At 64.5% G+C, this 115,343-nt stretch carries 100 protein-coding genes, 2 tRNA genes and 2 pseudogenes (2 of these 104 cut by a window edge); 52 read left to right on the top strand and 52 right to left on the bottom strand.

Annotated features, from left to right (window positions below; genetic code table 11):
- The 4 genes from lnt to J4G43_RS00255 form a co-directional block, all read left to right on the top strand.
- A protein-coding gene (gene lnt / locus J4G43_RS00240) for an apolipoprotein N-acyltransferase (protein WP_063980133.1) crosses the window boundary here: on the top strand, nt 1-533 show its final stretch. Its footprint begins 1,081 nt before the window's first position; only the last 533 of its 1,614 coding nucleotides appear in the window; the start codon falls outside the window, past its left edge; its stop codon occupies nt 531-533.
- A 219-nt stretch (nt 534-752) separates the two neighbouring features.
- A complete protein-coding gene (locus tag J4G43_RS00245) occupies nt 753-1,166 on the top strand; it encodes a helix-turn-helix domain-containing protein (RefSeq protein ID WP_008131807.1) in 414 nt (137 codons plus the stop codon).
- A gap of 86 nt (nt 1,167-1,252) precedes the next feature.
- A complete protein-coding gene (locus J4G43_RS00250) occupies nt 1,253-2,410 on the top strand; it encodes a M20 family metallopeptidase (RefSeq protein WP_135214073.1) in 1,158 nt (385 codons plus the stop codon).
- Nucleotides 2,407-3,117: a tRNA (guanine(46)-N(7))-methyltransferase TrmB gene (locus tag J4G43_RS00255; protein WP_208083721.1), complete on the top strand. Its 711-nt coding sequence runs from the start codon at nt 2,407-2,409 to the stop codon at nt 3,115-3,117. The genes J4G43_RS00250 and J4G43_RS00255 overlap by 4 nt, the downstream gene beginning before the upstream one ends.
- Here J4G43_RS00255 and J4G43_RS00260 read toward each other — a convergent pair.
- A complete protein-coding gene (locus J4G43_RS00260; RefSeq protein WP_208083722.1) occupies nt 3,114-4,196 on the bottom strand; it encodes a DUF2336 domain-containing protein in 1,083 nt (360 codons plus the stop codon). The genes J4G43_RS00255 and J4G43_RS00260 overlap by 4 nt on opposite strands.
- 382 nt (nt 4,197-4,578) lie before the next feature.
- Between J4G43_RS00260 and rimP the strand changes: the two genes are divergently transcribed.
- The 8 genes from rimP to pnp all read left to right on the top strand — a co-directional run bounded on the left by rimP (nt 4,579) and on the right by pnp (nt 14,916).
- Complete coding sequence (gene rimP / locus J4G43_RS00265) at nt 4,579-5,337, top strand: ribosome maturation factor RimP (protein ID WP_166064175.1); 759 nt, start codon at nt 4,579-4,581, stop codon at nt 5,335-5,337.
- A 2-nt stretch (nt 5,338-5,339) separates the two neighbouring features.
- A complete protein-coding gene (nusA, locus tag J4G43_RS00270; protein ID WP_071908929.1) occupies nt 5,340-6,950 on the top strand; it encodes a transcription termination factor NusA in 1,611 nt (536 codons plus the stop codon).
- A gap of 23 nt (nt 6,951-6,973) precedes the next feature.
- Nucleotides 6,974-7,657 carry an RNA-binding protein gene (locus J4G43_RS00275; protein WP_063980138.1) on the top strand — a complete coding sequence of 228 codons (684 nt, stop codon included), beginning with the start codon at nt 6,974-6,976 and terminating at the stop codon, nt 7,655-7,657.
- Between the two features lie 72 nt (nt 7,658-7,729).
- Entirely contained in the window at nt 7,730-10,438 is a 2,709-nt protein-coding gene (gene infB / locus J4G43_RS00280; RefSeq protein ID WP_208083723.1) for a translation initiation factor IF-2, read from the top strand.
- A 127-nt stretch (nt 10,439-10,565) separates the two neighbouring features.
- The gene (gene rbfA, locus J4G43_RS00285; protein WP_028150575.1) at nt 10,566-10,997 is read left to right on the top strand and encodes a 30S ribosome-binding factor RbfA; all 432 of its coding nucleotides are present in this window, start codon (nt 10,566-10,568) and stop codon (nt 10,995-10,997) included.
- Entirely contained in the window at nt 10,994-12,112 is a 1,119-nt protein-coding gene (gene truB / locus J4G43_RS00290) for a tRNA pseudouridine(55) synthase TruB (RefSeq protein WP_208083724.1), read from the top strand. The genes rbfA and truB overlap by 4 nt, the downstream gene beginning before the upstream one ends.
- A gap of 2 nt (nt 12,113-12,114) precedes the next feature.
- Nucleotides 12,115-12,384: a 30S ribosomal protein S15 gene (gene rpsO, locus J4G43_RS00295; protein ID WP_008131787.1), complete on the top strand. Its 270-nt coding sequence runs from the start codon at nt 12,115-12,117 to the stop codon at nt 12,382-12,384.
- A 375-nt stretch (nt 12,385-12,759) separates the two neighbouring features.
- On the top strand, nt 12,760-14,916 hold the full coding sequence (gene pnp, locus J4G43_RS00300; RefSeq protein WP_208083725.1) for a polyribonucleotide nucleotidyltransferase: 2,157 nt from the start codon (nt 12,760-12,762) through the stop codon (nt 14,914-14,916).
- Nucleotides 14,917-14,992: 76 nt separating this feature from the next.
- Here the strand turns inward: pnp and katG are convergent, their stop codons facing one another.
- A complete protein-coding gene (gene katG, locus J4G43_RS00305) occupies nt 14,993-17,158 on the bottom strand; it encodes a catalase/peroxidase HPI (protein ID WP_208083726.1) in 2,166 nt (721 codons plus the stop codon).
- A gap of 114 nt (nt 17,159-17,272) precedes the next feature.
- Between katG and J4G43_RS00310 the strand changes: the two genes are divergently transcribed.
- From J4G43_RS00310 to J4G43_RS00330, 5 genes are all read left to right on the top strand, one after another.
- The gene (locus J4G43_RS00310; protein ID WP_028150571.1) at nt 17,273-18,199 is read left to right on the top strand and encodes a hydrogen peroxide-inducible genes activator; all 927 of its coding nucleotides are present in this window, start codon (nt 17,273-17,275) and stop codon (nt 18,197-18,199) included.
- Between the two features lie 76 nt (nt 18,200-18,275).
- A complete protein-coding gene (locus J4G43_RS00315; RefSeq protein ID WP_135214066.1) occupies nt 18,276-18,740 on the top strand; it encodes a GNAT family N-acetyltransferase in 465 nt (154 codons plus the stop codon).
- Nucleotides 18,741-18,830: 90 nt separating this feature from the next.
- The gene (locus J4G43_RS00320; protein WP_208083727.1) at nt 18,831-19,667 is read left to right on the top strand and encodes a hypothetical protein; all 837 of its coding nucleotides are present in this window, start codon (nt 18,831-18,833) and stop codon (nt 19,665-19,667) included.
- A gap of 19 nt (nt 19,668-19,686) precedes the next feature.
- Nucleotides 19,687-20,490 (top strand): hypothetical protein, encoded by an 804-nt coding sequence (locus J4G43_RS00325; RefSeq protein ID WP_208083728.1) that lies wholly within the window; start codon nt 19,687-19,689, stop codon nt 20,488-20,490.
- 116 nt (nt 20,491-20,606) lie between these two features.
- Entirely contained in the window at nt 20,607-21,203 is a 597-nt protein-coding gene (locus tag J4G43_RS00330; RefSeq protein WP_208083729.1) for a glutathione S-transferase family protein, read from the top strand.
- A 108-nt stretch (nt 21,204-21,311) separates the two neighbouring features.
- Here J4G43_RS00330 and fabI read toward each other — a convergent pair whose 3' ends face one another.
- From fabI to fabA, 3 genes are all read right to left on the bottom strand, one after another.
- Nucleotides 21,312-22,112: an enoyl-ACP reductase FabI gene (gene fabI, locus J4G43_RS00335; RefSeq protein WP_166063865.1), complete on the bottom strand. Its 801-nt coding sequence runs from the start codon at nt 22,110-22,112 to the stop codon at nt 21,312-21,314.
- A 138-nt stretch (nt 22,113-22,250) separates the two neighbouring features.
- Complete coding sequence (gene fabB / locus J4G43_RS00340) at nt 22,251-23,474, bottom strand: beta-ketoacyl-ACP synthase I (RefSeq protein ID WP_166347414.1); 1,224 nt, start codon at nt 23,472-23,474, stop codon at nt 22,251-22,253.
- Between the two features lie 42 nt (nt 23,475-23,516).
- The gene (gene fabA / locus J4G43_RS00345) at nt 23,517-24,038 is read right to left on the bottom strand and encodes a bifunctional 3-hydroxydecanoyl-ACP dehydratase/trans-2-decenoyl-ACP isomerase (protein ID WP_208083730.1); all 522 of its coding nucleotides are present in this window, start codon (nt 24,036-24,038) and stop codon (nt 23,517-23,519) included.
- Between the two features lie 352 nt (nt 24,039-24,390).
- On the opposite strand from fabA, the gene irrA reads away from it, so the two are divergent.
- Nucleotides 24,391-24,882, top strand: a complete 492-nt coding sequence (gene irrA / locus J4G43_RS00350) for an iron response transcriptional regulator IrrA (RefSeq protein WP_063980150.1) — start codon at nt 24,391-24,393, stop codon at nt 24,880-24,882.
- Nucleotides 24,883-25,036: 154 nt separating this feature from the next.
- On the opposite strand, the gene J4G43_RS00355 is transcribed toward irrA, so the two are convergent.
- Nucleotides 25,037-25,567 (bottom strand): SH3 domain-containing protein, encoded by a 531-nt coding sequence (locus J4G43_RS00355; RefSeq protein ID WP_039155120.1) that lies wholly within the window; start codon nt 25,565-25,567, stop codon nt 25,037-25,039.
- A gap of 312 nt (nt 25,568-25,879) precedes the next feature.
- On the opposite strand from J4G43_RS00355, the gene J4G43_RS00360 reads away from it, so the two are divergent.
- Nucleotides 25,880-26,881: a 2-hydroxyacid dehydrogenase gene (locus tag J4G43_RS00360; RefSeq protein WP_014490950.1), complete on the top strand. Its 1,002-nt coding sequence runs from the start codon at nt 25,880-25,882 to the stop codon at nt 26,879-26,881.
- A 161-nt stretch (nt 26,882-27,042) separates the two neighbouring features.
- Here the strand turns inward: J4G43_RS00360 and J4G43_RS00365 are convergent, their stop codons facing one another.
- On the bottom strand, nt 27,043-27,954 hold the full coding sequence (locus tag J4G43_RS00365) for a LysR family transcriptional regulator (RefSeq protein ID WP_208083731.1): 912 nt from the start codon (nt 27,952-27,954) through the stop codon (nt 27,043-27,045).
- A 119-nt stretch (nt 27,955-28,073) separates the two neighbouring features.
- Between J4G43_RS00365 and J4G43_RS00370 the strand changes: the two are divergent.
- Nucleotides 28,074-29,081: pseudogene (locus J4G43_RS00370) on the top strand (aldo/keto reductase).
- Nucleotides 29,082-29,090: 9 nt separating this feature from the next.
- Here J4G43_RS00370 and J4G43_RS00375 read toward each other — a convergent pair.
- The gene (locus tag J4G43_RS00375) at nt 29,091-29,894 is read right to left on the bottom strand and encodes a HesA/MoeB/ThiF family protein (RefSeq protein ID WP_039155124.1); all 804 of its coding nucleotides are present in this window, start codon (nt 29,892-29,894) and stop codon (nt 29,091-29,093) included.
- Between the two features lie 126 nt (nt 29,895-30,020).
- Here J4G43_RS00375 and J4G43_RS00380 point away from each other — a divergent pair, with 126 nt between their 5' ends.
- A complete protein-coding gene (locus J4G43_RS00380; protein ID WP_208083732.1) occupies nt 30,021-31,379 on the top strand; it encodes a serine protease in 1,359 nt (452 codons plus the stop codon).
- Between the two features lie 87 nt (nt 31,380-31,466).
- Here the strand turns inward: J4G43_RS00380 and J4G43_RS00385 are convergent, their stop codons facing one another.
- Both J4G43_RS00385 and ggt read right to left on the bottom strand, forming a co-directional pair.
- Nucleotides 31,467-32,435, bottom strand: coding sequence for a sensor histidine kinase (locus J4G43_RS00385; RefSeq protein ID WP_225004548.1), 969 nt, complete (start codon nt 32,433-32,435; stop codon nt 31,467-31,469).
- Between the two features lie 373 nt (nt 32,436-32,808).
- Nucleotides 32,809-34,488 (bottom strand): gamma-glutamyltransferase, encoded by a 1,680-nt coding sequence (ggt, locus tag J4G43_RS00390; RefSeq protein WP_208083734.1) that lies wholly within the window; start codon nt 34,486-34,488, stop codon nt 32,809-32,811.
- Between the two features lie 245 nt (nt 34,489-34,733).
- On the opposite strand from ggt, the gene J4G43_RS00395 reads away from it, so the two are divergent.
- On the top strand, nt 34,734-35,477 hold the full coding sequence (locus J4G43_RS00395; protein ID WP_208083735.1) for a ParA family protein: 744 nt from the start codon (nt 34,734-34,736) through the stop codon (nt 35,475-35,477).
- Nucleotides 35,478-35,764: 287 nt separating this feature from the next.
- Here J4G43_RS00395 and mutM read toward each other — a convergent pair whose 3' ends face one another.
- Nucleotides 35,765-36,664, bottom strand: a complete 900-nt coding sequence (gene mutM, locus J4G43_RS00400) for a bifunctional DNA-formamidopyrimidine glycosylase/DNA-(apurinic or apyrimidinic site) lyase (protein ID WP_208083736.1) — start codon at nt 36,662-36,664, stop codon at nt 35,765-35,767.
- Nucleotides 36,665-36,745: 81 nt separating this feature from the next.
- Between mutM and ubiE the strand changes: the two genes are divergently transcribed.
- The 11 genes from ubiE (at nt 36,746) to trxA (ending at nt 53,867) form a co-directional block, all read left to right on the top strand.
- Nucleotides 36,746-37,507 carry a bifunctional demethylmenaquinone methyltransferase/2-methoxy-6-polyprenyl-1,4-benzoquinol methylase UbiE gene (gene ubiE, locus J4G43_RS00405; RefSeq protein WP_208083737.1) on the top strand — a complete coding sequence of 254 codons (762 nt, stop codon included), beginning with the start codon at nt 36,746-36,748 and terminating at the stop codon, nt 37,505-37,507.
- A complete protein-coding gene (gene ubiB / locus J4G43_RS00410) occupies nt 37,504-39,078 on the top strand; it encodes a 2-polyprenylphenol 6-hydroxylase (RefSeq protein ID WP_135214053.1) in 1,575 nt (524 codons plus the stop codon). The genes ubiE and ubiB overlap by 4 nt, the downstream gene beginning before the upstream one ends.
- 57 nt (nt 39,079-39,135) lie before the next feature.
- Entirely contained in the window at nt 39,136-40,587 is a 1,452-nt protein-coding gene (gene coaBC, locus J4G43_RS00415; protein ID WP_208083738.1) for a bifunctional phosphopantothenoylcysteine decarboxylase/phosphopantothenate--cysteine ligase CoaBC, read from the top strand.
- A complete protein-coding gene (dut, locus tag J4G43_RS00420; protein WP_208083739.1) occupies nt 40,584-41,042 on the top strand; it encodes a dUTP diphosphatase in 459 nt (152 codons plus the stop codon). Before coaBC ends, dut begins: the two co-directional genes overlap by 4 nt.
- Before the next feature lie 190 nt (nt 41,043-41,232).
- Nucleotides 41,233-43,737 carry a sensor histidine kinase gene (locus J4G43_RS00425; RefSeq protein WP_063980160.1) on the top strand — a complete coding sequence of 835 codons (2,505 nt, stop codon included), beginning with the start codon at nt 41,233-41,235 and terminating at the stop codon, nt 43,735-43,737.
- Complete coding sequence (tsaE, locus tag J4G43_RS00430; RefSeq protein WP_208083740.1) at nt 43,734-45,302, top strand: tRNA (adenosine(37)-N6)-threonylcarbamoyltransferase complex ATPase subunit type 1 TsaE; 1,569 nt, start codon at nt 43,734-43,736, stop codon at nt 45,300-45,302. Before J4G43_RS00425 ends, tsaE begins: the two co-directional genes overlap by 4 nt.
- An 89-nt stretch (nt 45,303-45,391) precedes the next feature.
- On the top strand, nt 45,392-45,706 hold the full coding sequence (locus J4G43_RS00435; RefSeq protein WP_038975611.1) for a PilZ domain-containing protein: 315 nt from the start codon (nt 45,392-45,394) through the stop codon (nt 45,704-45,706).
- Nucleotides 45,707-45,861: 155 nt separating this feature from the next.
- The gene (locus J4G43_RS00440) at nt 45,862-46,584 is read left to right on the top strand and encodes a nucleotidyltransferase family protein (protein ID WP_071908906.1); all 723 of its coding nucleotides are present in this window, start codon (nt 45,862-45,864) and stop codon (nt 46,582-46,584) included.
- A gap of 243 nt (nt 46,585-46,827) precedes the next feature.
- A complete protein-coding gene (gene addB, locus J4G43_RS00445; RefSeq protein WP_208083741.1) occupies nt 46,828-49,974 on the top strand; it encodes a double-strand break repair protein AddB in 3,147 nt (1,048 codons plus the stop codon).
- Nucleotides 49,968-53,477, top strand: a complete 3,510-nt coding sequence (gene addA, locus J4G43_RS00450) for a double-strand break repair helicase AddA (RefSeq protein WP_208083742.1) — start codon at nt 49,968-49,970, stop codon at nt 53,475-53,477. The genes addB and addA overlap by 7 nt, the downstream gene beginning before the upstream one ends.
- A 69-nt stretch (nt 53,478-53,546) precedes the next feature.
- Nucleotides 53,547-53,867 (top strand): thioredoxin, encoded by a 321-nt coding sequence (gene trxA, locus J4G43_RS00455; protein WP_007598398.1) that lies wholly within the window; start codon nt 53,547-53,549, stop codon nt 53,865-53,867.
- Between the two features lie 74 nt (nt 53,868-53,941).
- On the opposite strand, the gene J4G43_RS00460 is transcribed toward trxA, so the two are convergent.
- The 13 genes from J4G43_RS00460 to aroA all read right to left on the bottom strand — a co-directional run bounded on the left by J4G43_RS00460 (nt 53,942) and on the right by aroA (nt 66,764).
- Nucleotides 53,942-54,370, bottom strand: a complete 429-nt coding sequence (locus J4G43_RS00460) for an SRPBCC family protein (RefSeq protein WP_208083743.1) — start codon at nt 54,368-54,370, stop codon at nt 53,942-53,944.
- Between the two features lie 79 nt (nt 54,371-54,449).
- Nucleotides 54,450-55,190 carry a metallophosphoesterase family protein gene (locus J4G43_RS00465; protein WP_208083744.1) on the bottom strand — a complete coding sequence of 247 codons (741 nt, stop codon included), beginning with the start codon at nt 55,188-55,190 and terminating at the stop codon, nt 54,450-54,452.
- 158 nt (nt 55,191-55,348) lie between these two features.
- The gene (locus J4G43_RS00470) at nt 55,349-56,692 is read right to left on the bottom strand and encodes a bifunctional folylpolyglutamate synthase/dihydrofolate synthase (RefSeq protein ID WP_208083745.1); all 1,344 of its coding nucleotides are present in this window, start codon (nt 56,690-56,692) and stop codon (nt 55,349-55,351) included.
- Nucleotides 56,689-57,630, bottom strand: coding sequence for an acetyl-CoA carboxylase, carboxyltransferase subunit beta (accD, locus tag J4G43_RS00475; RefSeq protein ID WP_063980168.1), 942 nt, complete (start codon nt 57,628-57,630; stop codon nt 56,689-56,691). The genes J4G43_RS00470 and accD overlap by 4 nt, the downstream gene beginning before the upstream one ends.
- A 112-nt stretch (nt 57,631-57,742) precedes the next feature.
- The gene (trpA, locus tag J4G43_RS00480) at nt 57,743-58,579 is read right to left on the bottom strand and encodes a tryptophan synthase subunit alpha (RefSeq protein WP_208083746.1); all 837 of its coding nucleotides are present in this window, start codon (nt 58,577-58,579) and stop codon (nt 57,743-57,745) included.
- A complete protein-coding gene (trpB, locus tag J4G43_RS00485) occupies nt 58,576-59,793 on the bottom strand; it encodes a tryptophan synthase subunit beta (RefSeq protein WP_135214040.1) in 1,218 nt (405 codons plus the stop codon). Before trpB ends, trpA begins: the two co-directional genes overlap by 4 nt.
- A complete protein-coding gene (locus tag J4G43_RS00490) occupies nt 59,790-60,461 on the bottom strand; it encodes a phosphoribosylanthranilate isomerase (RefSeq protein WP_208083747.1) in 672 nt (223 codons plus the stop codon). The genes trpB and J4G43_RS00490 overlap by 4 nt, the downstream gene beginning before the upstream one ends.
- Nucleotides 60,462-60,527: 66 nt before the next feature.
- Nucleotides 60,528-60,920, bottom strand: coding sequence for a lipopolysaccharide assembly protein LapA domain-containing protein (locus tag J4G43_RS00495; RefSeq protein WP_208083748.1), 393 nt, complete (start codon nt 60,918-60,920; stop codon nt 60,528-60,530).
- Nucleotides 60,921-60,991: 71 nt separating this feature from the next.
- Nucleotides 60,992-61,297: an integration host factor subunit beta gene (locus J4G43_RS00500; RefSeq protein WP_007598410.1), complete on the bottom strand. Its 306-nt coding sequence runs from the start codon at nt 61,295-61,297 to the stop codon at nt 60,992-60,994.
- 171 nt (nt 61,298-61,468) lie between these two features.
- Nucleotides 61,469-62,449, bottom strand: a complete 981-nt coding sequence (sppA, locus tag J4G43_RS00505) for a signal peptide peptidase SppA (RefSeq protein ID WP_028149797.1) — start codon at nt 62,447-62,449, stop codon at nt 61,469-61,471.
- Between the two features lie 372 nt (nt 62,450-62,821).
- Nucleotides 62,822-64,525 carry a 30S ribosomal protein S1 gene (gene rpsA, locus J4G43_RS00510; RefSeq protein WP_063980172.1) on the bottom strand — a complete coding sequence of 568 codons (1,704 nt, stop codon included), beginning with the start codon at nt 64,523-64,525 and terminating at the stop codon, nt 62,822-62,824.
- A gap of 266 nt (nt 64,526-64,791) precedes the next feature.
- Nucleotides 64,792-65,430 (bottom strand): (d)CMP kinase, encoded by a 639-nt coding sequence (gene cmk, locus J4G43_RS00515; RefSeq protein ID WP_028149796.1) that lies wholly within the window; start codon nt 65,428-65,430, stop codon nt 64,792-64,794.
- Nucleotides 65,427-66,764 (bottom strand): 3-phosphoshikimate 1-carboxyvinyltransferase, encoded by a 1,338-nt coding sequence (aroA, locus tag J4G43_RS00520; protein WP_208083749.1) that lies wholly within the window; start codon nt 66,762-66,764, stop codon nt 65,427-65,429. The genes cmk and aroA overlap by 4 nt, the downstream gene beginning before the upstream one ends.
- Before the next feature lie 170 nt (nt 66,765-66,934).
- Here aroA and J4G43_RS00525 point away from each other — a divergent pair, with 170 nt between their 5' ends.
- The 3 genes from J4G43_RS00525 (at nt 66,935) to J4G43_RS00535 (ending at nt 67,926) form a co-directional block, all read left to right on the top strand.
- Nucleotides 66,935-67,342, top strand: coding sequence for a TIGR02300 family protein (locus J4G43_RS00525; RefSeq protein WP_063980175.1), 408 nt, complete (start codon nt 66,935-66,937; stop codon nt 67,340-67,342).
- A 96-nt stretch (nt 67,343-67,438) separates the two neighbouring features.
- Nucleotides 67,439-67,514 (top strand) — tRNA-Ala (locus tag J4G43_RS00530).
- Nucleotides 67,515-67,689: 175 nt separating this feature from the next.
- A complete protein-coding gene (locus tag J4G43_RS00535) occupies nt 67,690-67,926 on the top strand; it encodes a GIY-YIG nuclease family protein (protein ID WP_161495934.1) in 237 nt (78 codons plus the stop codon).
- Nucleotides 67,927-67,933: 7 nt separating this feature from the next.
- On the opposite strand, the gene J4G43_RS00540 is transcribed toward J4G43_RS00535, so the two are convergent.
- Nucleotides 67,934-68,392 carry a MarR family winged helix-turn-helix transcriptional regulator gene (locus J4G43_RS00540; RefSeq protein WP_208083750.1) on the bottom strand — a complete coding sequence of 153 codons (459 nt, stop codon included), beginning with the start codon at nt 68,390-68,392 and terminating at the stop codon, nt 67,934-67,936.
- Between the two features lie 154 nt (nt 68,393-68,546).
- Here J4G43_RS00540 and J4G43_RS00545 point away from each other — a divergent pair, with 154 nt between their 5' ends.
- The 9 genes from J4G43_RS00545 to J4G43_RS00585 all read left to right on the top strand — a co-directional run bounded on the left by J4G43_RS00545 (nt 68,547) and on the right by J4G43_RS00585 (nt 77,340).
- The gene (locus tag J4G43_RS00545) at nt 68,547-68,972 is read left to right on the top strand and encodes an organic hydroperoxide resistance protein (RefSeq protein WP_208083751.1); all 426 of its coding nucleotides are present in this window, start codon (nt 68,547-68,549) and stop codon (nt 68,970-68,972) included.
- Nucleotides 68,973-69,148: 176 nt separating this feature from the next.
- Nucleotides 69,149-70,351 (top strand): CaiB/BaiF CoA transferase family protein, encoded by a 1,203-nt coding sequence (locus J4G43_RS00550; protein WP_208083752.1) that lies wholly within the window; start codon nt 69,149-69,151, stop codon nt 70,349-70,351.
- Between the two features lie 220 nt (nt 70,352-70,571).
- Complete coding sequence (ugpB, locus tag J4G43_RS00555; RefSeq protein ID WP_208083753.1) at nt 70,572-71,888, top strand: sn-glycerol-3-phosphate ABC transporter substrate-binding protein UgpB; 1,317 nt, start codon at nt 70,572-70,574, stop codon at nt 71,886-71,888.
- A 47-nt stretch (nt 71,889-71,935) separates the two neighbouring features.
- Complete coding sequence (gene ugpA, locus J4G43_RS00560) at nt 71,936-72,817, top strand: sn-glycerol-3-phosphate ABC transporter permease UgpA (protein WP_063980179.1); 882 nt, start codon at nt 71,936-71,938, stop codon at nt 72,815-72,817.
- The gene (gene ugpE / locus J4G43_RS00565; protein WP_208083754.1) at nt 72,817-73,665 is read left to right on the top strand and encodes a sn-glycerol-3-phosphate ABC transporter permease UgpE; all 849 of its coding nucleotides are present in this window, start codon (nt 72,817-72,819) and stop codon (nt 73,663-73,665) included. Before ugpA ends, ugpE begins: the two co-directional genes overlap by 1 nt.
- 12 nt (nt 73,666-73,677) lie before the next feature.
- Entirely contained in the window at nt 73,678-74,763 is a 1,086-nt protein-coding gene (locus tag J4G43_RS00570) for a sn-glycerol-3-phosphate import ATP-binding protein UgpC (protein WP_208083755.1), read from the top strand.
- A 307-nt stretch (nt 74,764-75,070) separates the two neighbouring features.
- The gene (locus J4G43_RS00575; RefSeq protein WP_014438749.1) at nt 75,071-75,496 is read left to right on the top strand and encodes an Hsp20 family protein; all 426 of its coding nucleotides are present in this window, start codon (nt 75,071-75,073) and stop codon (nt 75,494-75,496) included.
- A gap of 51 nt (nt 75,497-75,547) precedes the next feature.
- The gene (locus J4G43_RS00580) at nt 75,548-75,820 is read left to right on the top strand and encodes a BQ00720 family protein (RefSeq protein WP_011083553.1); all 273 of its coding nucleotides are present in this window, start codon (nt 75,548-75,550) and stop codon (nt 75,818-75,820) included.
- 152 nt (nt 75,821-75,972) lie between these two features.
- Nucleotides 75,973-77,340: a tetratricopeptide repeat protein gene (locus J4G43_RS00585; protein ID WP_208083756.1), complete on the top strand. Its 1,368-nt coding sequence runs from the start codon at nt 75,973-75,975 to the stop codon at nt 77,338-77,340.
- On the opposite strand, the gene J4G43_RS00590 is transcribed toward J4G43_RS00585, so the two are convergent.
- From J4G43_RS00590 to J4G43_RS00605, 4 genes are all read right to left on the bottom strand, one after another.
- Nucleotides 77,337-78,188 carry a DUF1194 domain-containing protein gene (locus tag J4G43_RS00590; protein ID WP_071908888.1) on the bottom strand — a complete coding sequence of 284 codons (852 nt, stop codon included), beginning with the start codon at nt 78,186-78,188 and terminating at the stop codon, nt 77,337-77,339. The genes J4G43_RS00585 and J4G43_RS00590 overlap by 4 nt on opposite strands.
- A gap of 173 nt (nt 78,189-78,361) precedes the next feature.
- Complete coding sequence (locus J4G43_RS00595) at nt 78,362-79,900, bottom strand: AMP-binding protein (RefSeq protein WP_208083757.1); 1,539 nt, start codon at nt 79,898-79,900, stop codon at nt 78,362-78,364.
- A gap of 56 nt (nt 79,901-79,956) precedes the next feature.
- Nucleotides 79,957-81,087, bottom strand: a complete 1,131-nt coding sequence (locus J4G43_RS00600; protein WP_208083758.1) for a DUF5938 domain-containing protein — start codon at nt 81,085-81,087, stop codon at nt 79,957-79,959.
- Nucleotides 81,088-81,123: 36 nt separating this feature from the next.
- Entirely contained in the window at nt 81,124-81,927 is an 804-nt protein-coding gene (locus J4G43_RS00605) for an SDR family NAD(P)-dependent oxidoreductase (RefSeq protein WP_166347320.1), read from the bottom strand.
- 280 nt (nt 81,928-82,207) lie between these two features.
- Between J4G43_RS00605 and J4G43_RS00610 the strand changes: the two genes are divergently transcribed.
- On the top strand, nt 82,208-82,846 hold the full coding sequence (locus J4G43_RS00610; RefSeq protein ID WP_085405011.1) for a TetR/AcrR family transcriptional regulator: 639 nt from the start codon (nt 82,208-82,210) through the stop codon (nt 82,844-82,846).
- A 126-nt stretch (nt 82,847-82,972) separates the two neighbouring features.
- On the opposite strand, the gene J4G43_RS00615 is transcribed toward J4G43_RS00610, so the two are convergent.
- From J4G43_RS00615 to J4G43_RS00675, 13 genes are all read right to left on the bottom strand, one after another.
- Entirely contained in the window at nt 82,973-84,085 is a 1,113-nt protein-coding gene (locus J4G43_RS00615) for a tetratricopeptide repeat protein (RefSeq protein ID WP_208083759.1), read from the bottom strand.
- A 215-nt stretch (nt 84,086-84,300) separates the two neighbouring features.
- Nucleotides 84,301-84,582, bottom strand: coding sequence for an MBG domain-containing protein (locus J4G43_RS00620; protein WP_208083760.1), 282 nt, complete (start codon nt 84,580-84,582; stop codon nt 84,301-84,303).
- Nucleotides 84,579-86,264 carry a GLUG motif-containing protein gene (locus J4G43_RS00625; RefSeq protein WP_208083761.1) on the bottom strand — a complete coding sequence of 562 codons (1,686 nt, stop codon included), beginning with the start codon at nt 86,262-86,264 and terminating at the stop codon, nt 84,579-84,581. The genes J4G43_RS00620 and J4G43_RS00625 overlap by 4 nt, the downstream gene beginning before the upstream one ends.
- 45 nt (nt 86,265-86,309) lie before the next feature.
- Nucleotides 86,310-87,812, bottom strand: coding sequence for a two-partner secretion domain-containing protein (locus J4G43_RS00630; protein ID WP_208083762.1), 1,503 nt, complete (start codon nt 87,810-87,812; stop codon nt 86,310-86,312).
- A 19-nt stretch (nt 87,813-87,831) separates the two neighbouring features.
- Nucleotides 87,832-89,520, bottom strand: coding sequence for a ShlB/FhaC/HecB family hemolysin secretion/activation protein (locus J4G43_RS00635; protein WP_225004558.1), 1,689 nt, complete (start codon nt 89,518-89,520; stop codon nt 87,832-87,834).
- 321 nt (nt 89,521-89,841) lie between these two features.
- Nucleotides 89,842-90,303 carry a PTS IIA-like nitrogen regulatory protein PtsN gene (gene ptsN / locus J4G43_RS00640; protein WP_008141251.1) on the bottom strand — a complete coding sequence of 154 codons (462 nt, stop codon included), beginning with the start codon at nt 90,301-90,303 and terminating at the stop codon, nt 89,842-89,844.
- A gap of 220 nt (nt 90,304-90,523) precedes the next feature.
- Nucleotides 90,524-91,123, bottom strand: coding sequence for a ribosome hibernation-promoting factor, HPF/YfiA family (gene hpf, locus J4G43_RS00645; protein WP_028149778.1), 600 nt, complete (start codon nt 91,121-91,123; stop codon nt 90,524-90,526).
- Nucleotides 91,124-91,207: 84 nt separating this feature from the next.
- Nucleotides 91,208-92,821: an RNA polymerase factor sigma-54 gene (gene rpoN, locus J4G43_RS00650; protein ID WP_208083764.1), complete on the bottom strand. Its 1,614-nt coding sequence runs from the start codon at nt 92,819-92,821 to the stop codon at nt 91,208-91,210.
- 90 nt (nt 92,822-92,911) lie between these two features.
- Nucleotides 92,912-93,919, bottom strand: coding sequence for an LPS export ABC transporter ATP-binding protein (gene lptB / locus J4G43_RS00655; protein WP_063980191.1), 1,008 nt, complete (start codon nt 93,917-93,919; stop codon nt 92,912-92,914).
- A 246-nt stretch (nt 93,920-94,165) separates the two neighbouring features.
- Entirely contained in the window at nt 94,166-94,882 is a 717-nt protein-coding gene (locus J4G43_RS00660; RefSeq protein ID WP_071917040.1) for an LptA/OstA family protein, read from the bottom strand.
- 5 nt (nt 94,883-94,887) lie between these two features.
- Nucleotides 94,888-95,619: an LPS export ABC transporter periplasmic protein LptC gene (gene lptC, locus J4G43_RS00665; protein ID WP_063985962.1), complete on the bottom strand. Its 732-nt coding sequence runs from the start codon at nt 95,617-95,619 to the stop codon at nt 94,888-94,890.
- Between the two features lie 146 nt (nt 95,620-95,765).
- Entirely contained in the window at nt 95,766-96,380 is a 615-nt protein-coding gene (locus J4G43_RS00670; protein WP_208083765.1) for a ribonuclease D, read from the bottom strand.
- 117 nt (nt 96,381-96,497) lie between these two features.
- A complete protein-coding gene (locus tag J4G43_RS00675) occupies nt 96,498-97,823 on the bottom strand; it encodes a UbiA family prenyltransferase (protein ID WP_208083766.1) in 1,326 nt (441 codons plus the stop codon).
- Nucleotides 97,824-98,119: 296 nt separating this feature from the next.
- Here J4G43_RS00675 and J4G43_RS00680 point away from each other — a divergent pair, with 296 nt between their 5' ends.
- The gene (locus J4G43_RS00680; RefSeq protein WP_208083767.1) at nt 98,120-99,391 is read left to right on the top strand and encodes an MFS transporter; all 1,272 of its coding nucleotides are present in this window, start codon (nt 98,120-98,122) and stop codon (nt 99,389-99,391) included.
- 22 nt (nt 99,392-99,413) lie between these two features.
- Here the strand turns inward: J4G43_RS00680 and J4G43_RS00685 are convergent, their stop codons facing one another.
- Complete coding sequence (locus tag J4G43_RS00685) at nt 99,414-99,797, bottom strand: response regulator (protein WP_208083768.1); 384 nt, start codon at nt 99,795-99,797, stop codon at nt 99,414-99,416.
- A gap of 103 nt (nt 99,798-99,900) precedes the next feature.
- On the opposite strand from J4G43_RS00685, the gene J4G43_RS00690 reads away from it, so the two are divergent.
- Nucleotides 99,901-101,070 carry a GAF domain-containing sensor histidine kinase gene (locus J4G43_RS00690; protein ID WP_208083769.1) on the top strand — a complete coding sequence of 390 codons (1,170 nt, stop codon included), beginning with the start codon at nt 99,901-99,903 and terminating at the stop codon, nt 101,068-101,070.
- A 32-nt stretch (nt 101,071-101,102) separates the two neighbouring features.
- Here J4G43_RS00690 and J4G43_RS00695 read toward each other — a convergent pair whose 3' ends face one another.
- The 4 genes from J4G43_RS00695 to J4G43_RS00710 form a co-directional block, all read right to left on the bottom strand.
- Nucleotides 101,103-101,312: a hypothetical protein gene (locus tag J4G43_RS00695; RefSeq protein ID WP_208083770.1), complete on the bottom strand. Its 210-nt coding sequence runs from the start codon at nt 101,310-101,312 to the stop codon at nt 101,103-101,105.
- A gap of 256 nt (nt 101,313-101,568) precedes the next feature.
- Nucleotides 101,569-102,180: a TorD/DmsD family molecular chaperone gene (locus J4G43_RS00700; RefSeq protein WP_225004560.1), complete on the bottom strand. Its 612-nt coding sequence runs from the start codon at nt 102,178-102,180 to the stop codon at nt 101,569-101,571.
- Nucleotides 102,181-102,216: 36 nt separating this feature from the next.
- Nucleotides 102,217-102,852 (bottom strand): DUF3306 domain-containing protein, encoded by a 636-nt coding sequence (locus J4G43_RS00705; protein WP_208083771.1) that lies wholly within the window; start codon nt 102,850-102,852, stop codon nt 102,217-102,219.
- 20 nt (nt 102,853-102,872) lie between these two features.
- The gene (locus J4G43_RS00710) at nt 102,873-103,334 is read right to left on the bottom strand and encodes a DUF3305 domain-containing protein (protein ID WP_166063434.1); all 462 of its coding nucleotides are present in this window, start codon (nt 103,332-103,334) and stop codon (nt 102,873-102,875) included.
- 249 nt (nt 103,335-103,583) lie between these two features.
- Between J4G43_RS00710 and J4G43_RS00715 the strand changes: the two genes are divergently transcribed.
- The 3 genes and pseudogenes from J4G43_RS00715 to J4G43_RS00725 all read left to right on the top strand — a co-directional run.
- Nucleotides 103,584-104,348: a hypothetical protein gene (locus tag J4G43_RS00715; RefSeq protein ID WP_225004562.1), complete on the top strand. Its 765-nt coding sequence runs from the start codon at nt 103,584-103,586 to the stop codon at nt 104,346-104,348.
- Between the two features lie 59 nt (nt 104,349-104,407).
- A protein-coding gene (locus J4G43_RS00720) for an IS3-like element ISRj2 family transposase (RefSeq protein WP_129557670.1) occupies nt 104,408-105,537 on the top strand; the annotation gives its coding sequence in 2 pieces (ribosomal slippage) (nt 104,408-104,660 and nt 104,660-105,537; 1,131 coding nt in all).
- A 145-nt stretch (nt 105,538-105,682) separates the two neighbouring features.
- A pseudogene (locus J4G43_RS00725) lies at nt 105,683-106,936 on the top strand (4Fe-4S dicluster domain-containing protein); the annotation flags it as partial.
- A gap of 35 nt (nt 106,937-106,971) precedes the next feature.
- Here the strand turns inward: J4G43_RS00725 and J4G43_RS00730 are convergent.
- The 5 genes from J4G43_RS00730 to J4G43_RS00750 form a co-directional block, all read right to left on the bottom strand.
- Nucleotides 106,972-107,970, bottom strand: coding sequence for a formate dehydrogenase subunit gamma (locus J4G43_RS00730; protein WP_208083772.1), 999 nt, complete (start codon nt 107,968-107,970; stop codon nt 106,972-106,974).
- Between the two features lie 49 nt (nt 107,971-108,019).
- A complete protein-coding gene (fdh3B, locus tag J4G43_RS00735; RefSeq protein ID WP_014490880.1) occupies nt 108,020-108,622 on the bottom strand; it encodes a formate dehydrogenase FDH3 subunit beta in 603 nt (200 codons plus the stop codon).
- 12 nt (nt 108,623-108,634) lie between these two features.
- Nucleotides 108,635-111,589 carry a formate dehydrogenase subunit alpha gene (locus tag J4G43_RS00740; protein WP_208083773.1) on the bottom strand — a complete coding sequence of 985 codons (2,955 nt, stop codon included), beginning with the start codon at nt 111,587-111,589 and terminating at the stop codon, nt 108,635-108,637.
- A 719-nt stretch (nt 111,590-112,308) separates the two neighbouring features.
- Nucleotides 112,309-112,396 (bottom strand) — tRNA-Leu (locus tag J4G43_RS00745).
- Nucleotides 112,397-112,472: 76 nt separating this feature from the next.
- Entirely contained in the window at nt 112,473-114,512 is a 2,040-nt protein-coding gene (locus J4G43_RS00750) for a TonB-dependent receptor (protein ID WP_208083774.1), read from the bottom strand.
- Between the two features lie 577 nt (nt 114,513-115,089).
- Here J4G43_RS00750 and J4G43_RS00755 point away from each other — a divergent pair.
- On the top strand, nt 115,090-115,343 hold the 5' end (the start) of the coding sequence (locus J4G43_RS00755) for a PepSY-associated TM helix domain-containing protein (protein WP_208083775.1). 931 nt of this gene lie beyond the right edge of the window; only the first 254 of its 1,185 coding nucleotides appear in the window; the start codon lies at nt 115,090-115,092; its stop codon lies off the right edge, out of view.

Below are 115,343 nucleotides of genomic sequence, written 5' to 3' on the forward strand. Positions count from 1 at the left end.
TGCACCTCGTGCCGTTCGGCGAATTCCTGCCCTACCAGGACCTGATGGAGAAGCTCGGCTTCGAGCAACTCACGCGCGTGCGCGGCGGATTCATTCCGGGCAGCGTGCGACATGCGCTATCGGTGCCCGGCGCGCCGCCCGCGCTGCCGCTGATATGTTACGAAGCAATTTTTCCAGGCGAGGTCGCCGGCCGCAATGAGCGTCCGGGCTGGATCGTGAATCTCACCAATGACGGCTGGTTCGGCATATCGACCGGTCCCTATCAGCATCTCGAGCAGGCCCGGATGCGCGCAATCGAGCTCGGATTGCCGCTGGTCCGGTCCGCCAATACCGGCGTGTCAGCGGTGATCGATCCGGTGGGACGAACCGTTGCCAGCCTCGGCCTCGGCGTCGAAGGCATTTTGGATGCAAACCTGCCCGCCGCAATTCCGCCGACCGTCTATGCGCGGGTGGGCGACGTGCCCGCAGCCATGCTCGTTGCGCTGGCCGTGTTTCTGGCGGTCCGCCGACGTGTTGCCAAACGGCACCCCTGATCACGCCTCGCGGCCGCCGCGACCGGAATCCTTTGACAACCGTAGTCCCACGGTTGACAGACTGCACGCGCCCTCCTCATTCTGCACCGGCTGCAAAAGACAGTGGGCGTTGCTAAATTTCTCCGCAATGTTTCCCAATAACAGGGTTTGATTTTGACGCTGCTGGCACCGGAGGCATTCTTGTGATTGCGCCGAAGGTGATGCTTGGAGGCTGAGGAAATGTCGAAAGCGCCCAACCCTGTTGACAAATATGTCGGCAGCCGCGTGCGTATGCGCCGCATCATGTTGGGCATGAGCCAGGAAAAGCTCGGTGAAGCTTTGGGCCTGACTTTCCAGCAGATCCAGAAGTACGAGAAGGGCACGAATCGCGTCGGCGCGAGCCGCATCCAGCAGATCGCCGAGATTCTGCAGGTGCCGGTGTCGTTCCTGTTCGAGGGCGGACCGAGCGGCGTGGCCGGCCCGGACGGCTTCGCCGAAGGCGCCTCGCCTTCCTATGTCTCGGACTTCCTCGCGACCTCCGAAGGTCTCGCTCTGACCAAGGCGTTCACCCGAATCACTGATTCGAAGATGCGCCGCTCGATCGTCGATCTTGTCGAGCAGATCGCCGCCCGCGAAGGTCCCGACAAACGCTGACGCGACGGCTCAATCCGATTTGAGACTGCGTCAAATCTGGCCTATGTCGTCATTTGCGGGCGCGTTTTTGGTGCGCGCCCTCTTCGATGATGCGGTTCAAAGGCACAGATGCGTTCATGACCAAGTCCAATTGGTTCGATTCACAAACTATTCTCGATGGCATCCGTCGCTGGGTGGAGATCGAGACGCCGACGGACACACCTGAACAGGTCAACAAGCTGATCTCCGTGGTCGCGGAGCAATACCGCGATCTGCCGGTTACGCTCGAGCGCGTCGCCGGCGTCGATGGCTGCGGCGATCATCTCGCTGCACGCTCGACCTGGGGCCAGGACCGGCCGGGCATTTTGGTGCTGAGCCACCTCGATACCGTTCACCCGATGGGATTCATCGAGCGCCTGCCGTTCAAGGTCGAAGGCGACAGCGCGTTCGGTCCCGGCATCTACGACATGAAGGGCGGCGCCTATATCGCCCATCACGCCTTTCGCGCGCTCTGCGCCGCCGGCGACCGCTCGCCGCTCGGCATCACCCATTTGTTCACCTCCGACGAGGAGATCGGCAGCCCGACCTCGCGCGCGCTGATCGAGGCGGAAGGGCGCAAGGCCAAATACGTGCTTGTGACGGAGCCCGCGCGCGACGGCGGCAAGATCGTCACCGGACGCAAGGGCGTCGGACGATTCGAAGTATTCATCAAGGGTGTGCCCGCACATGCCGGCACGAGGCCCCAGGATGGCCGCAGCGCGATCCGCGAGCTTGCCAACGTCATCCTGGCGCTGGAAGCGATGAATGATCTGGCACGCGGCGTTACGGTGAATGTCGGCGTGGCGCGCGGCGGCACGCGCCCCAACGTCACGCCGGAGGAGGCCTTTGCCGAAGTCGACCTGCGCGTGCCGAGCTTTGCCGACGCGGAAGAGTTCGTCGGCAAGATCCTCGGGCTGACATCGAAGACGGATGGCGTCACCGTCAAGGTCACGGGCGGGCTCAACCGTCCACCTTATGAGAAGAGCAATGCAGGCGCCTCGCTGTACGAACACGCGAAGTCGCTTGCCACCGAGATCGGCTTCGAGCTGATCGACACTCACACCGGCGGCGGCTCGGATGGCAATTTCACCGCCGCCCACACCGCAACGCTCGATGGACTCGGCGTCGACGGCAAGGGCGCACACACCCATTATGAGCAGATCTACCTCTCGTCGCTCGAACCGCGCGCGCGGCTGCTCCATCGCCTGTACCAGACGCTGCGATGAGCGAACGAAAATCAGATCCCGATCGCGATGATAGCGAGCGCGCCTTCTTCGGGCGCCGCAAGGGCCACAAGCTCAGGCAGCACCAGGCCGAGCTGATCGATCATCTACTGCCGCATCTTTCACTCGACATCGAGGGCGAGAAGCCGGCGAATGCCAATGAGATCTTCGATTCCGCGGCCGACGATGTGCGGCTTGAGATCGGATTCGGCGGCGGCGAGCATCTTGCGGCCGAGGCCCAGAACTTCGCCACGACCGGCTTCATCGGCTGCGAGCCCTATGTCAACGGCATGGCAAAGATCCTCGCGCAGATCGAGGCCGCCAACATCGGCAACATCCGTCTGTTCGCAGGCGATGCCGCCGAGCTGCTGGCCTGGCTGCCGCAGGCATCGCTGTCGCGGATCGACCTGATCCATCCCGATCCCTGGCCGAAGCTGCGGCACTGGAAGCGGCGCTTCGTCCAGGACCGCACCATCGCCGCGATGGCACGCGTGCTGAAGGCGGGTGGCGAATTCCGTTTCGTCTGCGATATCGACGATTACTGCGCGTGGACGCTGATGCATCTGTCGCGGTCGACGGATTTTCAGTGGCTCGCCGAATGCGCCGACGATTTCCGTCGGCCATGGGACGGCTACACCATGACGCGCTACGGCCGGAAGGCCACGCGCGAAGGGCGCAAGACCACATATCTGCGGTTCAGGCGGCGCTAGATCGTCTGGCGGTTGCGCCAGAATTTCACGACGCGTTCGGCCGTCGACGGCATCAGGCGCGTGAAGTTCACGCGCGCCTGCTCGAGATCGGCATCGGCCGGCGTGCGATGCGGGCCGTACCACATCAGGATCAGCGCGCGCACCGTGGGCCAGCCGAGATTGAGCACGCGCCCCAGAATGAGAATCGGATCGTAGCGGTCGCCCGCGACCAGGCGATCGAGGATCGAGAGGCGGACACCGGACATCGCCGCGAGCGAGGCGATCGATTCCTCGTATTTGAGCGCCTTGGCGAAGCCGAGCAGCGCGCTCTCGCCGAGATGACCCTCGCGATGCAAGGTCAGCACCGTGCGCTGTGCATCCGAGAAATCGCGGCGCGGCCCCCGCGGCAGCGCGGCCTCCTCGATCGCCGCCATGGCGCGCTTGATCTCGACCTGGCGCACGGGATTGACCACGCTCGAGAGGCGGCGGCGGATGACGTCGAGCGTGCCGTCGAGCAGCTGTTTCAGGTGCTCGCCCGAGAGATCGTTGCGCTGGCCGATCTTGAGCGTCAGCACGCCGTCCTGCGACGCACGCTTGATCAGCTCGGAATAGCTGCCTTGCGAGAACTCCGCGCCGGCATTGCCCGCGGCGCGACGCACCACGTCGCGATCGCCGCGCTCGACCAGCACGTCGGTGATGGCGGCCGACAGTGCGGGGCGCTCGGTCATCGCTAGCAGATGGCCCTGACCCTTCAGCCGCGCGATCTCGACGAGAGCGGCGTCGTCGAGCACCGGCGAGCGGCGCAGCACAGGACCCGCCACCATGATCTCGTTTTCGCGCGCGAGCTGGCTCACCAGATGCGGCGGCGCATTGTTCAGGCGCGAGAAGCGCTCGGCGAGGTCGACGCGCGAGGCGAGCTCAGCATGCGGAACGAGATCGATCAGCAGATTGTCGAAGAGATCGACGAGATCGGGACGGAGCTTCTCGGCGTCCTGGAAGAACAATTGGGCGATGGCGCGCGCGATCTCACCGCGACGCCGGGGGTCGCCGCGCTTGACGATCTCGTCCAGTCCGGGAATGAGCGACGTGGCAGCGGTCATGAAAACGCAACTCGTACAGGGCACGCCGCGGGTGCGCCCTTGGTCCAAGCCGCCCCACAATCAGGGAATTTAGGCCTGCTAGATGAAGGAAGCGTTGCGCGGGGGGCCACAGGCCGGGCGCAAAAAGCCTCGTCTTTCCCGCGATGGGCCTTGTCCGGGAGGACGGAAAGGGCTATATCAGCGCCAATTCATCTTCTCATACGATCCGCGTAGTGAGAGTGGGCCCGAAAGGACCCGCTCTTTTTTATTACATACGCGGCTTGGTGGAAGATATGCGGCCCGGCGAGCTGCCGGGATAAAGAGTTCCGAAACAGGCTCTGCAGATCCTAACCTGTTCAAGTCCTTAACCAAGCCTTAACCATCGAGCGCCTTGACCCCTGATATGACCGAACCGAACACTGGTTCCACGGATGCCGAGTTGCTGGCCGAGCCGAGGCTCGTGGTCGAGCCGGGCGTGGCGGCTCGTGTGTCTGCGGTCGCAGGTCCAGTGCTCGAGGGCATGGGCTACCGCCTGGTGCGGATCCGCATCTCCGGCGAGGCCGGCTGCACCGTGCAGATCATGGCCGAGCGGCCGGACGGCTCGATGCAGCTCGAGGATTGCGAAGCGATCTCGCGGGCGCTGTCGCCCGTGCTCGACGTCGCGGACCCCATCGACCGCGCTTATCGGCTGGAAATCTCCTCGCCGGGGATCGACCGTCCGCTGGTGCGCCGCTCGGATTTCGAGCGCTATTCCGGCTATCTGGTGAAGATCGACATGGCGGTCGCCCATGAGGGGCGGAAGCGGTTCCGTGGCATGCTTGGTGCCGTCGAAGGCGACCGCGTGCACCTGCGTCGCGACGACGCCAAGGCGAGCGATAATCCCGACGTTCTCCTGACGATGGAAGACATCGGTGAGGCACGTTTGGTGCTGACCGACGAGCTGATCGCGGAATCCATGCGCCGCGGCAAGGCCGAGGAGCGCCAGATGCGCCGCGATCTCGGCATCGAGCCGCCGGCTGCACCGCACGCGGAAATCAGTGCGAAGATCACCAAGAACACCAAGCCGCAAAAAAAGAAGCCGGCCCCGACCAATACGAAGAAGCACCGCCTGGCCGCCGAACGCGCGCGGCGGGGCGAGATCGAGCCTGACGAAGGAGACTAGCCATGGCAGTCAGCGCCAATCGACTTGAATTGCTCCAGATCGCCGATGCCGTCGCGCGCGAGAAATCGATCGACCGCGGCATCGTCATCGCCGCGATGGAGGACGCCATCGCCAAGGCGGCGCGGGCACGTTACGGCAGCGAGACTGACGTTCATGCCGAGATCGACCCGAAGAAGGGCGAGCTGCGGCTGTCGCGCCACATGCTGGTGGTCGAGAAGGTCGAAAATCATTCCAACCAGATCTCGCTGGTGGATGCGCAGCGCGCCAATCCCGGCGCCCAGGTCGGTGACACCATCGCCGATACGCTGCCGCCGCTGGAATATGGCCGCATCGCCGCGCAATCGGCCAAGCAGGTGATCGTGCAGAAGGTGCGCGAGGCCGAGCGCGACCGGCAATACCAGGAATTCAAGGACCGCATCGGCGACATCGTCAACGGCGTCGTCAAGCGCGTCGAATATGGCAGCGTGATCGTCGACCTCGGCCGCGGTGAAGCCATCATCCGCCGCGACGAGATGCTGCCGCGCGAAGTGTTCCGCAACGGCGACCGCGTCCGCGCCTACATCTTCGACGTCCGCCGCGAAACCCGCGGCCCGCAGATCTTCCTCTCCCGCACCCATCCGCAGTTCATGGCGAAGCTGTTCGCGCAGGAAGTGCCTGAGATCTATGACGGCATCGTCGAGATCAAGGCGGTGGCCCGCGATCCCGGCTCGCGCGCGAAAATCGGCGTGATTTCCCGCGATTCCTCGGTCGATCCGGTCGGCGCCTGCGTCGGTATGCGCGGCTCGCGCGTGCAGGCGGTGGTGAACGAGCTGCAGGGCGAGAAGATCGACATCATTCCGTGGTCGCCCGACATCGCGACCTTCGTGGTCAACGCGCTGGCGCCGGCGGAAGTCTCCAAGGTCGTCATCGACGAAGACCGCGAGCGCATCGAGGTCGTCGTGCCCGACACCAACAACCAGCTCTCGCTGGCGATCGGCCGCCGCGGCCAGAACGTGCGTCTGGCCTCGCAGCTCACCGGCTGGGACATTGACATCCTGACCGAGCAGGAGGAATCGGAGCGCCGCCAGGCCGACTTCGAGAACTCCACCCGCGTCTTCATGGAATCGCTCAATGTCGACGAGGTCGTCGGCCAATTGCTGGCGTCCGAAGGCTTCACCTCGGTCGAGGAACTCGCGATGGTGGACCTCAAGGAACTCGCCGGCATCGAAGGCTTCGACGAGGAGACCGCGCAGGAGCTCCAGAACCGTGCCCGCGAATATCTCGAGCAGCAGGAGGCCGAGATCGAGGCCAAGCGCAAGGAGCTCGGTGTCGAGGACGCCGTCAAGGACGTGCCCGGCGTCACCTCCAAGATGCTGGTGAAATTCGGCGAGAACGACATCAAGACCGTCGAGGACCTCGCCGGCTGCGCCACCGACGATCTGGTCGGCTGGACCGAGCGCAAGGAAGGCGGCGAGCAGACCAAATATCCGGGTGCGCTCGACGGTATCGAGATCTCCCGTGACGATGCCGAAGCCATGATCATGCAGGCCCGCGTCAAGGCCGGCTGGATCACCGAAGCCGATCTCGCCAAGCCCGCCGAAGAGGCCGAGGCGGCCGAAGATCAGCCGGCTTAAGGACGAAGGAGAATGTCGCCCGGATGCTCGCAGATACTGACCACGATCTCGACCATGGACCGCGGACCGAAAGGTCCGCGACCATGCGGATGTGCGCGGTCAGTCGCGAGGTCCGGCCGATCGACGAGCTGATCCGCTTCGTCATTTCGCCGCAAGGCGACATAGTTCCCGATCTCAAGCGCAAGCTGCCCGGACGCGGCATGTGGGTCACCGCTTCGCGCGAGGTGGTTGCGGAAGCCGTGCGGCGTCACCAATTTAGCAAAGCCTTCAAGCGCGAGCTGCGCACTCCCCAGACGCTTCCCGCCGACATCGAGGCGCTCCTGGTTCGGAGCGTGACGGAAGCCCTTGGGATTGCCGCCAAGGCGGGCCAGATTGTGGCCGGCTTCGGCAAGGTCGAAAGCGCCCTGCGGGAAGGCACGGCCGAGGTCCTGATCCATGCCAGCGACGGGGCCGCGGACGGAATCCGCAAATTGGACATGCTGGCACGTCAAAATGACGGGAATCGCGGCGCCAAGCCGCAGATTCCCGTCGTCACTGCGTTGAAATCGATAGAATTGGATTTGGCACTTACCCGGTCAAATGTGATACATGCTGCCCTGCTCGCGGGCCCGGCGAGCAAGTCATTCCTGTCACGTAGCCAGATGCTGGTCCGATACCGGATGGCGGACGATGACAAGACTGCCGAAAAGCCCGGCCAGGATTTCTGAGAGACAACGACGACCCGATAGGACGGTGCGGCAACGCACAACGTTAACAAAGATCAGGATTAGGACTGCTGAATGGTTGATACCAAGACCCCTGACGACAAGAAGCTGAGCGTTCCGAGCAAGACGCTATCGCTCAAGCCGCGCGTCGAAACGGGCACTGTGCGTCAGAGCTTCAGCCATGGCCGCAGCAAGCAGGTCGTGGTCGAGAAGCGCGGCAAGCGCCGCGTCGACGGCAGCCCCGAACCGCAAGCTCCCGCGGTTGTTGCAAAGCCGGCACCGGCCGCGCCTGCTCCCGTTCCGGCACGCCCGGCTCCGCCCCGCAACGCCGGCTCCGGCGTGGTGCTGCGCACGCTGACCGAGGACGAACGTTCCGCCCGCGCCAGCGCGCTGGCCGACGCCAAGGTGCGCGAAGTCGAAGAGCGCCGCCAGGCCGAAGACGAAGCCCAGCGCCGCGCTGTCCGCGAAGCCGCCGAACGCGTCGAGCGCGAAGCCGCCGAGGCCCGCCGCAAGGCCGAGGATGAGCGCCACCGCCACGAAGAGGAAGCCAAGCGCAAGGCCGAAACCGAGGCCAAGAAGCGTTTTGGCGAAGGCGAACAGCCGGCGTCAGCCGCGCGCCCTGCAACTGCCGCCCCGGCCGCTCCCGCGCCACGTCCTGGCGCGCCCGCAGCACGCCCCGGCACCACCACGACCACGGCACGCCCGGGAACAACCACCGCGCGCCCTGGAACGACCACCGCGAGGCCGGGAGGCGGCCCGTTGGGTCGCGCTCCCGCGGTCGCAGCCGGACCGGACGAGGACGATGGTCCGCGCCAGATCCGTCGCGGTCCCGGCGGCGCCGCGCGTCCCGTGGTAGCCCCCAAGCCCACCCACAAACCCGGCCCGCAGAAGGAGCGCGGTCGCCTGACGGTCGTGACCGCATTCAATGCCGACGACGTGCGCGAGCGCTCGATCGCCTCGTTCCGCCGCCGCACTCAGCGCCTGAAGGGCCATGCCGCGAACGAGCCGAAGGAAAAGCTCATCCGCGAGGTGGTCATTCCGGAAGCGATCACCATCCAGGAGCTCGCCAACCGCATGGCCGAGCGCGCGGTGGAAATCATCCGCATGCTGATGAAGCAGGGCGCGATTCACAAGATCACCGACGTGATCGACGCCGACACTGCGCAGCTGATCGCCGAAGAGCTTGGTCACACCGTCAAGCGCGTTGCCGCGTCCGACGTTGAAGAAGGCCTGTTCGACGCCACCGACGATTCCACCGACACCGAGACGCGGTCGCCCGTCGTGACCGTGATGGGTCACGTCGACCACGGCAAGACCTCGCTGCTCGACGCGCTCCGCCATGCCAACGTCGTCTCCGGCGAAGCCGGCGGCATCACCCAGCATATCGGCGCCTATCAGGTGCTGTCGCCCGAAAGCGGCAAGAAGATCACCTTCATCGACACGCCCGGCCACGCCGCGTTCACCGCGATGCGCGCCCGCGGCGCCAAGGTGACCGACATCGTCGTGCTGGTGGTTGCTGCCGATGACGGCGTCATGCCGCAGACGATCGAAGCCATCAACCACGCCAAGGCGGCGCGGGTGCCGATCATCGTTGCCATCAACAAGATCGACAAGCCCGATGCGAAGCCCGAGCGCGTGCGCACCGAGCTGCTCCAGCACGAGGTGCAGGTCGAATCCTTCGGCGGCGAAGTCGTCGACGTCGAAGTGTCAGCCAAGAACAAGACCAATCTCGACAAGCTGCTCGAGATGATCGCGCTCCAGGCCGACATCCTCGACTTGAAGACCAATTCGGAGCGTCCGGCCGAAGGCACCGTGATCGAAGCCAAGCTCGATCGCGGCCGTGGCCCGGTCGCGACCGTGCTGGTCCAGCGCGGCACGCTTCGTGTCGGTGACATCATTGTCGCCGGCGCCGAGATGGGCCGCGTCCGCGCGCTGATCTCGGATCAGGGCGAGACGGTGCATGAGGCCGGTCCTTCGGTTCCGGTCGAGGTGCTCGGCTTCAACGGTCCGCCGGAGGCCGGCGATCGTCTCGCGGTGGTCGAGAACGAAGCCCGCGCCCGCCAGGTCACCAGCTATCGCGCGCACCAGAAGCGCGAGAACGCGGCTGCCTCGATCTCCGGCATGCGCGGCTCGCTCGAGCAGATGATGTCGCAATTGAAGACGGCGGGCCGCAAGGAATTCCCGCTGATCATCAAGGCCGACGTGCAGGGCTCGCTGGAAGCGATCCTCGGCTCGCTGGAGAAGCTCGGCACCGACGAAGTCGCAGCCCGCATCCTGCATGCCGGCGTCGGCGGCATCTCGGAATCGGACGTGACGCTCGCGGAAGGCTTCAACGCCGCGATCATCGGCTTCTCGGTTCGTGCCAACAAGGAGGCGGCTGCGGCCGCCAAGCGCAACGGCATCGAGATCCGCTACTACAACATCATCTACGACCTCGTGGACGACGTGAAGAAGGCGATGAGCGGCCTGCTCGCGCCGACCTTGCGCGAAACCATGCTGGGCAATGCCGCGATCCTGGAGATCTTCAACATCTCCAAGGTCGGCAAGGTCGCCGGCTGCCGCGTCACCGACGGCACCGTGGAACGCGGCGCCAATGTGCGCCTGATCCGCGACAACGTCGTCGTGCACGAAGGCAAGCTGTCGACGCTGAAGCGCTTCAAGGACGAAGTGAAGGAAGTGCAGTCCGGTCAGGAATGCGGCATGGCCTTCGAGAACTACCACGACATGCGTGCCGGTGACGTGATCGAGTGTTATCGCGTGGAGACGATCCAGCGCTCCCTGTAAGTCCAAATCTTACCGAAGCGCCCGGATCTTTTTGAGCTATTCCGGCCATCCGCGCCGCATTCGTTTCAACAGGACAAATGACAATGCTCGTGTCCCAAACGCGGGCACGACGAGGTGATTTTCAACCATGCCCCGCCACCATCAGAAGAAAAGTTCCGCGCCGGGCGGCTCGCAACGCCAGTTGCGTGTCGGCGAGCAGGTTCGCCACGCGATGGCCGAGATTCTGGCGCAAGGCAATGTGCATGATGCGGACCTCGAAGGTCACATCATCACCGTGCCGGAGGTTCGGATGTCGCCCGACCTGAAGCTCGCGACGGTTTACGTGATGCCGCTCGGTGGCCGCGACACCGAGGTCATCATCGCTGCGCTCGAGCGCAACAAGAAATTCCTGCGCGGCGAAGTCGCGCGGCGCGTTAACCTGAAATTTGCACCTGACCTTCGTTTCCGCGTCGACGAACGATTCGACGAAGCGGAACGGATCGAGAAGCTTTTGCGAACACCTGCGGTGCAGAAGGACCTGGAACAGGATCCGGATTCGGATCGGGAAGAAGAGCGATGACGATGGACCCGGCTCACGGCACGATCGGCGGCGAAGAGACCGATCAGCGCGACGTGCAGAAAAATAATTTTGCGGATCTCGGCGGCGATTCCCAGCCGCATCAGGAGCCGCGCCGCGTCAACAACGATCCCCGCGCCAACAAGCAGAAGGGCAACCAGCCGCGCCGCGACCGCCGCGACGTCCATGGCTGGGTCGTGCTCGACAAGCCGATCGGCATGACCTCGACGCAAGCCGTCGCCGTGCTCAAGCGCCTGTTCAACGCCAAGCGCGCGGGACACGCCGGCACGCTCGACCCGCTCGCCTCCGGCGGCCTGCCGATCGCGCTCGGCGAGGCCACCAAGACGGTTCCCTTCGTGATGGACGGCCGCAAGCGCTACCAGTTCACCGTGTGCTGGGGCGAGGAGCGCGACACCGATGATATCGAGGGCCGGGTCACCGCGACCTCCGACCAGCGCCCGACCCGGGAGGCCATCCTAGCCCTGCTGCCCCGCTTCACCGGGGTGATCGAGCAGATCCCGCCGCGCTATTCCGCGATCAAGGTCCAGGGCCAGCGCGCCTATGACCTGGCCCGCGACGGCGAGGTCGTGGAACTGGCCCCCCGTCCGGTCGAAATTCATCATTTAACCCTTGTGGATCAACCGGATAACGACCGGACGGTGTTCGAGGCGGAGTGCGGCAAGGGCACCTATGTCCGGGCGCTGGCCCGCGATATGGGCCGGATTCTCGGCACTTACGGCCATATCTGCGCGCTGCGGCGGACCCTGGTCGGCCCATTTGACGAGAACGACATGATTCCGCTGGATCAGTTGGAGGCTTTATGCGATAGAGCCGCGTCCGGCGAGGGCAGCCTCGCCGACGCGCTTATGCCCGTTGAGACCGCGCTGGACGACATCCCGGCACTGGCCGTCACTCGGGCTGATGCGGCAAGGCTCCATCGGGGTCAGGCCGTTTTATTGCGCGGACGGGATGCGCCCACTAGTAGCGGCACAGTCTATGTCACGGTGGCAGGCCGTCTATTGGCGCTTGCTGAAGTCGGCAACGGCGAAATCATCCCCAAGCGTGTGTTCAACCTGACCGGTCTGACTGCCAGCACCGGTCGCAACGAGAGAAACTGACGATGTCGATTGCCGCAGAACGCAAAGCGGAAGTCATCAAGACGAATGCCAACAAGGCCGGCGACACCGGCTCGCCGGAGGTTCAGGTCGCGATCCTGTCGGAACGCATCAACAACCTCACCAACCATTTCAAGACCCACGTGAAGGACAACCATTCGCGTCGCGGCCTCTTGAAGCTGGTTTCGACCCGCCGCTCGCTGCTCGACTACCTCAAGAAGAGGGACGAGGCGCGTTACAAGGCGCTGCTCGAGAAGCACAACATTCGTCGTTAAGTGTTCCTGCGCGCGCCACTGGCGCGCGTTTTCGTGCGCGGTTTCGAACGAAAGCGTTTGTTTAAAGGTTTTTGATCGAGGCTGCGTGCGCGTCGGGTGCGAGCCGTTGACGGCTAGCACCCGGGCACGATGGGCGAGGACCGCAATCCGGTGTTCGCGTTCGTGCCGACTGACAGTCCAGCAGCAATCCGGCGGCTGGGCACAACGGGCAAGGCGCCCGTATGACCCGAAAGGATGGACGCCATCCGAAATCCGAAAACCATGGCAGGATCGCAGGACGCTGATCGCCCGCTTCGATCAACGTCCCGCAATCTTGCGCATGGTTTTTGTTTTTCGGGCCGTCCTTCTTTCGAGAACCCATGAAAGAAGACATCTATGTTCAATAAGCATTCAGTCGAGATCGACTGGGGTGGACGCCCTCTCAAGCTTGAAACCGGCAAGATCGCGCGTCAGGCCGACGGCGCCGTCGTCGCCACCTATGGCGAGACCGTGGTGCTCGCCACCGTCGTCGCGGCGAAGGCGCCGCGCGAAGGCGTCGACTTCCTGCCGCTGACGGTCGACTACCAGGAGAAGACCTACGCAGCCGGCCGCATTCCCGGCGGCTATTTCAAGCGCGAGGGTCGTCCGACCGAGAAGGAGACGCTGGTCTCCCGCCTGATCGACCGTCCGATCCGTCCGCTGTTCGTCGACGGCTGGCGCAACGAGACCCAGGTGATCGTCACCGTGCTGTCGCACGACATGGAGAACGATCCCGATATTGTGGCGCTGGTGGCCTCATCGGCCGCGCTGACCCTGTCCGGCGCGCCCTTCAAGGGCCCGATCGGCGCAGCGCGCGTCGGCTTCGCCAACGACGAGTTCATTCTCAACCCGACGCTCGACGAGATGGTCGACACCCAGCTCGACCTCGTGGTCGCCGGCACGGCCGACGCCGTGCTGATGGTGGAATCGGAAGCCAAGGAGCTCAACGAGGACATCATGCTCGGCGCGGTGATGTTCGGTCACCGCCATTTCCAGCCGGTGATCAACGCCATCATCGAGCTCGCCGAGAAGGCCGCCAAGGAGCCGCGCGAAGTCACGGTGATCGACAACTCGGCGCTCGAGAAGGAAATGCTCGGCCTCGTCGAGCAGGAGCTGCGCGCCGCCTACGCCATTCCGGTCAAGCAGGATCGCTACGCCGCGGTCGGCAAGGTCAAGGAAAAGGTGATCGCTCACTACTTCCCCGAAGGGCAGGAGCCGAAATACGACAAGCTGCGCATCGGCGGCGTGTTCAAGGAGCTGGAAGCGAAGATCGTTCGCTGGAACATCCTCGACACCGGCAAGCGCATCGACGGCCGCGATAGCAAGACCGTGCGCAACATCATCGCCGAAGTCGGCGTGCTGCCCCGCGCCCACGGCTCGGCGCTGTTCACCCGCGGTGAGACCCAGGCGCTGGTCGTGACCACGCTCGGCACCGGCGAGGACGAGCAGTATATCGACGCGCTGTCCGGAACGTACAAAGAGACGTTCCTGCTGCACTACAACTTCCCTCCCTACTCGGTCGGTGAGACCGGTCGCCTCGGCGGCACCAAGCGCCGCGAGATCGGCCACGGCAAGCTGGCCTGGCGCGCGATCCACCCGGTGCTGCCGCCGCATCACGAGTTCCCCTACACCACGCGCGTGGTGTCGGAGATCACCGAGTCGAACGGTTCGTCCTCGATGGCTTCGGTCTGCGGCGCTTCGCTCGCGCTGATGGATGCCGGCGTGCCGTTGAAGCGGCCGACCGCGGGTATCGCGATGGGCCTGATCCTCGAAGACAAGCGCTTCGCGGTTCTCTCGGACATCCTCGGTGACGAGGATCATCTCGGCGACATGGACTTCAAGGTGGCCGGTACGGAAGCGGGCATCACCTCGCTCCAGATGGACATCAAGATCGAGGGCATCACCGAAGAGATCATGAAGGTCGCACTCGGTCAGGCCAAGGATGGTCGCATCCACATCCTCGGCGAGATGGCCAAGGCGCTCACCAACGCCCGCGCCGAGCTCGGCGAATACGCGCCGCGCATCGAGACCTTCAAGATCGCCACCGACAAGATCCGCGAAGTGATCGGCACCGGCGGCAAGGTGATCCGCGAGATCGTCGAGAAGACCGGCGCCAAGGTCAACATCGAGGACGACGGCACCGTGAAGGTCGCTTCCAGCGACGGCGAGGCGATGAAGGCCGCGATCAAGTGGATCAAGTCGATCGCGTCCGATCCGGAAGTCGGCCAGATCTATGACGGCACCGTCGTCAAGGTGATGGAGTTCGGCGCCTTCGTGAACTTCTTCGGCTCCAAGGACGGTCTCGTCCACATCAGCCAGCTCGCTTCCGCGCGCGTGCAGAAGACCTCCGACGTCGTCAAGGAAGGCGACAAGGTCAAGGTCAAGCTGCTCGGCTTCGACGACCGCGGCAAGACCCGGCTGTCGATGAAGGTGGTCGACCAGACCACCGGCGAAGACCTCGAGGGCAAGGGCGGCGACGGCGAGAAGGCCCCGCGCGAAGCAGCCGGCGAGTAATCGCTCCGCATATCAGAAACACGAAGGGCGGCCTCTCGGCCGCCCTTTTTGTTTGTCGCTTGCTTAAGCCCGGGGATCAGGCCGCGAGGTCGTACCGGTCGAGGTTCATCACCTTGGTCCAGGCCTTCACAAAGTCCTGCACGAACTGCTGCTTGGCGTCCGACGAGGCATAGACCTCGGCGAAGGCGCGGAGCTGCGAGTGCGAACCGAAGATCAGGTCGGCGCGCGTGCCGGTCCACTTCACCGCGTTGGTCTTGCGGTCGCGGGCCTCGTAGCTGCCGTCAGCCGCTGGCGTCCACTGCGCGCTCATGTCGAGCAGGTTGACGAAGAAGTCGTTGCTCAGCGTGCCCACCTTCGCGGTTAGGACGCCGTGCTTCGAACCGTTCGCATTGGCGCCGAGCACACGCAGGCCACCGACCAGCACGGTCAGCTCGGGTCCGCTCAGCTTCAGCAGCTGCGCGCGATCGACGAGGGCTTCCTCCTGATGCAGGAACTGATGCTTCTTGCCGACGTAGTTGCGGAAACCATCGGCCCGCGGCTCCAGCGGGGCAAAGGAGTCCGCGTCGGTCTGCTCCTGCGAGGCATCCATGCGGCCCGGCGTGAAGCCAACCTTCACGTCAACGCCGGCATCCTTCGCGGCCTTCTCGACCGCGGCAGAACCGCCGAGGACGATGAGGTCGGCGAGCGAGACCTTCTTCGCACCGGCCGATGCGTTGAAGTCCTTCTGGATCGCTTCGAGCTTGCCGAGGACCTTGGAGAGCTGAGCCGGCTGGTTCACCTCCCAATCCTTCTGCGGGGCCAGACGGATGCGCGCGCCGTTGGCGCCGCCGCGCTTGTCCGAGCCGCGGAACGTCGAGGCCGACGCCCAGGCGGTCGAAACCAGCTCAGAGACCGAGAGACCCGAAGCCAGGATCTTAATCTTCAGCGCGGCGATGTCCTGATCGCTGGCCAGCTCGTGGTCGACCTTCGGAATCGGATCCTGCCAGATCAGCGTCTCCTTCGGCACCAGCGGGCCGAGATAGCGCTGGATCGGACCCATGTCGCGGTGGGTGAGCTTGAACCAGGCGCGGGCAAAGGCGTCCGCGAACTGATCCGGGTTTTCGAAGAAGCGACGCGAGATCTTCTCGTAGGCCGGATCGAGACGCAGCGAGAGGTCGGTCGTCAGCATCGTCGGCCGGTGCTTCTTCGACTTGTCGAAGGCATCAGGAATGATCGCGTCGGCACCCTTAGCCGTCCACTGATTCGCACCGCCCGGGCTCTTCGTCAGCTCCCATTCGTACTTGAACAGGTTCTCGAAGAAGTTGTTGCTCCACTTCGTCGGCGTCGTCGTCCATGTCACCTCGATACCGCTGGTGATGGAATCGCCCGCCAGGCCGGAAGCGTACTTGCTCTTCCAGCCGAGGCCCTGATCCTCGAGCGCGCCCGCTTCCGGCTCCGGACCGACCAGCGACGGATCGCCCGCGCCATGGGTCTTGCCGAAGGTGTGGCCGCCGGCGATCAGCGCGACGGTTTCCTCGTCGTTCATCGCCATGCGGGCGAACGTCTCGCGGATGTCCTTGGCCGCGGCGACCGGGTCAGGCTTGCCGTTCGGGCCTTCCGGGTTGACGTAGATCAGGCCCATCTGCACCGCGCCGAGCGGCTCGGCGAGCTGGCGTTCGCCGCTGTAGCGCTCGTCGCCCAGCCACGTGCCCTCAGGACCCCAATAGAGCTCTTCCGGCTCCCACACGTCGGCGCGGCCGCCGGCGAAACCGAAGGTCTTGAAGCCCATCGATTCCAGCGCGACGTTGCCGGCGAGCACCATCAGATCGGCCCAGGAGATCTTGCGGCCGTATTTCTGCTTGATCGGCCAGAGCAGACGGCGCGCCTTGTCGAGATTGGCGTTGTCGGGCCAGCTGTTGAGCGGTGCGAAACGCTGCTGACCGGCACCGGCGCCACCGCGGCCGTCCGTGGTGCGATAGGTGCCCGCGCTGTGCCAGGCCATGCGGATCATGAGGCCGCCATAGTGGCCGAAATCGGCAGGCCACCATTCCTGCGAGTCCGTCATCAGAGCCGTCAGGTCCTTGATGACGGCATTCAGGTCGAGCGACTTGAACTCCTTGGCATAGTCGAACTCCTTGCCCATCGGGTCGGACAGGGTGGAATTCTTGTGCAGCATCTCGATGCTGAGCTGGGTCGGCCACCAGTCGCGGTTCACGCGCGTGGGTTTTCCGCCCGAAAACGGGCACTTCGAAGTGTCATCCATGAATACCTCCTCTGGTGGCGTCGAACTCGCGCCTTTGACCAGGTAGAATTACTCTAGGCTTCGCTTTCGATCAGGGGAAGTTGACTTTAATGATAGCTGCGATAGGATTTTCTGATGGCCAACGTGACGATGCGCCAGCTCAGATATTTCGACGCGCTGGCGCGTCACGGCCATTTCGGCCGCGCGGCGGAGGCAAGCTCGATCTCCCAGCCGGCCCTGTCGATGCAGATCAAGGAACTGGAGGAGGCGCTCGGCGGCCTGCTGCTGGAGCGCAGCGCCCGGCAGGTGGCACTGACCCGGTTCGGCGAGGAGCTCGCACCGCGCGTCCGCGACATCCTGCGCTCGGTCGATGAGCTCGGCGATTTCGCGCGCGCCTCGCAGGACCGGTTTGCGGGCCGGCTGCGGATCGGCATGATCCCGACGATCGCGCCCTATCTGCTGCCGAAGATCACCAAGAATCTCACGCGCATGCATCCGGAGCTCGACATCCGCGTGCGCGAGACGATGACGCCGCGGCTGATCCAGGAACTGGTCGAAGGCCGGCTCGACACGGCCATCGTCGCACTGCCGGTGTCCGAGCCTTCACTCACCGAAGTCGCGCTGTTCGACGAAAAATTCCTGCTGGTGCGGCCGGGCTCCGACGAAGGCACACCGGTGCCATCACGCGAGATGATGCGTGAGATGCGGCTGCTGCTGCTCGAAGAGGGGCACTGCTTCCGCGATCAGGCGCTGTCGTTCTGCAACATGCAATCGGCGCCGCCGCGCGAGATGCTGGATGCGAATTCGCTGTCGACGCTGGTCCAGATGGTCAGCGCCGGCATCGGCGTCACCTTGATCCCGGAAATGGCGGTGTCGGTGGAGACACGATCGGCCTCGGTCTCGCTGTCGCGCTTCCGCGATCCCGAGCCCTCGCGCACCATCGGCATGGTCTGGCGCAAGACCAGCCCGCTGGCGCGGCAGCTGCTGCAGATCTCCGAGGTGGTGTGCCTGTCGGCCGGCAAGGCGCGCCCGCGGCAAGCCACGCGCGGCCAACGTGGGTAGGCGGGAATTTTCCTGAATAGCCGGGATCATTCAAGCGAGCCCCCGCGCAAGGCGGCAGATCGAACTGAGAGCACCAATGTCTGATCCCGTCATCCGTCCCGCGCGCACCGACGAATATGACGAGATCGGCCGCGTCTGGATGGAAAGCTGGGTCTCCACCGGCCTCGCCGAGGCGAGCGAATTCCTGCTGGCAAATCTGCGCGCACGCATCAGGCGCGAGATCGAGAACGGCTGGAGCCTGTTCGTGGCCGACGACAACGGTACGATCGCCGCCATGCTGGCGCTGCATCTGCCGAAACTCTATCTCGACATGCTTTTCGTCGGGCCCGCCTACCAAGGCCAATCGCTCGGACGGCAGTTGCTCGCCTTCACGCGCACGCAAATGCCGGATGAAATGTACCTGCGCTGCGTCCGCGAAAACGAAAGAGCCTGGCGCTGGTACGAGCGCGAAGGCTTTGTGTTCGAGAAGGAAGAGATCGAGCCGTCGAACGGGTTCGTGATGAAGTATTATCGGTGGAAGCGGCAGCGGCTCACCGGATAGACAGCGATCTCGGGCTGCAGCTTGCGGTTGTCACGATCCCACCCTAGTGTGGCGTATCCGATGACCTCCCGCCTCTGATCCTTGAAATCCATGTTTCGACTTGCTGCCCCGGTGCTCATCCTGCTGTCCTTCCTGACTTCGGCAGCAGCGCAAACCCCTCCCGCAACCACCGCTCCCGCCGCTCAGACCGCACCACAGGCAAAGCCGACAGCCAAGAAAGCGACGACGAAGCCGAAGGCGACGCCGAAGCCTGCGGAGTCGGCGACTGCTGGTCCTTGCGGCGTCGGCGTGATTGCTGGGACCGCCGACATCTTTGTCGTCCAGAAGATCGGTCTGACCGTGTTCGGCAACGACTATGCGGAAGTCCCGGTATCCTGGGGCCTTGACGACCTCGTCTTTGCGCGGGCGCGGGCCGCAGCAGGCAACACGCCGGTGCGACGGATCACTTACGCCAAGGGCGCGCTCGATTCCTACTACCACCCCAAATCCGGCCTGTTCCGCAATCAGCGTGAAGAGCTGTCGAACCTGATCCGGCAGGTCGCGGGTAATGCCGGTTGCGAGCGCTATCTCGTCGTCATGCGCAGCGAAGGACAGCTTGACGGGACCAACCAGTCGCTCAGCGGCGTCGGCATCTTCAGCCGGGGTGTCGGTCTCATCTCATATGCATATGTCTTCTCCTATATCGGCGTGACGTGGGTCGACGGCCGCACCTTCGAAATCATGAAAGGCCCCGCCGTAACGTTCGAAGGTGTCATGAAGCATATGGCCGACAACTTCGTTTCGAACGAGCTTTTGCAGAAGGTGGACAAGTCCATGTTTCCGGAGACGGCCGCGGACTCCGCCAACAACACCGCCCTGCGCGACACCACCCGCGACTTCCTGACCAAACGGCTGGACAAGATCCTGCCGCCGTATTTCGCGCAGTAAGGCGCGTTGGCGTACGACGATGAATCTGCTTGCCGCCGCATTGGTATCATACGCGCTGCTGTCGCCGACAGGCGGGCAGGTGCAACCGGCGCCAAAGCCGGAAGTGGTCAAGCCCGCGATCAAGAAACCGGCAGGCGTCAAGCCAAGCGGACCGGTTGAAAGCGGCCCGTGCCAAATCGGCGTGATACCGGTCGGCGGTGACCTATTCGTGGTCGAGAAGTTCGGGCCTTTCACGTTCATGGACAAACGTGCGCGGGTCTCGATTGCGGCGTGGGCGCTCGACGACCTCGTCGTCTCGCGCGTTCGCGCAGCTGCGGCCGGCAGTTCCGTGAAGAGAATTCCCTACACCGTCGAAGAGCTCAAGTCCGGTGGTCGCGAAAAGCAGCATCCGTTTTTTTACAGCGCAGCGACCGACATCGGAAACTTCGTTCGCTTCCTCGCGCCCAAACTGCGGTGTGAGCGCTACATCGTCGTCCACCGGAATCACGGAACGCATCGGGAATCCGGCATCGGTATCTCACAATACCCTTACGGTGGGCCAGTCCATCTCTTCGCGATGATGTACATCCGGGTCTATGACGGTACCACCTTCGCGTTGATCAAGGAGGCACCCGCCTTGATGACCGAGGACACGTATCTAGAGCGCTTGCTGCACAATCCGCTCGGCGGTCCGTCGAGCGAGCTGGATCGCGCGATGTTTCCGGAGAAGCCGGCGGACGCAGTCAACAACCCGGTGCTGCGCGGCGGGGTACGCACGATGCTGACGAAGAGTCTCGACAAGACGCTGCCGGCCCTGCTGCAACGTCCGTCGCCGTCACGTTGACCAAGATATCGCTCGCAGAACGGCGCATCCATCTAGGCATAGTGCATTGCGCATCGGGCGCAAACACGCAATGAATCTGCCATCGCCCGCCGTTACGCCAATGGAAAGTTCTCGCCATGATCAAGCTCTATTGGTCACCCCGCTCGCGCTCGTTCACGACGCTCTGGCTGATGGAAGAGAGCGGCCTGCCCTATGAGCGCGTGCTGACCGACATCTCGACCGGCGCGCAAAAAGCGCCGGATTATTTGAAGGTCAATCCGATGGGCAAGGTGCCGGCACTCAGCGACGGCGATGCCGCGCTCGGCGAGGCCGCCGCGATCTGCGCCTACATCGCCGACCGCTATCCCGAAGCGAAGCTCGCGCCCGCCGTGACCGATCCGCGCCGTGCGCGCTATCTGCAATGGCTGTTCTTCTCGCCGGGCTGCATCGAGCCCGCCATCATCCAGATCTTCACCAAGATCGAGATCCCGACCTCGACCGCGGCCTGGGGCAGCGCCACGCAGGTGTTCGACGTGCTGGAAGCTGCGCTCGCGAAGGGACCGTGGATCCTCGGCGAGGAGTTTTCCGCCGCAGATATCACGGTCGGCTCCGGCCTGAACTTCGCGGTCCGCCTGTTCAAGATGGTGCCGTCCCGCCCGGCCTTCGATGCCTATCTCGCGCGCTGCATGGCGCGGCCGGCGTTCCAGAGCGCGGAGAAGATCGCGGCGGGTTGAGGCTAAGAACTCGTAGGGTGGGCAAAGCGGAGCGTGCCCACCACGTCTTTCTGCGATCGAGGAGAGATGGTGGGCACGGCGCTCTGCGCCTTTGCCCACCCTACGAAATCACTCTGACGCCTTCAAATCGTCAGGCCTCGGCATCAGGATCGTGTTGTAGCCGGAATCGACATAGTGGATCTCGCCGGTCACGCCGCCGGAGAGATCCGACAACAGATACAGCGCCGAGCCGCCGAGCTCGTCGAGCGTGACGCCGCGGCGGAGCGGCGAATGTTTCTGCATGAAGCCGAACATCGCACGCGCCTCGCCGATGCCCGAGCCGGCGAGCGTACGGATGGGGCCTGCGGAGATCGCGTTGACGCGGATGCCGCGCGGTCCGAAATCGGAGGCGAGGTAGCGCACGGAGGCCTCCAGCGCCGCCTTGGCGACGCCCATCACGTTGTAGTTCGGCATCGCGCGCTCCGAGGCGCCGAAGGTCAGCGTGATCATGCTGCCGCCCTCCGTCATCAGCTCGGCGGCGCGTTTTGCGACCTCCGTGAACGAGAAGCAGGAGATCACCATGGTGCGCGAAAAATTCTCGCGGCTGGTGTCGGCGTAGCGGCCCTTCAGCTCGTTCTTGTCGGCAAAGCCGATGGCGTGGATGACGAAATCGAGCTTGCCCCATTTCTCGCGCAGCACGGCGAAGGTCGCATCAACGCTGGCAATGTCCTCGACGTCGCAAGGCAGCACCAATTCCACGCCGAGCTGCTCCGCCAGCGGCTTGACGCGCTTGCCCAGCGCCTCGCCCTGGAAGGTGAAGGCAAGCTCGGCACCGTGGGCATGCAGCGCCTTCGCCATGCCCCAGGCGATCGAATGATCATTGGCGATGCCCATGATCAGACCGCGCTTGCCTTTCATCAGTCCTTCCATTGCCCAGCGGCTCCCATCATTCCGACGTCATCGCCCGCGCAGGCGGGCGATCCAGTATTCCAGAGACAGCAGTTATAGGCCGAGATGCCGCGGCGTACTGGATGCCCCGCTTTCGCGGAGCATGACAGAGTGCTGGGCTCACACATCCAGCCGGCTGAACACCAGCGTGGCGTTGGTGCCGCCAAAGCCGAAGGAGTTCGACAGCACGGTGCCGATCTTGACGTTGTCGATGCGCTTGCGCACGATCGGCATGTCGGCGAACACGGGATCGAGCTCCTGGATGTGCGCGCTCTCGCAGATGAAGCCGTTGTTCATCATCAGCAGCGAGTAGATCGCCTCCTGCACGCCGGTTGCGCCCAGCGAGTGACCGGTCAGCGCCTTGGTCGCCGAGATCGGCGGGCACTTCTCGCCGGCACCGAACACGCGACGGAGCGCGTCGATTTCCGGCGGATCGCCGGCTGGCGTCGAGGTCGCGTGCGGATTGATGTAATCGACCTTGGTCTTCACCGTCGACATCGCCATGCGCATGCAGCGCTCGGCGCCTTCACCGGAGGGCGCGACCATGTCGTAGCCGTCCGACGTCGCGCCGTAGCCGACGATCTCGCCGTAAATGCGCGCGCCGCGCGCCTTGGCATGCTCGAGCTCTTCCAGCACCAGCACGCCGGCGCCGCCGGCAATGACGAAGCCGTCGCGGTTGACGTCATAGGGACGCGAGGCGGTGGCGGGCGTGTCGTTGTACTTCGACGACATCGCGCCCATGGCGTCGAACAGCACCGAGAGGGACCAGTCCAGCTCCTCGCAGCCGCCGGCGAAAATGATGTCCTGCTTGCCGATCTGGATCGTCTCATAGGCGTTGCCGACGCAATGGTTCGACGTCGCGCAGGCCGAGGAGATCGAATAGTTCACGCCCTTGATCTTGAACCAGGTCGCGAGCGTCGCGGAGGCCGTGGACGACATCGCCTTCGGCACGGCAAACGGTCCGACGCGCTTCGGCCCCTTGGTGCGGGTGATGTCGGCGGATTCGACGATGGTGCGGGCCGACGGGCCGCCGGAACCCATGATGATGCCGGTGCGGATGTTGGAGATATCTTCGGGCGACAGACCGGAATCCTGGATCGCCTGCTCCATCGCGATATGATTCCACCCCGCGCCCTGGCCGAGGAAGCGCATCGCACGCCGGTCGACTACCGTCGCGGGATCGATCGTCGGCGCACCTTGCACCTGCGAACGGAAGCCGAGTTCGGCATATTTTTCAGCCCGCGAAATACCTGACTTCGCCTCGTGAAGGCTCGCAAGCACTTCCTGGGTGTTGTTTCCGATGGACGAGACGATACCCATCCCGGTGACCACAACCCGCCTCATGACAGCCTCGCCTAAATCGTTGTCTTTCTTGATGTGATGCGCTCAGCCCAGACTCACGCCCTGCTTGAACAGGCCGACCTTCAGATCCTTCGCGCGATAGATAATCTGGTCATCGACCGAAAGCCATCCGTCGGCGATGCCGAGCACCAGCTTTGAACGCATCACGCGCTTGATATCGATGTTGTACACAACCTTACGGGCCTCGGGCAGCACCTGGCCGCTGAACTTCAGCTCGTTCAGGCCAAGCGCGCGGCCGCGCCCTTCACCGCCGCTCCAGCCCAAATAAAAGCCGACCATCTGCCACAGCGCATCGAGGCCGAGGCAGCCGGGCATCACGGCATCGTTCTTGAAGTGGCAGCCGAAGAACCAGAGGTCGGGCTTGACGTCGAGCTCGGCCCGCACCACCCCCTTGCCGAATTCACCGCCAGTCTCGCTGATATCCGTGATGCGGTCGAACATGAGCATCGGCGGCAGCGGCAGCTGGGCATTGCCCGGGCCGAACATTTCGCCGCGGCCACATGCCAGCAGATCTTCATATTCGTAGCCGTTGCGCCTGTTCAGCATGCGGAAGCCTCTGTTCAAATCCCGATTGAGCGGCGTTTCTGGCGAAAATGGGCCCCGTTTCGTTCGGAAAGCCGCGCCAATTCCCGTCACCAGGCGCGACTGCCACGAGCCAGGATGGACTGCGGGCCGGGCCTCAATGCCCGGCTGCGCCATAATCGGCCAAGCGGAACCGCGGGCTCTCTAACACAGGCATTTCGGGTGGCAAAGCGATCTCATGAAGGTAAAGTGACCACCTGCTCGCCCGGTTCCATTTCTCATTAGAACCTCTCTAGTTGCGAGAAACTTGCATCTGCATCTATCTGTCCATATATTGCATATAGATGCAGTGTCCACGCGTGCCCGAAATCTGGAAATGAGCGAGAATCCCGCGCCCCATCACGACGACGACGTCCATTCCGCCGCCCTCCTGTCCGGCCGCCAGCCGGCCTTGACCGGCTGCCCGTGGCACGACGTCAACGAAATGCTCCAGTCCGCGGGGCTTCGTCCGACGCGCCAGCGCATGGCGCTCGGCTGGCTCCTGTTCGGCAAGGGTGCTCGCCACCTCACGGCTGAAATGCTCTACGAGGAGGCGACGCTGGCCAAGGTGCCGGTGTCGCTCGCGACCGTCTACAACACGCTGAACCAGCTGACCGATGCCGGCCTGCTGCGCCAGGTCAGCGTCGACGGTACCAAGACCTATTTCGACACCAACGTCACCACCCACCACCATTATTACCTCGAGAACAGCCACGAGCTGGTCGATATCGAGGATCCGCATCTGGCGCTGTCCAAGATGCCGGAGGTGCCCGAGGGTTACGAGATCGCGCGCATCGACATGGTCGTGCGCCTGCGCAAGAAGCGCTGAATATCCAACATTGTTGAGTTGATCGTCATGGCCGGGCTTGTCCCGGCCATTGCTATTTGCACGGTCATTCCTGGATGGTCCGAAGGACCAGGCCCGGAATCTCGAGATCCCGGGTTCGATGCTTGCGCATCGCCCCGGGATGACGCCTACGGCGTCAGTTGACCTGCTCGTCCGAATAGACGCCCCAGAGGCGCTCCTGCTGGATCCAGCCGTCAAAGCCGTTGCCGGTGACGCGACACCAGTTTGCAGTGCACTTCTTGACCTGCGTGACGACGCCGGCCTGGAGCTTGGCCGCAACCGCGCTGTCAGGATCGGCCCGGTCGTAGATCGGCGCGAGCTCGTCCTTGTGCTTCATGGTGACGACTGCGGTGCGGCGGCCCGACAGCAGCGAATGATAGACCCAGCCCTCGGCGCCTTCGGAATCGCGCACCCGGCGCCAGTTCTCGAACTCGGCGGTGATTTCGACCGGCAGGCCGGCGCGGGTGTAGACCCAGGCGACGTCATTGTCCTTGGTCGGGCCGGCGCGGACGTTCACGTGATCCGATTTGAGGCTGACATAACGCGGCACCGGCAGGCCGCTCGCGGTCTGGGGGGTGCTGTCCTTCGCCGAATGGGAGGGGCTGACCGAGGCGCTCAACCAGGTGCAAACGAGCGCCATCACCGAACAAAAACGCCCCAACGCCATCAACCCGTCTCCTGTCGAGGGCCCCGCCGCGCCGGGCCCTCACCCTAAATTCCGAACCTGCCGCGTAAGCCCATCTCCCGTGTTCCCGAAGCCTTAACCCGTGGTTCTTGTCTTGGCCCGGCCTTCTGCTAGAGAGGACGGACACTTGAACAACCAGTTTGCCCCGATTTTCCGGTCGGAAATGTCGGGAGAGCTTGAAGGAAGCGCCGGGGACGACACGGCAAAGGCAGTGTCGAACAACCGGGTTAATGAGGCCTCAACGGCCGGCCTTTGGTAACAGAGGCGGCTTGCGGCGCCTCATGAGGGCATGACATGTCGGTGAAGAAAAAGCCCCTCGTGGTGGTGACGCGCAAGCTGCCGGACTCGATCGAGACCCGGATGCGCGAGCTGTTCGACGCGCGGATCAATCTCGAGGACACACCGATGTCGGCCGAGCAGATCGCTGAGGCCGCGCGCACCGCCGACGTGCTGGTTCCGACCGTCACCGACCACATCACCGCCGACATCGTCAACCAGCCCGACTGCAAGCTCCGCCTGATCGCCAATTTCGGCAACGGCGTCGACAACATCGACGTCGAGGCCGCGCATGCCCGCGGCATCACCGTCACCAACACGCCAAAGGTTCTGACCGAAGACACCGCCGACATGACCATGGCGCTGATCCTGGCCGTACCTCGGCGGATGATCGAAGGCGCCTCGATCCTGACCGAAGGAAAGCCCTGGCCCGGCTGGTCGCCGACCTGGATGCTCGGCCACCGCATCGGCGGCAAGCGTCTCGGCATCATCGGCATGGGCCGCATCGGCCAGGCGGTCGCGCGCCGCGCCCGCGCCTTCGGCCTCCAGATCCACTACCACAACCGTCGCCCCGTGGCCCCGAAGATCGCCGAAGAGTTAGGGGCGACCTATTGGGAAAGCCTCGACCAGATGCTGGCACGGATGGACATCATCTCGGTGAACTGTCCGCACACGCCGGCGACCTATCATCTGCTGTCGGCGCGGCGGCTGAAGCTGATCCGCAAGGACGCCTACATCGTCAACACCGCGCGCGGCGAGGTGACCGACGAGGACACGCTGATCAAGCTGATCGAGGGCGGCGAGATCGGCGGCGCCGGCCTCGACGTCTACGAGCACGAGCCCGCGGTCAATCCCAAGCTGGTGCGGCTCGCCAAGGCCGGCAAGGTGGCGCTGCTGCCGCATATGGGCTCGGCCACGATCGAGGGCCGCGTCGAGATGGGCGAGAAGGTGATCATCAACATCCGCACCTTCCTCGACGCGCACAAGCCGCCGGACCGCGTGCTGCCGAGCATGCTCTGAGTTCAACTTTGCTGCACGCCAAGCCCTCCGCCCTCATCCTGAGGAGCGCGGAACGCGCGTCTCGAAGGATGGCCGCGGGCGAGAGTCGGGCCTTCATGGTTCGCCCGGCGATGCGAAGCATCGTCCGGAGACGGCGCTTCGCGCCTCCTCACCATGAGGGTCTAGATTCTCAGCACATTGCGCTTGCGCCAATCCGCGACGAAATCGATGAACGCGCGTAGCGCGGGCGGCGTCTGGCGCCGGCTCGGATAGTACAGGAACGGGCCCGGAAACGGCTCGCACCAATCTTCCATCAAGCTGACCAGCGCGCCGGACGTCACGGCGTCATGGACGTAGCCATCGAGCGTCGCCCAAATGCCGGCGCCGTCGAGCGCAGCGCGCATGGCAAGGCCCATGTTGGTCGAGATCAGCTTTGCGGGCGGATCGACCTTCACGATCTGGCCAGCCTTCTCGAACTCCAGATCATGCATGACGCCGCTCGAGTAGCGGGCGCGGATGCAGTCATGGTCGAGCAGATCCTTCGGATGCTTCGGCGTGCCGCGGCGCGCGATGTAATCGGGCGATGCGACGACGACGTAGCTCTGCGGACCGCTCAGCGGGATCGCCACCATGTCCTGCGCGAGGTGCTCGCCATAACGCACGCCGGCATCGTAGCCCGCGCTGACGATGTCGACGAAGCCGCTTTCGGAAACGATGTCGAGGTCGACCTGCGGGTAGGTCGCGAGGAACGGCCCGACCATCGGCGCCAGCACGAGGTCCACCGCCGGCGGCGGCGCGTTGATGCGCAGGCGGCCCGAAGCCACCTCGCGCAGGCCGCGGACCTGATCCAGGGCATCGCCGACATCGCGCAGCGCCGGAGCAATGCGGGACAGCAGCAGCTCGCCCGCCTCGGTCAGCGCGACGCTGCGGGTGGTGCGGTTCATCAGGCGGACGCCAAGGCGCTCCTCCAGGTCCCGCAGCCGCTGGCTAAGGCTCGACACCGACACGCGAATTTCGACCGCCGCCCGCCGGAAATTGCGGGTGCGGGCAACTGCCACGAAGACGTCGAGATCACGCAGATCGGGCTCGGCCATTGTTCGCTATGATGAACAAGCCATTCTGGATTGTCCAGCTTATCGGCCTAATCGGTCAGGCGTATATCTGGCCTCGTCACGCGGCGCGATCAGCCTGCCGCCTTTTGAGGAGAGCCATCATGGAACAGCGCAAACTCGGTTCAACCGGTCCGACCGTCTCCGCCCTTGGTCTCGGCTGCATGGGCATGTCGGAGGTCTATGGCCCCGCCGACCGCGGCGAAAGCATCGCCACGGTCCGTTCGGCGCTCGATGCCGGCATCACGCTGCTGGACACCGGCGATTTCTACGCCATGGGCCACAATTAAATGCTGGTGCGCGAGGCCCTGAAGGATGTGTCGCGCGAAAAAGTGCAGATCAGCGTGAAGTTCGGCGCGCTCCGCGGTCCCGCCGGCGAATTCTCCGGCATGGACACAAGGCCAGCCGCGACCAAAAACTTCCTGGCCTATTCGCTGCAACGCCTCGGCACCGACTACATCGACGTCTATCGCCCGGCGCGTCTCGATCCCAACATCCCGATCGAAGAGACCATCGGCGGCCTCGCCGATCTCGTGAAGGCCGGCTACATCAGGCATATCGGCCTGTCCGAGGTGGGCTCCGACACCATCCGCCGCGCGCACGCCGTGCATCCGATCGCCGATCTCCAGATCGAATATTCGTTGATCGAGCGCGGCATCGAACGCAACATCCTCAAGACCTGCCGCGAGCTCGGCATCGGCATCACCGCTTACGGCGTGCTGGCGCGCGGCCTGATCAGCGGCCATTGGTCGAAGGACTCCGGCAAGACCGGCAGGGATTACCGGCTGATGACGCCGCGCTTCCAGGGCGCAAATCTCGACGCCAATCTCGCGCTGGTGGAATCCCTGCGGGCGATCGCCACAGAGATCGGCGCAACGCCGGCGCAAGTTGCGATCGCCTGGGTAGCGGCGCAGGGCAAAGAGATCATACCGCTGGTCGGCGCACGCACGCGCAACCGTCTCACCGAAGCGCTCGGCGCGGCGAAGGTAACGCTGACGCCGGCGCATCTCGCAGCGCTTGCAAAAGCATTTCCGCCCGACGTCGCTTCCGGCACGCGCTACGCGGCCGAGCAGATGGCGCATCTCGACAGCGAGAAGCCGGCCACGCGGTAGCGGCAGCGATCAGGTGCGATGGGCGCTGAGGTCAGTGATGACAGGCCCATCGCCGTTGAGCGGATTGGCCGGATCGCGCGCGTAGCGCAGCGTCTCGAAGCGCATCGCGCGCGCGTCGATCATCAGGAGGCGGCCGACGAGGCCGTCGCCGAAGCCGACGATCTCGCGGATCGCCTCCAGCGCCATCATCGAGCCCATCACGCCAGCAAGCGCGCCCATGACGCCGGCCTCGGCGCAGGCAGGCACCGTGCCGGGCGGCGGCGCTTCCGGAAACAGGCAGCGATAGGTCGGATTGAACACGCCCTGCTCGTTCTTCTCATGCGCGCGGATGGTGGTGAGCGAGCCGTCGAAGGTACCGAGCGCCGCCGTGATCAGCGGCCGCTTCGCGAAGAAGCAGGCGTCCGAGACCAGATAACGCGTCGAGAAATTGTCGGAGCCGTCGAGCACGAGATCGTAGTCTCCGATCATGCTCAGCGCATTGTCGGCATTGAGCCAGGTGGCGTGGCCGACGAAGCGGACATGCGGATTGAGCGCGGAGATCCGCTCGGCCGCGCTCTCGACCTTGTGCCGGCCGATATCGGGCGTCGTATGGATCACCTGGCGCTGGAGGTTTGACAGCGAGACCACGTCGTCATCGACCACGCCGAGCGTGCCGACGCCGGCGGCCGCCAGATACATCAGCGCGGGCGCGCCGAGCCCACCGGCGCCGATCACCAGCACGGAGGCCCGCTTCAGCGCAGCCTGGCCCGGCCCGCCGACGTCGCGCAGCACGATATGCCGGGCATAGCGTTCAAGTTCGTCCGGGCTCAGCATCGTCGTCCTTCGTACCTCTCGCCCCTCATGGTGAGGCGGCGCAACACCTGAACCACCCCAACATTGTTCGCGACCAACGAGATGTGCTTCAATGGTAGCACGTTCAATGGGCTGGCTGGATTTGTCATGAGATCGATGCTTGCGGCAACACTGATGTTCGCGGCTGCCACAGGCGCTAGCGCCCAGATGACGACGCCAGAGATCCCCGGCACCAAGCCGAAACCGGTCCAGACCGTGCCGATCCGGCCTCCCGCACTGCAGACGCCGTCGGCGACGGCCGATGCGATGGCGCAGGCGGAACGGCTGTCGCTCCAGTCCGACCTCGCCTGGGTCGGCCAATATAACGGCGCCATCACCGGCGACGTCAGCGCGCGCATGGTCGAGGCGATCAAGGAATATCAGAAGGCCAAGGGTGGCAAGCCGACCGGCGTGCTCAATCCGCAGGAGCGCGCCGCGCTCGCCGAGACCGCGCGGCGGAAGCAGGAGAGCGTCGGCTGGAAGATCGTGATGGAGCCGACCAGCGGCGCCCGGCTCGGCATCCCCGGCAAATTGGTGCCGCAGCAGGCGACCGATGCCAACGGCTCGAAATGGACTTCGCCGACCGGCACGGTGCAGGTGCTGCTGAGCCGCCGCAAGGAGGCGAACCCGACCACGGCGAAACTCGCCGAGCTGGAGAAGGAACCGTCTGGGCGCAAGGTCGACTACACCGTGGTGAAGCCCGACTTCTTCGTGCTGTCGGGGTTGCAGGGCCTCAAGAAATTCTACGTGCGAGGCACCTTTAAGGGCGACGAAGTCCGCACCATGACGATCCTCTACGACCAGGCGACCGAGAATACCGTCGAGCCGGTGGTGATCGCGATGTCGAGCGCGTTCAATGCGTTTCCGACGGGACCGCAGGCCGGGCCGCCGCCGCGCAAGACCGTCGAATACGGCACCGGCATCGTCGTCAGCGACGACGGTGCGATTGTCACCGACCGCCTCGTCACCGATAGCTGTCTCGCGATCACCATTGCCGGCTATGGCAACGCCGACCGTCTGGCCGAGGACAAGGAGCACGATCTCGCGCTCCTGCACATCTACGGCGCGCGCGGCCTGAAGCCGCTCAGCCTCACCGGCGGTACAGCGAAGACGAGCGTCGATGTCATCGGTATTGCCGATCCGCAGAGCCAGGGCGGAGCTGCGGGCGTGTCGAGCCTCAAGGGCGCGCTGGCGCCGGTCACGAGCAGCGACTCTGCGCTGTCGCCTCCACCGGCGGTCGGCTTCTCCGGCAGCCCGGCCATCGACGGCGACGGCAAATTCGCCGGCGTCGCGCTGTTGAAGCCGGCGATGGTCGCGGGGCCCGCGACATCGGTGCCGGCGTCGCAGGCGGTGATGGTGTCTGCAGAAGCGGTGCGTAATTTCCTGAAGGCGAACGATGTCACTGCGAACGGCACGTCGACGGATGCGAAGGCGGCCGTCGTCCGCGTGATCTGCGTGCGGAAGTAGGCGAGAGAGAACAACACTTCTCTCGTGTCCCGGACGCGGAGCGGAACGCAATGCCTCTCCGTTGAGCCACGCAGCTCCTGCACGGTCTCACGTGCTCTTTGGCGAAGGTCCCAGATTTTCGAGGGGCGCGGTCAGCCTGCATGTAAGCCCGGCCGAGCCATACGAAACGTCAACGGAACCGCTGAAATCGTCCTTCAGCACGCGGGAAATCAGCCTGGAGCCAAAGCCCGTGCCGACGGGTTTCGATACGGACGGACCGCCAATCTCCTGCCAGACAAAGACAAATTTTGACTCGCCATCCTGAGCCTCGGTTGACCATGTAATCGATACGCAGCCTCCCGCTACGGTCAGAGCGCCGTACTTCGAAGCGTTGGTCGCGAGCTCGTGGAGCGCCAATGACAGAGCCAGCGCTTGTCGAGATTTCACGACGAGTGGAGGACCCGAGACGATGAAGCGGCCTTCGCCTGTCCGATAAGGTGCAAGAGCAGTGCCGATCACATCGTGGAGTGGCGCGGCCGCCCAATTTGATGCGGTCAGCAGATCCTGCGCTCGTCCAAACGCGCCGAGCCGTGCCTGGTACTTTTCGAGATCGGCTTTGCTCGTCGGGTCACGAAATGTCTGGGCAGCTACCGCGCTCAACACTGCGAGCGTGTTCTTGACGCGGTGCTTCAGCTCCTCATTGATGAGGTTCAGCGCTTCCCTTGCCATATGCTCGGACGTGACATCCCTGCAGACGACAAGCACGCCGCCCACCTTGCCTTCAAGATCAATTGGACCAAAGCTGTACGTCCACCAAACGTCCTCGCGGCGCCCGTGACGGGTCACCGGCACCAGTTGGTCCTCATTCCAGGTCGCCCCCTTGCCCGACATGACGTACTCGATCTGGGGACCAATGATGTCCCAGATCTCGGCCCAACACTCACGGCCGCGCGCGCCCAAAGCGCTTGGGTGCCTTTCCGGCCCCATCGTCTCCCGGTATGCATCGTTGTAGAACTGGATGAGTTCTGGTCCCCACCAAATGAACATCGGGTGCCGCGAGGTCAGAACGAGCCGCACTGTAACTCGAAGACTTTGGGGCCAAGTGTCCGGAGAGCCCACGGATGTGCTTGACCAGTCAAACGCTCGCGTCAAAGCGCCCATCTCGCCGCCGCCGGCCAGGAAGTCGCCGCTTATATCGCCGCCCATACGCACAGCCTTACTCAGACGCTGATCGACGAGCCTGCCGCCAGTGTTCCGCACCCTACATTGCCGAACTTGTGCCGTCATCTGCGCGGATCGGGCCGCATAGGCGACATCTGCCTCGCACCGAAAAATACCGCGGAGGTTCGAAAACCGCGAACCGCTGGATTTGCGGTCGCGACACCTGCCGGCGATCGGACGACGTCAGTTGCACAAGAGGTACGAGCGCACCGTCCTTGTGAATGGGCGGTCAGCTCAACCTGAACCTGACACCGCTCCGCGCAAGCCCCCCAGAGATCCCGACCGGCGTGCCGTCCGCGCGCCAGCAGGCGGCGCCGGTCATGCTGCCGTCGTCGTGGAAGGCAATGCCGTTCATGCCGCCCGCCACCGTCGCAACGGCCTGCACCTTGTGGCCGAGGCCCGCAAGCTTCGCGCGCACGGCCTCCGGCACCTTCTGCTCGACTTCGAGCGCGTTGCCTTCGGTCCAGATGCGCGGCGCCTCGACCGCTTCCTGCAGGCTCATGCCGTGGTCGATCAGATTGACCAGCGCCTGCATCGCGCTGGGGAAGATGCGTTTCCCCCCGGGCAGGCCGAGCGCATAGCGGAGCTTGCCGCCGCTCAGCGCCATCATCGGCGACATCGAGGTGGTGACGCGCTTGCCTGGCGCCAGTGACAGCGCGTGGCCGGGGCGCGGATCGAACAGGTTCATGTAGTTGTTGGCGATGGCGCCCAGGCCCGGGATCATGATCTTGGCGCCGAAGAGATTGTTGATGGTCTGCGTGGTCGCGACGACGTTGCCAAACGCGTCCGCCGCGGTCATGTGCGTGGTGTGCGCGCCTTCGAGCTGCGAGACGCCGGCGCCCCAGGCCTGCGCCCGCGCCGGATCGATGGCGCGGCGGCGTTCCTCGGCATAGGCCTTCGACGTCAGCCGCTCCACGGGGACGCCGACATAATCCGGATCGCCGCTGGCCGCGGCGCGATCGGCGAAGGCGATCTTCAGAACTTCGGCGAGATAGTGGATGGTCTCTGATGTACCGAAGCCGAGATCTCCGATGTCATAGCCCTCCAGAATGTTCAGCATCTGCGCGATGTGGACGCCGGAGGCCGCGGGTGGCGGCGGGCCAAGGATGGTCCAGCCGCGATAGTCGGCGCGGATCGGTTGCCGTTCGACGGTCTTGTAGCCGGTCAGATCGTTGCGGCGGATGAAGCCGCCGGTCTTCTCCATGTAGTCGACGAGGATGTCACCGAGCGGCCCCTCGTAGAGGGCCTTCTCGCCGTGGTCGGCGATGGCGCGGAGCGTCTCGGCATATTCGGCCTGCACCACGCGTTCGCCGGCCTTGAGCGGCTCGCCATCAGGCAAATAGATCGCCGCAATCGGCTTGTCCTTGCGCATCTCGGCAGCGCTCTCGCTGATGCATTCGTGCAAATACGGCGTCGCCGCATAGCCGCGCGCGGCATGCTTGATCGCGGGCTGCATCACATCGCCAAGCGACATGGTGCCGAACCGGCGCAGCGTCTCGCACCAGGCTTTCAGCGAGCCCGGCGTGGCGACCGCCTTCGGGCCGTTGAGGTTCTCGTTGCCGACGGTGTCGAACACGTCATGCGCCGCGCCCGGCGCGGAGGTGTAGCTGATGTCACGCACCGCCGCAGGCACGGTGCTCTGCCCGTCGATGAAACGGTGGCTGCCGTCAGCCAGACGTATATGCGCCATGCCGCCGCCGATGATGCCGACCATCATCGGCTCGACCACGGTCAGCGTGAACAGGGTCGCGATCGCGGCGTCGATGGAGTTGCCGCCCGCGGCCAGCATCTCGGCGCCGGCGCTTGAGGCCAGCGGATGGTTGCTGACCACCATGCCGCGGCTCGAGACCGCCGGCATCTTCTGGCATTCAAAGATCGTTGCCGTCCGGTCGCGCCAGTTTCCGCCCATGCCGCCTGCCCCTTTTATTCACGGCGGCAAGCACATCATACGCGCGACCACGGGTCCAGTATTGGTACGGATTAGCTGGCATTCCCGATTCTGCCATCATCGTTACCGTTGATTCGGACATCCGCGGTCCCCTTTGGATCGGGCAGGGCACGTCCTGAGCGAGTAGAGCTCAGCATCGAGAAGCGATGCACGTTCGCGTGGCGTTACCCCACAGACCCAAGCATTCCAAAGGATTCAACTTTTCCATGCACACGATCGTACTGGCCACCCAAAAGGGTGGCAGTGGCAAGAGCACGCTTGCCATCGGCCTCGCGCTGGCGGCCAAGCAGGCCGGCTTCACCGTCCGCCTGATCGAAACCGACCCGCAGGGCACCCTGTCCAACTGGCAGCGTCGCCGCCACGCTGACGATCTCGTCGTCGAGCCGATCTATCACGCGGCCGACATCGCGCCGCGCCTGAAGATGCTGGCTGACAGCGGCTTGCAGCTCGCGATCGTCGACACCGCGGCCGGCCTCAGCGCCGCGACCACCGCCGCGATCCGCCATTCCGACCTCTGCCTGATTCCGGCTCGCCCGAGCGTTGCCGACATCGAGGCGACCGTCTCGACGCTGAGCGTCGCGCGCGCCTGGAAGCGGCCCTACGGCTTCGTGCTGAACCAGGCGCCAATCCGCGGCCAGCGCATCGACAACGCCGCCAACACGCTCGCCGAGGAAGCCGCCCTCGATCTCGCCGAGGTGCTCGCGCGCCCGCTGATCGTGATGCGCAACGACCACCAGGACTCGCTCGCGAGCGGCCTCGCCGTCAGCGAATTCGCGCCGAACGGCAAGTCGGCGGACGAGATCCGCGGCCTCTGGCGCTGGATCGAGACCCGTCTCGAGCTCGAAGCCACGACCAATGTCCTGATCGACCAGGTCATCTCGGTCGCGGACGGGATGCTGCACGCCGCCGCCGAACACGCGGCGGACGAGATCACGACACTGGCGTCCTGAGCGGGGCGATCGCTCGGACGACAGGCGGCCTCTTCACTTATCCGGTTGAAGAGCCCAAGCGACGAAGCAATCCGGCCACCAGCCCGGCCGGATTGCTTCGCTTCGCGTTTTTTGATGACTTGTAGCCCGGATGGAGCGAAGCGAAATCCGGGAAAGTCTCTCTGCGGAAAGTCTGGACCCGGATTGCGCTACGCTCCATCCGGGCTACGGGCTGCGCTCGCAATGACGGCGTGGTGGGGTCGTCGCCTTCGCCGAGACTCGCGGCCTATCGGCCGCAGGCCCGATCTTCACTTCTGACATTTCTGACACCAGAAGGTGGAGCGCCCGTTCTGGGTGAATCGCTTCACGGTGCCGACGCACCCTGGCGTCTTGCAGGTCTCGCCCTCGCGGTCATAGACCTTGAAGGAATGCTGGAAATAGCCGAGCTCGCCCGAGGTCTGGCGATGGTCGCGCAAGCTGGAGCCGCCGGCCTTGATGGCGTCGTTCAGCACGGTGTGAATGGCACTCACCAGCCGCTTCGCATGATCGGTCGGCTCGCCGCCGCCAACACCCTTGCGACCCTTGGTCGCGATTGTCGCAGCAATGCGGCGCGGTGACAGGTGCGAGCGATGCAGCGCTTCGCAGACATAGATGTTGCCGAGCCCGGCGACCACGCGCTGGTCGAGCAGCGCGGCTTTCAGGCTCGTCGTCTTGCCCTCGCACGACCGCGCCAGCATCGCAGCATCGAATTCGTTGCCGAGCGGCTCGGGACCGAGATCGCGCAGCAGTGGCTCGTCTTCAAGCGCGTTGCGCGCGATCACTTTCATGTAACCGAAGCGGCGCGGGTCGTTGAACACGATGTCGGCGCCGGAGGACATCCGAAACAGCACGTGGTCGTGCGTGGAGTCCTTAGCCCGCGGGTAGTGAAACTCGCCCGGCGCGGCCTCGTTGTCCGGCTTGATGACGCGGAACGAGCCCGACATGCCCAGATGCATCAGCAGCACGTCGCCGGAGGCGAGATCGGCCATGAGATATTTTGCACGGCGGCCAAGCCCCGTGACGACCTGCCCCTGGAGCCGGGCCACGAAATCGGGCTGGAAGGGAAAGCGCAGATCCGGCCTGCGGGCCTCTGCGACGAGGATTTTCGCACCCTCCATGACGGGCTGAAGGCCGCGGCGGACGGTCTCGACTTCGGGCAATTCAGGCATGGTCAGGCATTCACCTTATGAGGGCGGTGTGATAGCGCCATTGCGGCGGCCGCGCTATGGTCCGCCCAGTGGAGTAGAGTAATGGATCGGCCGGGCGAAACCACGCATTTTGGCTTCAGGGACGTTCCCCTGGGGGACAAGCAGACGCTGGTGAACGATGTGTTTCACAGCGTGGCGTCGCGCTATGACTTGATGAACGACCTGATGTCCGGTGGCCTGCACCGGGTCTGGAAGGACATCATGATCACTGCGCTCAACCCGCCGCGGGGTGACCGGCCGTTCGCGCTGCTCGACGTTGCCGGCGGCACCGGCGACATCTCGTTCCGCGCTACCAAGGCGGCAGGTCCCGGCTTCCATGCCACGGTGTGCGACATCAACGCCGAGATGCTGGCCGTGGGCCGCGAGCGTGCCGCGAAGCGGCATCTCGAGACCCAGGTCGATTTCGTCGAGGGCAATGCCGAAGCGCTCGCCTTCGCCGACCGCAGCTTTGACGCATATACGATCGCTTTCGGCATTCGCAATGTGCCGCGGATCGACCTGGCGCTGCGCGAGGCCTATCGCGTGCTGAAGCCCGGCAGCCGCTTCCTGTGCCTGGAATTCTCCACCGTCGAGATGCCCGGGCTCGACCGGATCTATGACCTGTTCTCGTTCAAGGTGATCCCGCCGCTCGGCCGCATGGTCACGGGCGACGCCGAGTCCTACCAGTATCTCGTCGAATCGATCCGCAAGTTTCCGAAACCCAACGCCTTCGCCGACATGATCCGCGACGCCGGCTTCGCCCGCGTCAGCTGGCAGACATTGTCCGGCGGCATCGTCGCACTGCATTCGGGCTGGCGTTTGTGATTTCTTCCATTACCCACATTTCGCGCCTGATCCGCGCCGCGTTCGTGTTTGCGCGCGAGGGCGTGTTCGGTTCCGTCGATCCGACCCTAGTGCCGCCGCCAGGGCAACTCGCGCTGAAGCTTGCGCGCCTCGTCGAACGGCGCGGTCCAAAGCACGGACCACGGCTGACGCGCGCGCTGACCCGGATGGGCCCAGCCTATCTCAAGCTCGGGCAGTTTCTGGCCACGCGTCCCGACGTCGTCGGCGTCGTCATGGCGCGTGATCTGGAAAGCCTCCAGGATCGCTTGCCGCCGTTTTCGCAAGCCGAAGCGGAAGCCGCGATCGCGAGCTCGCTGGAGCGTCCGCTCAAGGACGTGTTCGCGAGCCTCGGCCCGCCGGTCGCCGCCGCCTCGATCGCGCAGGTGCATCGCGGCGAGGTGTCGCGCGACGGTGTCCGCAGGCCTGTCGCGGTGAAGGTGCTGCGGCCGAACGTGGCCTCGCGATTCCGCCGCGATCTCTCCGATTTCTTCTACGTCGCGCACAAGGCCGAGACCTATTCGAGCGAGGCGCGGCGTCTGCGCCTGATCGAAGTCATCAACACCATGTCGCGCTCGGTCGCGATGGAGATGGACCTGCGGCTGGAAGCGGCTGCAATGTCGGAGATGGCGGAGAACACAGGCGACGATCCTGATTTTCGCGTGCCGACCGTCGACTGGGACCGCACCACGCACAACGTGCTGACAATGGAGTGGATCGACGGCATCGCGCTGAACGATCACAAGCGCCTGGCAGAGGCGCAGGTCGACCTGCCCGATCTCGGCCGCAAGGTGATCCAGAGTTTTCTGCGCCACGCGCTGCGCGACGGCTTCTTCCACGCCGACATGCATCCCGGCAACCTGTTCCTAGATGACGCCGGCCGTCTGGTCGCGGTGGATTTCGGCATCATGGGCCGGCTCGGGATGAAGGAGCGGCGCTTCCTCGCCGAGATCCTGCTCGGCTTCATCACCCGCGATTATCGCCGCGTCGCCGAGGTGCATTTCGAGGCGGGCTATGTGCCGGCGCACCACTCGGTCGAGAACTTTGCGCAAGCGATCCGCGCCATCGGTGAACCCATTCACAACCGCACGGCGGAAGAGATCTCGATGGCGCGGCTGCTGACGCTGCTGCTCGAGGTCACCGGTCTGTTCGACATGACGACGCGGCCCGAGCTGATCCTGCTGCAGAAGACCATGGTGGTGGTCGAGGGCGTGGCGCGCGCCTTCGATCCCAAGCTCGACATCTGGAAGGTTGCCGACCCCGTGGTGCGCGAATGGATCGAGCGCAATCTGGGCCCGCTCGGCCGGGTGCAGGGCGCGCTCTCCGGCGGCAGCGATCTCGCCCGCGTGCTGATGCGCCTGCCCGACATCGCGCAACGCTCGGTCGCGGTGCTCGAGCAGCTCGAGACCATGACGCGGGAAGGCATCCGGCTGTCGCCGGAGAGCATCGCCGCGATGGGCCGCAGCGAAGGCCGCAAGAACCGTTGGCGCACCGTGGCGCTCTGGATCATTGCCGCCACCTTCATCGGAATCCTGATCGCCGTCCGGAATCTGTGATTGCACTGCAATCACGGAAACGATAGCATCGCTATCATTCCGTGCTGGAGGGGCGTCATGGCAAGCCTGACCATCCGCAAGCTCGACGAGGGCGTCAAAACCTATTTGCGCCTGCGCTCGGCCAGGAACCGCAGGTCGGTCGAGGAAGAGGTCCGGGTCATCCTCGGGGAGCTGATCGAGGGCCGCGAGGAGCCGCTGACGCCGTTTGCGCTGCCGCCGGCCCAATCCACCGCCCCCACGCCGCAACGTACCGGCGCCCTCTCCGAGGCCAGCGTCACCCTGATCATCGGCGGCGGTATCGCGGCCTACAAGTCGCTCGACCTGATCCGCCGGCTCAAGGAACGCCGGATCGAGGTCCGTTGCGTCCTGACCAAGGCGGCGCAGCAATTCGTCACGCCGCTGGCTGTCAGCGCGCTGTCGCATGAGCGTGTCTACACCGACCTGTTCGACCCCCAGAGCGAGTTCGACGCCGGGCACATCCGCCTGGCGCGCGACTGCGACCTGATCGTCGTCGCGCCCGCGACCGCCGATCTCCTGGCGAAGATGGCCAATGGCCATGCCGACGATCTCGCCAGCGCCATCCTGCTTGCGACCAACCGCAAGGTCCTGCTGGCGCCGGCGATGAATCCGCTGATGTGGAACAACGCGGCGACCCGCCGCAACGTGACGCAGCTTCAGCGTGACGGCGCGGTGCTGATCGGCCCGAATGCCGGCGAGATGGCGGAGGCCGGCGAAGCCGGAATCGGCCGCATGTCCGAGGCGATCGAGATCGCCACCGCCGCCGAGCGCCTGCTGCGGCCGCCGGTGCCGCGCCCGCTCGCCGGCAAGCGCGTGCTGATCACCGCAGGTCCCACCCACGAGCCGATCGACCCGGTGCGCTACATCGCCAACCGCTCCTCCGGCAAGCAGGGCTTTGCCATCGCCGCCGCCGCGCAAGCTGCGGGTGCCGAGGTGATTTTGGTCAGCGGCCCGGTCGATCTCGGCGACCCCCAGGGCGTGACGGTGAAGCGCGTGGAATCGGCCCGGCAGATGCTGGAGCAGGTGCAGGCGGCGCTTCCCGCCGACATCGCGATCTTCGCGGCCGCGGTCGCCGACTGGCGGGTCGCCAGTGAGGGCGAGCAGAAGCTGAAGAAGACCTCGGTCGGCATGCCGCCGCTTCAGCTGGTCGAGAATCCCGACATCCTCGCCACGATCTCGAAGCTGACCGACCGGCGCCCGCCGCTGGTGATCGGCTTTGCCGCCGAGACCGAGCACCTCATCGACAACGCCAAGTCCAAGCTGGCCCGCAAGGGCTGCGACTGGATCGTCGCCAACGACGTCTCGCCGGCGACCGGCGTGATGGGCGGCGACCGCAACACCGTGCATCTGATCAGTCGCAAGAATGGTGAGGAGGACGGCGAGATCGCAGTTGATTCCTGGCCGGTGATGACCAAGGAACAGGTCGCCATCGAGCTGGTCGCGCATGTCGCAAAGAGCGTGACCGACAAATCCCGGGAGCCGGCATCTTGAGCACGAAAGTCACGGTCGAACTGCAGCAACTGGCCCACGCCGAAGGCCTTCCGCTGCCGGCCTATCAGACCTCCGAAGCCGCCGGCCTCGACCTGATGGCTGCAGTTCCCGACAGCGAGCCGATGATGCTCGCCCCCGGCCAATATGCGCTGGTGCCGACGGGCCTCGCGATCGCGCTGCCGCCCGGCCACGAGGCGCAGGTGCGGCCGCGCTCGGGCCTCGCCGCCAAGCACGGCGTCACCGTGCTGAACTCGCCCGGCACGATCGATGCGGACTATCGCGGCGAGATCAAGGTGATCCTGATCAACCACGGCGCGGCGCCCTTCGTGGTCAAGCGCGGCGAGCGCATCGCGCAGATGGTGATCGCGCCGGTGGTGCAGGCCGCGCTGGTTCCCGTGGCGACATTGTCCGCGACCGATCGCGGCGCCGGCGGCTTTGGCTCGACCGGCCGCTAACACACGGCAACTCCAGCCGAATCATCCCGAAGAACTAGGTGGATTGGAACAGCGCGCCCGGCATTTTTGTGGGACCGCCTTTGCGTTCACGATCTGGACTCTTACCGCTGGAGTCACGGTGGGGGTATTGTCGTTTGATTCGCGCGCGACGGGGGTCGCCGCGCGCAAATTCGTGCGATCTGGGGCAACTATGTCAGGCGTGATCGTGTCGATGCGTCGGACGCTGCTGTCGTGCACATCGTTGGCGCGCAACGGCTTGTTGGGAGGCGCTCTCGCGGCGCTGCTGCCGGCTGCGCCGGCTGAGGCTGCCGACCTCGTCGACACACTTTCCATAATGCTGGACTTCAACCGGCAGGAACTCGCGGTGCTGGCCACCGCGCTCGCGCTGCTCGGCTTCTCGGTCGTGGCCGCGATCCTGTTGATGCGCACGCGCGTGCGCACGGCGAACAACGAGGCGCGGCTGCGCGCGCGGATCGGGGAACTGCAACTCCAGTCCGATCGCTTCGGCGCGCTGCTGTTCGCCGAGCCGCAGATCCTGATCTCGTGGCCGGCCGGCGACAATCGCGCGCAGATTTCCGGCGACATCTCCATGGTGCTACCGCGCGATTCCTCCCCCCAGCGCGTCCTCGCGTTCGGAACATGGCTGCCGCCGGAGCCCGCGCTCCAAATGGATCACGCGGTCGATGCGTTGCGTGACCGCGGCGACGGGTTCCAGCTGACGCTGACCACCGCGCACGGCCACACGCTGGAGGCCATCGGCCGCGCCATCGGCGGCCAGGCCATTGTCAGGATTCGCGAACTCTCCGGTCTCCGGCGCGATCTGGCCGAGACCAATCTGCGTTACAAGGCCCTCGCCGACGAGACCGAGATGCTGCGCGGCTTTGCCGCCGCCGCACCCTGGCCGATCTGGGCCAAGGCCGAGAACGGCGCGCTGAGCTACGCCAATCCGGCCTATGTGCGCGCGACCGAGGCAAGCAGCGTCACCGACGCCCAGCAGCGCAAGCTCGAGCTGCTCGACAGTGCCGACCGGACCGCGATGGAGCGGGGCCTGAAGGACGCGGCCAGTTTCACCTCGCGACTGCCGATCGTGATCGGCGGCGAGCGGCGCATCTACGACGTCCGCGCGGTCAATGTGGGCAGCGGCAATGTCGGCGTCGCCATCGATGCCAGCGAGGCGGATGCGCTGAGCTCGGCGCTGGTGCGGATGGCGGAGGCGCATCGGCGCACGCTCGACCAGCTCTCCTCGGGCGTTGCCGTGTTCGACGGCCAGCGACGGCTCGCCTTCTACAACGATTCCTACCGCCGGCTGTGGGACCTCGACCGCATCTTCCTCGACGCCAATCCCGACGATTCCAGCGTGCTCGACCAACTCCGCGCAGCGCGCAAGCTGCCGGAGCAGCCGGACTTCCGCGCCTGGAAGGCCAAGCTGCACGAGGCCTATCGCGCGGTCGAGGCCGCCAAGGACACCTGGTACCTGCCCGACGGCCGCGCGCTATCCGTCGTCACCACGCCGAATCCGGAAGGCGGCGTCACCTATCTGTTCGACGACGTCACCGAAAGCCTCGAGCTCGCCCGCCGCTTCGACGGCATGATCCGCGTCCAGCGCGAGACGCTGGACAGCCTCGCCGAGGGCGTCGCGGTGTTCGGCAGCAACGGCAGGGCGCAGCTGTTCAACCCGGCCTTCGTCCGGATGTGGAAGCTGTCGAGCGACGCCATGCGCGACGAGCCGCACATCCAGACGGTCGAAGGCTGGTGCCATCAGCTGTTCGACGACCCGCAAGTCTGGCGGCAGATCCGCGAGGCCGTCACCTCGATCGAGAGCCGCGCCGACGTGCCGCTGAAGCTGGAGCGCAAGGACGGCAGCGTGCTCGACGGCATGATCCGTCCGCTGCATGACGGCGCGACCATGCTGACGTTCCAGGACATCACCGACACCGAGAATGTCGAGCGTGCGCTGCGCGAGCGCAACGAGGCACTGGAGGCCGCCGACCAGATGAAGGTGGATTTCGTCCACCACGTCTCCTACGAGCTGCGCTCGCCGCTCACCACCATCATCGGCTTCGCGCATTTCCTCAGCGATCCCTCGACCGGGCCGCTGACGCCGAAACAGGCCGAATATCTCGACTACGTCACCAAATCCACCAACGCCCTGCTGGCGCTGACCAACAACATCCTGGATCTCGCCACGATCGATGCCGGCGCCATGAAGCTGGAACTCGGCCCGGTCGACGTCAGCAAGGCCATCGAACTCGCCGCCGAGGGTATCCAGGACCGCCTCGCCACCGACCGCATCCGCCTCAAGGTCGAGATCGCGCCCGATATCGGCAGCTTCGTCGGCGACGAGAAGCGCGTGGTGCAGGTGCTCTATAACCTCCTCGCCAACGCCGTCGGGTTTTCTCCACAGGATTCCACCGTAGGCATCAGCGCACGCCGCACCGAACGCAGCGTGGTCTTCACTGTGACAGATTCCGGGCCTGGAATACCTGCCGACATGAAGGACAAGGTGTTCAACTGGTTCGAAAGCCGCTCGCAGGGGTCGCGTCACCGCGGCGCCGGGCTCGGCCTGTCGCTGGTGCGCTCCTTCGTCGAGCTGCATGGCGGCAAGGTGCGGGTGGATTCGATCGTGGGCAGGGGCACGGTCGTGATCTGCGACTTCCCGACCGACCAGGCGGCGCATCGCGACGCCGCCGAATGACTGAACCGACCACATTCTCCGTCGCGCTTGTCAACGAGACGGCCACTGCGCAATTGATGGCCGACCTTGCGCTGCTGGTCGGCCCCGGCGACGTCATCACCCTCACCGGCGATCTCGGCGCCGGCAAGACTGCGGCTGCGCGAGCCATGATCCGCTATCTCGCCGGCGACGAGACGCTGGAAGTTCCGAGCCCAACCTTCACGCTGGTGCAGGGTTACGAGCTGCCGCCGTTTCCGGTGATGCATGCCGATCTCTACCGCGTCGAGGACGAGAGCGAGCTCGAGGAGATCGGCCTGTCGCCGCTTCCCGATGCCACGCTCGTCCTGATCGAATGGCCGGAGCGCGCACCGTCGGCGATGCCGCAAGACCGCATCGACATCGCGCTGACGCACCGGCCGGCGCTGGGCTCGAATGCGCGCGCCGCCGACATCACCGGATACGGCAAGAGCGCCGCGCAAGTCGCGCGGCTGAAGGCGCTGCGGGAATTCCTCGAGGCATCCGGCTACATGGATGCAAAGCGCAAGCACATGGCCGGCGATGCCTCGACCCGCTCCTATGCGCGGCTGCAGCGTAACGACGAGATCGTCATCCTCATGAACTTTCCGCAGCGGCCCGACGGCGCTGCGATGTACAACGGAAAATCCTACAGCGCGGCGGTGCATCTTGCCGAGAACATCAAGCCGTTCGTTGCCGTCGACGAAGGCCTGCGCGTGGCGGGAGTCTCAGCGCCCGCGATCCACCATTACGATCTCGACCACGGCTTCCTGATCTCCGAGGATTTCGGCAGCGACGGCGTGATCGAAGGCGATCCGCCGCGCCCGATCGCCGAACGTTACGAAGCTGCGACCGACGTGCTGGCCGTGCTGCACAGCAAGACATTGCCGGAGACGCTGCGGCTGGCGGATCAGACCTACACCATTCCTGCCTTCGACACCGAGGCGCTGCTGATCGAGATCGGGTTGATGCCGGAATGGTATCTGCCCGATCGCAACGCGCCACTGAGCGACGAGAAGCGCGCGGAATTCTTCGCGATGTGGCGCGAGCTGCTGAAGAAGCCGCTGGCCGCGCCAAAAACCTGGATCATCCGCGACTACCACTCGCCCAATCTGATCTGGCTCGCCGATCGTACTGGCATGGCGCGCGTCGGCGTGATCGACTTCCAAGACACCGTACTCGGGCCGCATTCCTATGACGTAGTGTCGCTGCTGCAGGACGCGCGTATCGACGTCCCTGAGACCCTCGAGCTGACACTGCTGTCGCGCTACATCAAGGCGCGGCGCACGGCCGATGCGAGCTTCGATCCGGCCGGCTTCGCCGAGCTCTACGCCATCATGTCGGCGCAGCGGAACACGCGCCTGCTCGGCACCTTCGCCCGTCTCAACCGCCGCGACGGTAAGCCGCATTATCTTCGCCACCAGCCGCGGATCTGGACCTACCTCCAGCGCTCGCTGGCACATCCCGCGCTGGCTCGCCTGCGCGACTGGTATCTCGCCAACGTCCCGCCGCCCCGGGGGGCGTCCCAAGAGCCGTCCGAAGAGCAGCCTGAAGAGCAGCCTCAAGCCTGATTCGCGGCCCGATTTACCGCCTGTTAGCCATCGCATCGGTATCATCGCCCGCAGGCAGCCGGACAAGGACGGGGCTGGAGCAAGGGCAGATGGCGGTCAAGACGGACCATCGTGGCAACAGCCGGGTTGTTTTCGAGCGCGGGATACCGGCCCAGATGATGGGGATCGACGGCACCTGGCGGCGCGAGTGCACCATGGAGGACGTCTCCGAGAGCGGTGCCAAGCTGACCATCGACGGCTCGGTCGAGGGCCTGCATCTGAAGGAATTTTTTCTCCTGCTTTCGTCCACCGGACTTGCGTACCGGCGCTGTGAGCTGGCTTGGGTCAATGGCGACCAGATCGGCGTCAACTTTCTCAAGCTCGGCGACAAGAAGAAGGCGCGTTCCACATCCGTTGGGGCGTGACGGCCACACCCGTCGTACAACCGTCACGGCAGGTGGTTAAGGCGGTTAAGACGCGGTGCGGCCAATTGCGGTCCGTGTTAGGATTGCTGCGTACGCGAACTTCAAAAGTTCTCAAGTCCAGGATTTCGGGAAAGACGAGTCTGAGAAAGCGAACGATGTCCGTCAAGCCGACCAAAGCCATGGTGCTCGCCGCGGGGTTCGGGCTGCGCATGCGTCCGTTGACGGAGAAGATGCCGAAGCCGCTCGTGCCGGTGGCCGGCCAGCCGCTGCTGGACCATGTGCTCGACAAGCTCGGCGACGCCGGCGTGACCGAGGCGATCGTCAATGTGCACTATCTGCCGGACCAGATCATCAACCACACCGCATCCCGCCAGCATCCGCGCGTGACCATCTCGGACGAGCGCGACCAGGTGCTCGGCACCGGCGGTGGCGTGGTCAAGGCGCTGCCGCTGCTCGGCGACGCGCCGTTCTTCCATGTCAATTCCGACACGCTGTGGATCGACGGCGTGCGCTCGAACCTGGCGCGGCTTGCGGAAAACTTCGACCCTGAGCGCATGGACATCCTGCTCTTGATGGCGCCGACCGCGACCAGCATCGGCTATAGCGGCCGCGGCGATTACGGCATGCTGCCCGACGGCGCCCTGCGCAAGCGCAAGGAAAAAGAGGTCGTTCCGTTCGTCTATGCCGGCGCGGCGATCCTGTCGCCCTCGATCTTCGCCAACGCACCGCAGGGCGAGTTCTCGCTGACCAAGATGTTCGACCGCGCCAACGAACAGGAGCGGCTGTTCGGCCTCCGCCTCGACGGCGTCTGGATGCATGTCGGCACGCCCGATGCCGTGCATGCGGCGGAAGAGGCGTTTCTGGAGAGCGTGGCGTAAGCCGCTCTCGTGTCCCGGACGCGGTGCGGCGCGAAGTGCCGCTCCGCAGAGCCGGGACCCGGCAAGCTCACAAATTCGACCAAGCAGCATAGGCCCCGGCTCAGCAACGCGTCATTTCATGCCGCGTTGCGTCCGGGGCACGAGAGCGGTGTAAAGCGAACAGCGGGGACTATCTCCCCTCCACCCATATCCATTTGAATCCGCCTCCCTATATTGGCGCCTGATTCCCGAATCAGGCAGCCCATGCGCGTTTTCAGCGTTCCCATCTCAGTTCCGTTCCTGCGCACGGTCGTCTCGAGCCTGCTCGACGGCCGGCTGGTCGACGGATTCGAGGCGCGCAAGGAACCGGCGCGGCTTGCGGATGCCACGCTGTACCTGCCGACAAGGCGCGCCATGCGCGTCGTGCGCGAGATCTTTCTCGAGGAGATGAAGGCAGATGCAGTGGTCCTGCCGCGCATCGTCGCGCTCGGCGACATCGACGAGGACGAGCTCGCTTTCGCCGACGAGGGCGAGCAGTTCTCCGGCGGAGCGCCGCTCGACATTCCGCCACGGCTTGGCGAGCTCGAACGGCGGCTGACGCTGGCGCAGCTCGTCGCCGCCTGGGCCAAGGGCCCGGTGCTGTCCCCGCTGGTGGTCGGCGGCCCCGCCTCGACACTCGCGCTGGCCGGCGACCTCGCACGCCTGATCGACGACATGGTGACGCGCGGCGTCGACTGGAGCGCGCTCGACGGCCTCGTGCCCGACATGCTCGACCGCTACTGGCAGCACTCGCTCGAATTTTTGCGGATCGCGCGCATCGCGTGGCCCGGCCATCTCGCCGAGATCAACCGGATCGAGCCCGCGGCGCGGCGCGACCTCCTGATCGCGGCGGAAGCCAGGCGGTTGACCGCGCATCCCCATGGCCCCGTGATCGCGGCGGGCTCGACCGGCTCGATGCCGGCCACCGCAAAATTCCTGCATGCGGTCGCATCGCTGCCGCATGGCGCCGTGGTGCTGCCGGGCCTCGACACCGATCTGGGCGAGGACGCCTGGCGCACCATCGGCGGCGTACGCGACGCGCTCGGCAAGTTCGCAGAGCATCCGGCGTCGAACCATCCGCAATATGCCATGCACGCGCTGCTGGATCGCTTTGGCATCAAGCGCAGCGACGTCGACATCCTCCAGCCGCCGGCGGAAGGCGGGCGCGATCTGCTCGCATCGGAATCGATGCGTCCGTCGGCGAAGACGGAAGTCTGGCACGACCGGCTGAAGCAGCCTGACGTCGCCGCGAAGATCGCGGGCGGCATGACAAACCTTGCGGTCGTCGAAGCCCCCAATCCCGAAATGGAAGCGCTCGCGATCGCCATTGCGATGCGCGAGGCGCGGCATCTCGACAAATCGGCGGCACTGGTGACGCCAGACCGCGCGCTGGCGCGGCGGGTGATGGCCGCGCTCACGCGATGGGATCTCGCCTTCGACGATTCCGGCGGCGACGTGCTGATGGAAACGTCCGCCGGCGTTTTTGCGCGTCTGGCATCGGAAGCGGCGACCAAGGGATTGGAGCCGCCGACGCTGCTGGCGATGCTGAAACATCCGCTGTGCCGGCTTGGCCGGGTGCCTGGCGCGTGGAAGGCGGCAATCGAGGGCCTCGAGCTTGCAGTCTTGCGCGGCACGCGGCCGCCTGCGGGCACCGCGGGCCTGCTGCGCGAATTCAATCGTTTCCGCGAGGAGCTGGCAAAGCTGTGGCGCAAGGAGGTCTCTGCGCTCCACCACGCGGAGCCGCGCGCGCGTCTGAAGGCGGAGGACCTCGATCGCATCCAGGCGCTGATCGATGCCCTGCGACAAGCGTTGGCGCCGATCGAGAGTCTCGCGCCATCGAAACCGTACGACTTCGCCGAGCTCGCGCACCGGCACCGCGAGATCATGATCGAGCTGTCGCGCGACGAGCAGGGCATCCCGCTCGCTTTCGAGGAGCGCGAGGGCCTGGCGCTCGCGGCCGCCTTCGACGACCTCCTGCGCGGCGGCACCACCAGCGGATTGATGGTGACGCTGCCTGACTACGCCGACGTCTTCCAGACCGCGTTCAGCGACCGGGCCGTGCGGCGGCGGGACAAACCCGGCGCGCGGCTACAGATCTACGGCCCGCTGGAATCGCGCCTGATGCAGGCCGACCGGATCATCATCGGCGGCCTGATCGAAGGCGTCTGGCCGCCGGCGCCGCGCATCGATCCCTGGCTCAGCCGTCCGATGCGGCACGAGCTTGGCCTCGATCTGCCGGAACGCCGCATCGGCCTCTCCGCACACGACTTCGCGCAACTGCTCGGCGGCGACGAGGTGATCCTGACCCATTCCGCGAAGGCCGGCGGCGCCCCGGCGGTCGCCTCGCGCTTCCTGCACCGGTTAGAGGCGGTCGCGGGCGACGAGCTCTGGAAGACGGCCATTCGCGCCGGCGAGAAATACGTGCAGTTCGCGAGCGCGCTCGATCAGCCCGCCGAGGTCAAGCCGGTCAAGCAGCCCGAACCGCGGCCGCCGCGCGCGACGCGGCCGCTGAAGATGTCGGTCACCGCGATCGAGGACTGGCTGCGTGATCCCTACACGATCTACGCAAAGCACATTTTGCGGCTCGATGCGCTCGACCCCGTCGACATGCCGCTGTCGGCCGCCGACCGCGGCTCGGCAATCCATGATGCGCTCGGCGAGTTCACGGAAACCTACGCTGCACATCTGCCCCCCGATCCCGCGCGCGTGCTGCGCGCGATCGGCGAAAAGTATTTTGCGCCGCTGATGGAGCGCCCCGAAGCGCGCGCGCTGTGGTGGCCGCGTTTCCAGCGCATCGCGCGCTGGTTTGGCGAATGGGAGACGGCGCGTCGCGACGTGATCGAGGTCATCACGGCAGAAACGCGTGGCGAGATCTCGATCCAGCTCGACCACGAGCGCAGCTTCCAGCTCTCCGCCCGCGCCGACCGCATCGAGCGGCGCCAGGGCGGCAGCTATGCCATCCTCGACTACAAGACCGGGCAGCCGCCGACGGGCAAGCAGGTCCGCATGGGCCTGTCGCCGCAGCTCACTCTCGAAGCGGCAATCCTGCGCGAGGGCGGGTTCCCTGACATCGACGCGGGTTCGTCCGTCAGCCAGCTCGTCTATGTGCGCCTGAGCGGCAACAATCCACCCGGCGAGGAGCGCATCCTCGAGCTCAAGTATAGGCAAGGCGACGAACCGCAGCCGCCGGATACGGCCGCCGCCGAAGCACGGGCCAAGCTGGAGGCGCTGATCCGTGCCTTCGAGGACGAGAACCAGGCGTACACCTCGCTGAACCTGCCGATGTGGACCAACCGCTACGGCACCTATGACGACCTCGCCCGCATCAAGGAATGGTCCGCGGCCGGCGGTTTGGGGATCGAGGAATGGTGAAGCTGCCGCGTCCCATTCCCGACGAGGTGCGTGCGCGGCAGGCGCGCGCGTCCGATCCGACTGCGTCGGCCTTCGTGTCGGCCAATGCCGGCTCGGGCAAGACCCATGTGCTGGTGCAGCGCGTGATCCGCCTGCTGCTGTCGGGCGTGCCGCCGGAAAAGATCCTCTGCATCACCTTCACCAAGGCCGCCGCCGCCAACATGGCCGAGCGCGTGTTCACGACGCTTGGCCATTGGGTCACGCTGGACGACAACGCGCTCGACGCGGCGATTAAGGCGGTTGGCATCCCACATCCCGATCGAAAACTACGCCGCGAAGCACGAAAGCTGTTTGCCTGCGCGCTGGAGACGCCGGGCGGGCTGAAGGTGCAGACCATCCACGCGCTGTGCACCCGCCTGCTTCAGCAGTTTCCGTTCGAGGCCAATGTTCCCGCGCGCTTCGCCGTGATCGACGAGCGCGACCAGACCGACATGATGGAGCGCGCCAATCTGAAGGTGCTGCTGGAGGCCGCACGCGATCCGGAGACCGTCACCGGCCGCGCGCTGCTCACCGCGATGGCGAGTGCGGCCGACGTCACCTTCAAGGAAGTCGTGCGCGAGGCCTGTCTCAGCCGCGACCATTTCATGGCCTGGACCGACGAGGCCGGCAACGCAGAGGCTGCCGCCGCTCAAATGGCGTCGGTCCTGGGCGTTGATGCGAGCGATCGGATCGAGGACATCGAGACGGAAATTCTCGACGGCCCATTCCTGCCGCGATCGCGCTGGGACGACATCGCCTTCGCGCTGGAAGACGGCACCTCTTCCGACAAGAGCCAGGCCGCTCGTTTCCGCGAGGCCAAGGTGTTTTCCGGCGCTGCACAGGTCGATGCCTATCTCGGCGTCTTCCTCACCGACGAAAAGCTGCCGCGCAAGGCGGTGCTGACCAAGAAGTTTGGCGATCACAACCCATCTGTCGCACGGCTGTTCGAGAACGAGGGGCAGCGCCTCGGCGGATTGATCGAGAAGCGCCGCGCGGTGACCATGCGCGACCGCACCGCGGCCCTGCTGCACATCGCGACCGCGGCCGCCGCAAACTACCGCCGTGAGAAGCAGGAGCGCGGGCTGCTCGACTACGACGACCTCATCGACAAGACGCTGGCGATGCTGAACCGCGTCTCTTCAGGCTGGGTGCACTACAAGCTCGACCGCGGCGTCGATCATGTGCTGATCGACGAGGCCCAGGATACGAGCCCGCGGCAGTGGGACATCGTCGCGCATATCATTTCGGAGTTCACCGCGGGCGAAGGCGCGCGTGAAGGGTTGAACCGTACCGTCTTTGCCGTCGGCGACGAAAAGCAGTCGATCTTCTCGTTTCAGGGCGCGCAGCCCCGAGAATTCGATGCGCGCCGGCGCGAGTTGCGCAGCAAGTTCACTGCCGCCGGGCTGAAATTCGATCCGGTCGCCTTCACCTATTCGTTCCGTTCGGGCGCGGCGATCCTGGACTCGGTCGACCACGTCTTCCGCGAGCCCCAGATCTACAAGAGCATCCATTCGGTCGACATCGGCCATCCCCTGCACAATGCGCTCGCCGATGCGGGCCCGAGCGTGATCGAGCTGTGGGATCTCGCCGAGCCCGATGACAGGCAGGAGATCGAGGGCTGGCGCGCACCGTTCGATGGCGTCGCCGCCACCAGCCCCGAGGTGAAGCTCGCCCGCCGCATCCAGACCGAGATCAAGCAACTGGTCGAGAGCGGCACGCTGACGGGACACGAAGGCGAGCGCCGCCCCTTACGTTACGGCGACATGCTGATCCTGGTGCGCCGGCGCGGCAATGCGTTCGACGCCGTGATCCAGGCATTGAAGCACGCCAATGTTCCGGTCGCCGGCGCCGACCGGCTGAAGCTGACCGAGCATATTGCGATCATCGACCTGATGAATCTTGCGGACGCGCTGCTGCTGCCGCAGGACGATCTCGCGCTCGCGGTTGCGCTGAAGAGCCCTCTGTTCGGGCTCGATGACGATGACCTGTTTCAGCTCGCCTGGGGCCGCAAGGGCTCGCTGCGCCGCGCGCTTGGCGGGCATGCGGGCTCAAACGAGAAGTTCGCGGCAGCGCTGCGGCGGCTTGAAGCCTGCGAGGCGCGGTCGCGCGACGAGACTCCGTTCGCCTTCTACGCCTGGCTGCTCGGCGGCGACGGCGGACGCGCGCGCATCCTGCGCCGGCTCGGCCATGAGGCCAACGACGCGCTCGACGAGTTCCTGGAGCTGGCACTGAACTACGAGCGCAAGGCACCGGCCTCGCTGCAGGGTTTCATGGCGTGGCTGCGCTCGGCCGACACCGAGGTGAAGCGCGACATGGAGATCTCGCGCGACGAGGTGCGGGTGATGACCGTGCACGGCGCCAAGGGCCTGGAAGCCTCCGTCGTGTTCATGGTCGACACGACATCATCGCCCGCGGATTCGCAGCGGGTCCGGCTGATCCACGTGCCGCACGGCAATGGCGGCGAGGTCGTGGTCTGGGCCGGGCGCAAGGCCGATGATCCCAAGCCCGTCGCCGACGCACGCAAGGCCATGATCGAGGAGACCGAGGACGAGTATCGCCGCCTGCTCTATGTCGCGATGACGCGCGCGGCCGATCGGCTGATCGTCGGCGGCTGCATGCCCGGCAACATGAAGACGGTCCGCAAGCTGAGCTGGTACGATTTGATCAACACCGGGCTCACCGGCTCGGGCCTGGACAAGCAGACGATCGAGACGCCGCTCGGCAAGGTGACCCGATTCGCCCGGCCGGAGGATGTCGGGGCGCTCGGCACGCCTGCGATGTCGGTGGACCAATCGATCGCATTGCCAGACTGGCTGCGGACGCCGTTACCGCACGAGAGCGTCGATGACGATCCAGTGCGCCCCTCCGGCCAGTCGGCCGAGGACGGCCGAAGCGTGCGGTCAGGCGAATCGGTGCAGTCGCGCGCGGTGGCGCTGCAGCGCGGCACGCTGGTGCACCGGCTGCTGCAATCCCTCCCCGACATCGCCCCCGAGCGCCGGCGCGAGGCCGCGCTCGGCTTCATGGCGCGCAACGCGCCCGACTGGACGGAGGCCGACCGGACCGCGCTGGCCGACAAGGTTCTCGCCTTGATCGCCGAACCGCGGTTTGCCCCGGTGTTTACCGCCGGCAGCCGTGCCGAGGTCTCGATCATCGGCCGATTGGACCGGCCGGGGCGGCCGCCAGCGCTGGTGTCGGGGCAGATTGACCGGCTGGTCGTTCGTCCGGCCGAGGTTCTGATCGTCGATTTCAAGACCAACCAGGCGGCCCCCAAAAGCGCCGCGGAGGCGCCCGCCGCCTATGTCCGGCAGCTTGCGCTGTACCGGGCGGTGCTGGCGCAGCTTTATCCCCAAAAGCCGATCAGGGCCGTCCTGCTCTGGACCGAGGCCCTTGAATATATGGAGATTTCAGCCCCCGCGCTGGACGCGGCGCTGGCATCCCTTCATGTCGGCGTGAGCGTCCTTGACCCGGCAAGGAGCCGTTCATAGGTTGACGCCATGATCCCGGGCGCGATTCCACGTCGCGCCGATTCTCTTTCAACCGTACGAGGTGCTCCAATGGCCGTTGGCAAGGTTTCCGATACCGATTTCGAAGCCGAAGTGCTCAAGGCGAACGGCCCCGTGGTCGTCGATTTCTGGGCCGAATGGTGCGGCCCCTGCCGCATGATCGCACCCGCCCTCGACGAGATCGCCGGCGCGATGGGCGACAAGGTCAAGATCGTCAAGCTCAACGTCGACGAGAGCCCGAAGACCGCGTCCAAGTATGGCGTGATGTCGATCCCGACGCTGATGATCTTCAAGGGCGGCGAGATGGCCTCCCGCCAGGTCGGCGCGGCGCCGAAGGCGAAGCTGCAGCAGTGGATCACCTCCGCGGTCTGATCCGCTTCGCGTGTAACTGAGAATTCTTCAACGGCCGGCAACATGCCGGCCGCTTTATTTTTGTTCGACGGCAATCACGCCGATCTCGTTTCGGCGAGTTTGGCGAGACTGGCGAGAACATCGGGAAAGTCCGACGCGACAGCCGGACCGATCTCGGACGCTTGCGGCCCTCGCGCGTCGACGGCGTAAACGATGCGCGTGCGTCCTGCCCCAAGGGATTCGATGCGATGGGCGACCTTGATGACGAGATCGCCGACTCGCGTTTCGTCGATGAAGCACGCGTTCTCGCGGACCTCGATCAGCTGCGAGCGCAGCGCCTCCTCGCCGGGAGGCTTCATCGTGAACCAGGTCCCGGCCGCAAATGGCCCGTCAATGTCGATCTGCTCGATACCTGCGTTCCAGGTTTTCCAACCGGGCACATCGCGGAAGATGCTCCAGATCGCCTCCGGAGCTGCCGATGACTCGACCGCGTATTCGCCCCGCCAGACATTGTCGTCGTTCATCGCACGCTGCCCTCTTTAATAGGTACGCTCATAATAAGTGCGCCCATTAAAGAGTCGAGGCAACCGGGACGAAGCGCCTCTATCCGATCCACCCCGTCGCCAATGCATTCGCCAGCTCCGGCTGGCCATTGCGGCGCGCGAGCGCGGCCATCGCCTCGTGGTCATATGCGATGTGCCGGAACGTCACCTGCCATGCACTCCCGACAAGCTCGAGGATCGCATAGCGCGCGTGCGGCGTGCCGGCTTCGACGACATGCGGGAATGGATGCACGTCGCGATAGCCGGGGCTGCCGACGCTGCCGGGATTGACGATCAGCCGACCGTCGCGCAGCCGCACCGCGCGGGCAAGATGGGTGTGGGCGCAGAGGATCAGCGATTGGGTGATGCCTTGCGCGAACTGCTCGATGCGGTCGAGCAGCGATAGCGCAACGGTGCCGTCGGGATGCACGGTATCGAGCCAATAGACCTCGTCGTCATCGGGCGTCGCATGGCAGAGGAAAACCTGCTCGCTAAACACCCGCGTCATCGGCTGCGCGCGCAGCCAATCGAGTTGCGCGGCATTGAGTTGAGCGTGCGCGGGACGGTCCCACGAGCCCATCTTTTCCGGCGGGCGGTCGAGCAGGTAGCGGTCGTGATTGCCGAGCACGTGCGCTGCGTCGAGCTGCATCAGGATCTCGATGGTCCGGCCGGCATCGAGCGGGCCGCTCAGCATGTCGCCGAGATTGACAATGTCGGTGATGCCCTGCGCGCGGATGTCGGCAAGCACCGCCTCCAGCGCGAGATGGTTTCCGTGGACGTCGGCAATCGCGGCAAAACGCATTGGCATTCTCATCACTCTCGTGCCCCGGACGCAGCGCAGCGCTTCCCTCGCGATGCGAAGCATCGTCGAGTGCGCTGCAGAGCCGGGGCCCAAGTGGCCTCTGGGTCCCGGCTCTGCGCAGCAACGCTTACGCGTTGCAGCGCGTCCGGGACAAGAGACTATGCAGGAGGCGTGCCGTTGATGCCCAGCACATGGCCGGCAAGATAAAGCGAGCCGGTGATCAGGATGCGCGGCGGCACCTCGTAGGCGAGCTTCGCCAAGCCGCGCAGCGCGGCTTCGATGCCGGGCGCGGTCTCGACGCGCATGCCGAGGCTGCGCGCGGCATCCGCGAGGCGGTCGACCGGCATTGCATTTTCGGTGTCGGGGATCGGCACCGCGATGATGTGACGGGTCAGGCCGGCGAAATTGGCGAGAAAACCTTGCGCGTCCTTGTTGGCCATCATGCCCGCGATCACGACCAGCGGCCGCGAGACCCGCTCCTCGAGATCGCCGAGCGCGGCTGCTGCAACGCGCCCGCCTTCGGCATTGTGGCCGCCGTCGAGCCAGATCTCCGAGCCCTGCGGTCCGAGCGCGAGCAGCTCGCCCGAGGTGATGCGCTGCATCCGCGCCGGCCATTCAGCGCCGACGATGCCCGCCTCGAAGGCCGCCTGGTTGACCTTGAACGCCGGAATCGCGCGCAGCGTCGCGATCGCAAGGCCGGCATTGTCGAACTGGTGGCGGCCGAACAGGCGCGGCGCCGCCAGATCCATGAGGCCGCGATCGTCGGAATAGACCAGGCGTCCATGCTCGACATTGACGTGCCAGCTTTCGTTCGCGGCGAACAGCGGCGCGCGCATGCGCCCGGCCTGCGCCTCGATCACGGCCATCGCCTCGCCCGTCTGCTCGGCGCAAATCACGGGCACGCCGCGCTTGATGATCGCGGCCTTCTCACCCGCGATCGAGGTCAGCGTGTCGCCGAGGAAATCCATGTGGTCCATGCTGATCGGTGTGATCGCGCACGCCGCCGGCGTATCAATCACATTGGTCGAATCGAGCCGGCCGCCGAGGCCAACTTCGAGCAGCACCACATCGGCCGGGTTCTGCGCGAACAGATGAAACGCCGCGGCGGTCTTCAGCTCGAACACGGTCGCGGCTTCGCCGGCATTGACCCGCTCGACCTCTTCCAGAGCCGCGCGCAATTCATCGTCGCCGACGAGCACCCCGCCGCCGACGCGGCCGAGCCGGAAGCATTCGTTGATGCGGACGAGATAGGGCGAGGTGTAGGCGTGGACACGCAGGCCGGCGGACTCCAGCGTCGCGCGCAGATAAGCGAGCGTCGAGCCCTTACCGTTGGTGCCGGCGATGTGGATCACCGGCGGCAGCTTGCGTTCGGGGTGGCCAAGCCGCTCGAGCAGGCGGTGCATCCGCTCCAGCCCGAGATCGATACGCTTCTGATGCAGGGCCGACAGCCGCCCGATCAATTCACCGAGCGGCGGCTTTGCGCTGTCAGAGGACGCGTTCACGCGTGCGGCGCGGCCGGCGCCGTCTCGGCGGCCGAGACGATCTGCGCCGGACTGACGACCGGCTGCACCGATTTCGATGCGCCTTCCTGCGCCGGCGCCCTAGTCAGCAGGCGGCAGAGCCGCGCCAGGGTCGGGCGCAGTTCGTGACGGTGCACGACCATGTCGACCATGCCGTGATCCTTCAGATATTCGGCGCGCTGGAAGCCTTCCGGCAATTTCTCGCGGATGGTCTGCTCGATCACGCGCGCGCCGGCGAAGCCGATCAGCGCACCGGGCTCGGCGATCTGCACGTCGCCCAGCATCGCGTAGGACGCGGTGACGCCGCCGGTGGTCGGGTTGGTCAGCACGACGATGTAGGGCTGTTTTGCTTCGCGCAGCATCTGCACAGCGACCGTGGTGCGCGGCATCTGCATCAGCGACAGGATGCCTTCCTGCATGCGCGCGCCGCCGGATGCGGCGAACACGATGAAGGGCGACTTCTTCTCGACCGCGAGCTCCAGCCCGCGCACGATGGCTTCGCCCGCGGCCATGCCGAGCGAGCCGCCCATGAAATCGAAATCCTGCACGGCAACGACGACTGCGGCACCTTCGAGCTTGCCATAGCCGACCTTGATCGCGTCGTTCAGATTGGTGCGCGCGCGGGCATCCTTGATGCGGTCGACGTATTTCTTCTCGTCACGGAACTTGAGCGGATCGGGCGTGACGTCGGGCAGCGCGACGTCGTACCAGGTCTCGTTGTCGAAGATCGACTTCAGACGCGCCACCGCGCCCATGCGCATGTGGTAGTTCGAGCCGGGGATGACGAACTGGTTGGCCTCGACGTCCTTGTAGAACACGAGCTGTCCGGAATCCGGGCACTTGATCCACAGATTCTCCGGCGTCTCCCGCCGCAGCATGTTGCGGATCTTCGGCCGGACCACATTGGTAAGCCAGTTCATGGTTTGCTCCGATGTGCGAGCCCCGCGAAAGGGCTGCCTGAAGGATATATGGCGGCCGGGCCTCTGCCCGGCAAGCTGCCGTGTTCGCCCGCCCCCAAAGCGGAATTATGGCCTATTCAGCCGCCTGTTTCGCGCCCTTGACGCCCTGGGCCAGGGCCGCGGTCAGCTCGGCTACCGCGTTAACGGTTTTGGCGGTCGCCCGGCCCTCGGCGTCGAGGCTGTTCTTGAGCGCGTCGACCAGTGCGGTGCCAACCACCGAACCATCGGCCTTCTCGGCAATGGCGCGCGCCGCCTCTGGCGTGCGGATGCCAAAACCAACGCAGATCGGCAGCTTGGTATGCCGCTTGATGCGCGCGACAGCTTCACCGACGGCATTCGCGTCCGCCGCCGCGGCACCGGTGATGCCGGCGATCGAGACGTAGTAGACAAAGCCTGATGTGTTCGCGAGCACCGCGGGCAGGCGCTTGTCGTCAGTGGTCGGGGTCGCGAGGCGAACGAAGTTAAGGCCCGCCTTCAGCGCGGGAATGCAGAGCTCGTCGTCTTCCTCCGGCGGCAAATCGACGATGATCAGGCCGTCAACGCCGGCCGTCTTGGCATCAACCAAAAACTTGTCGACGCCGTAAATGTAGATCGGATTGTAGTAGCCCATCAGCACCAGCGGCGTGACGTTGTCGTCCTTGCGGAAGTCGCGCACCAGTTCCAGCGTCTTCTTCAAGGTCATGCCGTTCTTGAGCGCGCGCAGACCTGCAGCCTGAATCGAGGGACCATCCGCCATCGGATCGGTGAAGGGAATGCCGAGCTCGATGACGTCGGCGCCTGCCTTGGGCAGCGCCTTGACGATATCGAGCGACGTCGCGAGATCGGGATCGCCGGCCATCACATAGGTGACGAAGGCCGGGCGGCCCTGCTTCTTCAGCTCGGCGAAACGGGTGTCGATACGCGTGGTCACTTGCTCTTGCCCCTCAGGATGTCGCCGACCTGCGGGACGTCCTTGTCGCCGCGGCCGGAGAGATTGACGACCATCAGGTGATCTCTCGGCCGCTTCGGCGCGAGCTCCATCACCTTGGCGATGGCATGCGCGGGCTCGAGCGCGGGGATGATGCCTTCCAGCCGCGACAGCAACTGGAATGCTGCGAGCGCCTCGTCGTCGGTCGCGGAGAGATAGTTGACGCGGCCGATCTCGTGCAGCCAGGAATGCTCGGGACCGATGCCGGGATAGTCGAGGCCGGCGGAGATCGAATGCGCGTCCTGGATCTGGCCGTCCGCATCCATCAAGAGATAAGTGCGGTTACCGTGCAGCACGCCGGGACGGCCGCCCGCGATCGAGGCCGCATGCAATTGCGTGAGCCCATGGCCGGCCGCTTCGACGCCAAAGATTTCGACGGAGGGATCGTCGAGGAACGGATGAAACAGGCCCATCGCGTTCGAGCCGCCGCCGATGCAGGCGACCAGCGAATCCGGCAGGCGTCCCTCGACCTCCTGCATCTGCGTCTTGGTCTCGTTGCCGATGATCGACTGGAAGTCGCGCACCAGCGTCGGATAGGGATGCGGGCCCGCCACCGTGCCGATGCAATAGAACGTGTTGTGCACGTTGGTGACCCAGTCACGCAGCGCCTCGTTCATGGCGTCCTTCAGCGTGCGCGTGCCTGACTGCACGGGGACCACCGTCGCGCCCAGCATCTCCATGCGGATGACGTTGGGCTGTTGCCGCTCGACGTCGACCGCGCCCATATAGACCACGCATTCGAGGCCGAAGCGCGCGCACAGCGTCGCGGTAGCAACGCCGTGCTGGCCGGCGCCGGTCTCGGCGATGATGCGCTTCTTGCCCATGCGCCGTGCCAGCATGATCTGGCCGAGCACGTTGTTCACCTTGTGCGAACCGGTGTGGTTGAGCTCTTCGCGCTTGAGGTAAATCTTGGCGCCGCCGAGCTGCTCGGTGAGGCGCTCGGCGAAATAGAGCGGCGAGGGCCGGCCGACATAGTTCTTGAGATAGCCGTTCATCTCGGCCTGGAAGGCCGGATCGGCCTTGGCCGCGGTGTAGGCCTTCTCCAGATCCAGGATCAGCGGCATCAGGGTTTCGGCGACAAAGCGGCCGCCGAAAATGCCGAAGTGCCCGCGCTCGTCGGGACCGCTGCGGTAGGAATTTGGTTTGGCGATGTTCATCGAACGCTCAACTCTTGACTTGCATCTTGGGTGGCGCGCGCGGCGCGAATGAAGGCCTTGATCATCTCGGGATCCTTGACGCCGGAGGCGCTCTCGACACCGGAGGAAACGTCGACGCCGCCGGCGCGCGTGACCCGAAGGGCCTCGGCGACGTTGTGGGCATCAAGTCCGCCCGAGACCATATACGGCAGCTTGAGTTCCAGGTTTTCGAGCAGGCGCCAATCGAAGGCCGCGCCGAGGCCGCCGGGACGTGTCGCGTCTTTTGGCGCCCGCGCGTCGAACAGGATGCGATCGGCAACCTCTGCGTAGCCAGGCAGCACGGCGAGATCGGCGGCGGTCGCGACCGGCACCGCTTTCATCACCGGACGGCCAAACCGCTGCCTGATGTCGCGCAGGCGCGCGACGCTCTCCTTGCCGTGAAGCTGAAGGATATCCGGCGACAGCGCGTCCATGATGTTGTCGAGCGTGGCGTCATCGGCATCGACCGTGAGCGCGACCTTGAGCGCGCGCCGCTTCACCTGGCGGCCGAGGTCACGGCCAAGCTCCAGAGAGACGTGCCGCGGCGACGGCGGAAAGAACACGAACCCCACCATGTCGGCGCCGGCGTCGAGCGCTGTTTCGAGCGTCTCGCCCGTGGACAGGCCGCAGATTTTGACGAGCAGGGACATGGTCTCAAAGCAGATGAAGGCCGCGGGTCTGCGGCCGGAAAACCGGGTTTTCGGTTGCGGCCGCTTCTACAACGTCGCGCGCTGCTTGTCTCGCCCGATGGGCCCGTAAAGGCCCACCCCGGAGGGAACGGGGAGGCGCTGGGGCTGGGGCTTCGCTGCGGCCGCCTGGGCCCGCAGATCGGCCAATTCGGTCCTGGCAGCCCGTGCATCCGCATCATTCCGGCGCGCCGCGCGCCGCCAGTGCCGCTGGCCGAGCCAGACCGCGCAGCCGCCCGCGAGGACCCCGAGGGCCGCCACCAGGATGAGGAGCAGGAACAGCGGCAACGTCACCGAGAATGACGGGTCGTTCGTAATGAAGGGGTCGAAAGAGACCGTGACGAAATGCCGGTTGGCGACCGCGAAGGTCACCAGGATCAGGCCCAGCGGAATCACGATCAGCGCGGTCAGGAACTTTCGCATCTCGCTTCGCTCGCCTTGAATCAAGCTTCCGGCCGCATCTCTCGCGACCGCGGAAAACCCTGACGCCGGTCTCAGTCTGGCGCGCCTGGATCCGGATGGTCGCGGTTCAGCCGTTCGCGCATTTCCTTGCCGGTCTTGAAGAACGGAACGCTCTTCTGATCGACGGGCACATGGGCGCCGGTGCGCGGATTGCGCCCTGCGCGCGCAGGGCGATGCTTGACCGAGAAGGCACCGAAGCCGCGCAACTCGACGCGATCACCGCGCGCGAGAGCCGCTACGATCTCTTCGAGAATCGCATTCACAATGTTCTCGACATCCCGCTGGTACAGATGCGGGTTGTGCTCGGCGATACGCTGAACAAGTTCGGATTTGATCATCGAGAGATAGGACCCGGAAGCGTGCGGATGACCATTTCCGTGAAAATACTGTGATCTGTCAAGACGCTAAATGAAGGTTGAGCGTCGGGAAAATGCGTGACAAATGCCGAAAAAGCGGGCTGCCCCGCCACCCGCCAGACGGGAAAAGCCTCTGAAGCTCGCCCGGTTCCATCAATTTGACGCAGCCGGCTGCCACAGGGCCAGCATTCCATCCATTCCGAGCCGATCGACGGCCTGCGCGACGCCGGTTTGCCCGATCTGATGCGCAATCGAGCCTAAACCAAGCGCTTCCAGCGTGACGACAGCAGCCGTTTTAAGGAACGGCAGATCGCCAAAGCGGGGCTGGAGCTTGTAATCGCGGACGGTGAGGCCCTTCTTGACGCCCTTCTGCTCGACCAGCCAGGTCACGGCGGTCTTCTCGTCGCCGAGCTGATCGATCAGCTTGAGATCGATCGCCTGGCGTCCGGTGAAGACGCGGCCGTCGGCGACTTTTTCGAGCTGCGTGTCATCCATGCCACGCCGCTCCTTCACCAATCCCTTGAACCAGGCATAGGAATCCTTCACCAGCGCATCGAGCGCGGCGCGTGCCTCGGGGCTGGTCGGCTCAAAACCGTTCGGTGCGGCCTTCAGCGGCGAGGATTTGACCTCCTCGACCTTCACACCGACGGTCTTCAGCAGCTCCGTGACGTTGGGAAACTGGAACAGCACGCCGATCGAACCAACCAGCGAGCTCTGCTGGGCAATGATGTGGTCGCTCGCGATCGCGGTGATGTAACCGCCGGACGCGGCGAGGCCTTCGACCACGACGACGAGCGGCTTCTTCGCCTTCAGCCGTACAAGCGAGTCATAAAGCTGCTCGGAGCCGGCGGTGGTGCCACCCGGCGAGTTGATGTGAATGATGACGGCGGCGGCCTGCGAATTCTCCAGTCGCTCCAGCGCCTGGGTGCGATCGGAGTCGCTGCGGATCAGGCCATCGATCTGGACCCGCGCGATCGAGCCGGCGGATGCGAACGTGCCGCGCGCACCGGGTGTTGCGATCAGCGCGAAGCCCGCAATCGCCGCGATCGCGATCAGCGCAGCCATCACGCGCCAGAACGTCAGCTTGCGACGAATCCTGCGGCGATCGACGATGATGTCCGAATCGAGCGACATCGGAATATCTCCAAATGAAAGGCTGGGCGCGTTGTGCCGTCACAGCGTGACCATTGGCTTATCTGGATACATCAATTGCGGCGTAATTTGAAGAAAACAAGGCTGGCGTAGCCCGGATGGTGGCCAAGCACTCAGATGTCATCCCCGCCTAGTGCGCAATTGCGCACGGGGCGCGGGGACCCATAACCACAAGAAGGAGTGTGACGCGAGGCGCCCACTCCGAGTCTTCGTCAAACCACTCCCTGTCGGTATGGGTCCCCGGATCGGCGCTCCGCTTCGCTGCGCTTGTCCGGGACGACAATGGTATGCCGCCGCAACAAAAAAGCCCCGGCTCGCGCCGGGGCTTTGATGGTTGCAAAACAGGCGTTTCGCTTACTTGTCGCGGTTCTTGAGCGCGGTGCCGAGAATGTCACCGAGCGTCGCCCCCGAATCGGAGGAGCCGTACTGCGCGATGGCTTCCTTCTCTTCGGCGACTTCGAGCGCCTTGATCGACACCTGGACCTTGCGGGCCTTCTTGTCGAACTGGATCACGCGGGCATCGACCTTCTCGCCGACGGCGAAGCGCTCGGCGCGCTGGTCGTTGCGGTCACGGGCGAGCTCCGAACGCTTGATGAAGGTCGAGAAGTCGGTACCGGTGATCTTCACCTCGATGCCGCTTTCCTTCACTTCGAGCACTTCGCAGGTCACGACCGCGCCCTTCTTGACATCGCCCGGCTCGGCGAAGGGGTCGCCTTCGAGCTGCTTGATGCCGAGCGAGATACGCTCCTTCTCGACGTCCACATCGAGCACCACGGCTTTCACCACGTCGCCCTTCTTGTAGTTGTCGATCACCTGCTCGCCCGGAAGCTTCCAGTCGAGGTCGGAGAGATGGACCATGCCGTCGACGTCGCCCTCGAGGCCCAGGAACAGACCGAACTCGGTCTTGTTCTTGACTTCGCCCTCGACCACCGAACCGGTCGGGTGACCTTCGACGAAGACCTCCCACGGGTTGCGCATGGTCTGCTTGAGGCCGAGCGAGATGCGGCGCTTGACGGAATCGACTTCCAGCACCTGCACTTCGACTTCCTGCGAGGTCGAAACGATCTTGCCGGGGTGCATGTTCTTCTTGGTCCACGACATCTCGGAGACGTGGATCAGGCCTTCGATGCCCGGCTCGAGCTCGACGAACGCACCGTAGTCGGTAATGTTGGTGACGCGGCCGGTGAAGCGGGCACCCAGCGGGTACTTGGCTTCGATGCCCTGCCACGGATCGTCCAGCAGCTGCTTCATGCCCAGCGAGATGCGGTGCGTCTCGTGGTTGATCTTGATGATCTTGACCTTCACGGTCTGGCCGATCGAGAGCACCTCGGTCGGGTGGTTGACGCGGCGCCACGCGATGTCGGTGACGTGCAGCAGACCGTCGATACCGCCGAGATCAACGAACGCACCGTAATCGGTGATGTTCTTGACCACGCCGTCGATGACCTGACCCTCTTCGAGGTTCTGCACCAGCTCCTGACGCTGCTCGGCGCGGGTCTCTTCCAGCACCGTGCGGCGGGAGACGACGATGTTGCCGCGGCGGCGATCCATCTTGAGGATCTGGAACGGCTGCGAGTTGTTCATCAGCGGCGCAACGTCGCGGATCGGACGGATGTCGACCTGCGAGCGCGGCAGGAAGGCCACGGCACCGTCGAGGTCGACGGTGAAGCCGCCCTTGACCTGGTTGAAGATGACGCCGTTGACCTTCTCGTTGTTCTGGAAGGCCTTCTCGAGCTTGCCCCAGCTCTCCTCGCGGCGCGCCTTGTCGCGCGACAGCACGGCTTCGCCGAGGGCGTTCTCGATGCGATCGAGGAACACTTCGACCTCGTCGCCGACCTTGATCTCGCTCTCACGGCCGGGGCCGGAAAATTCGCGCAGGGCGACGCGGCCCTCGGTCTTCAGGCCGACGTCGATGACGGCCATGTCTTTTTCAATTGCAACCACCTTGCCCTTGACGACGGAGCTCTCCTGCAGGTTGCCACCTGCGAAGGACTCGTCGAGCATCGCGGCGAAATCGTCGCGCGACGGGCTATAGGTATCAGCAGAAATCGAAGCCATTTGTTCTCCAGTTGCGGATGTCGTGCCGGCCGTTGGGTTCATGGGCGCATCGCACACGCAGTGTCGGAAGGTCCGCAAGACCTTCGAGCGACCGCTCGTTGCTCCGGCATGGAGGCGGAACAGCGGAGGCGGGCCGGCTGAGGCCCGCGCGTTCGATACGTGGAAATCTTGGTCCGGAGCCTGGATCGCGCCGGGCCCAAACAGGGGACCGGGGTTATCGACCTCAAAGAGCGGGAGCGGGCGCTTCCTCCAATGACGGCGGCGGCTTAACCCCGCGACCGGCCCGCTCGGACGGCCTCGATAATGTCGATGGCGGCCCGGACGCCGCCTTCTATATCCAGTTGGGAGTTATCTAGCAAGTAAGCATCCGGGGCCGGTTTCAAGGGCGCAATCGGCCGGTTCTTGTCGCGCTCGTCGCGCCGGATGATGTCAGCGAGCACCGCCGCCTCGTCCGCCTCCTCGCCCCTCGCCTTGGCCTCCATGGTCCGGCGGTGGGCGCGGACCCTGGGGTCGGCCACGACGAAGATCTTCACGTCGGCATGGGGGCAGATCACGGTTCCAATGTCCCGGCCGTCGAGCACGGCGCCGGGCGGATCGGCGGCGAATTGCCGCTGGAAATTGAGCAGGACCTCGCGAACCCTGGGGATCGCCGAGACGATCGAGGCGCCCTCGCCGGCCTCCTGGGTCTTCAGGGCGGGATTGCCGAACTTTTCGGGATCAAGCTCCAGCGCAGCCTGCACCGCAGCCGCCTCGTCCCGGAGATCATGACCGGATTCCATCACGGCGTAGGCCACCGCGCGATAAATGACGCCGGTATCGAGATGACGATAGCCGTAATGATGGGCGAGCCGCTTGCCGAGCGTCCCCTTGCCCGAGGCCGCAGGCCCGTCGATGGCGATGATCATGAGAACTCGGCCCCAAGCGAACGCATCATCGGAATGAAGTCCGGGAAACTGGTGGCGATGAAGGCGGTGTCGTCGACCGTCACCGGCTGGTCGGAGGCGCAGCCCATCACCAGCGCGGACATCGCGATGCGATGATCCATGTGCGTGGCGACAGTGCCGCCGCCGGGGACATGGCCGCGGCCCTCGACGATCAGATCGTCGCCGGAGACCTCGACCTTGACGCCGTTGACGCGGAGCATGTCGGCGGTGGCCTCAAGCCGATCGGATTCCTTGACGCGCAGCTCCTGGAGGCCGCGCATGATGGTCGTGCCTTCGGCGAAGGAGGCCGCCACCGCCAGCACCAGATATTCGTCGATCATCGAGGGCGCCCGCTCCGGCGGCACCTCGACGCCGCGCAGTTTCGACGCGCGCACGCGCAGCTGCGCCATCGGCTCGCCGGCATCGCCGCGGACTTCGCTTTCCTCGATCGAGGCGCCCATTTCGCGCAGCGTGGTGAACAGGCCGGTACGCAGCGGATTGGTCATCACGTCGGACAGGACGACATCCGAGCCTTCGACAATCAGCGCCGCGACGATTGGGAAGGCGGCAGAGGAGGGATCGGCGGGCACCACGACGGTGGCGCCATGCAGCTCGGGCTGGCCAATGAGCGTGATGCGGCGGCCGTGCTGACCCTCCTGCACGGAGGTAATGTCGGCGCCAAAGTGCTTCAGCATCAGCTCGGTATGGTCGCGGCTGGCCTCGGTCTCGATCACCGTCGTGGTGCCGGGCGCCGCCAGGCCCGCCAGCAGCACGGCCGATTTGATCTGGGCCGAGGCGACCGGGGTCTTGTAGGTGATCGGCAGCGGATCGCGCGCGCCCTGGACGGTCAGCGGCAGACGTCCGCCCTCGCCGCCGGACACCACTTTGGCGCCCATCTTCTCGAGCGGATCGAGGATCCGGCGCATGGGGCGGCTGCGCAGCGAGGCATCGCCGTCGAAAACCGCCGAAATCGGGCAGCCGGCGACGGCGCCCATGACGAGCCGGCAGCCGGTGCCGGAGTTGCCGAAATCGAGCGCTGCCCTGGGCTCGGCAAAGCCGGCGACGCCCACGCCGTTCACCTTCCAGGCGAAATCGCCGGTACGCTCGACCCTGGCGCCCAGCGCCTGCATGGATTTTGCGGTATTGAGGACGTCCTCGCCCTCAAGCAAGCCCGAAATCCGGGTCTCGCCGACCGCGAGCGCGCCCAGGATGAGGGCACGGTGGGAGATCGACTTGTCCCCAGGGACCCGTACTTTCCCGGTCAAGGGACCGCTTGCGCGCGACTGAAGCGGCGTCGGCTTGTCGGAATCAGTCAAGTTTGTGTCCTTGGATAGGCCCGAAACATCCCTGCGGGGCTCGCGGGGCAGGTACCACAAGGTCTGCCCGCCGTCACGGGCATGTCTTTCTCCCGTAATGCGCTATTGACAGCGGGCCGCCAACTAGCCAAGTGAAACACCGCTTTTCAGACATTCCCAGGATTCCTGCCGTGGCCAAGTCCGAACTCGGAACCAAACGTATTTGCCCGACCACGGGCAAGAAGTTCTATGACCTCAACAAGAATCCGGTGATCTCGCCCTATACCGGCGAAGTCGTCCCGATCGCGCCTGTGGCGCCGGCCCGCGCGACTCGCGGCGCCGAACCTCGCCACACGCCGGCTGCCGACACCACGCCGGAGCCGGCAGAAGTCGAAGAGGTCTCGCTCGAGGAGGCCGACGCCGAGGAAAACACCGGCAAGGTCAAGGCCGCGGTGCCCGAATCCGAGGACGACATCGAGGTCGACGAGACCATCGAGGACGATGACGACGATGATTCGACCTTTATCGCCGACGACGAAGAGGGCGATGAGGACGTTACCGACATCATTGGTGATGTCGGAGGTGATGAAGAGACTTGAGATCAGCCCTGATCTGTGAAAAAGGGTGCACCGCGCGAGTCACCAGGCTCGCCGGTCGGGAGTGATCCACCAGGATCCTCCCAACTGGAAGACTAAGGGGCCATAGCTCAGCTGGGAGAGCGCTTGCATGGCATGCAAGAGGTCGGCGGTTCGATCCCGCCTGGCTCCACCAGCCTTCGCTCGCTTCGCGAGCTTCGGCTGGGCAAGCCCGGGAAGTCCCTCGTAGCGAAGTGAGCGAAGGCTGTCCCGCCATAGCCCGAAGGGCGGCGGCGGACTTCATCGAGGATCACCAGCGAAGCCCCGTGATGGTTCCAAGCTGCTATCCTGCCCTCCGGGGAGGAAGCAGAATGAAATACGTCTATATCCTCGAAAGTCTCAATTCCGAGCATTTCTACGTCGGCATCACCGACGACCTACGGGCCCGTTTAGCCAAGCATAACGCCGGCGAGGTGCCACACACGTCGAAATATGGGCCTTGGAGAATTCGGACCTATTTCGCCTTTGATGACGCGGCACGCGCTGTCGCGTTCGAGCGATACCTGAAATCGGGCTCGGGGCGCGCCTTCGCGAAGAAGCACTTCTGATCGCCCCCTACTCCCCGATCACCGCATTCAACCGGTCCCGCAGCGCGACGATCTCGTCCTTCATCGCGACCAGTTCCGAGACCGAGCAGTCCGACGCCGCCAGGATCGACTGCGGCACGGCGCGCGCTTTTTCCTTCAAGGCGTGGCCCTGCGGGGTCAGCGCGATCAGCACCTGACGTTCGTCCTCGCGCGAGCGCGTGCGCCTGACGAAGTGGGCGGCCTCGAGGCGCTTGAGCAGCGGCGTCAGCGTGCCCGAATCCAGGAACAGCTTTTCGCCGATGTCCTTGACCGGCACGTCGTCGCGCTCCCACAGCACAAGCATCACCAGATATTGCGGGTAGGTCAGGCCGAGCCGGTCGAGCAGCGGCTTGTAGACCCGGTTGAAGGCATGCGCGGCCGAATAGACCGCGAAGCAGATCTGGTTGTCGAGGCGCTGCGGGTCCAGCGCCGATAATTTCCGGGGCATCGAGAATCTCACGCGGTTTCCTCCATTCTGGGACCGGGCGGCCGTACATTCAATTGCGAACAATTAAATGTGAGGCATGCAAATTTCAATTGCGCGCAATCTAATTGTTTGCGATGTAGATTCCACCCCAACCCGAAGACCTGAGGAGACGAAAATGTCGGTAAACGTCCTGTACAAGACCAGCGCCAAAGCCACCGGCGGCCGCGACGGCCATGCCGCGACCCTCGACGGCGCGCTCGACGTCAAGCTCACCACGCCGAAGGAACTCGGCGGCGGAGGCGGCGCCGGCAACAATCCCGAGCAGCTGTTTGCGGCCGGCTATTCCGCCTGCTTCATCGGCGCGATGAAGTTCGTGGCCTCGCAGGGCGGCCCGAAGGTTCCGGCTGACGCCTCGGTCACCTCCACCGTCGGCATCGGCCCGCGCGCGGCCGGCGGCTTCGGTCTCGACATCGATCTGGCCGTCTCGCTGCCGGGCCTCGCCCGCGCGGAAGCCGAGGCGCTGGTCGAGAAGGCCCACCAGGTGTGCCCCTACTCCAATGCCACGCGCGGCAATGTCGACGTTCGCCTGACGGTCGTCTGATCAAACGGCGGATTGGCTGGCCCGAGATCCCCCTCGGGCCGGCCGCTTCCGCTTGATTTGCCACGTTGCGGGATGGCGCAGCGGCGGCGCATGCGGCCCTACGCAGCAAGCCATTGCTGGCGCAAAAAAACGTCGCTAGGCCTGTGATCAATGATCGACACAGGGGAAGCGAAGGCATGACTGAAGCCGTTTTGGGCGCAATGAGCGGACTGCGCGTCATCGATCTCACGCGCGTGCTTGGCGGTCCCTACTGCACCCAGATCCTCGCCGACCACGGCGCCGACGTGATCAAGGTCGAGCCGCCCGCCGGCGACGAGGTGCGCGACTGGGGCCCTCCGTTCCACGAGGAAGACGCGGCCTATTTCATCGGCATCAACCGCAACAAGCGCTCGATCGGCCTCGACCTCGCCTCCGAAGGCGGCCGCCACGTGCTGCTCAAGATGCTGGAGACGGCCGACGTCCTGATCGAGAATTTCAAGCCGGGCACGCTGGAGAAATGGGGCATCGGCAACGATGTGCTCAGCAAGAAATTCCCGCGCCTCGTGCATTGCCGGATCTGCGGCTTCGGCGCCGACGGACCGCGCGGCGGCAATCCCGGCTATGACGCCATCATCCAGGCCATGACCGGCATGATCGCGGCGACCGGTTCGCCGGAGAGCGGACCGATGCGGATCGGCGTGCCGCTGGTCGACATCACGACGGGCCTCTATGCGGCGATCGGCATCCTGATGGCGCTGTCGGAGCGGCAGCGCTCGGGCCAGGGCCAGTTCCTGGAGACGACGCTGTACGAGACCGGCCTTGCCATCATGCATCCGCACACCGCGAATTATTTCATGCACGGCAAGCCGCCATCGCTCACCGGCAACGAGCATCCCAACCTCGTGCCTTACGCGATCTTCCCGACCAGGACCGACGACATCTTCATCGGCGTCGGCAATGACGGCACCTTCCGCAAGCTCGCCAAGGAGATCGGCAAGCCCGAGCTCGGCACCGATCCGCGCTTTGCCCGCAACAAGGACCGCATCGCCAATCGCGAGGCGCTGCGGGCCGAGTTGGCCGCCGTGTTCAGCCTGCACGAGGCCGAGCCGCTGTGCAATCGTCTGCTCGCCGCCGGCCTGCCCGCAGGTCCCGTGCAGAAGATCGACCAGGCCTTGACCAACGCGCACACGATCGCCCGCGGCGATGTCATCGAGAAGGACTGGTACAAGGGCGTGGCCTCGCCGATCCGGCTCGATCGCAGCAAGCCGACCCTGCGCCGCCTGCCGCCGAAATTCAGCCAGCACTCCCAGGAGGTGCTGGGCGAGTTCGGCTACTCCAAATCCGAGATCGACGCGATGGTCGAGCAGGGCACCGTCTGCGGCCCCGAGCGCAAGCGCTAAGCGTCCTCGCCGCCTCACCCAGGCAAATGCCGCACTGCGGCGCGGGCACGCATGTGCACCGCGAACGGAGGAGGCTGCGCGCTCGGCATTCGCCTATTTGACGGCTTCCCTTTTGGCCGCGCTTGCTGCTTTCGTTTCTCCCGCTTACACAGTCATGTGAACGTCATATGGCGCTGCTAGCGCAAGCGCTTCTTTTTGACGGCCAAGGGAGGTTTACTTGATGGCTCTTCGACACTTTGGGGCGGCTGCCGCAGTTGCGATCACGATCGGCATGGGCGCTTCGCCGGCGTGGGCCGCGACCGAAATCCAGTGGTGGCACGCGATGACCGGCGCCAACAACGACGTCATCGTCAAGCTCGCCACCGACTTCAACGCCTCGCAGACCGACTACAAGGTGATCCCGACCTACAAGGGCAACTATCCCGATACGATGAACGCCGGCATCGCCGCGTTCCGCGCCGGCAACGCCCCGCACATCATGCAGGTGTTCGAAGTCGGCACCGCGACCATGATGGCCGCGACCGGCGCCGTAAAACCCGTCTACAAGCTGATGGCCGAGGCCGGCGAGAAGTTCGACCCCAAGATCTACCTGCCCGCCATCACCGGCTACTACTCGACCTCGAAGGGCGAGATGCTGTCGTTCCCGTTCAACTCGTCGTCGACCGTCATGTGGGTCAACCTCGACGAGCTCAAGAAGGCGAACGTCGAGATCCCCAAGACCTGGCCCGAAACGTTCGAGGCCGCCAAGAAGCTGAAGGCTGCGGGTCATGACACCTGCGGCTTCTCGGGCTCCTGGGTCACCTGGGTCAATCTCGAGCAGCTCTCCGCCTGGCACAACGTGCCGCTCGCCAGCAAGGCCAACGGCCTCGACGGCTTCGACACCGTGCTCGAGTTCAACGGCCCGCTCCAGGTCAAGCATCTCGAAACCCTGGTCGAGCTGCAGAAGACCAAGACCTACGACTATGCCGGCCGCACCAACACCGGCGAAGGCCGCTTCACCTCCGGCGAATGCCCGATTTACCTGACCTCGTCGGCGTTCTTCGGCAACGTCAAGGCGCAGGCCAAGTTCAACTTCACCGCCGTGCCGATGCCATACTATCCGGACGTCAAGGGCGCGCCGCAGAACTCGATCATCGGCGGCGCTTCGCTCTGGGTCATGGGCGGCAAGTCGGCCGACGAATACAAGGGTGTCGCGAAGTTCCTGACCTTCCTCTCGGACACCGATCGCCAAGTCTACATCCACAAGGCCTCGGGCTATCTGCCGATCACCAAGGCGGCCTACGCCAAGGCGAAGGAAGAAGGCTTCTACAAGGATCAGCCCTATCTCGAGACCCCGCTGATCGAGCTGACCAACAAGGAGCCGACCGACAATTCGCGCGGTCTGCGCCTCGGCAACATGGTTCAGCTGCGTGACGTCTGGTCGGAAGAGATCGAGCAGGCGCTGGCTGGCAAGAAGACCGCCAAGCAGGCGCTGGATGCTGCCGTCGAGCGCGGCAACACGATGCTGCGCCAGTTCGAAAAGACTGCCGTCAAGTGAGGCGATGAGCGGCAGGCCGCAAGCCGGCCTGCCGCTCACCTGACATCATGCAAAAGCAAGCCATTTTCCAAGCAAAACTATTGCCCTACGCGCTGGTTGCGCCGCAGCTCGCGATCGTCCTGATTTTTTTCTACTGGCCGGCCGCGCAGGCGGTGATCCAATCCTTCCTGCTCCAGGACGCCTTCGGTCTGTCGACAAGCTTCGTCTGGTTCGAGAATTATCAGGACCTGTTCAAGGACCCGGCCTATTTCGAGGCGGTTGTCCGTACGTTCGTCTTTTCGTTCGCCATCGCCGTCTCGTCGCTGTCCTTCGCGCTCTTGCTCGCCGTGATGGCGGACAAGCCGCTGCGCGGCTCAATGCTCTACCGCACGCTGCTGATCTGGCCCTATGCGGTGGCGCCGCCCGTCGTCGGCGTGCTCTGGATCTTCATGCTGCATCCCTCGCTCGGCGTGCTGTCGCGCTATCTGCGCAACCTGGGCGTCGACTGGAATCCGCTGCTCGACGGCAACCAGGCGGCTGGGCTGATCATCCTCGCCGCGGCGTGGAAGCAGATCTCCTATAATTTCCTGTTCTTCCTCGCCGGCCTGCAAGCCATCCCCCGAAGCGTGTTCGAGGCCGCCGCGATCGACGGCGCCCGTCCGATGCGGCGGTTCTGGACCGTGACCTTCCCGCTGCTGTCGCCCACGATCTTCTTCCTGCTGGTCGTCAACATCGTCTACGCCTTCTTCGACACCTTCGGCATCATCGACACCATGACCCGCGGCGGTCCCGGCACATCGACGGTCACGCTGGTCTACAAGGTCTATTCCGACGGCCTGCTCGGCGGCAATCTCGGCAGCTCGGCAGCGCAATCGGTGATCCTGATGGTCATGGTGATCGTGCTGACGGGAATCCAGTTCCGCTTCGTCGAACGCAAGGTGACCTACTGATGGTCGAAGAAGAGGGCTTTCGGCGCTACGTCGCCCACGCGATTCTCTGGATCGGGATCGCGATCGTCGCATTCCCGGTCTACATCGCGATCGTCGCCTCGACCCAGGACAACGCCCTGATCGCGAACGGGCAGATGTCGCTGCTGCCGGGCGGACACTTCTTCGAGGTCTACTACAAGACCATCTTCGTCGGCACGAGCGGCTCGACCCGCGAGCCCGTCGGCAACATGATGCTGAACTCGCTGGTGATGGCGCTGGCAATCGCGATCGGCAAGATCGCGATCTCGATCATCTCGGCCTATGCGATCGTGTATTTCCGCTTTCCGTTCCGGATGGCGATCTTCTGGATCATCTTCATCACGTTGATGCTGCCGGTCGAGGTGCGCATCTATCCGACCTACAAGATCGTCGCCGATCTGCACATGCTCGACAGCTATGCCGGCCTCGCGCTGCCGCTGATCGCGTCGGCCACCGCGACGCTGCTGTTCCGCCAGTTCTTCATGACCGTGCTGGACGAGCTGTTGGAGGCCTCGCGCATCGACGGCGCCGGCCCCTTGCGCTTCTTCTGGGATACGCTGCTGCCGCTGTCGCGCACCAACATGGCGGCGCTGTTCGTGATCCTCTTCATCCTCGGCTGGAATCAATATCTCTGGCCGCTGCTGATCACCACGCGCGACGACATGCAGACCATCCAGGTCGGCATCCGCAAGATGATCACCACCACCGATGCGCTGACCGAATGGCCGATCGTGATGGCGACCGCCGTGCTGGCCATGCTGCCGCCGGTGTTCGTCGTCGTCGCCATGCAGAAATTGTTCGTGCGCGGCCTGGTCGAGACGGAAAAGTAGAAGCGAGTTTTCATGGCTAACGTCACGCTGCGCAACGTCCGCAAGACCTATCCCGGCGGCTTCGAGGCCATCAAGGGCGTCAACGTCGATGTCGGCGACGGCCAGTTCTGCGTGCTGGTCGGTCCCTCCGGCTGCGGCAAGTCCACGCTGCTGCGCATGGTCGCAGGGCTCGAGACCGTCACCGGCGGCGAGATCGACATCGGCGGCCGCGTCGTCAACCAGATCGAGCCCGCCGATCGCGACATCGCGATGGTGTTCCAGAACTACGCGCTCTATCCGCATATGAGCGTCTTCAACAACATGGCCTACGGCCTGCGCAACCGCGGCATGAAGGAGGCCGAGGTCAAGACCCGCGTCGAGGAAGCCGCACGCGTGCTCGAGCTCGCGCCGATGCTGGAGCGCAAGCCGCGCCAGCTCTCCGGCGGCCAGCGCCAGCGCGTCGCGATGGGCCGCGCCATCGTGCGCCAGCCGAAAGTCTTTCTGTTCGACGAGCCGCTGTCGAACCTCGACGCAAAGCTGCGCATTGCAATGCGGGTCGAGATCCGCAAGTTGCAGCGCCGGCTCAACACGACGTCGATCTACGTCACCCACGACCAGCTCGAGGCGATGACGCTCGCCGATATTCTCGTGGTGATGAATGGCGGCCAGGTCGAGCAGGTCGGCAATCCGCTCGCGATCTACGAGAAGCCGGCGACGACCTTCGTCGCCTCCTTCATCGGGGCACCGCCGATGAACCTGATGTCGACGCGCGCCGATGAGATCAAATCGCAGCTCGACGGCAGCGCGACCGAGGCCGGCATCCTCGGCATCCGCCCTGAAGACTTCGTGATCACCGACCAGACCCCGGCCGGCGGTGTCGCATTGCCGCTGACGGTGGAAGCGATCGAGCGCGTCGGCGCGGAAACCTTCGTCTACGGCACGCGGGCCCAGGACGACCAGCGCGTCGCCGCCACCCCCGGCGAGTTGCCGCCCGGCGAGGTCATCGTCCGCATTCCCGGAACCGAGGCCCCCGCCATCGGTGAGAGGATCCGCGTCGCGGCGGTACGGCCGAAACTGCACCTTTTCAGCGGTGACGGACGGACCCGGATCGAAGCCTGACCGGTTCCGAGGGCCGCCCGATCAAAAACCAGAAAAACAACCCCATGCACAGTAGCCGGGGTTTGTTTTCATTGGAGAAATCGCTCCGCCAATTCGTCATGCCCGGGCTTGTCCGAGCATTTAAGTTCCCGGTGCCGAATCGGGCGCATCTGCGCGGCCGCAGGCGGGGTCAGGCGCGAAATCGGCCAATCCACAGGCCCCCGCTACGTCCTTGAACCGACACGGGGTTATGACCATATTGCTGACCAAGGGGCGCCGCTTCCGGGCCCTGAAATGCCAAAGTCGCTTCGAGAGGACTTTGTAAACTATGTCTCGTGTTCCAACGCTTTCCAGTCCGTTCCTTTTGGGCTTCGACGAGATCGAGCGCGTGCTTGATCGCGTCGTCAAAGGCGCCGACGGCTACCCTCCCTACAATATCGAGAGGTGCGACCGGTCGGACGGCCAGCCCGAGCGGCTGCGGATCACGCTGGCGGTCGCCGGATTCACCCGCGACCAACTCGATGTAACCATTGAGGAAAACCAGCTCGTGATTCGCGGGCGGCAGCAGGACGACAAGACCCGGCAATACATCCATCGCGGCATCGCCGCGCGCCACTTCCAGCGCACCTTCGTGCTGGCGGAGGGGATGCTCGTGCTGGGAGCGGATCTGAAGAACGGGCTGCTGTCGGTCGATCTTGCCCGGCCTGAACCGGAGAGGATCGTTAAGACAATCGCTATCAATGAGCACGAATAATGGAACGAGTAGCGGACTCGACCGCTTAGTTTCTGTGAAGGAGTCGAGACCATGAGTGAAGGTCACGTTGCGTTCGAATACGAAGCCAAGAACGTCTCGCCCGAGACGCTGGCAACCCTCGGCGAAGGTCATATCGCCTATGTGAAGCAGATCCGCTCCGAGGATGTGCCGGGCCTGTTTCCCGAGGCGCCGAAAATCGCGCCGGGCCTCAAGCTCTTCGCGCTCCACGCCGCCGACGGCACGCCAATCATGCTGACCGACAGCCGCGAAGCCGCGGTCGCCAACGCCTGGAGCAACGAGCTGCAAGCCGTGAGCGTGCACTGACGCACGCTTAGCGCGACATCTGCGAATTCAAATGCGCGGGCATGCCTCAAGGCGGCCCGCGCATTTTTTATGGGCCATCTGGCGAAGCGTCGACGTTCCGGCCTAGCATCGGGCTCAACGTCGAAGCGGGTGCTCTGAGAAGAGAATCAAGAATGACGTCGGACGGTCCAAGTGCGGTGCTCTCATCCGATGAGATCGAGGCGATTGCGCGCGATGCCATTGCGGAAGCTCAGGCGGGAAGAACACAGGCCGCGTTGCACAAGCTGATGCCGCTGCGAAAAGCGCAGCCCCGGCAGCCCGAAGCCGCCATGGCATTGCTGCGGATTGTCCATGATCGATGCTTGCAAAGAGAAGCCGCGATAGACGTTCTGTCAGAGGTCGCACAATCTCACGATCAGGACTTCTGGTTTCTCTCGACTGTAGGGCTCTGCCTTGAAGCAGCGCGCGACATTGACGATCTCAATGCACCGCCGCCCGATATTGCATTGTTCCGTTTGGTCGTCGAAAAACTGAGCGGGTTGGCCAAGGTCCACGAGGGGCAACCCGAACAGGAACCGATTCTCGAAGGTCTGGCCACTGCGGCGCGAATGCTGTCGCGCCAGCAAGATGCGATTGCCGAGAGCAGCTATCGGAAACTCACCGAACTCAATCCGCAAAACAGCACCCACCATTACAATCTGGGTCTTTTCTACAAGACACGCGGCAGATTCGCGGATGGCGCGACCGCAAACCAGATCGCAGCCAGCCTCGCGGACGAAGTCACCGAGAGTTACGAGTGGAATCTTGGTATCTGCGCCACCGGCGCAAAGAATGCCTCTCTGGCACTGGATGTCTGGAGGCGCATGGGGCTTGCGATCGAGATCGGGCGCTTTGGCTTGCCCGAATGCTCATTGTCTCAATGCAAGGTCAAGCTGGCGGAGCGGCCCCTGGCGGAGCGCACGGCCGATCAGGACGATCCGGGCGCGGAGGAAACCATCTGGATCGAACGGTTGAGCCCGTGCCACGGCATCGTCCGCAGTGTGCTCTACCAGAAGCTCGGCGTGGACTATGGCGACGTCATCCTGATCGACGGCGCGCCGATTACACATCACACGTATGGTGAGGTGCAGGTCCCGGTTTTTCCACATTTGGCGACGCTGGAGCGGCGGAACTATCAGCTATTCGACTTCGCCGGCACACAGGATTCGGCACGGCAACTGGCGGACTTGACCGCAGAGCTGGATGAGGACGCCGTCGTCTATTCGCATTCCGAGAGCTTCGTGATGATATGCGCGAATTGCTGGCGCGACCCCGATCTCGATCACGACCGTCACGAGGGATTAGAAAAGCACGTCGTCACGGGGCGAATTGCCGCTCCCGCGGGAATGGCCCCCGCACGACTGCTGGGGTTGATCGACAAGGCTATCGAGAAGCAGGGACGGCGCTGCCAACTCTATGCGCCAGATCTTTGCAAGGCGGCAGGGCTGGTGGCGCGTGAGGCGATCGACCGACGTCGGTTCGCTTTGCTGACGGGCAACTAGCGCATGATCCGTCGCCCGCGCTCCCGCCATTTTTCTTCGCCGACCAGACAGGACACCCGGGGCTCTTTCTCGGCGGTTCGGACGATCCTCCCCTCCGGCGTGAGGCCCGCAACTTCGAGAACAAGCTTGGTCCGGATCGCTTCCTGGAATTTTTCGCGATCCTTGATTGTCATGATGAAGGCACCCGGCCCTCCGATCACGCAGTCCTCGTAATAGAGATCGAGATTCTCGATATCGGTCGTCAAATAGGACGGCTCCTTCACCATGATCGGCAGACCGTTGATGATGATGCCTTTCTCAACGGCAGCGTCGCGCGCGCCGGTGACGGGGGCTCCGTCGTTGTTCGGCCCATCGCCGGAAATGTCGATGACGCGCCGCGACCCGCGATAAGGATTCTCTTCGAACAGCTGCACTGCGAAATTGATCGCGCCGGAAATCGAGGTGCTCGAACCTCGGCGAATCGGCGTTTTCATGATCTCGGCGGCCACGGCGTCCGCCGATTCCGGGCCGTCGATCACGCGCCACGGAATGATGATCCTGTCGTCGCCCGACATCGACCACTCGAAATAGGTCAGAGCCACCTTGCTGGCCGGACGGGCCCTTAGCGCCTGAAGAAAGTCTTTCGAGACGATGGCCTGTGCATAGCCCTCGCGCTGAATGGCGAGTTCGTCCAGATCCATCGAATAGGAGACGTCGACGGCGATAACGAGCTCGACATTGACGGACAGTGCGCTGTGCCTGGCGTCGGCTATCCCTGATTTCGGGCTCGGCGCGGCAATGCTGGCAACGTCACCTCCGACGATCGCCCCCGCAACAAGCACCGCCCCGACCGAGACACACCAGCGCATGGCGGCCCTCCCGTCCGTTCAAAAGCATGGTGACACCCAAAACGCGCATCGAAAAGCGGAAACATGCCTTTGCCTGCCCGGACACGGATGAGAGTTCCAGGCCCGCGCGAATGTCCGCGTCAGCGCGTCTCGCGGATATCTTCGAAGCGATGGGCGCCGCAATAAGATGCGCCTCAGCCGCCTGAACGCTCCGCCAGCCGCGCGCGGATGTCCGGCTTCAAGACCTTGCCGACCTTGGAGCGCGGCAGATCGTCCCAGACTTCGATCTGCTTCGGTGTCTTGACGCTGCCGATCCGCTGCTTGACGAAGGCCGCCAGCGCCCTCGCATCGACGCTTTGGCCGGCGCGGGGCTGCACAACGGCAACGATCCGCTCACCCCATTTCTCGTCCGCCAGCCCGATCACGGCGCAATCCTGCACCGCCTCATGCGCCCGCAGCGCGTTCTCGACCTCGATCGAGTAGACGTTGAACCCGCCGGTGATGATCATGTCCCTGGCGCGATCGACGATATAGAGGTAGCCGTCGTCGTCGATGTAGCCGATGTCGCCGGTGTGGTGCCAGCCATGCGCGGAGGCTTCCGCCGTAGCCTCGGGATTTTTGTAATAGCCTTCCATCACCAGCGAACCGCGGACCACGATCTCGCCGCGGGCGCCGGTCGGCAGCAAATTGCCGTCGCCATCCATGATACCGGCCTGCACCAGCGGGCTGATCCGCCCGGCCGAGGCGAGACGCTCCATCGCGATCGTGCCGTCGGCATTGTAATGCTCGCTAGGTGCCATCATCGAGATCATCATCGGCGCTTCGGTCTGACCGAACAACTGCGCCATCGGCCCGATACGCTGGAGCGCTTCCGCAAGCCGCGCGGCCGAGATCGGCGCCGCGCCGTACCAGAAACATTGCAGAGACCCGAGCCTCGCGGAGTCGAGCTTCGGATGATCGAGCAGCATGTAGATCACGGTCGGCGGCAGGAAGGTGTGCGTGACGCGATAGCGCTCGATCAGATCGAGAAATTCTGCGATGTCGGGGTGATGCATGATCACGATGCGGCCGCCGAGCGCCATGATCGGGAAACACAGCACGCCGGCCGCGTGGGTCAGCGGCGCAAGCGCGAGGTAGATCGGACGGCCCTTGAAGGGATAGCCCATCAGCGTCAGTGCCGTCATCGCCTCGATGTTGCGGCCCGACAGCATCACCCCCTTCGGCTTGCCGGTGGTGCCGCCGGTGCCCGGGATCATCGCGACATCGTCGATCGTCTCGCGTTGATAGTGGTCGTCTGCAAGGCCGGCGAGCCAGCTGTCGAACGAGGGCGCGAAGGACAACTCAGCATCGAGGCAGACGACGGCGCGCAGCTTTGGCAGCTCTGCACGCACCGCCTCGACCATCGGCGCGAAGCTTGAATGAAACAACAGCAGACTGCAGTCGAATTGCTCGAGGATGAGCCGATTTTCGGCCGCCTCGTTACGCGGATTGATCGGACACCAGACCGAGCCCGCGCGGGAAATGCCGAACACGCAGGCAAACGCGACCGGATCGTTGCCGGAAAGGATTGCGACCTTCTCGCCGGCAGCAATGCCCGATCGCGCGAGCCCGCGCGCGACGCGGTAGCTCAGCCGCTGCACCTCGCGATAGCTGAGGTCGCGTCCATCCATGGTGAGGCACGGCGCGTCGGCGCCGAGCGAGGCACCTTTGTCCAGGTAATCGATGAAGCGCATGATCAACACCCGAAGCAGAGCGGGTGACGCGGAGGACCGCGCCACCCGCGATTGACTCAATCGTGCACGGTCAGAACAGGCTTGCTGACGAGCCCGAAGCTGCGCAATTGCCCGAGCAGCTCGTGATGGCCGAACGCCTGGCAGCCGGAGGCGAAGCCTACGCGCTTGGGCGGCTGCTGCAACAGATGGGCCGCAGCATAGGCCTGCAACATGCCGGTCTGCTTGTAGTTGCTGTTGCCGTTGATGACGCAGTGCGCGCGCCCCAACGGGCCGGAGGCATGTACCGAATCCATCGACTTGTTGACGCGCGGGTTCTCGCGCGGCGGCATGGTGTTCATCACACCGGCGGCGGTCTGCGCCAATGCGGCGTAGCGGTCGTCGGGATTCATATCCTTGGTCGCCTCCAGCGCGGCCGCGACGATCTGCGGCACGCCCAGCATCAGCGCGCGATTGAACACGCCGCCCAGCACCTTCACGTTGGCCACGCGCGGATCGCGCTTGAACCACACCGGGTGCGAGGTGCCTCCCCAGGGCAGCGCCAGCGCCAGCTCGTGCTGACCGGGGATGGCGAGGTTGTAGAGGCCGGCATCGGGCTGATGCTCGACGTACTTGTTCTGCTCCAGGTAGTAGGCCTTGGCCATCGCGGCGTTGACCAGGATGGTCTGCGTCGATGCGATGGTCGGGCTGCCACCCCAGAACACGGCAATGTCCAGCGTGTCGAGGCCGGGCGTCTCCAGGCACAGCTGCGCGGCGATCTCGCCGGTGGTGTACATCTGCGCGATGCCTGGCGCCAACAGAAGCCCGGCATTGGCGAACTTCGTGCCCCACTCCTGCTCGAGCGTGATCAGCCAGTCCTGCTCACCGGTGGTGTCGGTGTAATGACACTTGGAAGCGAGGCAAGCCTGCACCACTTCGCCGCCGAACTTGGCGAAGGGACCCACGGTGTTGAGCACCACCGAGGCGTCCTTGAACAATTCAGTCAGCGCAGCCACGGTGTGCGGCACCTTAACCACCTCGTAGTCGGCGGTCTCGATGCCCGCTACATTCGACTTCATCGCGGCGTTGAGCTTCTCATTGCTGCGGCCGGCGGCGATGAAGGGGATGTTGTATTCGCGCAAGTATTCGCAGACCAGCCGGCCAGTATAGCCGGAAGCGCCATAGACGATGACGGGCTTCTTCTCGCTCATTGCGTTCCTCCGAAATGCTTGTTGTCGGCTTTGTTGTTACATGCCCATGCCGCCATCGACCGGCAGTCCGATGCCGGTGATGAAGCGCGCCTCGTTCGAGCACAGGAACACCGCGGCATCGCCGATGTCCGTGACCTCGGCGAGACGGCCGAGCGGGGTTTGCTCCACCACCGAGCCGACTGCGGCGTTGACGTCGGCCGCGAGCCCGACCTTGACGATGTCGTTGGCGAGCTGCATGCCCATGTCGGTCGGGATCAGGCCCGGATAGATGCAGTTTACGCGCACGCCGAAACCGAGCTTGCCGGCTTCCATCGCTCCGACCCGCGTCATGCGGTCAACCGCGGATTTGGTGCCCGAATAGACCGCGATGCTCGGGAAGGCGATCGTTGCCGCAACCGAGGCGATGTTGACGACGGCGCCGCCCTTGCCGGCCGGCCCGCCCGGGCGCATGGCACGGAAGGCGTGCTTCATGCCGAGCACGGTGCCAACGATATTGACGTCGCACATCCGCCGCGCGTCCTCGGCCTTGACCTCGGAGATCAGCGACGTGATCTCGATGCCGGCATTGTTGATCAGAATGTCGTAGCCGCCGAGGGTTGCGACGGTGTTGGCAACCGCCCGCTCCCATTGAGCGTCGTCGGTGACGTCGAGCTGGACGAAGCCCGTAGCGACGTCTTCCTTCGCGATAGCGGCTGCGCTGGCGCGGCCGGTCTCTTCCAGGATGTCGGCGATCATGATCGAGGCGCCGGCTCGCGCCAAGGCTTGCGCGATGGCCGCGCCGATTCCTCGGGCACCGCCGGTGACGAGGGCTTTCCTGCCTGCAAGGCTCTTCCCACTCATGACGCACTCCTCCGTTGCTGGTGATCGATTCGTGCTGCGCCAATCGGCGCGCACCAGGTCGATGGGCGCAGGCCTTTTGGGCTGCACCCAGCGAAGCGTTCCTCCATGGTCGGACGTCTTGACGACTGTCCAAATTCTTGGTGCGAACCTCCGCCAAAATCTTGACACTTGTCAAGAACGAATTTGACAGTTGTCAAAGGAAGTGGTTGTGAGGGGATGGAGCATTCCGCGGTCGACGCGGTATAAGTCCTTGAAAGAACGGGACTGAGGAAGGAACGAGATGGCGCGGCAGGTGACGGGAGCGGCCCGGCGTGTGGCTGATGCGGCCGAGGTGCTGCGCGACGAGAAGTTCAACGCGCGGCGCGTCGAGCTTGCCGAGGCCGCGCTCGAAACGCTTGGAGAGCTCGGCTTCGCACGCACCAGCCTGCGCGAAATCGCGCAGAACTCGGCGTTCACGCACGGCGTGTTCCACTATTATTTCAGCGACAAGCTCGACCTGATCTGCTGCTGCGTCCGCCACTACAAGGCGAAGTGCGTGACGCGATATGACGATGTCGTCGCGACAGCAACGAGCCGCGACGAATTGACGGAGGGTTTCCTCGCCAAGCTCGCGGCAACGCTGCAGAACGAAGCCCGTATGCACCGCCTTTGGTACGACCTGCGCTCGCAGGCGATGTTCGAGGCGGCGTTTCGCAAGGATGTACTCGAGATCGACAAGAGCCTGGAAGCGATGATCTGGCGCATCGCCTCCCGCTATGCCGAGCTCGGCGGCAAGCGGCCGGCGTCGTCGCCCGCCGCGCTCTATGCGCTGTTCGACGGTCTATTCCAAAGTGCGCTGCTTAAGCACCTCGCGGGTGACAAGACGGCGATTCCCGAACTGCTCGACGAAGTCCGGCGCCTGCTGCCGACGGTCTGCTGACGCACACGAGCGGCGCCGGCGAAGGCTCTGCAGCGCACCGCTCTCGACGATGCTTCGCATCGCGAGGGAAGCGCTGCGCTGCGTCCGGGGGGACTAGAGCGGAGATGCACGCTCTTTCGAGACGCATCACTTCAAAAAGCCAAGTCCTTCGCGCGCCGTGTCCACGGCCCATTGGTCGCCCGGCGGCAGCGCGAGCACGCTATTGAAATCGGCGCGCGCCTTCGCGGCGTCGGACAGCTTCATGTAGAGGATGCCGCGATTGACGAGCGCGATCTGATTGCCGGGATCGAGCCGGATCGCCTCGTTGTAGTCGGCGAGCGCGCGGGCGTGCTCTCCGATGCCGCGCAGCGTGCTGGCGCGATTGCTGTAGGCCATCGAATTTCCCGGCTGCAGCCGGATGCCTTCGTCGAAATCCGCAATGGCGCGACGATCATCGCCCTTCTTGCGCCAGGCGGTTGCACGAACCAAGTAGGCCTTCTCGAAGGAAGGCATGATCCTCGTGACGTCATCGAGCTCGCGGATGGCGTTGTCGGTGTCGTCCTTTTTCAGGAGAACGATGGCCCGGCAATAATGACCGCCAGCACTCCCGGGCTCCAGACGGACGGCGGTGTTGCAGTCGTCGAGAGCCTCGTCGATCTCGCCCTTGTTGAAATGGACGGTGCTTCGCAGCTCGTAGGGCCATGCGGCGGCGGGATTGCGCCGCATCGCCTCGTTGTAATCAGCGACGGCATGATCGGAGTCGCGCTTCGCCGCATACGCTTCCCCTCTCTTGATAAGAGCAAAGTAGGCTTGCTTGGGATTGCGTTCGATCGCCTCGGTAAACGCGCCGATCGCCAGATCGAAGTCGCGATTGTTGAAATATTCGAGGGCACGGGAGGTGTAAGACGGTCCGTAGCCGGGATCGAGGCGAATGGCCTCGTTGTAATCGGCCAACGCGCGATCCCGTTCGCCCCTCGCCGAATAGGCGCGGCCGCGGCAGTTATAGGCCCGCCCGAAATTCGGATCGATTCGTATCGCGGCGCTGCAATCCTCGAAGGCGCGATCCCTGTCCCGGTTGAGGTACCAGGCTTCGCCACGCAGCTCGTAAGCAACCGCGTTGGTCGGATCAGCCGCGATGATCTCGGTCTTTTCGGCGATGACGCGGTCGTTGGACGTATCGTCGGCATGGACGGCAACCGTCACGGCAATGGTGACCGAGCAAAACAGACCGAAAATCCGGCCGATCGAACCGCAATTCATGGCTAAAAGAGCTCCTGCACCGAAGCCGCGCCGGGACGCGCAACCGGGCGACGGTCGAATCCGGTGGAGAAACATCACAGCGCCCGGCTGCGAAAATAAGTCGCAGACGACGGGGCTTCGGTTCGAACGTGAGGGCGGCCTCTGCGGTCTCACCAGGCGTAGCGAAGGACGCCCTTGCCGGCGTAGCTGCGCGTGACGTGCCGCTGCCGGGTGCTCTAAGGCAGCACGACCTCGATCGGCGCCTGGTCGTTCAGCCCGATGGGCGCGGCGGGATTGGGCGGAGTGGCGCCGCAGATCGGGTTGCCGCCGGCCCCAAGCGAACAGGCGCCTGCGTCGCGCGGAATGATCGCGAGCCGGCCGTCGACATAGGTGATGTCGTAGTTCGCGGATGTCAGCCCCGAGGCGGCGATGCCGTAGATCCCGGGATTTCGCGTGCCCTGGGCCGAACCGCCGTAGACGAGCGTGCCGGACAGCGCGGACAGCCCCTCCCCGTTCACGAAGCCGGAATAGATCGCACTGCCGCCGGAGAACGGGACGCCGTCGTAATTTTCGTGACGCCGTTGACTGCAATGGTGAGCGGCGCCTTGTTGATGGTGAGTGAACCGTCGACATAGGTGATCACATAATTGGCCGAGGAGAGGCCCGACGCCGTCAGGCTGTAGCGGCCGGCATTCACCGCGCCCTGCGCCGTGCCGCCATAAAGAAGCGTGCCCGACAGCACGGATGCAGTCTCGCCATTCATGAAGCCGGAATAAGCGACGCTGCCGCCGGAGAAGGCGAGGCCGTCATAGGTCTTGGACGCGTTGGCGCTGATGGTGAGCGGCGCCCTGTCGATGGTGAGGTCGACCGCGACCGAGCCGACATAGACCGCGCCGCCCGAGCCGGTCGCGTTGATAACGTCGGGGCCGCTGAGATTGGAGCTGCCCGCGCCCAATGCGGTAGTGACTGCGCTGCCCCAGCCGAGCGTGACGCGATTGGCGTTCACGCCGGTCATCGTCAATCCGCCGAGCGAGGCCAGCGTGCCATAGGTGGTGCTGGCCGAGCCCGCGACGTTGACATAGGCATCGTAGACGGTGTCGCCGAACGCGCGCAGCACCGGCATGCCGTTGTTGGCGCCGCTGACGGACTTGCCCCAGACGGCGGCAAAGTCATAGCCATTGTTGATAAAGGTGAAGGGATCGCGCAGCTGGGCCGTGGTGAGCATGCCGCCATCACAGATGCCGCCGCCGAAAGATGCGCCACAGGCGGCGCTCTGCCCCGATGTCTCCCTGTTCGCATAGCTTTGGACGACGTCGCCGCCATCCCAATTCATCCCCACGATCGCGCCGACATTGCTGGTTCCCGACACGGTGCCCGCGAAGTAGCTTCGGCTCACATGGCTTTCCTGATTCACCCCCACCAGCCCGCCGACCTCGGAATTTCCTGAAACCGCTCCCGTGGCGTAGGAATCGAGCACCGAAACGGCTTCATTGCTGTGCCCGACCAGCCCGCCAATCGAACGCGTTCCGGACACATTGCCGGTCGCGTAAGACTGGCTTACCACGGCGCCGTACCAGCTGCCTCCCACCAGCCCGCCGACCGAATCGACACCGGACACGTTGCCGGTGGCGTAAGATCGCTCCACCCGACTGTACTGTTGGAACCCCACCAGTCCGCCGGCAGATGTGCCTGTGCCGCCAATTGCGCCGGTGCCCGAAACATTACCGGTGGCGTGACTGTCGGTGACGAGACCGATGTTGCTGTATCCCAACAAGCCACCGACATTGATGCCGCCGGATACGGTACCCGTGGCATAAGAGTGGCTCACCGTACCGATGGCATAATCCCCGGGGCCCGGTCCCATCCACGTGCCGATATTGTACGCGATCAGCCCGCCAGCGCCGTCCCAGCTAGCGGAAACGTTGCCGGTCGCATACGAGTTGGAGACGAACGAGGCGACGACGCGCCCTCCCAGCCCGCCGGCGGCGCCATAGCCCGCAACCGTGCCGGTGGCATATGAGTTGCTGATCGTAGTGATATAGGCGTCGCCGACCAGCCCGCCGACCATGGCGCCGCTGCCGGTCACATTGCCGGTGTTGTAAACGTTGCTGATGGTGTTGTAAGCGACGCTGCTCGTGCCGCCGTAGACCCAGAGGCCGCTCGACCCCACCAGCCCGCCGACGGCATTGTTGCCCGTCACGCTGCCGCCTTCCAATCCGACATTGCGGATGGTCCCGCCATCGATTTAGCCGAACAGGCCGATGTTATCGCTGGACGGCCGGTTGATGGTCAGGTTGCTGATGCGGTGACCGAGCCCGTCGAAAATGCCGGAAAAATATTTGCTGATATCGCCGATGCCGCCGATCGGTGTGAAGCCGGCGCCACCATTCCAACCCGCCGTCGCGCTGGCATCGATGTTCGCGCCCAACACATAGTTGCCGGACCGGTTGATGTTGATGTTCTGCAGGGCATCCACATCGGTGATCACTGCATAGGTGATGGCGGCGTCAGTTCCTTTCTGGGTCTGGAACAGGCTGCCCGCCGCCAGGTTGACCGGCGCGTTGATGGTGTAGCCACCGGTGGCCGTGGTCTGTGCGTATTGCAGGACCAGGCCGTCACTGCTCGTCGTGCCGGTCGACGTCAGCGGCGCATTGATGACGATGTTGTTGTCGGCCCGCAGCGTCAGGATATGCGAGCCCCAGGTGACGGCGGAGTTGACCGTGACGTTGCCTTCATCGGTGCCGCTGCCCGACGTCGTCACCGTCACGTCGCCGCTCGCAAGCGCCGTCTGCAAGACGCCAGCGTAGTTCGCGTCGATGGTGATGTTGACGGGATCGATCAGCCAATGCCCGCCGAGCGTATCGACCTTCAGATCGGCAGCGAGATTGACCTTGGCGGCGGAGGTTTCGACCGAGCGCGCCCGCAGCGTGCCGCCGGCATTGACCTCGCCGTGCTTGGCATCGCCGAGCAGCAGGATGCGGCCGTTTTTGCTGCCGATGCTCGCGGCCTGCACCACGCCGGTGTTGTTGACGACGCCCTTCATGGCGTCGCTCGCGCCCTTGGCGGTGAGGATGGCGAGCCCACCATCGGCGCGGATCAATCCCTTGTTCTCGACCAGGGTCTTGACGGTAGAGGCCTTGACCTCGACCGAGAGCAGGCCGTCGCCGTTGAAGTCGAGCAGCACGTCGGTGCCCGCGGCGAGCGCCGTGCTGCCGGTGATGGTGCCGGAATTGCTGACGCTCGGCGAGATCAGCGCCACCACCTTGCCGGAGATGCTGCCCTCGTTGGTGATCGCGCCGCCGCTGCCGGTGAAGTTGTAGCGACCGGCCAGAAAATCAGCGTTGCTGATGCCGAGCGTCGAGGCGACGAAGCCGCCGGTCTGCACGCTGCCGGTCTTGCCGATGGCGATGCCGTTCGGATTGATCAGGAACACTTGTCCATTGGCGCTGAGGCTGCCGAGGATTCTTGACGGGTCCTGGCCGACGACGCGGTTCAGCGCGACCGAGGATGCGCCGGGCTGGTTGAAGGTCACGGAGCTGCCGGCGCCGATCGAAAAACTCTGCCAGTTGGCGATCATCCGGTCGCTCGACTGGTTGATCGTCATGGCGTTGCCGGACTGACTGATCGTGGCCTGTCCCGACACGACCTGGCCGCCGGTCGGCAACGTCTGCGCCAGCGCCGGCGGCGTCAGCATCGTGGTCGCGGACAGCGCGATTGCGAGTCGCATCCGCGGCAGGGTCGATGTCATCGCGTGCCCCCTCGAAACATCAGAAGCGAATGCCGGCTTGCAGCCAGAACTGATCGTTGGCCTTGACGCCATCGGCATTGGCGCCGGTGATGATGGAACGGCCGGGATTGTCGCCCAGCGTATGGGCCCAGCTCGCCGAGACGTTCAGCCACTCGCGCGTCCAGCGCGTGGCGAGGCCGGCGCTGGCGAGCCCGTAATCGTTGCAGCCGCAGACAGTGACCGGCGCGATGCCGTTCGGCGACACGTTGATCTTGACGTAGCCGCCGTCCAGGAAGCTCGCGAGTTGCAGGCTGCCGAAGCGCACAGGCACCGGCGCGTTGTAGCGAAGCTCCAGCGTGCCGAGCACGCCCATATCGCCGCGCGCCTCGCCGACGGGATAGCCGCGCACGCCGAACGGGCCGCCCAGCGCAAAATCTTCCGAGGAATCGAGATTCTTGTCGGCCCATTGCCCGTAGAGGCGACCGAACAGTGCGAAGTCGCCGGGCAAGGCCTGAAGCCGTGCAACCGAGGCATTGATCCGATTGAACGGCCCTTGCGTCCGGAGCCCAGCCTGGTCCACCGCGAGCGCGCTCGCTACGCGCGCGAGATCGAGGTCGCCAAAAGTCCAGCTCACCGACCAGTTGGTGATGCCGCCGCCGAACAGCGCGTCGCGCCGGTCGCCGTTGAGGCTGAGCGTGCCGGAGGTCGAGCGCTTGTCCTGAAGCGTTCCGACGATGCTGTCGTCGACCAGCGCCTTCCAGGTCACGGTGCCGCCAAGCTGGAGGTTGAAATCGCGCGAGCGGATCAAGCTGTAGTCGACGCCGCCATTGGCGAAATGGGCAAAACCGGTGAGACCGAGGGCGCGGCCGATGGCGTCGATATTGTGGTAGTCGAGATAGCCGTAGCTCGCATTGGCAATGAAGCCGCTGGCGCCGAGCGGCACGCTCGTCACCAGCGAGCCGTACTCCTGCCCTTGCGACACCGTGCCGGAGAGCCGCGTCAGGTCGCCGTAGCCGGACACGTCGGTGAGCGAGATGAGCCCGTTGCCCTGCGCCTTGCCCACGTTGGAGCTGCCGTAATTATCGGCCCAGATACCGCCCCCGAGAATGGGCGCCTGCGCGACGCCGACGACGAGCTTGCTGGTGTTCGGCGCATCGCCCGGCGCGAGCTTGGCATGCACCGACACGCCCGGCAGGTCGTTCATCCGCAACAGCGCGTCTTCCAGATCCTGCCGCGTCACGCCGTCCGGCTTGAGACGACCCTCGATGATCGCGCGCAACAGGTCCTCACGCACGCGCACGCCCTTGGCGCGATCGAGCGTGATGGTCTTGAGCGCGCCCTCGGCGATCTCGATCGTGACGATGCCGTTGGTGATATCCTGAGGCGGCAGCAGCGCGCGCGCCAGCAACCGGCCGCGGCCCTGGAGCACGGCCGTCACCTGATCGGCCAGCGCATAGAGCCCTTTGATGCCGAGCCGCTTGCCGCGCACCGAGGCAACGAGTTGCTCGCGCTCGGCCTGTGGCAGCAGCTCCACCTTGCCGGTGAAGCGAACGCCCTTCACGATGATGCGCTCGCCCCGGTCGGGGATGGCGGCGGGCGCCTGCTGCGGTCGAATCTCGCCAGGGGACGGCAGCCCTTCCTGCCGCTGCATCTCCTGCTGCCGCTGCATCTCGCGGAGCAGCGATCCGGCATCCTGCGCGACGGCCGGGACTGCGGTAACTGCTATCACTAGCCCCACCACAACAGCCCTGCTCTGCACCGCGCCAACCACTTTCATCCTACGGGCCCGACCTTCGGGCGATAGGTAACGACATCAGCGAAAGCGCAGGACGGCGCGTCGATCCAAGCGCCACTTGCGTTCCTGCGCGTCTTTAGCGGACTCCGACAAGGCGCGATGTGCCGGACGTCTCAAATGGGGAAATTTTTCGCGTTGCCTTGCCGGCTAGTGCGAGATCACGACATCCCGCGCGCATGCACGGAGATGGCCGGCGTACATTGGCAATTGCGTGGATCGATTCCGCTTCTCAGCGGGCGACGAGGACAGGCGACGTTACGCCGCGGTTGCCGGCGGCAGCGCCAGCACCGAATAGATCGCCTGGGCATCGCGCGAGGCGCGGAGCTTCTTGGCGATATCCTGGTCGCGCAGGAGGCGGGCGATGCGGGCGAGCGCCTTGAGGTGATCGGCGCCGGCGCCTTCGGGCGCGAGCAGCAGGAAGACGAGATCGACCGGCTGGCCGTCCATCGCCTCGAAATCGATCGGGCGATCGAGGCGCGCGAACAGGCCAAAGATCTTTTCCAGCTTGGGCAGCTTGCCGTGCGGAATGGCGACGCCGTAGCCGACCGCAGTGGTGCCGAGCTTCTCACGCTGCAGCAGCACCTCGAACACGGAGCGTTCGTTCTGCCCGGTCAGCTCGGCGGCCTTGGCCGCGAGCTCCTGCAGCGCCTGCTTCTTGCTGTTGACCTTCAATGCCGGGAGAATCGCCTCGGGTGCGACCAGATCGGTAATCGGCATGGAGGGTTTCCGAGGTGAATTAAACCGTCAGGTTCCGAATTGGCCAGCTTGGTCAAACCATGCCTGGCCGGCATCAAGAAGGTGAAGCAGGAGGGGACTTAGCCCCGATCCTGATGTGGGGCGCTTCTACTCCAACGCAATCCCGGTGCCAACTGCTGCGTGCGGCTTTGCCCCGCTCATTGTTAAGGGCTGCGGTTGGTACGGGGGCCGGTTCCAGCCCTTAACCGTCCGGTTTGGCCCCCGGCGGGTCGATCCAGCCGACATTGCCGTCTGCCCGGCGGTAAATGATGTTCACCCGGCCGCTGGAGCCGTGCTGGAATACCAGGCAGGGCGCTCCGCTGAGGTCCAGCTCCATCACGGCCTCGCTCACCGACAGCTGCTTCAGCGAGGTGGTGGCCTCGGCGATGATGACGGGACTGTAGCCGGTGACCTCGTCCTCGTCCTCACCCTCGCCCGGCGCCTCCAGCACGTAGCTCGTGGCGTCCATGGCAGCCAGCGCCGCGGAGGCGACATGGGCCTTGCGGGCCGAGCGGTCCTTGAGCCGGCTCTTGTAGCGCTTGAGCCGCTTCTCGATCATCAGGAGCGCCTGGTCGGCGCTGGCATAGGCATCCGGCGCGTTCGAATCGGCCTCCAGCGTAATTCCCGTATCAAGATGCAGGGCACAGTCGGTGCGGAAGCCGAAGCCATCCTTGCTCAGGGTGATGTGGCCGGAATAGTTCCCGTCGAAATATTTACGCAGGACCTCGTCGGTCCGATCGGTCACGCGGCCGCGCAGGGCGTCGCCGACGCTGACGCTCTTTCCCGAGATTCTGAGGGTCATGTGATGCCTCGCTTGGTTTTAAGTGCCCAGCTTGGATCGGTCTCGATGGGGGATCGAGAGTAGCGCGATTTCGCGCCAGCGCAATCAGGCCGGCTCGGTGTTGCGGGAGCGATCGGGCATTGCGGTGGAGAGGACGTTACCAAGAGCGCTCTGCTTGTCACGGCGGCGTTGCACCGAAGAGGGAATGCGCATGGCTTCGCGGTACTTCGCGACCGTGCGGCGGGCAATATCAATTCCCGAGGCGCGTAAGCGTTCCACGATAGTGTCATCCGACAGGATCGCCGACGGCGCTTCCGAATCGATCAGCTGCTTGATGTGGTGGCGCACGGCCTCGGCGGAATGCGCCTCGCCGCCGTCGGCGGAGGCGATCGAGGCCGTGAAGAAATATTTCAATTCGAATGTGCCGCGATTTGTCGCCATGTACTTGTTGGCGGTGACGCGCGACACCGTGGATTCATGCATCTGGATGGCGTCGGCAACGGCCTTCAGATTCAGCGGCCGCAGATGCGCCACGCCGTGGGTGAAGAAGCCGTCCTGCTGGCGCACGATCTCCGTCGCAACTTTCAGGATGGTGCGGGCGCGCTGATCGAGCGCGCGCACCAGCCAGGTCGCGTTCTGGAGCGCGTCGGTGAAATAGGACTTGTCGCCGTCCTTGCCGATCTTCTTCGACAGCTGGGAATAATAGGTCTGGTTGACCAGCACGCGCGGCAAGGTGTCGCTGTTGAGCTCGACATGCCAGCCGCCATCCGGGCCCGGGCGGACATAGACGTCGGGCACCATGGTCTGCAGCCGCGCCGAGCCGAACTTCATGCCGGGCTTGGGATTGAGGCGGCGGATCTCGCCGATCATGTCGGCGATGTCCTCGTCGTCGACGCCGCAGAGCTTGCGCAGCGAAGCGATGTCGCGCTTCGCGAGCAGATCGAGGTGCTCGACGAGGGCCTGCATCGCCGGATCGTAGCGGTCGAGCTCGCGGAGCTGGATCGCCAGGCATTCGCTCAAATTGCGCGCACAGACGCCGGGCGGATCGAATTTTTGCAGCACGGCAAGGACGTCCTCGACGTCGGCTTGCGATGCGCCAAGGCGCTCGGCGGCCTGGCCGAGATCCGGCGGCAGATAGCCGGCCTCGTCGACGAGGTCGATCAGGTACTGGCCGATCATGCGCTGCGCCGGGCCGGTGAAGGCGACCGAGAGCTGCTCGGCAAGATGGTCGCCGAGCGTGATCTCCGCGGCAACGAAGGCTTCGAGATTGTAGTCCTCGTCGCCGGAGGCACCGCCGCCCCATTCGGTATAGGTGGTCGGCGCCGCATCCTGGGCGTTGCGCGCGGCGGCCTCGGCCGGTTCCTCGGAGAAGACGTTGTCCAGGCCCGTGTCCAGGGTCTGCTCGATCTCGGCGCGGGTGCCGAGATCCTTGCTCATCCATTCTTCCTGGCCCGGCTCGAACGCCTCGCCCGGACCGCCGCCCGGCTCGTCGTTGTGGCCACCGTCGGAATCGCTGAACTGGCTGGTCTCGGCCGGGGCTTCACCGGCGGGCGGCTCGTCGTTGGCCCGCTCCAGCAGGGGGTTCCGCTCGAGTTCCTCTTCCACGAAGGTCGTGAGATCGAGATTGGACAATTGCAGCAGCTTGATCGCCTGCATCAGCTGCGGCGTCATGACCAGCGACTGCGATTGCCGGAACTCTAATCTCTGCGTGAGCGCCATGAAGCAAGAACCGATCCCAAAAGTTGGTCCGATTTTTGCTTATCCTAGTCTTGGCACGATGTACACGGCTTGACGAACGGGAAAAAAGGGCTAGAGGCGGAATTCCTCGCCAAGGTAAAGCCGGCGAACGTCGGGATCGGCGACGATCTCATCCGGGCTACCCTCGGTCAAGATTTCACCGGCATAGACGATATAGGCGCGATCGGTCAGGCCGAGCGTCTCGCGCACATTGTGGTCGGTGATCAGCACACCGATGCCGCGGTTGGTGAGATGGCGGACGAGGTCCTGAATGTCGCCGACCGCGATCGGATCGATGCCCGCGAAAGGCTCGTCGAGCAGCATGTAGTTCGGACGCGTCGCCAGCGCGCGCGCGATCTCGACGCGGCGGCGCTCGCCGCCCGACAGCGCGATCGACGGCGATTTCCGCAAGCGCGTGATGTTGAATTCGTCGAGCAGCGAGTCGAGCTGCTGCTCGCGCTTCTTGCGCGAGGGCTCGACCACTTCGAGCACGGCGCGGATGTTCTGCTCGACGGTGAGGCCGCGAAAGATCGAGGCTTCCTGCGGCAGATAGCCGATGCCGAGCCGCGCGCGCTGATACATCGGCAGCTTGGTGACGTCGTGGCCGTCGAGCTCGATCGCGCCGCGATCGGGCTTGATCAGGCCGGTGATCATGTAGAACACGGTGGTCTTGCCGGCGCCGTTCGGGCCGAGCAGGCCGACCGCTTCGCCGCGGCGCACATAGATGCTGACGCCGCGCACCACCTGGCGGCTGCCGAAACTCTTTTCCACGCTATGCACAGCCAGGAAACCCGGCCGCTTCAGAAGCTGCGGTCCGCCGGCGCCGTTGGGCCTGCTGGCGGCCCTCACGGGATGCACCGCCTGGGCACGCGGCGGCTCGGTCTGGTAGTCGGCTTGGTAGTCGGCCTGGAAATGGTCGGGCGCGCGCATCTGGTCGCGGGCGATCGGCGATGCATCCCGCACCGGGCTGGGCACGAGACCGCCGACGCTGTCACCGAGGGCGGTGATGTCCTGGCGCGCAAATCCTGGCCGGCCGCGCTTGGCGGGGCGCCGACGGAACATGCTGAAGAGATCGACCATCCCGCCTTCTAGCCTTTCACGACAATCCTGCGCGATGATCCGCGCCTGATCCCGCGATCTGCCGCACCGGCCTTGCGATTCGCCAGCACAGCATGAGTGAAGGGATGTCTCATGCCCAGTGAAACACGCCCGAAAAGCGGCGAAACCCGCTTGGAAAGCCCTTCGCGCTAGATACAGCCTCGCCGGGCAAGCTTCAACCTCGGATCGGGAGAATCTGGCCCAAGCGCTTGAAGTTACTTCAGGAATTTACTTTTGTTTGCCTGCGCCGGGCAATTGCAGAGGCGGCGCCGGAGCGGGCTTGCCCGGGCTCCCCGATCCGCAATCATTGCTGCCGCCCTGCGGCAGCAATGCCTGCACCCTGCCGCTGTCGGATTCCACCCGCGAGACGCCCGTGGTCATGTCGACCGCCAGACGATCGCCGCGCAGCACGTTCCTGCACTGCGTGAGGACGACGCCGCCGAGCATGGTGATGAGGTTGGTTTTGGTGTCGAACACGGCGGTCTCGCCTGTTACCACCTGGTCCTTCTGGGTGACGACGACATTGCCGCGCGCTTCCAGCCGCTTGATCGAGGAGCTGCCACCCGGCCCCGGCTGCGCCGACTGCATCGGCGCACCCTTGGTCCCCTTCGCCGCGGGCTGCGGCGCGGCCGGCTTGTCGCCGCCGCCGGAGTCGTAAAACACCACGAGCGTCTTCGACGTCATGGTGGTGTCGCCCTGGATGACCTTCACATTGCCGGAGAAGGTTGCCTCCTTTTTCTTGTCGCGCATCTCGAGCGAGGCGGCTTCGATCTGGATCGGCTGGTCGCGGTTTTGCGAAAAGCCCTGCATTGCGTTGGGCACGCCCTGCATCGTGCTCTGTGCGACGGCCGCACCGGTTGCGACCAGCGCAACAGTGGCGGCGAGCGCAGCCGCACCGAGAATGGCGCACCGCTTGTCTTCGTTGCGCGAAAAGAATCTCACCATGAAAATCACTTTGAATTGGCAGACTTGTTCTGAGGCGTGCGTGTCTTCACCGGCGGCGCGGGCTGCTCGGCCGGCGCAGGCTGGGCAGCGGCGGGGTCATCCAGCTTGTCCAGATGCATCACCACATTGCCCTCGAAGCGGATGACGTCGCCGCCTTCCGTGATCCGCAGCCGGTCGGCGGTCAGCGTTCCGTTGGTCAGCTTGACGTCGACATGCTCATCCGAGGAGACCGTTCCCTTGCCCATGTCGACGAAGGCCGAGTTCAGCCGCGCCTCATAGCCGGACGAGGTGCGCAGGAAGATGTCCTTGTGCAGGTCGAGCTGCTGCTGCTTGTTGTCGAAGCGGCCGGTGCGCGCATCGAGCAGCAAAGTGGATTTGTCTTCCATCAGCACCTTTGCGCGCAAATCGTTGAGATCGACATGATCGGGGTCGGTGATGTCCTGCGTCGCGGTCTTGGCCCAGAGCTCGTAGGGCCGCTGGTCCGGGGTGAAGCCGGACATATGCGGCGTTTCCATCGTGATCTTGGTGCCCGTCACCACGAGATTTCCGGAGTCGAGCTTCACGGGGATCTGGAAGGGATTGAGGAAGGTCGAGACGGCGACGATCGCGGCCATGGACGCAGCCACCGTCACCGGCACCGCGATGCGCAGAATCCGCACCAGGCGGCTGTGGCGCGCCGCGCTGGCAAACTTCGCCGCAAGCGCGGCGTCGTAGGTTGGATTCTGGGCCGAATTCACCTGAGCTCCCGAGGTGTCGCTCGTCTCGTCCGGTTGACGGGCGCACGCCATAGTATCCGGCGCCGCCTGAATATGCAGCCTGCGACAGGCCGCACGAAAGTGTCCGAAACGGGGCGGCAGCCCTAAGCTAACAGCGGCCCGAGGCCTCAGGAATGCGCGAAAATGTCCTCTTCCGCCCAGCCCTGGAGATCGAGCAGAGCGCGGGTCGGCAGGAAGTCGAAACAGGCTTTTGCCAGCGCGGTGCGGCCTTCCCGCACCAGCATGGCGTCGAGCCGCTCGCGCAGGGCATGAAGGTGCAGCACGTCGGAGGCGGCGTAGGCGAGCTGCGGCTCGGTCAGGCTGTCGGAACCCCAGTCGCTGGATTGCTGCTGCTTGGAGAGGTCGACATTGAGCACCTCGCGCACGAGGTCCTTGAGGCCATGCCGGTCGGTGTAGGTGCGGGTCAGGCGGGAGGCAATCTTGGTGCAATAAATCGGGCCGGTCATGACGCCGAACGTCTCGTACAGCACCGCGACGTCGAACCGCGCGAAGTGGAAGATCTTCGTGATCCCGGGATTGGCCAGCAGGGCCTTCAGGTTCGGCGCGTCGGTGTAGCCCTTGGGGATCTGCACGACGTCGGCGCTGCCGTCGCCGGGCGAGAGCTGCACCACGCAGAGCCGGTCGCGGTGCGGGTTCAGCCCCATGGTCTCGGTGTCGATCGCCACCGCTCCGGTGTAGCGGGACAGGTCGGGCAGGTCGCCGCGATGCAGGCGTACGGTCATGGCGTTTCAAAACCTCAATCGAATTGGTCGGTCGGCATCATAAGCTAATCGGATTGCCCGCGATGTAGCCACTGGCGGCGGGCGGCGCAAGCGGCAGCTGTTCCCGCCGGGGCGCGGTCAGATCGCCGCCAGCATGATGCAGATCATCGCCGCCACCGTCGTGCGGCTGGCACCATCGCGAAAAGTGTAGAGAATCGGGTCGTCGGGCATCTCGCGGCGATGGGCCATCATCAGGGCGCGGCCGAACCAGTAGAGCAGCAGCGGATTGAGCAGCCACAGCATCCAGGGACGGCTGTAGAGCGGCGTCACGGCGGAGGAGGAGACGTAGAGCGAGAACACGGTCACCGCGTTCATGGCGCTGGCCGCCGCCATCGCGCCGATGATGTGCAGGTCGGTGATCCTGTAATCGCGGTTGGAGGGATCCGCGAGGCCGGCGCTCTCGCGCATGCTGAGCTCGCTGAAGCGCTTGATCAGGGCGAGCGAGGTGAACACGAACAGCGAGAAGATCAAGAGCCATTCCGACAGCACCACGCCGACGCCGACCGCGCCGGCGATGATGCGCAGCGTGTAGAGGCCGGCGAGCGTCACGACGTCGACCAGCATCTTGCGCTTGAGCGCGAGCGAATAGGCGATCGTGGTGGCGAGATAGCCACCGAGCACGCCGAGGAACAAAGGCGAGATGCAGAGGCTGGCGGCGATCGCGAGCAGCCACAGCGCGGGAATCGCAAGCAGCGCCGAGGACATCGGCAGCCGACCTGCCGCCAGCGCGCGATGGCGCTTGGTCGGATGCTGCCGATCGGCTGAGAGATCGAGCAGATCGTTCATCAGATAGGCACCCGACGCGCAGGCCGAGAACGCGAGGAACGCCAGCAACGCGTAGCCGAGCGTCGCAAGATTCATCTGATGCGCCGTGATCGCCGGCACGAATACCAGCGTGTTCTTGGCGTATTGATAGACGCGCAGCGCCTGCGCCCAGGTCTTAAGGCTGGCACGGCTGCTGCCGCGCGTCTCGATGCGCTCCATGGAGGCGCGGTCGAACGGCAGCCGGTCAGCCGCCACGAGATCGGCCGGCGCAACGACGCCATCGAACCCGAGATGCGCGGCAATGCCCGCCGCATGGTGCGCAAACCGGCCGGCCACCAGATAGATTGCCTCGCCCCGCGCCCGTGCCGCCAGGGCCTGGTTCAGCACGTCGGCGTCATAGGGCAGATGGGCGTAGTCGAGCTCGGCCTGCGCCAGGATATCGGTGAGCGCCGCCATGCCCGGGCGTCCGCCCGCGCCGAAGCGGGCCAGCATCCGGCCGGGGCTGGAGAACAGCGCTTCCAGCAGCAGCTCGGACCGCAGCAGGGCGCCTTCGAGATCGATGACAAGCGTCCGCGCCGCGGCGAGGGTCACCGACGGTGTGGGGACGCCCGAATCGTAGTGCCAGGCAGGCTGCTCCATCCGAAAACGCTCTATTGGCCGCAACATGACCGGCCTTGAGGCCGGGGAGCAGGGAAATGGACGGCCGAGAGCCTAGGGGGCATTCGCTAAGGGCGACTTAACCGGGGGGAAGGGCCGGCAGCCCCTGGGGGATGCCGGGCACAATCCATGCACCCTGCTGTTGCATGGATCCCACAACCCGGCGCCAGCTTCATGTTCCGGCAGGGCTTTTGCCGCGCGCCCCGTGAAAATCCTCCCGGCCGACCCCATCTGCGAGTTTCGCGCGCTTGCGCGCCCCCACGATGAAATCAGGTGTCATGACCGAACAGACGCTCGCTGCGCCTATCGACGACCAGCAGGAACGCCAGCGCGGTTTTACGCGCTACCAGGCGCTCCTGATCGCACTGCTCGCGTTCACGCAGTTCACGATCATCCTCGATTTCATCATCATGTCGCCGCTCGGCGCCATCCTGATGCCGGCGCTCGACATCACGGCCGGGCAATTCGGCGTCGCGGTGTCGGCCTACGCGTTCAGCGCGGGACTGTCGGGGATCCTGGCCGCGGGCTTTGCCGATCGCTTCGACCGCAAGCGCCTGCTGCTGTTCTTCTATGTCGGCTTCACGCTCGGGACCCTGCTCTGTGCCGCCGCGCAGACCTACCACGTTCTGCTGCTCGGCAGGATCGTGACCGGATTGTTCGGCGGCGTGATCGGCTCGGTCGTGCTCGCCATCATCACCGACCTGTTTCCGCTGCACCTGCGCGGCCGCGTGATGGGCTTCGTCCAGACGGCGTTCGCCGCGAGCCAGGTGCTCGGCATTCCCGCCGGGCTGTTTCTCGCCAATCACTGGAACTGGCATGTCTGCTTCGTTGCGATCGTCGGCTTGTCGATCGTTGCGATCGCCGTCATCGCCTTCGCGATGGAGCCGGTCGACGCGCATCTGAAACTGAAGCAGGACAGAAACCCGTTCCGCCATCTGATCGCGACCATCGGACAACCGCGCTATACGCTGGCCTTCGCCGTCACGACATTGCTGGCGACGGGCGGGTACATGCTGATGCCGTTCTCCAGCGCCTTCACCGTGCATAATCTCGGGATCGACATCCTGCATCTGCCGACGATCTATCTCGTCTCCGGCCTGTTCAGCATCGTCACGGGACCGCTGGTCGGCAGGGCCAGCGACGCGTTCGGCAAGTACCCGACCTTCGTCTTCGGCAGCGTGGTGTCTGTCATCATGGTGCTGATCTACACCCATCTCGGCCACGTCTCGCTCGCGACCGCGATCCTCGTCAACGTGCTGATGTTCGTCGGCATCTTCTCGCGCATGATCCCGTCGCAGGCGCTGATGTCGGCGATCCCCGACCCCAGCCAGCGCGGCTCGTTCAGCGCGGTCAGCGCGTCGCTTCAGCAGCTCTCCGGTGGGCTCGGTTCGGTCCTCGCCGCCGCCATCATCGCACAACAACCGGATGGTTCGCTGCTCCATTTCGACCGGATCGGCTACGTCGTCGTCGCGTCGGCAATCGTCTCGCTGGTCGCGATGTACTTTGTGCAGAAGGCGGTGGCGGAGCGGACCGGGAGACGGGTGGTCTGAGGGCTCGACTTGAAAAAGCCCGCTATGCCCGCCCGCCGGCCAGCATTTCAAGCTGGTCGTGCAGCTGCGCAGGAAGATACGGCTTGGGGATGAACCTCGCCCCGAGCGGGATGTCATCCGCTGCCGGGGAGAGTTGGCCGGACGTAATGAGGAGCCGAACGGGCGGCCATCGGTCTCTAATCACCGCTGCCAGCCGAAGGCCATCCATCGAGCCGGGCATCTGAATGTCTGTGAAGACGACGGTGATCGCCGGTTCCGTCTCCAGCAGATTGACAGCCTCGTCTGCGTCGGCCGCCTCGAAGACATCGAAGCCCATATCCCGCACCATGTCAGCCGCGTTCACGCGGATGAGGAAGTCATCTTCCACGATGAGGATCACGTCCCTATGCTGGCTGAGATTGGACACTTATGCTCCGGCATAACCGAGCCTAAGGTTTGAACGGCTTCTTTGTTCCACCGAACGTCTTGCAAAGGATCGCGTTTGTTAGAGTAGGGCGTTAGGGTTCACCATGGTAATTGACATCAAGGCGGACGTGGATGCCGTCCAGCAGATTGGGGCAGTTCCCAAAGTTCTGGATTTGGCCGCACGCATAACGGGCATGGGCTTCGACGCCATAGCTCGCGTAACTTCATATCAATGGATTTGCTGCGCCGTTCGGGACAGCATCGACTTTGGCCTTGGGCCGGGCGGGGAACTCCGCGTCGAGACGACCATCTGCAACGAGATACGGCAGCACGGCAACACGGTGGTCATCAACGATGTGCAGACGGACGACGTCTTCTGCAATCATCCGACACCGGCCATGTATGGATTTCGCAGCTACATCTCAGCGCCCATCGTCCTGATCGACGGAACCGTTTGGGGAACGCTGTGCGCCATCGACCCCACGCCTCGACAACTTCGTACGCCGGAAATCCTCGACACGTTTCAGCTGTTGGCGGAACTGATCGCTGCGCAGCTCGAACTCAATCAACGTCTGGAGCGGAGCCAGGCCGATCTCGTCGACGAGCGAAAAACGGCAGAGCTTCGCGAGCAGTTCATCGGCGTATTGGGACACGATCTTCGCAATCCCCTCGCGGCCGTCGATGCAGGCATGCGCGTGCTGCTGAAGAACCTCGACACCGGGCGCGCGCCCGAAATCGCGCTTGGCGTTCAAAAGGCCGTCTATCGCATGGCCGGCATCGTCGAAAACGTTATGGACTTCGCGCGAGGCCGACTTGGCGGAGGCCTTACGATCAAGCAAGATGCGACGCTGCCGTTGACGCCGGTGCTGGAGCAAATCATTGCGGAGTTCAGGACGGCTTGGCCGACCGTGACGATCAGTTCATCGGTCCAGATCGAAGAGCCCATCAGCTGCGATCGGAGCAAGATGGGACAACTGTTCTCAAACCTGCTCGGGAATGCAATTACGCACGGTGACCAGGATAGACCGATCCACGTCGTAGCCAGAACCTTTGACGGAACGTTCGGGCTGACGGTTTCCAACGAAGGCCCGCCAATCTCCGAAAAGGCGCTGGCAAACCTCTTCAAGCCATACACGCGAGGCGACCGGCCCAGCCAGCAGGGCCTGGGACTCGGTCTCTACATTGCTTCGCAAATCGCCCAGGCCCATGGCGGCAAATTGAGTGCGATATCGACCGCACGCGAAACGACCTTCTCTTTCGAGATGCCGATCTAGGCGGGCCGGGAGCAGGATCGTCTGGAGCCAGGTTATTGCTTTACGCTGGCCGGGAAAATGAGCGACTGATCGTCGATCTCCTGATCCGCGAGCTGATGGACGCCCGCCATGGCGTGCAGTTCGACCAAGGACGGCATGGCCGCGGCGGATAGCTCTATCGAGCGAGGTTGCGTCCTGAAGATCAGGGCAGAAGCGGCGATCAGAGCTGCAACGACGAAACAAGCGATCAGCGACCGGCGCATATGGCGTCTCCCACGTCTATGTGGAGAACAGAAAGCCTAACAAACAATAATGACCGCTAAACGCGGGCGCTCGACTCAGCAAACGCCGTCGTCGCGGACTCCTGGACGAAATGATCAAGGATGCCGGCGGCACCGAGTGCGACAACAGCGGCAAACAGACAGGCAATAATGAAAACGCGCATCCTGTTGATCCCTACATCTATAATCTAGCACGCTCCCAAACGGATTTGTGCAGCGCCCGTACAAAACACCGTGTTCAACCCGGAAGTGCAAAGGCCTCCGTCTCGATATCGATAAACGTCCGTCCGAGCGCGCCAACGGCGGCATAGAAGTCTGCCGAACTGGCCCGCTCGAGATCGGCGAAAAAGCGCCTCATCCAGCGTGAGACATGCTGATCAAAGAAGAGGCGCTCGGCGCCCGCTGGCGCCAAAATGCTCCCGCCGGCAAGGCCTGCCATGATCTCACAGAGAAATCCCGCGTGATCCTCGGGCTCCGTACGCTCCGGGGCCTTTTCGAGGCCGAGCCCCTCGAGAGTTTCCCGCAACCGCGCAAGCGGACGGCCATACAGGGTATCGGACAGGTAGTGTGATGCGTAAGGCAGCAGTGCCCCCTTGCCCAAACCTGCAAAGAGGGTAAAGAACTCGCGCGATGCGGCCTGCTCATTGGTCCGGCGCGCCGCATCCGCCAGCGCCATGTGCGCCACGCCCATCGGGCTGGAATCGCCGTGCAATGCAGAGAGCCGGCGCAGCAGCTGCGTGTCCGGGCTGCGCGTCAGCAACGTCGCCAACAGCGCATATTCCTGCGCCCGGGCGAGGTCGAATTCATCGACGATACGCACTGAAGCGATTGTTGAAGTTGGATCCATCATTATTCGATCGCGCAAGACATATCATCCTGCCGGTTGCTAGCGGGGCAATGCGCTGCCATGACGTCGTGCTCGCTGGGAGGGCGGCTCTCCGGCAGCAGGACTGACGGACTGCATGCTCTCATTCCGGTCCTGGTCCGGTCGTGCCGTGGCATCATCGGGCAGCGATTGAGCTGCCCATGTCGTCGGTTCGAGACTGGGCTGTTCGGCATCGGGCCGCCCTTGCGGAATGAGCTCGGTTGGCGGCGGCACGTCCGCAAGCGCGTCACCCACCTGCTCGAGCCCCTTCGACATCCGCGCGACGAGATCGGCGACGTTGTCCGCCGGATCGAGCGGGCCAAATCCTGGAATTGCGTTGGGATCGTTGAAATCCCACTGGTTCTCCGCGATCCCGATGAAGTCGCGGATCGCAGGATCGGTTGCCCAGGCACGGCGCAATGCCAGGCGCGTCAGTTCGGCCGGAACGCCCGTCTGCAGGAACGCCGCAATGTCGGTGTGAGCGCTGATAGATTCGATCGACGGTAGACTGGCGAGATCGAAAGGCTGGTCGTTCCCGTCATTCGCTACGGACGGCTCGGCAGCTCGCTCTTGGTCGGCCGGAGCAAGTTCAGCGTTTTGGCTTCTCGAGGCTTGCTTGAGCCGCGCCCAGCGAACGAAGACGTTAGTCTCTGACATCGATCTCTCTTATGCCGCTGCTAACGATTGCGCTGCCGTTTGACGAATGGTCGTTCGACATGATGCTCGGCGACGAAACGGCCGACGATCTCGGAGATGCCTGGTGGCATCGGCACGGCTTCGACCAGATTGCTGCCTGCATCGGTAAACGCCTCGCCCTCCGCCGGATCGGCGGTGACCGCGAGCAGCTCGTAGGGCGGCTCGGACCCGGTCGGACGCAAATTGACCCAGAGCGTCGGCGAGCCTGACGCGAGATTTTCGCGATAGTTGGTGGTTTCGGTCCGGTGCAGCTCGATCACGGCATCACCTGCATAGAACAACGTGACCTCGCCTTCGCCTCCAATCGGAGTCCATGGCTTCGCGGACGGCTCTCCCGCGAACACCGAGACGGGCCGCCACAGAAAATCGGCCCACGCACTCTTCGCCTTGCGCCGTTCGATTGCGACACCGACAGCAATGCGTGCAAGACTCGTCGATATCAATGTACCCTCTCGCGATCGAGACGTGGTTCCTGCTTCCGAAGCCAATCCAGCGACGCTGCGCGCTCGCCCCCGGCGAGAGCGATAATCGTGCGCTCATGATACGGGCGTCGTCTTTTCCGATACGCGGAGTATATACTTCGGGGGTGAACGGGCCAGTAGGTGGCCGCTCTATTTTGGGAGCCGCGAGATATTGTGACCGTCATATCTGACACCAGCAGGCGCCTCCTGATCTGCTCATGCGAAGGGACGATGCCGCTCGATGCAGACGCAATTCGCCGCGGCTGCCGCGGTGAAGTGACGGCGGCGACGCAGCTCTGCGGCGCCGAACTCGGCCGATTCAAGGCTGTCGCCGCCGAAGATGGTCCGCTCACGGTGGCCTGCACGCAGCAGGCAGCGTTGTTTTCGCAGGTTGCTTCCGAAAATAATCGTGCGAATTCGATACAGTTTGCCAACATCCGCGAGACCGCCGGATGGTCTGGCGATGCCGACCGCGCGGGACCGAAGATGGCCGCGCTGCTGGCGGCCGCGGCCGAAGTCACCGCACCCACGTCGATGGTCCAGCTGGAAAGCAGCGGAGTCATCCTGATCTACGGCCGCGACGAGGCCGCGATCGAGGCTGGCGACTTGCTGAAGGAGCATCTCGACGTCACCGTGCTGATTGCGCCGCCAGCCGCGATCGCACCGCCACGTAACGCCGACTATCCGATTGCCAAGGGCCGGATAACGAGTGTCAAGGGACACCTGGGCGCGTTCGATGTCGTGGTCGACGATTTCGCCGAAGCCGCACCGTCCTCGCGTCGAGCCCTGACGTTCGGCGCGTCGCGCAACAACGCCCGTTCGAGCTGCGACATCGTCCTCGACTTGACCGGCGGGCCGGCGCTGGTTCCTGCCGACTTGCGCGACGGCTATCTGCGCGCGGATCCCGGCAGTCCCGCAGCAATCCTCCAGGCCGTGCTGAAAGCGCGCGACCTCGTCGGGACCTTCGAGAGCTGGCTCCGCAAATTCGGACAGTAGCTTGAGTGGATTTTCTGCCTGACAGCGGCGAGGATTCTTGCTGCGAATCAGGAGCGAAGATGACGAAGAAGAGCCGCCGGACGCATTCTCCGGCATTCAAGGCGAAGGTTGCTTTGGCTGCGGTCAAAGGCGACAAGACACTGGCGGAGCTGGCGCAACTGTTTGATGTTCATCCGAACCAGATCACGATCTGGAAAAACCAGCTCCTGGAAGGCGCCGCCGGCGTGTTTGGGCATGACAAGACATCGGCCGAGACGCCGGTCGATTTGAAGGCGTTACATGCCAAGATCGGCGAGCTGGCGTTGGAAAACGATTTTTTGTCCGGCGCGCTCACCAAGGCGGGCCTGCTGAGCGCAAAGCGATGATCGACCGCGATCATGATCTTTCTATCGTGCGCCAGGCGAAGGTCCTGAAGCTGGCTCGCAGCACGGTCTACTATGAACCTCGGCCAGTTTCGGCCGAGGACCTTGCCTTGATGCGTCGGCTCGATGAGCTGCATCTCGATTATCCCTTCGCGGGAGCGCGTATGCTGCGATCGTTGCTGCGGCGGGAGGGCGTATACGCCGGTCGCCGCCACATCGCGACGCTGATGAAGCGCATGGGGATCGAGGCGGTCTATCGTCGCCCGAACACGAGCAAGCCGGCTCCGGGTCACAAGATCTACCCGTACCTGTTGCGCGGATTGAAGATCGAGCGGCCCGACCATGCGTGGGCAATGGACATCACCTACATTCCGATGCGGCGTGGCTTCGTCTATCTCGCGGCGGTCGTCGATGTGTTCAGCCGACGGGTCCTGGCCCATCGCGTCTCGATCACAATGGAGGCGGCCTTCTGCGTCGAAGCGGTCCAGGAGGCGTTGGCGAAGCACGGCAGGCCCGAGATTTTCAACACGGATCAGGGCAGCCAGTTCACCAGCCTCGAGTTCACCGATGTGCTGCTGGACGCGAAGATCGCCATCAGCATGGACGGCAAGGGCGCCTGGCGCGACAACGTGTTTGTCGAGCGGCTCTGGCGCACGGTCAAATACGAAGAAGTTTATCTCCGCGCCTACGACAGCGTGTCCGAGGCGCGAGCGTCAATTGCCAAGTATCTGGCCTTCTACAATCAGGGACGCCCTCACTCGAGCCTTGACGGGCGCACGCCCGACGAGGCTTACTTCGGCACGCAAGCTATGGTGATGGCCGCATGACCGTCGCCGACGGTTTTGTCGTCGCTCTGGTCGGGCTACGCCCTCCCGACGCAACGACAAAACCGTAAAGCCCCGCGTTCAGCATAACCCGGCAGGAATCCACTTAAATCCAGCGGGGCGCTGTCCAAACAACCGGGGCCAGCTCTTCGAGAAGCCGCGCTACATCACCTTCGACGCCGGGCTTTGCGCACATTCGCGCTCGAAGCGGACCGGCTGCACCCGCTGTCTCGATTCCTGTCCGGCCGGCGCAATCACACCTGCCGGCAACCATGTGGCGATCGACGCCAACATCTGCGCGGGCTGCGGCCAATGCGCGACGGCCTGTCCCACCGGCGCCGCGTCCTATGCGCTGCCGGCGGAAGACGCGCTGGTCAGAAAGCTGCGTGCCATGCTGCTCGCATACCGTCAGGCGGGCGGCGAGCGGGCCGTTGTCCTCGTCCATGACGAAAGCCACGGCGCGCCGCTGATCGACGCGCTGTCGCGGTTCGGCGACGGCTTGCCCGCGAACGTGCTGCCGTTCGCGGTCAACGAGGTCACGCAAGTCGGGTTGGAGAGCATCATCGCGGCTTTCGCCTATGGCGTGTCGGCGGTGCGTTTCCTGCTGCGGGCCAAGCCGCGCCACGACGTCTCCGGATTGACGCGGACGGTCGCGCTCGCCGATCCGATCCTTGCCGGACTCGGCTTCGGCCCGGCCCGGCTTTCCGTCATCGCGACCGACGATCCGGACCAGCTGATCGAAGCGCTCCGCACCGCGCCGGCCGACGCGCCCGCCCCGCGCCCTGCGAGCTTCCGCGCCGTAGGCGGCAAGCGCGACGTGCTGCGCTTTGCGCTGGCCGAACTGCACCGCGCGGCGCCTGCACCCGTCGATGTCATTCCGTTGCCCGAAGGCGCGCCGTTCGGGACCGTCGAGATCGATGCTGCCGGCTGCACACTTTGCCTGTCCTGCGTGTCGGTCTGTCCGACGAGTGCCCTGCGCGACGACCCCGAGCGCCCGGCATTGCGTTTTGTCGAAGACTCCTGCGTTCAGTGCGGCCTGTGCCGGACGACGTGCCCGGAAAACGTCATCACACTGGTCCCGCAGATTGATTTCCGTGCCAGTCGGGCGCCAGCCCGCCTTCTCAAGGAAGAGGAGCCGTTTTGCTGCATCCGCTGCGGCAAGCCATTCGGCGTCAAGAGCAGCATCGAGCGTGTGGTCGCGAAGCTCGAAGGCCAGCACTGGATGTATTCGGGCTCGGCGCAGCGGCTCGACGCCATCAAGATGTGCGGCGACTGCCGCGTCGGCTTCGTCGCCGAACAAGGTTTTGAATCTTATGGCGCAACTGGCCCGACCGTCCGCACCACCGACGATTACCTGCGTGACCGGGACGGGAAGCGAGACCCGGACGGCCGCTCCAACTGAATTGCCCGGTTCAGGTTGGTCCGAGCGCCATCGCGCTATTCAGCCGGCGTGGCCGAGGCTTGCCGGCCTTCCGCTTCGAGCTTTTCGGCGAGCCAGCGGTCGTGATGCTCTCTCGCCCAATTGATATCGACCTCGCCCGTACCCATGGCTTCGAACGCGCCTTCCATGCCGAGCGTGCCGATATAGATGTGTCCCAGGATCAGCGCGATGAAAAGGATCGCGATGACGGCGTGGGCGACCTGGGCGATCTGCATGTCGGCAATGTTAGTGCCGTAGAAGGGAAACAGCAGCACGAATCCCGATGCGGAGACCAGGAGGCCGGCTGCGACCGACAGCCAATAGACCATTTTCTCACCGAGATTGAAGCGGCCTGCAGGCGCATGCTTCGACTTGATGAAGCCGCCACCCTGCTTGACCCAGTCAATATCGACTCGCTTGAACAGATTGTCCCGGAAGAAAAGCACCGTGATCAAAACGAGGCCCGCCACGAAGGCGAAGCTCGTGAAATTGTGCACGTACTTCGCGACCTGGGAGATGTCCGAGAATAGTTCCGGGCCGACGAGCGGCCGCAGCAGGATCTTGCCGAAGGTGACATTCAGGCCGGTCAATCCGAGCAGCACGAAAGAGACCGCTGTCAGCCAATGCGCGAACCGCTCGAAAGCCTTGAAGCGGACGATCGTCTGCCCGGAGCGCCCCGCCTCGATGCGAAGCCGGCCCATGATCAGATAGGCCAGCGCGAGCACGGCAAGCATGCCGACGATCACCACCGCCCCACCCCAGTGCAGCAGGACCTCGTGGAAATAATCCCAGGTCCGTCCCGCCGGCTGCATCAACACGCTGGCTTTGACATCTGGAATGTCGATCCGGCCCTGGATGCGCGGCACTTGCTCGAGAAGCGTCTTCTGATTGGCCACACTGGCGGTCGGATTGGGCGCCCCGTCGGGACCGAGCTTCTGGGCGAGCACCGGGGCTGTCGTGAGACCGAACAGCATCAACAACAGCGCTACGAAGCGAATGCGTGCGAAAGCCGTCATGACGGATACCCAATCTTCGTCCCTAATCGTCGCGGTAAGCGCAGGTCCCTTATGACTTGACGTCCTCGTGATAGGCGGTTGTCCAGCCCCAGGCTCCGGAGCCGTAGCCGCGCTTCTCGACGCGCTCCTCGTAGATCTGGGCGATGATGTCGCCATCGCCGGCGAGTAGCGACTTGGTCGAGCACATCTCGGCGCACATCGGCAGCTTGCCTTCGCCGAAGCGGTTCGAGCCGTATTTCGCATATTCTTCGGCGCTGCCCGGCGCCTCCGGTCCGCCGCCGCCCGCGCAATAGGTGCACTTGTCCATCTTGCCGCGCGAGCCGAAGTTCCCGACCTGGGGATATTGCGGCGCTCCGAACGGGCAGGCGTAGAAGCAATAGCCGCAGCCGATGCACAAATCCTTGTCGTGCAGGACGATGCCGTCTTCGGTCGGATAGATGCACTTGACCGGACACACCGACGCGCAAGGCGCATCGGTACAGTGCATGCAGGCCATCGACACCGACCGCTCGCCGGGCTTGCCGTCATTGATCGTGACGACGCGCCGCCGATTGATGCCCCAAGGCACTTCGTTCTCGTTCTTGCAGGCGGTCACACAGGCATTGCAGTCGATGCAACGGTCCGCATCGCACAGGAATTTCATGCGTGCCATTGGTCTAACCTCTCATGCGGCCCTGATCTGACACAGCGTGGCTTTCGGCTCCTGCATGCCGGTGGCAGGATCATAGCCATAGGTCGTCAGCGAGTTGTTGCTCTCGCCGAGCACGATGGGATCGGCTCCCGTTGGATATTTCGCCCGAAGGTCGGCTCCCTCGTACCAGCCGGCGAAATGGAACGGCATCCAGGCAACGCCCTTGCCGACGCGTTCAGTCACCTGTGCCTTCATCCGGGCCCGCGAGCTGTTCTCTGCACCGGTCACCCAAACCCAGCCGCCATCGACGATGCCGCGCTCGGCTGCGTCCGCCGGGTTGATCTCGACGTACATGTGCTGCTTCAGTTCGGCGAGCCATCTGTTGGACCGCGTTTCCTCGCCACCGCCTTCGTATTCAACCAGACGGCCCGAGCTCAGGATCAGCGGGAACTGCTTCGAGATTGCGCGATCGACGGCGGCCTTCTGCACGGAGAAGCCGATATTGGGCACGCGGAATTGCTTCGCGTCCGGCAAGGTCGGATAGTCGGCGACGAGGTCGGGACGCGGCGTGTAGATCGGCTCGCGATGCACCGGAACCGGATCGGGAAGATTCCACGCAATCATGCGTGCCTTGGCGTTTCCGTAAGGCGAACACCCGTGTTCGATCGCGACGCGCTGGATGCCGCCGGACAGATCGGTCGACCATGACACCTTGTCGGGATCGGCCGGATTGATGCGCTCGATCACCTCGCGTTCTTGCGCCGTGAGGTCCTTGTCCCAGCCGAGTTTCTTCAGCACGCCAAGGGTGAACTCGGGATAACCGTCCTTGATCTCCGAACCAACGGAGTACGAGCCTTCGGCAAGAAGATTATCGTGATCTTCCCGCTCCACCTCCTGCCCGTTCTCCATCACCTTGCGCTTCACGACGCGCTCGACTCCGAACCGCGCGCGGAAGGTGCCGCCGCCCTCCTTCACCGGAAGGTTGGTATTGTAGAGGATCGGCGTGCCCGGATGCCTGTACTCGGGCGTGCCCCAGCACGGCCATGGCAGGCCGTAATAATCTCCACCAACCTCCGGATCATCCTTCGGCGCCCGCAGCGTCACCAGGTCGAACTTGTGCTGGTTTCTCATGTGGGCCTTGAGCCGCTCCGGCGACTGGCCGCAATAGCCCGTCGACCAGCCGCCGCGGTTGATCTCGCGCAGGATGTCCTCCGCCGAGACCGCGCCGTTCTCGACCTTGATGTTCTTGAACATCAGGTCGGCAAATCCGAACTTGCGGGCGAACAGGTACATGGTGTCGTAGTCGTTCTTCGATTCGAAGACCGGATCGACGATCTTTTCGCCCCATTGCAGGGAGCGGTTGGAGTTGGTGCGCGAACCTTCCATCTCGAAGCTCGTGCAGGCCGGCAGGAGGTACGTGCCGTTCTTGCGCTCCGACAGCACCGACCATGCGGTCGGATAGGGATCGCAGACCACCAGCAACTCCAGCTTCTCGATGCCCTTCACCGCTTCCGGCATCCGCGTGATGGTGTTGACGCCATGGCCCATGATGAACATGGCCTGCACCGGATTGGGCTGGCTGATCTGATTCTTCGGGAGCAGGGTTGCGTCGAACCAGCGCGTGCTGGGAATGCCAGGCGTTTCCATCAGCTTTTTGTCGGGGAAGCGCGACTTCATCCAGTCGTAGTCGACCTCCCATACCCGGCACCAATGCCGCCAGGCCTCCTCGGCAAGACCGTAGTACAGCGGCAGCGACGTGACATCGAGACCGAGATCGGTTGCACCCTGCACGTTGGTGTGGCCGCGGAAAATGTTGGCGCCTGCGCCGGGCAGCCCCATGTTGCCGGTGGCGAGCAGCAACAGGCAGCTGGCGCGGACATTGGCGGTGCCGGTGGTGAACTGGGTCTGCCCCATCGCCCAGATAAGCGTGGACGGCTTCTGTTTGGCGAACAGTTCGGCGACATGCTTGACCTGCGCCTCCGGCAGGCCGGTCACGCGCTCGACCTCCTTGGGCGGCCACTTCGCAACCTGCTTCCGAACCTCATCCAGGCCATAGACGCGCTGAGCGAGGAATTCCTTGTCCTCCCAGCCATTCTCGAAAATGTGCCACAGCATGCCGTAGATCGTGGCGATATGCGTGCCGGGGCGAACCCGGACGTATTCGGTCGCGTGCGCAGCGGTCCGCGTCATCCGGGGATCGACCACGATCATGTTGGCGCGGTTGAGCTCCTTGCCTTCAAGAATGTGCTGCAGGGAAACCGGATGGGCCTCGGCGGGATTGCCGCCCATCAACAGGATGGTCTTGGCGTTGCGGATGTCGTTGTAGCTGTTGGTCATCGCGCCGTAGCCCCAGGTATTGGCTACACCGGTGACCGTCGTGGAGTGGCAGATCCGCGCCTGATGATCGGAGTTATTGGTGCCCCAGAACGCCGCAAGCTTGCGATTGAGATAAGCGGCCTCGTTGGTGAACTTGGCGGAGCCAAGCCAATAGACCGAGTCGGGCCCCGCCTTCTGGCGGATATCCAGCAGCTTGTCGCCGATCTCGTCGATCGCCGTCTCCCAGGAGATGCGCGTCCACTGTCCGTTGACGAGCTTCACGGGGTAACGCAGGCGTCGTTCGTTCAACACGTCGTCGCGAACTGCCGCACCCTTGCAGCAATGCGAGCCGCGATTGATCGGACTGTCGTAGTCGGGCTCCTGCCCGATCCATACGCCGTTGGCGACCTTGGCAATCACCGAGCAACCGACCGAGCAGTGCGTGCAGACGTTCTTGCGGGTCGTGACCGTTGCGCCGACAGGTGGCGGCGGACCGGCTTCGGCCTTGCGCACGCTGTGCAGCGCGAGCTCACCCACCGCGGCCAATGCACCGGCCGTGACTCCAGAGCGCTTCAGGAACGTCCGTCGGTCCAGTTTCGCCGATGCTGCGTCGGCCGCCGCATCGAAAAGCCTGGCACGCTCCGGACGACGATCGGACTTCCTGATCAGCACGGAAGTCTCCTATCGAGTGGGATAGCTGTTGACGCGATAGAAATTCCTGACTTCCTGGGAGTCAGGTCGATAGCGAGCCTTCCGCTTCTGATCGAGATCAACGGGCTTTGCGGAAGCCGCCGCCGGCAACAATTGGCCGGCACCCAACGCACCGGCACCGGCACCGACAATCGTCAGCCGAAGCACGTCACGTCGAAGAAGCTTTGGCGCTTGATCATTCTTCAACGAAGCACACTCCCTGTCGGGGTCAGGCCTTCCCGAAGGCTATCCGAGTTTTGCGCCGGACATCAATCACAGACCTGCGTTGCATAATCTGCAGGAGCAGCCGTGCACGCAGCTTTGCGCTTGTGTTACCGCAGCAAGCAGTCAATCGTCGTCAACATCATTGTTATCAGCCGTTCGGCTCTGCAGATTGTCGTGCGAATTGGAAACGGCGAAACATCGAGCAGGTGATTGCCGGACGGGTGACGTCACACGCGTCGCGAGTGACGAACTCGCGATCGATACGAATGATACGTCGACATCGTGAGCGATCGCCGAAATCCGCGTCGGGTCGAAGTCAATTCTTGGCGCGACGTCGTCACAGGCGAAGGGGCGCTTTCCCCTCGCGATGAGTGCTCAAAGTGACCCGGGGTCGCACCCCTTCGTTGCACAATCGGGGTCACGCAGCACAAGGATGCGATTTATCTGTCTGGAAATGCTGGATATCCAGAAAAAGCTGGTGCGCAGCAAAGGACTCGAACCTTCACGGCCGTTAAGCCACTGGCACCTGAAGCCAGAGCGTCTACCAATTCCACCCACCTGCGCGCCGTTTGGGGCACGGAGGCGGTTACCATGGTTAGGTGACGCGCTTGGCGCAGGACGATGCGCCTCTCTGGCAGCGTCAGAAGTCAACCGTCATTGATAACCACAACGTACGCGGCATGCCGCTGATCACATAACCGGTCGGATTGCCGATCCAATAGCGTTTGTCGAAGAGGTTGGTGAGAGAAGCACGGAACGTGGTGGGTCGTCCCGCCAGCTGGGTCGCGTAACGTGCACCAATGTCGAACGTCATCCAGGCCGGAACACTTTGGATGTTGTCAGCGCTGACATAGGCCTGGCTGGTGTAGATGGTACGCGCCGTCGTGGTCAGCCCGGGCAGGAACGGAGTGTCCCACTCGACACCGAGCTTGCTCTGCCATTCCGGAGCGCCGATGGCACGGTTGCCATCATGGAGGTGCCCTTCAGTCTTTGTCAGCCGCGCGTCGAGGTAAGTCACCCCTCCCAGGACGCGGATCCCGGGCCCGACTTCACCGAACGTATTGAACTCGATGCCCCGGTTCCTTTGCTCACCATCGAGACTGAAGATCCTGGTAACCGGATCGGTCGCGCCGCTCGGCAGGCTGATCTGGAATGCCGCGAGGCTCGCGCCGAAACCTCCGAGATCGAGCTTGGTTCCGACTTCATACTGCTTTGTCTTGAAGGGCGCGAACACCGCATTGGTGTTGGCGGCGCCGGACGGCGGCGTTGGTCCAGGCGTGAGGCCTTCGATGTAGTTGGCGTAGAAGGACAGCTCCTTGATCGGCCGAACCACCAGCGCCACGGAAGGCGACGTGGCGCTCTGATCGTAGTGGGTCGTTTCCAGGCCGCTCACGGGGGCATAGCTGTTCGCGATAACCTGCTGCTGTCGCGCTCCGACGATCACCTGAAGCATCCCGTTCATCATCGAGAGCGTATCGGCAACGCCGACACTTCTCAGACCGAGGAAATCCGACTTCCCCTCAGGGAATGAAGACACCGGGGTGTCCGGACTCGCCAGCAGGGTCGGCGTGTAGATGTTGGTAAGATAGTTTCCGTAATTGGTCTGACCGAGCCAGTCAGTGCGGTTCATGGCGCTGCCGCTGACAACGACCTCATGACCGACCGGACCTGTGTCGAAACGCGCCCGCACGCCGGCTTCGCCCGATACGCCGTCGTTTTTGCCGGTCTGGAAGCGAGAGGTCGAGAGGGCATCGCCTGCTGTGTTTAGAATGGTGGCGCCGGGGGCTTCCTGCTTGTCGAAGGTGAATTGGTTGGCGCCGATTGCGCCGAACACGGTGACATTATTCGACACATCATATTCGGCGCGCGTAAGCCCGGTGAGGCTCTTCGCGCGGGCATAGTCGAACGGCTGGGCGAGGTTGATGCGGGGGTCCGGAGCGTTCGGCACCGCGATGCCAGTGACGGGCGTGTAGCCGCGAGCTGCCGCTTTCATCCAGTCGTCCTGATAGATGACATCGGCGGACCACCTGAAGCGCTCGCCCCGATAGTCAACGCCAAGCGAACCGACTCCGTCGCGTACCGACTGACGGTCGATCGTCGTATTGCCGCCATCGATCCCGCCGTTGAAACGAACGCCCCATTCGCGCTGTTCGCCGTAACGGCGCGCCACGTCGACTTCCGTGCCAAACCGCGCATTCGAGATGTAGCCGGCAGTCAGACGCGTCAGGTCCTCGTTTGCCCGTTTGGTCACGACATTGACGCTGCCGCCGATGCTGCCGGACGGAGCCATGCCATTGAGGAACGCCCCGGGTCCCTTGAGCAGCTCGATGCGCTCGATCGGCGCAGGGTTGATCCGGTAAGCCGGCACGAGGCCGTACAGCCCATTCAGCGCGATCTCGCTGTTCTCGACCCGGAAGCCGCGAATGGTCAGCGCGTCATAGCGATTGCTGCTGCCGATCGCCGCCCGTACCGACGGATCGGAATTGGTCAGGACCTCGGCGACGCTGGTCGCCTGCTGATCGCGGATGGTCTTTTCAGTGTAGCTCGTGAGGCTATATGGCGTTTCCATATAATCCCTGTTGCCGAGCAGGCCGACCTGTCCGCCCCGCGCGACTTGCCCTCCAACGTACGGCACCGGCAACGCTGCCTGTCTTGCTCCAAGCGTGGCCGGCGCGCTCATCACTGGCGCGTTCTCACGTCGCTCTGCCCGCCGCGTCGTCGCAGCGCGCGATGTATTGGATGACCGCTGTCGCCGCGCGAGAGAGGCTCGCTGCTCAGGCGCGACGACGGTCACGGGAGGGAGTGACTGTCCGGACGTCGCCGATTGTTGGCGGCCCGACTGCTGTGCGACGGATGAGGTCGTGGTCAAAAACACTGACACGCACGCAAGCCCAAATGCGCGCGAGAAGGTCACGTCGTTAAGCATGCAGTTCCCGGAGTCTTTTCTTCTTGATGCCCCGTCCCAGACACGAATCGCTTGGGACGAGAGCGACTAAGCATTCGGGAAAATCCATGCCAACTAGAAGGCGTCTAAGCTTCCAGGTGATCCTGGCGCGCCGCTCTACGTTTCGATTTCACATCGCATCGATTGTTGGTAAGCGCGAAAGCTTTTTGCTGCCGCCCGAACGCACGATTCGAAAAACTTCGTAAGACCGCAACGCGCCGGATGTGATCGCGACGAGCCATGAGGCAGACCGCGCGAAACCACCGCGGTCAATTGTCACAGACGCGCAATTGCTGGGGACTCAAGACCCGACATGACATCGCTACTGGTAAATGCATCGCACACCGCCGCGCGGAAGCGACCCAACATGCGATCGCTGCGGACGTGGGCCGGCATCCACCGCTGGACGAGCATCATCTCGACGCTGTTCCTGCTGGTCCTCTCCCTGACGGGCTTGCCGCTGATATTTCAAAAAGAGATCGACGAGGCGTTTGGTTCATCGGGAACGTTGGCCGAAGTCCCGGAAAGCAAGGGCGCGCCAACGCTTGATTCCATCGTCGCGGCAGC

The organism is Bradyrhizobium barranii subsp. barranii, from assembly GCF_017565645.3.
In the GTDB taxonomy this organism is placed as follows: Bacteria; Pseudomonadota; Alphaproteobacteria; order Rhizobiales; family Xanthobacteraceae; genus Bradyrhizobium; species Bradyrhizobium barranii.

Bases quoted from the DNA above. Each gene is read 5' to 3' on its own strand.
- J4G43_RS00435 (WP_038975611.1), top strand. From the start codon at position 45,392: ATGGCGGTCAAGACGGACCATCGTGGCAACAGCCGGGTTGTTTTCGAG.
- J4G43_RS00375 (WP_039155124.1), bottom strand. From the start codon at position 29,894: ATGCTGAGCCCGGACGAACTTGAACGCTATGCCCGGCATATCGTGCTG.
- J4G43_RS00355 (WP_039155120.1), bottom strand. From the start codon at position 25,567: ATGGCGTTGGGGCGTTTTTGTTCGGTGATGGCGCTCGTTTGCACCTGG.
- irrA (WP_063980150.1), top strand. From the start codon at position 24,391: ATGAGCGAGAATCCCGCGCCCCATCACGACGACGACGTCCATTCCGCC.
- J4G43_RS00460 (WP_208083743.1), bottom strand. From the start codon at position 54,370: ATGAACGACGACAATGTCTGGCGGGGCGAATACGCGGTCGAGTCATCG.
- J4G43_RS00320 (WP_208083727.1), top strand. From the start codon at position 18,831: ATGTTTCGACTTGCTGCCCCGGTGCTCATCCTGCTGTCCTTCCTGACT.
- trxA (WP_007598398.1), top strand. From the start codon at position 53,547: ATGGCCGTTGGCAAGGTTTCCGATACCGATTTCGAAGCCGAAGTGCTC.
- J4G43_RS00595 (WP_208083757.1), bottom strand. From the start codon at position 79,900: ATGCGCTTCATCGATTACCTGGACAAAGGTGCCTCGCTCGGCGCCGAC.
- J4G43_RS00680 (WP_208083767.1), top strand. From the start codon at position 98,120: ATGACCGAACAGACGCTCGCTGCGCCTATCGACGACCAGCAGGAACGC.
- J4G43_RS00440 (WP_071908906.1), top strand. From the start codon at position 45,862: ATGTCCGTCAAGCCGACCAAAGCCATGGTGCTCGCCGCGGGGTTCGGG.
- ugpB (WP_208083753.1), top strand. From the start codon at position 70,572: ATGGCTCTTCGACACTTTGGGGCGGCTGCCGCAGTTGCGATCACGATC.
- J4G43_RS00715 (WP_225004562.1), top strand. From the start codon at position 103,584: ATGCCGCTCGATGCAGACGCAATTCGCCGCGGCTGCCGCGGTGAAGTG.
- J4G43_RS00730 (WP_208083772.1), bottom strand. From the start codon at position 107,970: ATGACGGCTTTCGCACGCATTCGCTTCGTAGCGCTGTTGTTGATGCTG.
- fabA (WP_208083730.1), bottom strand. From the start codon at position 24,038: ATGCTGAACAGGCGCAACGGCTACGAATATGAAGATCTGCTGGCATGT.
- J4G43_RS00670 (WP_208083765.1), bottom strand. From the start codon at position 96,380: ATGACCGTACGCCTGCATCGCGGCGACCTGCCCGACCTGTCCCGCTAC.
- J4G43_RS00490 (WP_208083747.1), bottom strand. From the start codon at position 60,461: ATGTCCCTGCTCGTCAAAATCTGCGGCCTGTCCACGGGCGAGACGCTC.
- J4G43_RS00380 (WP_208083732.1), top strand. From the start codon at position 30,021: ATGAGATCGATGCTTGCGGCAACACTGATGTTCGCGGCTGCCACAGGC.
- rimP (WP_166064175.1), top strand. From the start codon at position 4,579: ATGACCGAACCGAACACTGGTTCCACGGATGCCGAGTTGCTGGCCGAG.
- J4G43_RS00690 (WP_208083769.1), top strand. From the start codon at position 99,901: ATGGTAATTGACATCAAGGCGGACGTGGATGCCGTCCAGCAGATTGGG.
- J4G43_RS00615 (WP_208083759.1), bottom strand. From the start codon at position 84,085: ATGAATTGCGGTTCGATCGGCCGGATTTTCGGTCTGTTTTGCTCGGTC.
- trpB (WP_135214040.1), bottom strand. From the start codon at position 59,793: ATGAACATCGCCAAACCAAATTCCTACCGCAGCGGTCCCGACGAGCGC.
- J4G43_RS00575 (WP_014438749.1), top strand. From the start codon at position 75,071: ATGTCTCGTGTTCCAACGCTTTCCAGTCCGTTCCTTTTGGGCTTCGAC.
- J4G43_RS00695 (WP_208083770.1), bottom strand. From the start codon at position 101,312: ATGCGCCGGTCGCTGATCGCTTGTTTCGTCGTTGCAGCTCTGATCGCC.
- J4G43_RS00570 (WP_208083755.1), top strand. From the start codon at position 73,678: ATGGCTAACGTCACGCTGCGCAACGTCCGCAAGACCTATCCCGGCGGC.
- J4G43_RS00310 (WP_028150571.1), top strand. From the start codon at position 17,273: ATGGCCAACGTGACGATGCGCCAGCTCAGATATTTCGACGCGCTGGCG.
- rpsO (WP_008131787.1), top strand. From the start codon at position 12,115: ATGTCGATTGCCGCAGAACGCAAAGCGGAAGTCATCAAGACGAATGCC.
- J4G43_RS00260 (WP_208083722.1), bottom strand. From the start codon at position 4,196: ATGACCGCTGCCACGTCGCTCATTCCCGGACTGGACGAGATCGTCAAG.
- J4G43_RS00250 (WP_135214073.1), top strand. From the start codon at position 1,253: ATGATGCGGTTCAAAGGCACAGATGCGTTCATGACCAAGTCCAATTGG.
- addB (WP_208083741.1), top strand. From the start codon at position 46,828: ATGCGCGTTTTCAGCGTTCCCATCTCAGTTCCGTTCCTGCGCACGGTC.
- J4G43_RS00545 (WP_208083751.1), top strand. From the start codon at position 68,547: ATGTCGGTAAACGTCCTGTACAAGACCAGCGCCAAAGCCACCGGCGGC.
- J4G43_RS00675 (WP_208083766.1), bottom strand. From the start codon at position 97,823: ATGGAGCAGCCTGCCTGGCACTACGATTCGGGCGTCCCCACACCGTCG.
- J4G43_RS00330 (WP_208083729.1), top strand. From the start codon at position 20,607: ATGATCAAGCTCTATTGGTCACCCCGCTCGCGCTCGTTCACGACGCTC.
- J4G43_RS00325 (WP_208083728.1), top strand. From the start codon at position 19,687: ATGAATCTGCTTGCCGCCGCATTGGTATCATACGCGCTGCTGTCGCCG.
- fabI (WP_166063865.1), bottom strand. From the start codon at position 22,112: ATGGAAGGACTGATGAAAGGCAAGCGCGGTCTGATCATGGGCATCGCC.
- J4G43_RS00600 (WP_208083758.1), bottom strand. From the start codon at position 81,087: ATGAGCGAGAAGAAGCCCGTCATCGTCTATGGCGCTTCCGGCTATACT.
- J4G43_RS00550 (WP_208083752.1), top strand. From the start codon at position 69,149: ATGACTGAAGCCGTTTTGGGCGCAATGAGCGGACTGCGCGTCATCGAT.
- J4G43_RS00535 (WP_161495934.1), top strand. From the start codon at position 67,690: ATGAAATACGTCTATATCCTCGAAAGTCTCAATTCCGAGCATTTCTAC.
- addA (WP_208083742.1), top strand. From the start codon at position 49,968: ATGGTGAAGCTGCCGCGTCCCATTCCCGACGAGGTGCGTGCGCGGCAG.
- truB (WP_208083724.1), top strand. From the start codon at position 10,994: ATGACGATGGACCCGGCTCACGGCACGATCGGCGGCGAAGAGACCGAT.
- ptsN (WP_008141251.1), bottom strand. From the start codon at position 90,303: ATGCCGATTACCGATCTGGTCGCACCCGAGGCGATTCTCCCGGCATTG.
- J4G43_RS00465 (WP_208083744.1), bottom strand. From the start codon at position 55,190: ATGCGTTTTGCCGCGATTGCCGACGTCCACGGAAACCATCTCGCGCTG.
- J4G43_RS00585 (WP_208083756.1), top strand. From the start codon at position 75,973: ATGACGTCGGACGGTCCAAGTGCGGTGCTCTCATCCGATGAGATCGAG.
- pnp (WP_208083725.1), top strand. From the start codon at position 12,760: ATGTTCAATAAGCATTCAGTCGAGATCGACTGGGGTGGACGCCCTCTC.
- J4G43_RS00255 (WP_208083721.1), top strand. From the start codon at position 2,407: ATGAGCGAACGAAAATCAGATCCCGATCGCGATGATAGCGAGCGCGCC.
- J4G43_RS00360 (WP_014490950.1), top strand. From the start codon at position 25,880: ATGTCGGTGAAGAAAAAGCCCCTCGTGGTGGTGACGCGCAAGCTGCCG.
- fabB (WP_166347414.1), bottom strand. From the start codon at position 23,474: ATGAGGCGGGTTGTGGTCACCGGGATGGGTATCGTCTCGTCCATCGGA.
- J4G43_RS00395 (WP_208083735.1), top strand. From the start codon at position 34,734: ATGCACACGATCGTACTGGCCACCCAAAAGGGTGGCAGTGGCAAGAGC.
- J4G43_RS00500 (WP_007598410.1), bottom strand. From the start codon at position 61,297: ATGATCAAATCCGAACTTGTTCAGCGTATCGCCGAGCACAACCCGCAT.
- rpoN (WP_208083764.1), bottom strand. From the start codon at position 92,821: ATGGCGCTCACGCAGAGATTAGAGTTCCGGCAATCGCAGTCGCTGGTC.
- fdh3B (WP_014490880.1), bottom strand. From the start codon at position 108,622: ATGGCACGCATGAAATTCCTGTGCGATGCGGACCGTTGCATCGACTGC.
- J4G43_RS00750 (WP_208083774.1), bottom strand. From the start codon at position 114,512: ATGAGCGCGCCGGCCACGCTTGGAGCAAGACAGGCAGCGTTGCCGGTG.
- J4G43_RS00705 (WP_208083771.1), bottom strand. From the start codon at position 102,852: ATGTCAGAGACTAACGTCTTCGTTCGCTGGGCGCGGCTCAAGCAAGCC.
- J4G43_RS00700 (WP_225004560.1), bottom strand. From the start codon at position 102,180: ATGATGGATCCAACTTCAACAATCGCTTCAGTGCGTATCGTCGATGAA.
- J4G43_RS00630 (WP_208083762.1), bottom strand. From the start codon at position 87,812: ATGACATCGACCCTGCCGCGGATGCGACTCGCAATCGCGCTGTCCGCG.
- ugpA (WP_063980179.1), top strand. From the start codon at position 71,936: ATGCAAAAGCAAGCCATTTTCCAAGCAAAACTATTGCCCTACGCGCTG.
- ugpE (WP_208083754.1), top strand. From the start codon at position 72,817: ATGGTCGAAGAAGAGGGCTTTCGGCGCTACGTCGCCCACGCGATTCTC.
- hpf (WP_028149778.1), bottom strand. From the start codon at position 91,123: ATGACCCTCAGAATCTCGGGAAAGAGCGTCAGCGTCGGCGACGCCCTG.
- J4G43_RS00590 (WP_071908888.1), bottom strand. From the start codon at position 78,188: ATGCGCTGGTGTGTCTCGGTCGGGGCGGTGCTTGTTGCGGGGGCGATC.
- sppA (WP_028149797.1), bottom strand. From the start codon at position 62,449: ATGTCGCTCGATTCGGACATCATCGTCGATCGCCGCAGGATTCGTCGC.
- cmk (WP_028149796.1), bottom strand. From the start codon at position 65,430: ATGATCATCGCCATCGACGGGCCTGCGGCCTCGGGCAAGGGGACGCTC.
- lptB (WP_063980191.1), bottom strand. From the start codon at position 93,919: ATGGTCGATCTCTTCAGCATGTTCCGTCGGCGCCCCGCCAAGCGCGGC.
- J4G43_RS00605 (WP_166347320.1), bottom strand. From the start codon at position 81,927: ATGAGTGGGAAGAGCCTTGCAGGCAGGAAAGCCCTCGTCACCGGCGGT.
- J4G43_RS00580 (WP_011083553.1), top strand. From the start codon at position 75,548: ATGAGTGAAGGTCACGTTGCGTTCGAATACGAAGCCAAGAACGTCTCG.
- mutM (WP_208083736.1), bottom strand. From the start codon at position 36,664: ATGCCTGAATTGCCCGAAGTCGAGACCGTCCGCCGCGGCCTTCAGCCC.
- ggt (WP_208083734.1), bottom strand. From the start codon at position 34,488: ATGGGCGGAAACTGGCGCGACCGGACGGCAACGATCTTTGAATGCCAG.
- nusA (WP_071908929.1), top strand. From the start codon at position 5,340: ATGGCAGTCAGCGCCAATCGACTTGAATTGCTCCAGATCGCCGATGCC.
- katG (WP_208083726.1), bottom strand. From the start codon at position 17,158: ATGGATGACACTTCGAAGTGCCCGTTTTCGGGCGGAAAACCCACGCGC.
- J4G43_RS00365 (WP_208083731.1), bottom strand. From the start codon at position 27,954: ATGGCCGAGCCCGATCTGCGTGATCTCGACGTCTTCGTGGCAGTTGCC.
- J4G43_RS00315 (WP_135214066.1), top strand. From the start codon at position 18,276: ATGTCTGATCCCGTCATCCGTCCCGCGCGCACCGACGAATATGACGAG.
- infB (WP_208083723.1), top strand. From the start codon at position 7,730: ATGGTTGATACCAAGACCCCTGACGACAAGAAGCTGAGCGTTCCGAGC.
- accD (WP_063980168.1), bottom strand. From the start codon at position 57,630: ATGAACTGGCTTACCAATGTGGTCCGGCCGAAGATCCGCAACATGCTG.
- J4G43_RS00495 (WP_208083748.1), bottom strand. From the start codon at position 60,920: ATGCGAAAGTTCCTGACCGCGCTGATCGTGATTCCGCTGGGCCTGATC.
- coaBC (WP_208083738.1), top strand. From the start codon at position 39,136: ATGGCAAGCCTGACCATCCGCAAGCTCGACGAGGGCGTCAAAACCTAT.
- J4G43_RS00275 (WP_063980138.1), top strand. From the start codon at position 6,974: ATGCTCGCAGATACTGACCACGATCTCGACCATGGACCGCGGACCGAA.
- rbfA (WP_028150575.1), top strand. From the start codon at position 10,566: ATGCCCCGCCACCATCAGAAGAAAAGTTCCGCGCCGGGCGGCTCGCAA.
- J4G43_RS00610 (WP_085405011.1), top strand. From the start codon at position 82,208: ATGGCGCGGCAGGTGACGGGAGCGGCCCGGCGTGTGGCTGATGCGGCC.
- J4G43_RS00540 (WP_208083750.1), bottom strand. From the start codon at position 68,392: ATGCCCCGGAAATTATCGGCGCTGGACCCGCAGCGCCTCGACAACCAG.
- ubiE (WP_208083737.1), top strand. From the start codon at position 36,746: ATGGATCGGCCGGGCGAAACCACGCATTTTGGCTTCAGGGACGTTCCC.
- J4G43_RS00425 (WP_063980160.1), top strand. From the start codon at position 41,233: ATGTCAGGCGTGATCGTGTCGATGCGTCGGACGCTGCTGTCGTGCACA.
- J4G43_RS00245 (WP_008131807.1), top strand. From the start codon at position 753: ATGTCGAAAGCGCCCAACCCTGTTGACAAATATGTCGGCAGCCGCGTG.
- J4G43_RS00660 (WP_071917040.1), bottom strand. From the start codon at position 94,882: ATGGTGAGATTCTTTTCGCGCAACGAAGACAAGCGGTGCGCCATTCTC.
- rpsA (WP_063980172.1), bottom strand. From the start codon at position 64,525: ATGGCTTCGATTTCTGCTGATACCTATAGCCCGTCGCGCGACGATTTC.
- tsaE (WP_208083740.1), top strand. From the start codon at position 43,734: ATGACTGAACCGACCACATTCTCCGTCGCGCTTGTCAACGAGACGGCC.